This window comes from Actinoplanes solisilvae, from assembly GCF_003999975.1.
GTDB lineage: Bacteria > Actinomycetota > Actinomycetes > Mycobacteriales > Micromonosporaceae > Actinoplanes > Actinoplanes solisilvae.
This window is the reverse complement of sequence record NZ_RJAC01000030.1, coordinates 1-88,079: the sequence shown is the minus strand read 5'-3', so window position 1 is coordinate 88,079 and position 88,079 is coordinate 1. Positions and strand designations below refer to the sequence as shown.

At 70.6% G+C, this 88,079-nt stretch carries 76 protein-coding genes and 1 pseudogene; 42 read left to right on the top strand and 35 right to left on the bottom strand.

The annotated features are described in order from the left end of the window. Nucleotides 1-206 precede the first annotated feature (206 nt). Both EER30_RS41080 and EER30_RS41075 read left to right on the top strand, forming a co-directional pair. Entirely contained in the window at nucleotides 207-428 is a 222-nt protein-coding gene (locus tag EER30_RS41080) for a hypothetical protein (RefSeq protein ID WP_127507296.1), read from the top strand. Between the two features lie 159 nt (nucleotides 429-587). Next, nucleotides 588-1,232 (top strand): DUF2461 domain-containing protein, encoded by a 645-nt coding sequence (locus EER30_RS41075; protein ID WP_127507294.1) that lies wholly within the window; start codon nucleotides 588-590, stop codon nucleotides 1,230-1,232. On the opposite strand, the gene EER30_RS41070 is transcribed toward EER30_RS41075, so the two are convergent. After that, nucleotides 1,201-3,921 (bottom strand): helix-turn-helix transcriptional regulator, encoded by a 2,721-nt coding sequence (locus EER30_RS41070; RefSeq protein WP_127507292.1) that lies wholly within the window; start codon nucleotides 3,919-3,921, stop codon nucleotides 1,201-1,203. The genes EER30_RS41075 and EER30_RS41070 overlap by 32 nt on opposite strands. Nucleotides 3,922-4,109: 188 nt before the next feature. Here EER30_RS41070 and EER30_RS41065 point away from each other — a divergent pair, with 188 nt between their 5' ends. Continuing rightward, on the top strand, nucleotides 4,110-4,796 hold the full coding sequence (locus EER30_RS41065; RefSeq protein WP_127507290.1) for a hypothetical protein: 687 nt from the start codon (nucleotides 4,110-4,112) through the stop codon (nucleotides 4,794-4,796). Then, nucleotides 4,793-5,560 carry a HoxN/HupN/NixA family nickel/cobalt transporter gene (locus EER30_RS41060; RefSeq protein ID WP_127507288.1) on the top strand — a complete coding sequence of 256 codons (768 nt, stop codon included), beginning with the start codon at nucleotides 4,793-4,795 and terminating at the stop codon, nucleotides 5,558-5,560. Before EER30_RS41065 ends, EER30_RS41060 begins: the two co-directional genes overlap by 4 nt. A 14-nt stretch (nucleotides 5,561-5,574) precedes the next feature. Here the strand turns inward: EER30_RS41060 and EER30_RS41055 are convergent, their stop codons facing one another. The 5 genes from EER30_RS41055 to EER30_RS41035 form a co-directional block, all read right to left on the bottom strand. Next, on the bottom strand, nucleotides 5,575-6,174 hold the full coding sequence (locus tag EER30_RS41055) for a sigma-70 family RNA polymerase sigma factor (RefSeq protein WP_127507286.1): 600 nt from the start codon (nucleotides 6,172-6,174) through the stop codon (nucleotides 5,575-5,577). A 130-nt stretch (nucleotides 6,175-6,304) separates the two neighbouring features. Then, on the bottom strand, nucleotides 6,305-8,605 hold the full coding sequence (locus tag EER30_RS41050; RefSeq protein WP_127507284.1) for a trypsin-like serine peptidase: 2,301 nt from the start codon (nucleotides 8,603-8,605) through the stop codon (nucleotides 6,305-6,307). After that, a complete protein-coding gene (locus EER30_RS41045) occupies nucleotides 8,602-9,756 on the bottom strand; it encodes a VWA domain-containing protein (protein ID WP_164842672.1) in 1,155 nt (384 codons plus the stop codon). The genes EER30_RS41050 and EER30_RS41045 overlap by 4 nt, the downstream gene beginning before the upstream one ends. Further along, nucleotides 9,753-10,649, bottom strand: coding sequence for an AAA family ATPase (locus EER30_RS41040; RefSeq protein ID WP_240670631.1), 897 nt, complete (start codon nucleotides 10,647-10,649; stop codon nucleotides 9,753-9,755). The genes EER30_RS41045 and EER30_RS41040 overlap by 4 nt, the downstream gene beginning before the upstream one ends. Next, nucleotides 10,646-11,692, bottom strand: a complete 1,047-nt coding sequence (locus EER30_RS41035; RefSeq protein ID WP_127507280.1) for a hypothetical protein — start codon at nucleotides 11,690-11,692, stop codon at nucleotides 10,646-10,648. The genes EER30_RS41040 and EER30_RS41035 overlap by 4 nt, the downstream gene beginning before the upstream one ends. A gap of 121 nt (nucleotides 11,693-11,813) precedes the next feature. Here EER30_RS41035 and EER30_RS41030 point away from each other — a divergent pair, with 121 nt between their 5' ends. The 7 genes from EER30_RS41030 (at nucleotide 11,814) to EER30_RS41000 (ending at nucleotide 19,676) form a co-directional block, all read left to right on the top strand. Beyond that, nucleotides 11,814-12,869 carry a zinc metalloprotease gene (locus tag EER30_RS41030; RefSeq protein ID WP_127507278.1) on the top strand — a complete coding sequence of 352 codons (1,056 nt, stop codon included), beginning with the start codon at nucleotides 11,814-11,816 and terminating at the stop codon, nucleotides 12,867-12,869. Next, a complete protein-coding gene (locus EER30_RS41025) occupies nucleotides 12,866-13,969 on the top strand; it encodes a trypsin-like serine peptidase (protein WP_127507276.1) in 1,104 nt (367 codons plus the stop codon). Before EER30_RS41030 ends, EER30_RS41025 begins: the two co-directional genes overlap by 4 nt. A 98-nt stretch (nucleotides 13,970-14,067) precedes the next feature. Beyond that, nucleotides 14,068-15,405 carry an FUSC family protein gene (locus EER30_RS41020; RefSeq protein ID WP_127507274.1) on the top strand — a complete coding sequence of 446 codons (1,338 nt, stop codon included), beginning with the start codon at nucleotides 14,068-14,070 and terminating at the stop codon, nucleotides 15,403-15,405. A gap of 39 nt (nucleotides 15,406-15,444) precedes the next feature. Next, the gene (locus EER30_RS41015) at nucleotides 15,445-17,406 is read left to right on the top strand and encodes a bifunctional copper resistance protein CopD/cytochrome c oxidase assembly protein (protein WP_127507272.1); all 1,962 of its coding nucleotides are present in this window, start codon (nucleotides 15,445-15,447) and stop codon (nucleotides 17,404-17,406) included. Nucleotides 17,407-17,473: 67 nt separating this feature from the next. Next, nucleotides 17,474-18,016 carry a copper chaperone PCu(A)C gene (locus tag EER30_RS41010; protein ID WP_127507270.1) on the top strand — a complete coding sequence of 181 codons (543 nt, stop codon included), beginning with the start codon at nucleotides 17,474-17,476 and terminating at the stop codon, nucleotides 18,014-18,016. 2 nt (nucleotides 18,017-18,018) lie between these two features. Next, entirely contained in the window at nucleotides 18,019-19,182 is a 1,164-nt protein-coding gene (locus EER30_RS41005; protein ID WP_127507268.1) for a Dyp-type peroxidase, read from the top strand. After that, a complete protein-coding gene (locus tag EER30_RS41000; protein WP_240670630.1) occupies nucleotides 19,179-19,676 on the top strand; it encodes a copper resistance CopC family protein in 498 nt (165 codons plus the stop codon). Before EER30_RS41005 ends, EER30_RS41000 begins: the two co-directional genes overlap by 4 nt. Before the next feature lie 255 nt (nucleotides 19,677-19,931). Here the strand turns inward: EER30_RS41000 and EER30_RS40995 are convergent, their stop codons facing one another. From EER30_RS40995 to EER30_RS40985, 3 genes are read right to left on the bottom strand one after another with little or no spacing between them, the layout of a single operon-like run. Beyond that, on the bottom strand, nucleotides 19,932-20,528 hold the full coding sequence (locus EER30_RS40995; RefSeq protein WP_127507266.1) for a DUF4291 domain-containing protein: 597 nt from the start codon (nucleotides 20,526-20,528) through the stop codon (nucleotides 19,932-19,934). A 43-nt stretch (nucleotides 20,529-20,571) separates the two neighbouring features. Then, nucleotides 20,572-21,138 (bottom strand): HD domain-containing protein, encoded by a 567-nt coding sequence (locus tag EER30_RS40990; protein WP_127507264.1) that lies wholly within the window; start codon nucleotides 21,136-21,138, stop codon nucleotides 20,572-20,574. A 9-nt stretch (nucleotides 21,139-21,147) separates the two neighbouring features. After that, the gene (locus tag EER30_RS40985) at nucleotides 21,148-21,597 is read right to left on the bottom strand and encodes a MarR family winged helix-turn-helix transcriptional regulator (RefSeq protein WP_240670629.1); all 450 of its coding nucleotides are present in this window, start codon (nucleotides 21,595-21,597) and stop codon (nucleotides 21,148-21,150) included. A gap of 40 nt (nucleotides 21,598-21,637) precedes the next feature. On the opposite strand from EER30_RS40985, the gene EER30_RS40980 reads away from it, so the two are divergent. Both EER30_RS40980 and EER30_RS40975 read left to right on the top strand, forming a co-directional pair. After that, on the top strand, nucleotides 21,638-22,303 hold the full coding sequence (locus EER30_RS40980; RefSeq protein WP_127507262.1) for a maleylpyruvate isomerase family mycothiol-dependent enzyme: 666 nt from the start codon (nucleotides 21,638-21,640) through the stop codon (nucleotides 22,301-22,303). A 335-nt stretch (nucleotides 22,304-22,638) separates the two neighbouring features. Further along, complete coding sequence (locus EER30_RS40975) at nucleotides 22,639-23,394, top strand: hypothetical protein (protein WP_127507260.1); 756 nt, start codon at nucleotides 22,639-22,641, stop codon at nucleotides 23,392-23,394. A gap of 30 nt (nucleotides 23,395-23,424) precedes the next feature. Here EER30_RS40975 and EER30_RS40970 read toward each other — a convergent pair whose 3' ends face one another. From EER30_RS40970 to EER30_RS40940, 7 genes are all read right to left on the bottom strand, one after another. Continuing rightward, nucleotides 23,425-24,210: an energy-coupling factor ABC transporter ATP-binding protein gene (locus EER30_RS40970; RefSeq protein ID WP_127507258.1), complete on the bottom strand. Its 786-nt coding sequence runs from the start codon at nucleotides 24,208-24,210 to the stop codon at nucleotides 23,425-23,427. A gap of 127 nt (nucleotides 24,211-24,337) precedes the next feature. After that, nucleotides 24,338-25,099 carry a cobalt ECF transporter T component CbiQ gene (gene cbiQ, locus EER30_RS40965; RefSeq protein ID WP_127507256.1) on the bottom strand — a complete coding sequence of 254 codons (762 nt, stop codon included), beginning with the start codon at nucleotides 25,097-25,099 and terminating at the stop codon, nucleotides 24,338-24,340. Between the two features lies 1 nt (nucleotide 25,100). Then, entirely contained in the window at nucleotides 25,101-25,454 is a 354-nt protein-coding gene (locus tag EER30_RS40960; protein WP_127507254.1) for a PDGLE domain-containing protein, read from the bottom strand. Beyond that, on the bottom strand, nucleotides 25,451-26,152 hold the full coding sequence (locus EER30_RS40955) for an energy-coupling factor ABC transporter permease (RefSeq protein WP_127507252.1): 702 nt from the start codon (nucleotides 26,150-26,152) through the stop codon (nucleotides 25,451-25,453). The genes EER30_RS40960 and EER30_RS40955 overlap by 4 nt, the downstream gene beginning before the upstream one ends. A gap of 399 nt (nucleotides 26,153-26,551) precedes the next feature. Further along, nucleotides 26,552-27,565 carry a 5'-3' exonuclease gene (locus EER30_RS40950; protein WP_127507250.1) on the bottom strand — a complete coding sequence of 338 codons (1,014 nt, stop codon included), beginning with the start codon at nucleotides 27,563-27,565 and terminating at the stop codon, nucleotides 26,552-26,554. Between the two features lie 10 nt (nucleotides 27,566-27,575). Then, nucleotides 27,576-28,559, bottom strand: coding sequence for a LacI family DNA-binding transcriptional regulator (locus EER30_RS40945; RefSeq protein ID WP_127507317.1), 984 nt, complete (start codon nucleotides 28,557-28,559; stop codon nucleotides 27,576-27,578). Nucleotides 28,560-28,659: 100 nt separating this feature from the next. Further along, nucleotides 28,660-29,505, bottom strand: coding sequence for an alpha/beta hydrolase family protein (locus tag EER30_RS40940; protein WP_127507248.1), 846 nt, complete (start codon nucleotides 29,503-29,505; stop codon nucleotides 28,660-28,662). 236 nt (nucleotides 29,506-29,741) lie between these two features. On the opposite strand from EER30_RS40940, the gene EER30_RS40935 reads away from it, so the two are divergent. Continuing rightward, on the top strand, nucleotides 29,742-32,393 hold the full coding sequence (locus EER30_RS40935; protein ID WP_164842671.1) for a helix-turn-helix transcriptional regulator: 2,652 nt from the start codon (nucleotides 29,742-29,744) through the stop codon (nucleotides 32,391-32,393). Here EER30_RS40935 and EER30_RS40930 read toward each other — a convergent pair. Next, complete coding sequence (locus EER30_RS40930) at nucleotides 32,390-34,741, bottom strand: glycoside hydrolase family 3 N-terminal domain-containing protein (RefSeq protein ID WP_349290915.1); 2,352 nt, start codon at nucleotides 34,739-34,741, stop codon at nucleotides 32,390-32,392. The genes EER30_RS40935 and EER30_RS40930 overlap by 4 nt on opposite strands. A 305-nt stretch (nucleotides 34,742-35,046) precedes the next feature. Between EER30_RS40930 and EER30_RS40925 the strand changes: the two genes are divergently transcribed. From EER30_RS40925 to EER30_RS40915, 3 genes are all read left to right on the top strand, one after another. Further along, nucleotides 35,047-36,390: an extracellular solute-binding protein gene (locus EER30_RS40925; RefSeq protein ID WP_127507244.1), complete on the top strand. Its 1,344-nt coding sequence runs from the start codon at nucleotides 35,047-35,049 to the stop codon at nucleotides 36,388-36,390. Nucleotides 36,391-36,467: 77 nt separating this feature from the next. Beyond that, the gene (locus tag EER30_RS40920) at nucleotides 36,468-37,310 is read left to right on the top strand and encodes a carbohydrate ABC transporter permease (protein WP_127507242.1); all 843 of its coding nucleotides are present in this window, start codon (nucleotides 36,468-36,470) and stop codon (nucleotides 37,308-37,310) included. Between the two features lies 1 nt (nucleotide 37,311). Next, nucleotides 37,312-38,202, top strand: coding sequence for a carbohydrate ABC transporter permease (locus tag EER30_RS40915; RefSeq protein ID WP_240670628.1), 891 nt, complete (start codon nucleotides 37,312-37,314; stop codon nucleotides 38,200-38,202). 76 nt (nucleotides 38,203-38,278) lie between these two features. On the opposite strand, the gene EER30_RS40910 is transcribed toward EER30_RS40915, so the two are convergent. Beyond that, nucleotides 38,279-39,292 carry a LacI family DNA-binding transcriptional regulator gene (locus EER30_RS40910; RefSeq protein WP_127507240.1) on the bottom strand — a complete coding sequence of 338 codons (1,014 nt, stop codon included), beginning with the start codon at nucleotides 39,290-39,292 and terminating at the stop codon, nucleotides 38,279-38,281. 132 nt (nucleotides 39,293-39,424) lie between these two features. Here EER30_RS40910 and EER30_RS49140 point away from each other — a divergent pair, with 132 nt between their 5' ends. Beyond that, nucleotides 39,425-41,371 (top strand): serine/threonine-protein kinase, encoded by a 1,947-nt coding sequence (locus EER30_RS49140; RefSeq protein WP_240670627.1) that lies wholly within the window; start codon nucleotides 39,425-39,427, stop codon nucleotides 41,369-41,371. 511 nt (nucleotides 41,372-41,882) lie between these two features. Beyond that, nucleotides 41,883-42,407 (top strand): hypothetical protein, encoded by a 525-nt coding sequence (locus EER30_RS40900; protein ID WP_127507238.1) that lies wholly within the window; start codon nucleotides 41,883-41,885, stop codon nucleotides 42,405-42,407. Here EER30_RS40900 and EER30_RS40895 read toward each other — a convergent pair. Both EER30_RS40895 and EER30_RS40890 read right to left on the bottom strand, forming a co-directional pair. Next, nucleotides 42,396-42,962, bottom strand: a complete 567-nt coding sequence (locus EER30_RS40895; RefSeq protein WP_240670626.1) for a Uma2 family endonuclease — start codon at nucleotides 42,960-42,962, stop codon at nucleotides 42,396-42,398. The two genes, EER30_RS40900 and EER30_RS40895, sit on opposite strands and share 12 nt — an antisense overlap. A gap of 340 nt (nucleotides 42,963-43,302) precedes the next feature. Then, nucleotides 43,303-44,739: an aminotransferase class I/II-fold pyridoxal phosphate-dependent enzyme gene (locus tag EER30_RS40890; RefSeq protein ID WP_127507236.1), complete on the bottom strand. Its 1,437-nt coding sequence runs from the start codon at nucleotides 44,737-44,739 to the stop codon at nucleotides 43,303-43,305. Nucleotides 44,740-44,799: 60 nt separating this feature from the next. On the opposite strand from EER30_RS40890, the gene EER30_RS40885 reads away from it, so the two are divergent. From EER30_RS40885 to EER30_RS40835, 11 genes are all read left to right on the top strand, one after another. Next, entirely contained in the window at nucleotides 44,800-46,278 is a 1,479-nt protein-coding gene (locus EER30_RS40885; protein ID WP_127507234.1) for a CoA-acylating methylmalonate-semialdehyde dehydrogenase, read from the top strand. A 195-nt stretch (nucleotides 46,279-46,473) separates the two neighbouring features. Next, entirely contained in the window at nucleotides 46,474-47,910 is a 1,437-nt protein-coding gene (locus EER30_RS40880; RefSeq protein WP_240670625.1) for a gamma-aminobutyraldehyde dehydrogenase, read from the top strand. Nucleotides 47,911-47,948: 38 nt separating this feature from the next. Continuing rightward, entirely contained in the window at nucleotides 47,949-49,106 is a 1,158-nt protein-coding gene (locus EER30_RS40875) for an ABC transporter ATP-binding protein (protein WP_127507232.1), read from the top strand. A gap of 1 nt (nucleotide 49,107) precedes the next feature. Then, the gene (locus tag EER30_RS40870; protein WP_349290914.1) at nucleotides 49,108-50,361 is read left to right on the top strand and encodes a polyamine ABC transporter substrate-binding protein; all 1,254 of its coding nucleotides are present in this window, start codon (nucleotides 49,108-49,110) and stop codon (nucleotides 50,359-50,361) included. A gap of 1 nt (nucleotide 50,362) precedes the next feature. After that, nucleotides 50,363-51,226: an ABC transporter permease gene (locus EER30_RS40865; protein ID WP_127507230.1), complete on the top strand. Its 864-nt coding sequence runs from the start codon at nucleotides 50,363-50,365 to the stop codon at nucleotides 51,224-51,226. Next, nucleotides 51,223-52,086 (top strand): ABC transporter permease, encoded by an 864-nt coding sequence (locus EER30_RS40860; protein WP_127507228.1) that lies wholly within the window; start codon nucleotides 51,223-51,225, stop codon nucleotides 52,084-52,086. The genes EER30_RS40865 and EER30_RS40860 overlap by 4 nt, the downstream gene beginning before the upstream one ends. 3 nt (nucleotides 52,087-52,089) lie before the next feature. Further along, complete coding sequence (locus tag EER30_RS40855) at nucleotides 52,090-53,457, top strand: NAD(P)/FAD-dependent oxidoreductase (protein ID WP_127507226.1); 1,368 nt, start codon at nucleotides 52,090-52,092, stop codon at nucleotides 53,455-53,457. Between the two features lie 91 nt (nucleotides 53,458-53,548). Continuing rightward, nucleotides 53,549-53,776, top strand: a complete 228-nt coding sequence (locus EER30_RS40850; protein ID WP_127507308.1) for a type II toxin-antitoxin system Phd/YefM family antitoxin — start codon at nucleotides 53,549-53,551, stop codon at nucleotides 53,774-53,776. After that, entirely contained in the window at nucleotides 53,773-54,147 is a 375-nt protein-coding gene (locus EER30_RS40845) for a type II toxin-antitoxin system VapC family toxin (protein ID WP_127507225.1), read from the top strand. The genes EER30_RS40850 and EER30_RS40845 overlap by 4 nt, the downstream gene beginning before the upstream one ends. Nucleotides 54,148-54,535: 388 nt before the next feature. Next, the gene (gene gabT, locus EER30_RS40840) at nucleotides 54,536-55,828 is read left to right on the top strand and encodes a 4-aminobutyrate--2-oxoglutarate transaminase (protein ID WP_127507223.1); all 1,293 of its coding nucleotides are present in this window, start codon (nucleotides 54,536-54,538) and stop codon (nucleotides 55,826-55,828) included. Between the two features lie 79 nt (nucleotides 55,829-55,907). Then, nucleotides 55,908-57,227 carry an aspartate aminotransferase family protein gene (locus tag EER30_RS40835; protein ID WP_240670632.1) on the top strand — a complete coding sequence of 440 codons (1,320 nt, stop codon included), beginning with the start codon at nucleotides 55,908-55,910 and terminating at the stop codon, nucleotides 57,225-57,227. On the opposite strand, the gene EER30_RS40830 is transcribed toward EER30_RS40835, so the two are convergent. Further along, nucleotides 57,202-57,822: a TetR/AcrR family transcriptional regulator gene (locus EER30_RS40830; RefSeq protein ID WP_127507219.1), complete on the bottom strand. Its 621-nt coding sequence runs from the start codon at nucleotides 57,820-57,822 to the stop codon at nucleotides 57,202-57,204. The genes EER30_RS40835 and EER30_RS40830 overlap by 26 nt on opposite strands. A 50-nt stretch (nucleotides 57,823-57,872) precedes the next feature. Here EER30_RS40830 and EER30_RS40825 point away from each other — a divergent pair, with 50 nt between their 5' ends. Then, on the top strand, nucleotides 57,873-58,835 hold the full coding sequence (locus EER30_RS40825; RefSeq protein WP_127507217.1) for a zinc-dependent alcohol dehydrogenase family protein: 963 nt from the start codon (nucleotides 57,873-57,875) through the stop codon (nucleotides 58,833-58,835). On the opposite strand, the gene EER30_RS40820 is transcribed toward EER30_RS40825, so the two are convergent. After that, nucleotides 58,832-63,205 carry an FG-GAP-like repeat-containing protein gene (locus tag EER30_RS40820; protein WP_127507215.1) on the bottom strand — a complete coding sequence of 1,458 codons (4,374 nt, stop codon included), beginning with the start codon at nucleotides 63,203-63,205 and terminating at the stop codon, nucleotides 58,832-58,834. The genes EER30_RS40825 and EER30_RS40820 overlap by 4 nt on opposite strands. A 214-nt stretch (nucleotides 63,206-63,419) precedes the next feature. Here EER30_RS40820 and EER30_RS40815 point away from each other — a divergent pair, with 214 nt between their 5' ends. Continuing rightward, nucleotides 63,420-64,514 (top strand): NAD(P)-binding domain-containing protein, encoded by a 1,095-nt coding sequence (locus EER30_RS40815; RefSeq protein ID WP_127507213.1) that lies wholly within the window; start codon nucleotides 63,420-63,422, stop codon nucleotides 64,512-64,514. Here EER30_RS40815 and EER30_RS40810 read toward each other — a convergent pair. From EER30_RS40810 to EER30_RS40785, 6 genes are all read right to left on the bottom strand, one after another. After that, the gene (locus tag EER30_RS40810; protein ID WP_127507211.1) at nucleotides 64,480-65,145 is read right to left on the bottom strand and encodes a hypothetical protein; all 666 of its coding nucleotides are present in this window, start codon (nucleotides 65,143-65,145) and stop codon (nucleotides 64,480-64,482) included. The two genes, EER30_RS40815 and EER30_RS40810, sit on opposite strands and share 35 nt — an antisense overlap. A gap of 756 nt (nucleotides 65,146-65,901) precedes the next feature. Then, nucleotides 65,902-66,897, bottom strand: coding sequence for a HEAT repeat domain-containing protein (locus EER30_RS40805; RefSeq protein ID WP_127507209.1), 996 nt, complete (start codon nucleotides 66,895-66,897; stop codon nucleotides 65,902-65,904). A 7-nt stretch (nucleotides 66,898-66,904) separates the two neighbouring features. Further along, entirely contained in the window at nucleotides 66,905-67,714 is an 810-nt protein-coding gene (locus EER30_RS40800; protein WP_127507208.1) for a hypothetical protein, read from the bottom strand. Beyond that, nucleotides 67,711-69,429 carry a bifunctional lysylphosphatidylglycerol flippase/synthetase MprF gene (locus tag EER30_RS40795; RefSeq protein WP_127507206.1) on the bottom strand — a complete coding sequence of 573 codons (1,719 nt, stop codon included), beginning with the start codon at nucleotides 69,427-69,429 and terminating at the stop codon, nucleotides 67,711-67,713. Before EER30_RS40795 ends, EER30_RS40800 begins: the two co-directional genes overlap by 4 nt. A 59-nt stretch (nucleotides 69,430-69,488) precedes the next feature. Further along, a complete protein-coding gene (locus EER30_RS40790) occupies nucleotides 69,489-70,676 on the bottom strand; it encodes a low temperature requirement protein A (protein ID WP_164842670.1) in 1,188 nt (395 codons plus the stop codon). A 97-nt stretch (nucleotides 70,677-70,773) separates the two neighbouring features. Next, nucleotides 70,774-71,175, bottom strand: a complete 402-nt coding sequence (locus tag EER30_RS40785; protein ID WP_127507202.1) for a hypothetical protein — start codon at nucleotides 71,173-71,175, stop codon at nucleotides 70,774-70,776. A gap of 167 nt (nucleotides 71,176-71,342) precedes the next feature. Here EER30_RS40785 and EER30_RS50120 point away from each other — a divergent pair. From EER30_RS50120 to EER30_RS40760, 4 genes and pseudogenes are all read left to right on the top strand, one after another. Continuing rightward, a pseudogene (locus EER30_RS50120) lies at nucleotides 71,343-72,133 on the top strand (DUF72 domain-containing protein). Between the two features lie 692 nt (nucleotides 72,134-72,825). Continuing rightward, the gene (locus EER30_RS40775) at nucleotides 72,826-73,692 is read left to right on the top strand and encodes an AraC family transcriptional regulator (protein WP_127507200.1); all 867 of its coding nucleotides are present in this window, start codon (nucleotides 72,826-72,828) and stop codon (nucleotides 73,690-73,692) included. 171 nt (nucleotides 73,693-73,863) lie between these two features. Next, nucleotides 73,864-75,735, top strand: a complete 1,872-nt coding sequence (locus tag EER30_RS50115; protein WP_432417593.1) for a DUF222 domain-containing protein — start codon at nucleotides 73,864-73,866, stop codon at nucleotides 75,733-75,735. 279 nt (nucleotides 75,736-76,014) lie between these two features. Further along, nucleotides 76,015-76,446 (top strand): VOC family protein, encoded by a 432-nt coding sequence (locus EER30_RS40760; protein ID WP_127507196.1) that lies wholly within the window; start codon nucleotides 76,015-76,017, stop codon nucleotides 76,444-76,446. Nucleotides 76,447-76,526: 80 nt separating this feature from the next. Here EER30_RS40760 and EER30_RS40755 read toward each other — a convergent pair whose 3' ends face one another. After that, nucleotides 76,527-76,952 carry a PLD nuclease N-terminal domain-containing protein gene (locus EER30_RS40755; RefSeq protein ID WP_127507194.1) on the bottom strand — a complete coding sequence of 142 codons (426 nt, stop codon included), beginning with the start codon at nucleotides 76,950-76,952 and terminating at the stop codon, nucleotides 76,527-76,529. Nucleotides 76,953-77,214: 262 nt separating this feature from the next. Continuing rightward, the gene (locus EER30_RS40750; RefSeq protein WP_127507193.1) at nucleotides 77,215-77,859 is read right to left on the bottom strand and encodes an alpha/beta fold hydrolase; all 645 of its coding nucleotides are present in this window, start codon (nucleotides 77,857-77,859) and stop codon (nucleotides 77,215-77,217) included. 138 nt (nucleotides 77,860-77,997) lie between these two features. Between EER30_RS40750 and EER30_RS40745 the strand changes: the two genes are divergently transcribed. Continuing rightward, nucleotides 77,998-78,633, top strand: coding sequence for a DNA-3-methyladenine glycosylase family protein (locus EER30_RS40745; protein ID WP_240670623.1), 636 nt, complete (start codon nucleotides 77,998-78,000; stop codon nucleotides 78,631-78,633). Nucleotides 78,634-78,679: 46 nt separating this feature from the next. Further along, complete coding sequence (locus EER30_RS40740) at nucleotides 78,680-79,954, top strand: metal-dependent hydrolase family protein (RefSeq protein WP_205650640.1); 1,275 nt, start codon at nucleotides 78,680-78,682, stop codon at nucleotides 79,952-79,954. Here EER30_RS40740 and EER30_RS40735 read toward each other — a convergent pair. After that, the gene (locus tag EER30_RS40735; RefSeq protein WP_127507189.1) at nucleotides 79,920-80,153 is read right to left on the bottom strand and encodes a hypothetical protein; all 234 of its coding nucleotides are present in this window, start codon (nucleotides 80,151-80,153) and stop codon (nucleotides 79,920-79,922) included. The two genes, EER30_RS40740 and EER30_RS40735, sit on opposite strands and share 35 nt — an antisense overlap. A gap of 70 nt (nucleotides 80,154-80,223) precedes the next feature. Then, nucleotides 80,224-81,303, bottom strand: coding sequence for a pyridoxal phosphate-dependent aminotransferase (locus EER30_RS40730; protein ID WP_240670622.1), 1,080 nt, complete (start codon nucleotides 81,301-81,303; stop codon nucleotides 80,224-80,226). A gap of 204 nt (nucleotides 81,304-81,507) precedes the next feature. On the opposite strand from EER30_RS40730, the gene EER30_RS40725 reads away from it, so the two are divergent. Together EER30_RS40725 and EER30_RS40720 are read left to right on the top strand one after the other, a co-directional pair. Further along, nucleotides 81,508-83,091, top strand: a complete 1,584-nt coding sequence (locus EER30_RS40725) for an alkaline phosphatase D family protein (RefSeq protein WP_127507187.1) — start codon at nucleotides 81,508-81,510, stop codon at nucleotides 83,089-83,091. Further along, nucleotides 83,069-83,620, top strand: a complete 552-nt coding sequence (locus EER30_RS40720) for a hypothetical protein (RefSeq protein ID WP_127507185.1) — start codon at nucleotides 83,069-83,071, stop codon at nucleotides 83,618-83,620. The genes EER30_RS40725 and EER30_RS40720 overlap by 23 nt, the downstream gene beginning before the upstream one ends. Here the strand turns inward: EER30_RS40720 and EER30_RS40715 are convergent. From EER30_RS40715 to EER30_RS40705, 3 genes are all read right to left on the bottom strand, one after another. Continuing rightward, entirely contained in the window at nucleotides 83,617-84,048 is a 432-nt protein-coding gene (locus EER30_RS40715) for a hypothetical protein (RefSeq protein WP_127507183.1), read from the bottom strand. The genes EER30_RS40720 and EER30_RS40715 overlap by 4 nt on opposite strands. After that, nucleotides 84,017-85,222: an MFS transporter gene (locus tag EER30_RS40710; RefSeq protein ID WP_240670621.1), complete on the bottom strand. Its 1,206-nt coding sequence runs from the start codon at nucleotides 85,220-85,222 to the stop codon at nucleotides 84,017-84,019. The genes EER30_RS40715 and EER30_RS40710 overlap by 32 nt, the downstream gene beginning before the upstream one ends. A gap of 218 nt (nucleotides 85,223-85,440) precedes the next feature. Then, nucleotides 85,441-85,950 carry a CGNR zinc finger domain-containing protein gene (locus EER30_RS40705; protein ID WP_205650639.1) on the bottom strand — a complete coding sequence of 170 codons (510 nt, stop codon included), beginning with the start codon at nucleotides 85,948-85,950 and terminating at the stop codon, nucleotides 85,441-85,443. A 37-nt stretch (nucleotides 85,951-85,987) separates the two neighbouring features. Between EER30_RS40705 and EER30_RS40700 the strand changes: the two genes are divergently transcribed. Both EER30_RS40700 and EER30_RS40695 read left to right on the top strand, forming a co-directional pair. After that, nucleotides 85,988-86,695, top strand: a complete 708-nt coding sequence (locus EER30_RS40700; RefSeq protein ID WP_127507181.1) for a hypothetical protein — start codon at nucleotides 85,988-85,990, stop codon at nucleotides 86,693-86,695. A 652-nt stretch (nucleotides 86,696-87,347) separates the two neighbouring features. Further along, nucleotides 87,348-87,983, top strand: coding sequence for a hypothetical protein (locus EER30_RS40695; protein ID WP_127507179.1), 636 nt, complete (start codon nucleotides 87,348-87,350; stop codon nucleotides 87,981-87,983). Nucleotides 87,984-88,079 lie beyond the last annotated feature (96 nt).

Below are 88,079 nucleotides of genomic sequence, written 5' to 3'. Positions count from 1 at the left end.
AACGCCGACGTGCCGTCGCGTACGAGACTCCCGTGGCCGCCGCCCATTCCCTCAAGTTCACCAAGTCCATCAAAACCAACTAGTGAGCACTCATGACCACCAACACGCCAACAGTCGTCTTCCCTTCATGAAGTGCTGATCGGGTTATCCACAGGCTGCCGGCGTCCCGCTTGCACAGGCGGGGCGCCGGCCGCACCCTGGCCACTATGGACGAGATGCCGCGGTACGCGATCCGGCGCGGAGCGGTGCGGCTCACGCGAGGCCAGTGGGTCGTGCTGGGCGGCCTGCTGGCCGTCGGGGCCGTCGCCGGCATCGTTCTCGTGGTGGCTGTCTCCGTGGCGGCAGCCGGGATCGCGTGGGGGCTCACCGCAGTTGTCGTCGCGCTCGTGGCGGCCGTGAACGGGCGGTGGCCGTCCTCCTCCGGCTGACCCACCGCGCTCCTGTGCCGACCTCTCTCCGGGGTTGCGCGGCCGGGGTTGCGCGGCCGGGGTTGCGGGGTTGGGGTTGCGCGGCCGGGGTCGCGCGGCTGGGGTTGCGCGGCCGGGGATTCGCTGGCGTGGTCGAGCCCGGTGGTCAAGACTCGGAGGGTGACTTTCCATGGCTGGCCCAGCGAGGCGCTCGAGTTCTACGACGGGCTGACCGCCGACAACTCCAAAACCTATTGGACCGCGCACCAGCAGTTCTACGAAGAGCGGGTGCGCCGCCCGATGGAGGAGTTGCTGGCCGCGCTCGAGCCCGAGTTCGGCGCCGGCAAGATCTTCCGGCCCTATCGGGATGTGCGGTTCAGCAAGGACAAGTCGCCTTACAAGACGCATCTCGGGGCGCGGCTGGAGGCCGGCGGTTATCTGCAGCTCTCCGGCGCCGGTCTGGCCGCCGGGTCCGGGTTGTGGCGGATGGAGTCCGACCAGATCGAGCGCTACCGCCGGGCGGTGGCCGACGACCGCACGGGGACGGAGCTGGTCGGGATCATCGACGGGATCGAGGGCGAGCGGATCGGCGTACACGGGCATGGGTCTTTGAAGACTGTGCCGCGGGGCTACGCCAAGGATCATCCGCGGCTGGACCTGCTGCGGCACAAGGGGCTGACCGCGTGGCAGGAGTGGGAGCCCGCGCCCTGGCTCGGCACGGCGGCCGCCCAGAAGCGGGTCGTGGAGTTCCTGCGCAAGAGCCGGCCGCTGCGGGAGTGGTTCGACCAGCACGTCAGGTCGAGCGAAGCTGGCGCCGCGACGTGATGCCGAGCTTGGAGAAGACCTTGCGTAGGTGCCATTCGACGGTGTGCGGGCTGAGGAAGAGCTGCGCGCCGATCTCCGCGTTGGTCAGCCCGCCGCCGGCCAGCCGGGCGATATGCGCCTCCCGCACGGTCAGGCTGTCACTCGCGCGGGTGACACGGTCGGCGACCGTCGCGCCGGTGGCCGTGAGCGCGTGGCGGGCCCGTTCGGCGAAGGCGTCGGCGCCGGCCGCGGTGAACATGTCGTACGCCGTACGAAGGTGGCGGCGTGCCTCGCCCGGCACAGAGCCGAGCAGCCATTCGCCGTAGAGCAGGTGTGCGCGGGCCAGTTCCATCCGCAGCCGGGTCCGGCCGAGGTGCTCGATCGCCCGGCGGTAAGGTTCGTCGCCGCCCGCCAGCAGGGCGCCGCAGCGGTTGAGCAGGCCGAGCGCCCAATCCGTCCCGCTCGCCCGGGCCATCACGGCGAGACGGTCGTACGCGTCGGTTGTGAGCTCGGGCCGGCCGCTGCGGACGGCCGCCTCGATGAGCTCCGACAACGCCCAGTAGATGACGCTCGACTCGATCGGATGCGACGCGGCCGCCCGGGCCGGCGCGATGGCCTCCTCGTGCCGGCCCAGCCCGTTCAGCAACAGGGCCTGCGACCAGTGGGTGATCATGACGCCGGCGTCCTCGCCGCGAGCGACCACGTCGGCCAGGCTCGATTCGATCAGCGGCCCGGCGATGCTCTCGTCACCGCCCCAAACCGCCAGACCGAGCATTCCGTACGGGGCCAGCGCGACCCCGGTCGCCTCCTCGATCGCCTGGATCTCGGCGACGACCGAGGCGGCCGCGTCACGTTCCCCGGCGAACAGGTGCACGTACACCAGCGAATTCAGGCTGAGCGGCAGCACGCTGAGGTCGCCGATCTCGCGGGCCACCCGCACCTGCCGCTCGGTCAGGACCGTCCAGTTCTCGTCGTCGAGCCGGTCGGAGGCGCTGACCGCCGCCAGCCAGAGCCACGCGTGGTCGTCCGACGTGTCCTCCTCGCGGAAGGCCCGGACGGCGTCGAGCACCGACGGCACGGCGGCCAGGTAGCCGTCGGTCTGCGACACCGCCAGACTTTCCAGCAGCCGATCACCGGGCCGGGATTGCCGTGGCCGGGGCGCCGTACGGATCGCCCGGGCCACGTCGGCCACCCCGGCGCCCTCGGCGAACCCGCCGGCCAGCACGGCCGCGCCCATCGCGTCGCGGTAGGTGTCCCAGGCGAGGGCGGTGTCCAGCGGTTCGAGGCGCCGGGCGGCGTCGAGCAGCAGGCGCGGCGCGGTCATGTCGTGGCCGGAGGCGAAGGCGATCTGGGCCCGCAGCAGGTTCGTCCGCGCCCGGTGCAGGTCGCCGGCCGGGCCGTCGTCCGCGATCAGCAGCAGCTTCAACGCGACCTCGAACGCGCCGCAGCGCAGCTCGGCCCCGGCGGCGGCCAGCGCCCGGACCGCCCGGGTGGCCGGGTCGGGGGTGAGCTCGGTGGCGCGCCGCAGGAATTCGGCCGCGGCGGCCAGCCCACCCCGGCGCTGGGCCCGCTCGGCCGAGGCGACCAGTTCGGCGGCGACCGACTCGTCGACGTCGTCGGCGGCGTTGGCCCGGTGCCACACCCGCCGGTCGGGGTCGACGGCCTGGTCGGTCGCCTCGGCCAGCGCCCGGTGGACGTCGTGCAGGTCCGCGGTTCCCGCCGTCCGATAGATCGCCGTGCGCACCAGCGGGTGCCGGAACCGCACCCGGGAGCCGATCTCGATCAGTCCGGCCGCCTCGGCCGGCGCCGTCGCGTTGACCGGGAGGTTCAGCAGGTTCGTCGCGCGCCGCAGCAGGGTCGCGTCGCCGAGAGGTTCGGCCGCCGCCGTCAGCAGCGCCTTCTGCGTCGGCGGCGGGAGCGACCGCATCCGCTGGGCGAAACTCCGTTCGATCTTGCCGGCCAGCGGCTGGGCGTCCGGCCGTCCGAACCCGCCGGCCAGCTCGGCCGGGGTCAGCCCGCGGGGCAGTTCGAGCAGGGCCAGGGGGTTGCCGCGCGTCTCGGCGACGATCCGGTCCCGCACCTGCACGTCGAGCCGTCCCGGCACGGCCAGCGCGAGCAGGGCGCGGGCGTCCTCGTCGGGCAGGCCGGTGACCCGCAGGTCGGGCAGGCCCCGCCAGGCCGGTTCGTCGGCCGGGTCGCGGGCGGCGAACACCACCCCGATCCGCTCGGCCAGCAGGCGCCGGGCGACGAAGGTCAGCGTCTGGATGGACGTCAGGTCCAGCCACTGGGCGTCGTCGATCACGCACAGAAGCGGCTTATCCTCGGACACCGCGGCCAGCAGGCTCAGCACGGCCACGCCGACCAGGAACCGGTCCGGCGGCGTTCCGGCGCGCTCACCGAAAGCGACGGCGAGCGCCTGCTCCTGAGGGCCGGGCAGGCTGATGCGGGAGTCGAGCATCGGCGCGCACAACTGGTGCAGCCCAGCGAAGGGCAACTCCATCTCGGACTCGACGCCGGCGATCCGCGCCACCCGGAAATCGCCGGCCCGACCCACGAGGTACCGCAGCAAAGCCGACTTTCCGACCCCGGCCTCGCCGCGGATCAGCAGGGCCCGGCCCCGGCCGGCGCCCACGTCGGTGATCAGCCGGTCGAGGACGGCGCTCTCCGCCCGCCGGTCACGGAAATCGCTCGCCGCAGCACCCCGAGTCATGGTCCCCCCAAGGTCAGAGGCTAGATCCCATAGTCGCGCCGGGGAAGGCCCCTGATGTTCACGCGGCCGCCTCTTCAAGATCACTCGGTACGACCTCGGCGTGCACCCGGACCGGGCCAGACTGGGCACCGTTTGGCGTCACCAGCACCGTCCGCTCGACCAGCACAGCATCACAGGAGCAAAGTTCCGTGCCCTCTCACACCAGCCGCGCGCTGGCGACCCTCGCGGTCGTCGGGATCGCCACCGGCTCGGCCGCCCTCGCGCCGAGCCCGGCGGCGGCGCATCCCTTCGGCGACCCGCAGACGGTGGCCATCACCCCCGACGGGCAGCGGCCCGACCACGTGCAGGTCACCTGGCGGGTCGGTGGTCCGGACGACCTCACCCTGCTCGGCGTCTCCCTCGGGCTGCTGCCCGGCGAGCGGGCCAAGGCCGACGGTACGGTCGACTACCGCTACACCGACCCGGGCGTCGTGGGCTCGTCGGCGAAGTTCACCGGCTACCTGCTCGACCGCATCACCGTCACGGGCGCCGACGCGCGGCCCTGCACCGGCGACGTCGAGCCGATCCACGCGCTGGCCCTCAAGGGCGCGACGGTCGACTACGTCTGCCCCGGTCCGGTCGCAACGGCCACCATCGGCGTACGGATGCTGACCGACCTCAATCCCGCCTACCGCGCGCTCGCCACCGGCCCGTCCGGGCAGCGCGCCGTCTACGACAGCGCCACGGAATCGCACGCCTGGACACTGGTCGGCGCCCCGTCGACCACCGCCCCCGGGCGCAGCGCCCTCTGGCAGCTCGCCGCGGTCATCGGAGCCGTCCTCCTGGCCGTCGCCGCGTGCCTCGTCCTCCTGCGCCGCCGGCGGGTGACGGCATGAACTTCGCCGACCGCATGCAGGACATCATCAACCTGCCCGGCGTGCCGCCGCTGGCGTTCGTCTTCGCGTTCCTCGCCGGCGCCGGTCATGCCCTGGCCCCCGGGCACGGCAAGACGCTGGCCGCCGCCTACCTGGCCGGTTCACGCGGCCGTATCCGTGACGCCGCCTGGCTCGGAGGCTCGGTCGCCGCCATGCACACCATCTCGGTGCTGGTGATCGGCGTCGCGTGGACGTTCCTGTCCCTTTCCGATTTCGTACGCATGGAGCAGCTCACCACCTGGCTCCAGATCGCCGCCGGCGTGATCGTGGTCGCGACCGGGGCCTGGATGCTACGCCGCCACCTGACCGGCCATTCGCACTCCCATTCCCACGACCATTCTCATGGGCATTCGCACGACCACGGCCATTCGCACACGCATACCCATGACGACACCAAGCGGCCCGGTCTGCTGCTGCTCGGCATCTCGGGCGGTCTGACCCCGTCGCCCGCGGCGTTCCTGGTGCTGGCCACCGGCCTGTTCCTGGGCCGCGCCGGCTTCGCGCTGCTGCTCGTGCTGACCTTCGGCATCGGCATGGCCGTAGTCCTGTTCGGCGTGGGCACCCTGGCCGTGGCCGGCAGCTCCCTGGTCAGCCGCAGCGTCCGCTCCCGCGCGGTGCTCCAGATGGCCAGCCGCGTGACCCCGCTCCTGGCCGCCGGCGGCATCACCATCTTCGGGGCAGGCCTGGTCACCGTCGCCGCGGTCCATCTGGCCTCGGTGAGCTGACGCGCGGCCGTACCTCAGCCCGCTCGGCGGCGGTCGCTTCTGTCCCGCAGTGCAACGACCAGGTCTTCGCGGGCGCGGGCGACCCGCGACCGGATCGTGCCGACCGGGCAGCCGCAGATCTCGGCTGCCTCCGCGTAGGACAGACCCGCCACCTGGGTCAGCACGAAAGCCTCGCGCCGCTCCTCGGCCAGCCCGCGGACCAGCTCGATGAGGGCGTGCTGTTCCTCGAAACGCGGCCGGCCGTGCGGGTCGGCCCGCTCGGCACTCGACTCCCAGTCGGGCACGGTGGCCGATCGGGGCCGCCGAACCGCCCGGCGGACGTGGTCGGCCGCCGCTCGGCGCGCGATCGAGAACAGCCAGGTGCGCACCGTGGAGCGACCGGCGAACTCGGGCAGCGCGCGAACGGCCCGCAGGTAGGTCTCCTGAGCCAGATCCTCCACCTCGGTCGCCGGTGCCAACGTGCCGAGGAAGCGCACGACGTCGTGCTGGGTGGCCCGGATCAGCTCAGTCAGCGCGTCCCGATCACCCCGGCCGGCGGCCAGCGCGAGCGGCGCCAGCGCGTCGGGAACCGGTCGCCCGGGCGATGTTGCGGCAAGCCGGCCCGAATGGTTCATCGCAAGTCCGCCACATTCACGCGCCTGAATTTAGCGGCACCGCTTCAGCAAGGGAAGATGGGACGGTCCGTCCGCCCGGGTCAGGGCTGCCGCAGGCTCGCCGGGCTGGGAAAGTGGCCATGCCGGCGGTTCAATCCTCCCGGTGAACAGACGCTCTCCGGAAGTAGTAGTCGGTGATGTTGTCGTAGGTGATCTCAGACCGGCTGGTCTCCCGGTTGTGCATGTATTCATAGACGTCGTGGAGCAGTCGTTGCAGATCTGCGACCGTGGTCTCCCGGGCATTGACCACACGCTCGATCGTGCCGGCCTCCAGCGGCGGCACGGCGCCCGGCCCAGCGCGGCCGAGGCGATCTTCGACGAACAGCAGGGCATCGCCGGGGGTCAGCGGCAGCAACTCAAGCAGGAGTGTCGGCACCCGAGACCTGTACAGGGCGTCCTCGAGCTCCACGCCGGAGTAGAAGGTCTCGCCGAACATCACAACGTTCGGTCCCGCCAGGCGGGCCAACTGGCCGAGCTCGATGGTCAGGTCGTCGGATGGGGGAAGCCGAATGATCGCGGTGACGTCGCCCAGGTGCATGCGGCTGAGCGAGGCGTGTCGCCGGGCGGCGTCGGCGTTGTCGTCCAATTCGATGATGCCTTCGGCATCAAGCTCGTAAGCGATCCAATCAAGAATGAGGTCGATCCTCTCCGAAATCGATCTCGACGGCGAGAGCGGCCTTCTTCCCAAGTCCAGCGTGACGAAACGCCGGCCTTCACCGGCGAGCACCTGCTGCAGGTATTGGATGCAGCGGTGGATCAGGGTGGACTTGCCGGTCCCGCCCCTGCCGTGGACCACGACGAAGAATCCCTTCGCGACGTCCTTCGCCGTCCGCACAGTGGACTGGAACTCGTGAAACGCGCGCCCGGATCCGCCGACGTCGACGTACAGGTCTGGGTCGGCGACGCCATGCATGGCGAAGGGGTTGGTCCAGGTTCCTGGATCGGCGAGCTCCTGGCCGAATGCGGGTATGGGATCGACCTGCTGAGTCAGGTCGGCGACCATAGTGGCGTTCAGGATGAGGGCTTCGCTTGCGGAGATGCCATCCCAGGCGTTCGCCGCCTCGGAGTTCAGATGGATGCCCAGGACCTGGCCCGTCGCGATGTCCACCACCGGCGATCCGCGATTGCTCGGCACGGCGAGACAGTCATGAATCAGGCGGTCTCCGCGGACGCCGATGATCTCGCCCGGCTGCACCCGATAACCCATGGGCGCGCCCTCCAGTACAAGATCAGCGTCGTCGTGTTCCGGGGACGGACCGAGCACGAAGACTCTCCGCCCGACCAGGTCGGGCGGCTCCGCCGGGACGATCGGCAACGGCTTCGGTAAGAAGCCGACATCCGGCGCGAAACTTGCAACCCTCAGGCCAGGGATGTTCGACACATTGATGTCCACCCTGACCGACATTCGGCCTGATCCGAAGTCCGCCGTTCGCAAGGCATGCACGCCCAGGGAGAGCACTGCCCGGGGCGCTACGGCGAAGCCAAGCGCGCCTCCCGGCTCGACCCTGCACAGAGCCTGGGCCGCGGCCGACACCGTCGCCGGCGCACGGCTCAGGTCCTCCCAGCCCGCGGGCGGATCGTTGACCAGGTCGTCAATCAACAGCGCCGGTCGCAGGCGAATCCAGAAGGCTCGCACCGCGTCCCGTAGCGGCATGACGCCGGGCGCGCCGTCCAGCCGTGAGATCGAACGGAACACCTCCCTGATGCGACCCTCGCGCCACGCGGCGTTGAGGATCGTGGTCCACGACAGTTCCGACGTCGGCATCGGACCCGTGCCGGCGAGAAGAGCATCGTTGGGATCCGGCAACAGTGCCGTGAGGCTGATCGCCAGCTCGGCGAGGACCGGGAGAATCGGCTGCTCGGCTCGGGCCACCGCTGCGGCCCGGTCGGCCAGTTCGCGGCGCAATGCCACGAACCATCGGTCGTCGGCGGCCTCACCGCGACGCGCCGCCTCGGCCTCGGACAGCCAGCTCTCGGCCGCCACCGGGTCGAGGAAGTTCATCGCCGTCAGCTGCTGGGCCTCGGCCAGCCCGGGCCGGCTGTCCCACGGCGTGCCGCGAAGGCCGTATTCCCACAGCATGCCGGCCACGTCGCGCAGCCGTTGGATCCCGTGCTCGGCCACCAGATGTTCGAGGAGCTTGTCGCGCAGTTCGGGCGCCATCACGTAGGTCGCCTCGTCGATCTCGTCGCACAACGGTGAGAAGATCAGCGACGCCTCGGCCGTGTAGGGCAGTTGTTCGGGCGGGTCGAGGAAGTAGTTGACCCGCAGCAGGTGGATCAGTTCGGGGTTGAGCACCACGGGCAGGGCCGCGTGGGCGGCGAAGCTGACGAATACGTCGCCGTAGCGGCTTCGTACCGCCTCCAGCGGCTCGTCGGCCAGGTCCCGGCTCATCGCAGTGGCCGCTCGACCGTGGCCGGATGTCCTCGCAGGACGTCGACCGCCCGGTGCATCCCTCGTTCGGTCATCGGGAACATCGGCACGTGCCGGGCGATCGCCGCCGCCGTGGTGCTGGCCCAGCTGTCCGGCGGCATCGGGTTGAGCCAGGCCACCCGGGCCCGCCGGCGCCGCAGCCCCTTGAGGAAGGCGGCCGTGTCGAGCAGGCGCAGCAGGTCGTAGCGTCCTCGGGCGGCCCCGCCGTCGCTGATCACGACCACGGCGGGGCGGGCGCCCTGCGCGGCGATCGTTCGCTGCCCGCTCACCGGGGTCGTCAGGCTGGGGTCGCTCATCACCGCGTCGGGCGCGAGCGGCGGTATGTCGCCCAGAATCGGGTCGAGTGCGGGGAACAGTGACCCGCCGAGCGGGTCGAGCAGGGCGGGGTCGGTGCCGGCGACCGGGCTGTCGTGGAAGTAGAGCGTCGTCACCCTCCCGAGCCGTCCGGCCTGGCCGATCGTCCGGCAGACCTCCGAGACGTACGCGGAGAAGGGGGCCATCGATCCGAGCCGGTCGATGAGAAGCAACACCTCGGCCCGGTTGACACGCGCGGGCCGCAGCACCGGCGCCGTCACCACCGCGCTGCGGATCCGCTCCCGCACTGTCGCGTCCACGTCCAGTTCCGTACGAGGCCCTTCCCGCACCGGCCAGCGCAGCCGGCGCCAGGCCTGGGCCACCGCTCGTTGGTTGACCGGATGGTGCGAGAGGAAGATGTGACGGCGCCCGACGCCGGGCCGACGGTCGGAGCGCAGGGCGGGAAGCCGTCCGACCGATGTGGCTTGGGGCGGAGGTGCCGGGTCACCTCCGGCCGGGATGGCGGGAGGTTCCGGGGACGGGTAGTCGGTGGTCTCGCCGGTGGCGGCAGGCGTGGGGGACGGCTCGTCGGTCCGCCACCAGTCAACGTCGACGTGCTGGTCGAAGAGCGTCCGCACGACGGTCTGTTCGTCGCGGGAGCCGGCCCACAGCGCCACCACCACGGCGCGCAGGTCTTCCGAGGAGGACCAGCCGAAGCCCTCCCGGAGCGCGGTACGGACGGCCTCGTACTCGGCCGGGCCGATCGCGAATCCGCGGCGCCGCAGCTGCTGGTAGAGGGTCTGGACGAAGACGGTCACGGTTGGGCCCGCGCGCGTTGCTGATCGGAGCGGTCCTTGAGCAGCGCCTCGACGTCGGGATAGGCGGCCAGCTCGGCTGGGGAGACGCCGCGGGACTCCTCGTACCGGACCCAGTCGATCAGCTCGGCCAGGCCGGGCCGCTTGGCCAGGTCGAACTTGCGGAGTTCGTTGATCGCGTCGACCGCCGCCGCCGACATCTCGTCGTCGATGCCGTGCAGGCGCAGGATCTTCTCGGCCTCGGACGGGTCGGGGAACTCGAGGTAGTGGAAGACGCAGCGACGCAGGAACGCCGGCGGTAAGGGCTTCTCCTCGTTGTGGGTGATCACCACGAACGGGCGAGGTGTGTCGGCCCGGTGGGTGAGGCCGGGGACCTCGGGGACGGTGAACTCCATCCGGTCGAGTTCCCAGAGCAGATCGTTGGGGAAGTCGAGGTCGGCCTTGTCGATCTCGTCGATCAGCACGGCCGAGCGGCGTCCGTGCCCGGCGCGGATGATCGCCCGGCCCAGCGGGCCGTAGGTCAGGTAATTGGCCGCGTCCCGGGCCTTCGGATCGTGCAGCTGCGAGTCGTAGAGGCGCCGCACCGCGTCGTATCGATAGAGCAGGTCCTGGGCGCTGCTGGTCGACTTCACATAGGCGACCTCGAGCGGCATCTCGAGCGCGTAGGCCACCGCGTGGGCCAGCCGGGTCTTGCCGCAACCGGGCTCGCCCTGCAGTAGCAGCGGGCGGCCCAGGGCGATCGCCAGGTCGACGACGCGTACGAGGTCGGGGCTGGGCAGGTAGGGGTCGGGCCGCACGGTCACCGGCGGCGGGTTCTCCGCGGCGACGTCTTCGCCCACGTCCTCGATCTCGCGCGATTCGGGCAGGTCGGCGAGGGCCGCGGCGTAGGTCTTCACGATAGATCGCCCGTCCGTTCCAGATAGTCAAGCGCCCGTTTCAGTTCGGCCTCGGTGCGGTGTTCCTGGATCACGCCGTAGTGGAAGTCGAGTCGTTCGTAGACCTTCACGATCGGCAGGCCGGACTGCCGGTCCTCGATGAGGTCGGCCAGGATGACGTCGGCCCATCGGATCATCGAGTCGCGCGGCAGCGCCATCGCGTTGCCGATTCCCTCGACCCAGGCCTGGACGTCGGCCACGGTGAACTTGGGGTCGGGCAACATCACCACGTCAGCCGGCGGCGCGGTGCCGGGCGGCACGCCGAGGACGGCGACGAAGTGGTGCGGGTAGGTGCCGGGGAAGATCGCGGCGATGCCCTCGCGGATCTTGGTGACGTCGTCCGGCTCGGTGGCGTGGATGGCCAGAATGACGTGGTGCCGGTCGAGCTCGGGCGCGATCCGCTTCAGGCGTTCTACGACGAGGTCGGCCGAGGTGTGCAGCGGGTGCACGATGAGCGCGGGCCGGCAGGGTGCGACCTCCTCGCGACGCCAGCCCGGGTATTCCGTACCCCGCTGTTTGAGACTCTCGCAGAAGTAGTTGAGCAGTTTCGGGGTCGGCGTGGCGAGAACGAAGACCGAGGCTCGGCACGGCATGGGCAGGCTACCGGCGCAGACGAAGACCGGACGTTTGAGATCGAACAGGTGAACCTGGGCCACCTCGGACGGGTGAACTGGTGGAGGCCGGCGGACGCGGTCGTACGCCGTCAGGCCGGACCGGATGCGCCGGAGCTCGGCCGCGCGCTCGGAGGCCCCGGCGGTGGGCAGGACCCGCTCGATCAGTTCGAGGAGATCCCAGCGCGGGCCGTCGTACGAGACCTGGAGGGAGCCGACGATCAGCTCGATGTCGGCCCGGGTGCTGGAACGCTCGCGCAGCATCAAGGGGGTGGGCGCGAAGTCGCGGATCATGCCGTCCCGGCCCGCGCCGGTCTGCATGATCGGTAGCTCGCACAGCGACGCGACGAGGTCACCGGTGAGCCCGCGGAGAACAGCGACCGAGTCCGTCACAGCGCCGACCATAACCGGCCGGTTCGCGCCTCGCGACCACCCGGACGGCCAAAAGGAGACGACCGATTTGTCGCCGATCTGACGAGCCTGAGGGGACGGTTCCGGCCGTAGGCTCTCGCCCATGTCGAACGACTTGCTCGGACCCGGCGACGTGCTGCTCGAGTCGTTGCCCGACGAGGTCGTGGCCACGATGGAGGTTCGCGACCGCTGGCTGGCGGGGCTGAAGAGTGCCGACGGCGGCCTGGAGTTCCTCGTCGTCGACCTGCAGGCGTGGGTGCCTGGTCAACGGATCCGGGTGGCCTTCCGCGGCGGCGACCCGGGCCTGTGGGCCGACATCGAACAGGCCACGGCCCCGATCAGCGCGGTGGCCAACCTCCACCTCGACTTCCGCGCCGGAGGCGAGTTCCGTACGTGGTCCGAGCAGGACACCGAGCATGCCGCGGAGATCCGGGTCGCGTTCGACCGGAAGGGCTACTTCTCCCTGGTCGGGACCGACAGCGTCAATCCGCGCATCGGGCTGCCTCAGGAACCGGTCGGTGGCCGGCCCGGCCAGCTCAGCCTCAACCTCGGCGGGTTCACCGTGAATCGCCCGGCGACGTGGGCGGGCACCGTGCGACACGAGTTCCTGCACGCGCTGGCCTTCGGGCACGAACATCAGAACATGCGGGGTCCGTGCGAGGCGGCGTTCCGCTGGGAGGACGACCCCGGCTACCAGCCCACCCAGGACAACCGCGGCGGGTACGTCGTGGACGCCAGCGGCATGCGGCCGGGCGTCTACACCTACCTCTCCGGCTTCCCCAACGGCTGGTCGAGGGCGAAAGTGGACCACAACCTGCGCACCCCGGCGAACACCGCGGCCCTGGTGGCCGGGCCCTTCGATCCCGCGTCGGTGATGCTCTACCGATTCCCGGCGCTGTTCTATCGCAGCAACCCGAGCCCGTGCGCCCCGGTCGGGCCCGGACAGGAGCTGTCGGACGGTGACCGTCAGGGGCTGACGCTGCTCTACCCACGCGACGACGTGGCCACCGACGCGGCTCGGGGTCGTCGCGAGAACTTGGCGCGAGCGCTGGAGTCCACGCCCGGTGACGACGGACTCGAGTCGTTCCCCGGGCCGGTCGCGGAGTTCAGCCGCGAAGCCGCCGCTCGCCTGCGCGCCTGCCTCGGTAGCGCCGAGTGACGCTCGAACAGGACCTGATCGATGCCCTCCTGAAAGTGCCCGGCATCGAGGACTGCGCGGTCCGCACGATGCTGCTGGACCGTATCGGGAAGAACATCTCGACGGCCCTGCATCGCAACCCCAACCCGCGGGTCGATCTGGGCACGGCGATCCGCGAGCTGAAGGGGCTGGGACGGCTCGACAACGGCGAACGTCCGGTCGTCATCATCGCCCAGAACGCCCGGCGGCTGTGCGGGGGAACCGAGCTCGGCCGTGAGTTCGATGTCCTCGTCCAGCGGTTCGAGGCGGAGTACGGCGGTGAGCCGCCGCCCGCCGACGACCTGCCGGACCATCTCGAGGTGCTCCCGTTCGGCGGCGACGGCGAGTGGGTCGCCACCACGTTCCTGGAGCACGCCCATCGCACCGGCGGCGCGGTCGCCCGGCTGCGGGTACCGTATTTTGAGCAGGGCGTCTTCCGCCGGCCGGTTCGCGGGGTCGGCACCGGCTGGCTTATCGGCCCGGGCCTGCTGCTGACGAACCATCATGTGGTCGCGGCCAGGACCCGCGGCGAGCCGGAAGTGTCGAGCCGCGACTTCGAGCGCCAGGCGCTGAAGATCGAAGCCTGGTTCGACTATCACGTCGAGGGCGGCGAGAAAGTGCCGGTCCCCGTCACCGCGCTGGTCGCCGCGAACGAGACCCTCGACTACGCGGTGCTGCGATTGACCGACGACAAGCGGGCGCCTCTGCCTCGCGCGCTTGGGCGGCCGGTGTTTCACGAGGGCATGCGTCTGAACATCGTGCAATGCCCCGGCGGCGGCCCGCTCCGGTACGCGATCCGCAACAACTTCTTCGTCGCGGCGGGCAGCCGGCCCGAACGGGTGCGCTACGTGACCGACACCCTGCAGGGCTCGTCCGGCGCCCCGATCCTGGACGACGACTGGCAGGTGGTCGCCATGCACCGGGGCTATCACAAGATCGACCCGGCGAAGCTGGCGGGCGACGCTCCGCGTTCCGCGGTCGTGAAGTTCCTCAACGAGGGCGTCGTCATCGCCGACATCCTGGCCGACCTGCCCTCCGCACTCCGCGAGGAGATCGAACAGTCCTACGTCAGTGGCGAATGAAACGCGCGTCACATTTTCTGCATTTCGTACATTTGTCTCTTGGGCGGGGATAACTTCTTGCGGACGGATCAACCGCTCGTGAGAAGGAAGCCGCAGCGTTGCCCCAGTCGTTCGTCGAGTCCGCGAACCCGATCACCGTTGTCGCCCTGGTCCTCGCCGTTTGTGCGCTGCTGGCGGCCCTGCTGCGCCGCCAGGTCAAGCCGGCCGCCGAGGCCGCCGGCCGGGCTGTGCTCGCCCGCCTGCGACCACGTCTGCCCGCCGGCCTGCGCCGCCTGGCCCGCCGGTCGTACGACCGGGTCGAACCGGCCACCGTCCGCGCCGTCCTCGTGGCGGCGGTCGCGGCCGGGATCGCCTGGTTCGCCGCCGAGACCCTGCACCTGGCCGGCGCGGTCACCGCGTCGATCTCAGCGATCCTGTCCGTGCACCTCAGTTCGCACGCCTCGATGCGGGAGGGGGCGCAGCGCCTGGTCGGCACACTCGCCGGAGTGGCGGTCGCGGTCGGCGTGTGGGGCGTGTTCGGCCCGAGCCCGGTGTCGATCGCCGTTATCGCAGGCTGCGGGCTGGTCGTCGGCCGGCTGCTGCGCCTGGGCGACGGATCGGTCACCGTGCCGGCCACCTCGCTGGGCGTGCTCGTCACCGGCGGGGCTGTCACCGGGGCCTTCGCGTGGGACCGGGTCGGCGCGACCGGGCTGGGCATCGTGATCGGCGCGATCCTGTCGCCGCTGGTCGGCGGGATGACGCCGCTGGAACGGGCCCGGTGCAAACTGGCGCAGCTGTCGACCGAGATCGCGCGGCTGCTCGGCGAGCTCGGGACCGGGGCGGCCCGGGGGTACGGCCGGGATCAGGCGGCGCGGTGGCTGGCGCGGTCCCGCGAGCTCGGCGAGATCCTCGGCGAGGCCGTCGACGCCGTGGAGGATCTCGACCGGCAGGCCCGCTGGTCGCTGACCACACCGTCGGAGACCGTGGCCCCGGTGCACCACACGTTCCGTGTCCTCGAACACGGCGTGCACCAGGTGAACTCGGTGGCCCGATCGATGTTCGACGCATCCGTCACCCCGCGCGGATCCGTCGTCCCCGATCAGATCGGGCCTCTGCTGACGGCCGCGTCCGAGGCGTTCGCCGCGCACGCCGGGCTCGAGACCGACCCGCGCGCCGACCCCACGCAGGACGCCGACAACCTCGAAGAAATGCTCGACGGCCTGCGCGAGGCACGACGCCGGACGCTCCACAAGGTGCGCACCCAGATCGACGACACGGGGGTGCTCGTCCTGGCCGGATCGATCATCACCGACATCGACCGGATGGCCGGGTCGCTGGAGCGGTCGGCCCCGGCGCTGACGGTCGGCGCGCACGAGAGCGGCCCGGGCATCCCCGCGGTCTCGGAGGTCGTACCCGCCGTCCGCAGTTTCTGGGAGAAGGCGACCGTACGGAAGTAATCGCGGGAACCGGACGGCCGCCTCGAACGACCATCCCCGGTGCGATACGGGATATGGGCGGCGGCGACGGCGCTGGTGACATTGGTGGTGGCTCTGCTGTTCGGCGGGGGTGTGGACAGCGAGCTGTTGCCCGGCATCCCCAGCCCCGGACCGTTCACCGAGTGGGCCCTGCCGCTGGCCGGCTTCCTCACGAACGCGCTCGGCGTGCTCGCCGTCGGCGCCACTGTGACCGCCGCGTTCCTGCTGCCCGGCGACGGTGTAAGCGTGGCCGCGCACGGCTGGCTGCTGCTGCGCCGTACGACGTGGCTCGCTCTCGCCTGGGCCGCCTCTTCGGTCGCCGTGCTGGTCCTCACCGTCTCCGACGTGCTCGGAACCCCCGTGACCGGGCTCAGTTCACCCGCGATCAGGAGCTTCGCGTTCTCCATCTCGCAGGGCCAGGCCCTGGTCTGGCAGGCGGCCCTCGCGTTGCTGCTGGCCGCGCTCACCCGGGCCGACGTGTCGCGCGGCCTGGCCGCCGTCACCGCGATCGTCGCCGCCGTCGCCCTGCTGCCTCCGGCGTTCACCGGTCATGCGGCGTCGGCCGGCAATCACCAGATCGCCGTGACCAGCCTTGCCCTGCACGTCCTCGCGGCCGCGCTGTGGGTCGGCGGGCTCGCGGGCCTGCTCGTCGTGCGTCGCACCCGGCGTTTCGCCGACACCGCCGCCCGCTACAGCCGTCTCGCGTTCGCGTGTTTCGTCGCGACCGCGGTCAGTGGTGCGGCCAATGCGGGCGTACGCCTGACGAGCGTGTCGGATCTGTGGGCCTCACGCTATGGCGTACTCGTGCTGGTGAAGGTCTTGGCTCTGCTCGCGGCCGGCCTGCTCGGCGCGCTGCACAGAAGCCGCACGCTGCCCGCCCTCGCCGCCGGACAAACCCGCGCGTTCCTGCGTCTGGCCGCCGGGGAACTCGCCGTGCTCGGCGCCGCGGTCGGCCTGGCCGTGGCGCTGTCCCGCAGTCCGACCCCCGTGCCGTCCGTGCCGGAAGACCCCGACCCCCTCGTCGACCTGCTCGGTTTCGCCATGCCCGCCCCGCCGTCGGGCTTGCGGATGCTCGGCGACCCGCTGCCCGACCTGTTCTTCCTGACGCTCGTCGTGACAGGCGTGGGGGCGTACGTCGTGGGGGTCCTGCGCCTCAGGAAGGCCGGGCATGCGTGGCCGTTGAGCCGGACGGTGTCGTGGATCGGCGGGATGCTCCTGCTGGCCGCGGTGACCAGCCTCGGCATCGCCAAATACGCGTATGTACTTTTCAGCGTCCACATGGTGCAGCACATGGTCCTGTCGATGCTCGTGCCGATCCTGCTCGTCGGCGGCGCTCCGGTCACGCTGGCTCTGCGTTCGCTCAAGAGGCCGTCAGATCCACAAGCTCGGGGCGTACGGGAATGGTTGTTGCTCGCCCTGCACAGCCGGTTCCTGCGGCTGCTGAGCAATCCGATCGTCGCGCTCGCCGTCTACGTGGTCAGCCTGTACGGGCTCTACTTCGGTGGCTTGCTGGGCACGCTCATGCGCTACCACCTCGGGCACCTCGCGATGCTCACCCACTTCGTGCTGGCCGGATACCTGCTGTTCTGGGTGCTGATCGGCGCCGACCCCGGCCGCCGCCGCGTGCACCCGGCGCTGCTCACGATCGTGCACTTCCTCGCGATGGCCGCGCACGCGTTCTTCGGTTTCGTCCTGCTGCAGTCGACGACCGTCATCGCGCCGGACTGGTACAGCGCCGTGCACCCGCCCTGGGCGGTCTCGCTGCTGGACGACCAGCACCTCGGCGCCGGCCTGGCGTGGGCGTTCGGGGAGCTGCCCGCCGCCGTGATCCTGTTGCTGCTGGTGCGGCAGTGGATGCGCAGCGACCAGCGCGAGCAGGCCCGCCTCGACCGGGCCGCCGACCGCGCCGACGCCTCCGGCGAGGAGGACGACCTGGCCCGCTACAACGCTTTCCTGGCCGCCGCGGCCCGCGAACGCGACTGAATCTTCTTGGGAACTCCGGCCGTTGGCCGAACGACTACCCACGGACTCTCCACCGAGAAAGAGGATCATGCAGACTCTCGCCCGGCGTTCGTTCGCCCTCGCCGCCCTGGCCACGCTGTCCGTCACCACGCTGTCCGCCTGCGGCGGCACCTCGGCCGAGACGGCCGCTCCCGCACCGACGGCCACTTCGGCCCCGGCCGGCGCGCTGAGCATCAAGGACCCCTGGGTCAAGGCGGCCGACAAGGGCATGACCGCCGCCTTCGGCACCCTGGTCAACAACACCGACAAGGACGTCACCGTCGTGAGGGTGGCCTCGCCGGCCTCGCCGATGGAGTTGCACGAGATGGCCATGGACGACGGCAAGATGGTGATGCGGCCCAAGGAGGGCGGCTTCGTCGTCAAGGCCAAAGCCAACCACGAGCTCGGGCCCGGCGGCGACCACCTGATGCTGATGAACCCGTCCGCGCCGATCAAGCCGGGCGACGAGGTGCAGTTCACGCTCACCCTGTCCGACGGCAGCACGATCCCGTTCAGCGCGGTGGCCAAGCCGTTCGCGGGCGCGGGCGAGAGCTACGCGCCGAGCGGGGTGCCGTCGATGGCGGGCATGTGACGATGCGCCGCCGATCCCTCCTGCGCGGCGGCGCGCTGGCCGGTGCCGGCGTCGTCGCGGGGGCCGCGGCCGGGGCCTCCGTCGCCCGCGGTGATGACACCCCGGTCGCGGCCCCTTCTTTCACCACCGGCACGGGCGTGATCCCCTTTCACGGCGTACGGCAGGCCGGGGTGACCACCGAGCCACCGGCCCATGCGGCGTTCGTGGCCTTCACGCTGCCCGGCGGCACCGACCGGCGGGCGCTCGGCCGCATGATGCGGTTGCTCTCCGACGACGCCCACCGGCTGACGCGTGGAGAACCGGCGCTGGGCGACACCGACGCCCCGCTCGCCGTGCTGCCGGCCCGGCTGACGATCACGTTCGGCTTCGGTCCGGGCCTCTATCGCGCGGCCGGAGAGACGGCACCCGTACGGGACCTGCCTGCTTTCAAGATCGACCGCCTCGAAAAACGCTGGTCGGGCGGTGACCTGCTGCTGCAGATCTGCGCCGACGACCCGCTGACCGTGACGCACGCCCAGCGCATGCTCATCAAGGACACCCGGCCGTTCGCGGCGGTGCGGTGGGTGCAGACCGGCTTCCGGCGCAGCCCCGGCATGCACGAGCCCGGCTTCACCCAGCGCAACGTGATGGGCCAGCTCGACGGGACGGCCAACCCGACCGGCGACGTCATGGACAACGCGGTGTGGGCAGCCGACGGCAGCAGCCAGCTCGTGGTGCGGCGCATCCGGGCCGAGATGGAGAAGTGGGACCTGCTCAGCGTCACCGACAAGGAGAACTCGGTCGGGCGGCGGATGGACACCGGGGCGCCGTTCACCGGCGTGAAAGAGCACGACGAGCCCGACTTCGCGGCGCTCGACAGCACCGGGCTGCCGGTCATGCCCGACTACGCCCACGTCACCCGGGCCCACGTCACCGACCCGGCGCTGAAGATCCTGCGACGGCCCTACAACTACGACGGCGTGCCGAACGCGGCCGGTCATCCGGACAGCGGGCTCGTCTTCGCGTCCTATCAGGCCGACATCGAACGGCAGTACGTGCCCATCCAGCGCCGCCTGGCCGACAAGGACCTGCTCAACGAGTGGATCACCCCGATCGGGTCGGCGGTGTTCGCGGTGCCGCCGGGCTGCGCCGCCGACGGGTGGATCGGGGAGCGGGTGCTGGGGTGATCCGGCGGATGCTGGTGGCGCTCGCGACGGTGGCCGCGGTGCTGCTGCCGGGAGCGCCGGCGTGGGCGCACAACCAGCTCGAAGGGTCGTCGCCCGCGTCGGGGGCGGTCCTGCGGGTCGCGCCTTCGACGGTGACGTTGCGGTTCACGCAGGAGCTCAACCCGTCGTTCACGACGATCGCCGTCTCGGACGCGGCCCGCCACCGGGTTCCGGCCTCGGAGCCGGTCGTCGACGGAAACAGCGGCAGCGTCACTGTGGACGGACCGATGGGGAACGGGGTCTACACGGTCGCGTTCCGTACGGTCTCGGTCGACGGGCACACCGTGCAGGGGTCATACAGCTTCGCGGTCGGTGCCGCCCCCACCGTTGCCGCGGCTGCCCGGCCCACTCCGAACAGCGACGGGATTCCGAGCACAGTGTTGATCGGGCTGGCCGCGGCCGGTGTGGTGCTCGTCGGTAGCGCGGTGTTCCTCTTCTCGCGACGGCGTACCTGAGTCGGCCGATCCCGCCTTCGGCACCGCGGCCGACGGTCCGCCAAGCCGGCAGATCCCATTGGCGACGCTGCGGCTGGCGGGCGAGCCAAGTCAGCAAACTCCGCCATTCCGCCGGGGAGGGCGGGTGGCCGGCGTCCTCGAGCCGGGCGTGCCGTGCAGGAAGACGACCGGCGCGCCGGCGGGCTCGCCGTACTCGGCCCAGCCGAGCACCCGTCCGTCCGCCAACCCGAATTCCGTCTCGCCTCCGTGGTTGATCTACGTCCGTCCTGGAGGATAGGCGGGCGTCGCTCCAATCGTCTCCGCCACGGAGGCCGGCAGCGGATAGGGCTTCTCCACCGGCGCCGCTGTCAGGTCGCCGGCGGCCACGCGTCGGGCCAGCGGAGTCACGTCCACGATTCCGGTGATCCACTCGTTGGCGTAGCGTTCCGCGGCCTCGCCGGACAGGCCCATCTGCAACGACCGGTGGGGCAGGGGCTGCAGGCGCGGTGACCGTTCCGGGTCCCACTGGACGCGGACCGGGCTCCGCTTGACGGCGGCCGCCCACGTCCTGCGGTCGGGGTGCAGGTCGCGGTCGTAGTGGCTGAGGCAGGCCCGGCTCAGCGCCCACTCGAAACCGTCCCGCCGGATTTGCACGGCCAGCACGTGCTCCTGACCGGGCTTGGTCGCCCAGCCGCTGCGATACATCATCCACAGGAACGAGGGCTTGATCCACGTCATCCGGGACAGCTTGAACGGCGGGACGAAACGGCCGGCGGCGAGCGCGGGCAGGGCGATCTCGGGGGAGTACGCCTGGTAGACGGTGACGGTGCTGTCGTCGTACGCGGCCCGGATCTGCCGGAGGGGAACGGTCACGCGCTAACAATGATCTCGCACGGTCGTGTTACGAAAGCGAATTTCAACGCAGCTCGTGACCATAGCGTTCGGCCAGGGCTTCCAGGCGCGGCTCACCGTACCGCTCGACCAGCGCGGCGAATCGAGCTTTCTTGTCCTCGCCGAACCGACCCACGATCTCGGCGTACGACGACGCGGTCACGAAGCGCGGCGGCGTCGTCTTGCTGTGGAACTTGTCGGCGTACATCACCAGCGTCTCCTCGGGACTCTCGGCGAGGTAGTCCGCGACCGGCAGCGGAAGACCCTGCCCGCGTACGTCATCCCGCGTGATCCCTACCCCCGTGTGATGCGAGCAGAAGCGGGCGAGCGCCGCCGGCATCCCCAGTCCGCCGAGCAGTTCCTCGCCGAGAAGACCGTGCCTGATGTACGCCTCCCCGCGCGCGAGCCGATGGACGCCGATGTCGTGCAGCAGCGCCCCAGCCCGTACGAGTGGCTGGTTTTCGTCAGTGAGCAGCTGCTCGGCGATCTCGCACACGATGCGGCAGTGTGTCCACACGAGCTCGAACGCCGCGGTGTCGGGTGCGAAACGGTCATGCAACGCGCGGATCTCGGCGTCGGTCGGAAGGTCCACCGCAGCAGGCTACTCAGCCCACGGGTCGGTGTGGGCGCGCAACTCCGTGAGGATGTCGCGCAGCGTGTCCGTCCGGTCGTCACCGAGCAGCGCCGTCCACTCGGCCTCAACCTCGGCGACGGCGGCCGCGGCGAGGGGTACGGCTCGGGCCCCGCGCTCGGCGATGCGGATCAGCCGGGCCCGCGCGTCGGTCGGGTCGGGCACCCGCTCGACGTAGCCGGCCCGCTCGAGCTGGTCGACCAGGAACCCGGCCGACTGCTTGGTGATCTGGGCCTGCTCGGCGAGCTCGGTGAGGCGGTTGCCGCCCGGCCCGATGCGCTGGAAGACCCGCGCCTGAGCCGGCGTGAAGTCGTCGAACCCGGCCGCCGCTAGGGCCGCGAACACCCGTGTCTCCATCGCCCGGTACGGGATGAAAAGCAGCAATCCGAGATTGAGCCCGTTGTCACTCGGCACGGTCACCCTCTTGTCTTTAGTCAGAGCCTCTGACTAACTTTACGTCATGGGTTACCTCACCGAGGATGAGAGCTGGCAGGTCATCGCCGCCCAGCGCCGGGCCCTGGCCGACCTGCTGGAAACTTTGACGCCGACGCAGTGGAGCACCGCTTCGCTCTGCTCCGGCTGGCGAGTACGAGACGTGGCCGCCCATGTGGCGCTGGCATCCCAGCCGCTCGGCTGGAGCCTGCTGCGCGACGCGGCGCGGGCCCGCGGCAGCTTCCACCGCCTCAACCGCGACGTGGCTCTCCGGGCCTTCCCGGCCGCCGACGAGCTGATCGCCGTCCTGCGCCGCGACGCCGACTCCCGGCGGCTCCCGTTCGTCACGAACTATCGCAACCTGGTGCCCGACATCCTGGTTCACGGCCAGGACATCGCCCTGCCGCTCGGTCTCGACCACCCCGTGCCCGTTCTGGCTGCCCGCGCCGGTGCGGCCCACGTCTGGTCGATGGGCTGGCCGTTCCACGCCCGCCGGCGCTTGGCCGGCCTGCAGCTGTCCGCCACCGACGCCGACTGGCGGGCCGGCAGGGGTTCCACCGTCGCCGGACCGATCGCCGCCCTGCTCCTGCTCCTGACCGGCCGGGTGGCAGCCGCCGCGCCTCACCTCCACGGCCCCGGCGCGGCCTTCCTGGCCTCCACGGACCACCCGGGCGCCACAGGCAAACTTCGCTGACCGGCCCCGAGCCCCCACCCGGCCCACCGGCTCCGTTGGCCGGCTCCGGGTCCCGGCCGGCCTGCCGGCTCCGTTGGCCGGCTCCGGGTCCCGGCCGCGCTACCAGCTCCGTTGGCCGGCTTCGAATCCTGGCCGCGCTACCAGCTCCGTTGGCCGGCTTCGAACCCCCTCGGGCCACCAAGGCCGTGCCCGGCTCGGAGGGGCCGGCATTGAGCCTGCTCAGGTTTCGGTCGGAGGCGGCGGCGGGGGAGGGCGCCGAGGATCAAGCGCTTACGTGAATGCTCCAAAGCGTGCCAATTCTGAGCGCGCGACAACATGTCTCTTGACTAGTTGTCATGCCGCGCGAGAAGCTGGCTCCCGCGCCGATGGCAGGCGCGGAAGGAGAAATCATGGCCGACAACGTGCACTCTGCGGTGGGGTCGGCGCGCCCCCGTGACTTAGGCGGCCTGTTCAAGTGGCTGCTGGAGGCTCACCCCCGGGACGCGCTGCGCCTGTTGTGCGGCGCCCGGCTCGACGGTGCGGGGGTGATCCACGACGAGCCGCCCGAGCCGCTGGAGCAACACGATCGCCAGTGCAGCGGGGCGTTCCTCGTGCTGCGCGGCGACGGAGTGCCGACCGACGTCTACCACATCGTGGTTCAGGTGGAGCGCACCGAGGGCTTCCAGGAGTGGATGGTTACCTGCTGGTCGAGCCTGGCGCTCAAGTACAGCCGTTCGGGTCATCGGATCCATCAGGTTGTGCTCTGGCCGCTGGGTAACGGATATCCGGGCCGTTTCAGGCGTGATCGGTCCCGGCTTGAATACCGTTCGGTCAGTGTTCCCGACGACCCGGATCCCGGAATGTTGCTGGCCAGCCCTCTGGCGCCGCTGGCGTTGTGGTCGCAGAAGCCACCGCCTGACCTCGTAGAACGGGTCGTCGATCAGATCGCGGCCACGACCGTGCTCGAGGAACAGTTGGTCCAGGTCGAGCTGTGCATGCTCGCGGGAGGGGATCTGGCGGCGGAGGTTCTCGACGCTCTGGGCAGGAAGGGCCTGAACGACGTTGTCGAGCAAGCGAGGTCGGACCGCGAGATTGAGCAGGGCCGGTTGTAGGCCTCCGGGGCGACCGCCGGCCCGCCGGGATCAGCGGGTCGGCCGGGCGGCTACCGGGTCGAAGCCGAAGGGGAGTTCGAGGCGGTGAGCCCGCAGCAGGGGCTCGTCGGTGAGGATCTCGGGGGTGGGGGCGTCGGCGACGATGCGGCCCGCGTCGAGGATCACCGACCGCGGGCACAACTGCAGGGCGTACGGGAGGTCGTGGGTCACCATCAGCACGGTCACCGGCAGGGGCTCGAGGATCTCGGCCAGCTCGCGGCGGCTCGCCGGGTCCAGGTTGGACGAGGGCTCGTCCAGGACGAGGATCTCGGGGCGCATCGCCAGGACGGTGGCTACCGCGACCCGGCGGCGCTGACCGAAGGACAGGTGGTGCGGGACCTGGTCGCGGTGGGCGCTCATGCCGACCGCTGCGAGAGCCTCGTCGACGCGGGTTTGCAGCTCGTCGCCGCGTACGCCCAGATTTTGCGGGCCGAAGGCCACATCCTCGGCGACCGTGGGCATGAAGAGCTGATCGTCGGGGTCCTGGAAGACGATGCCTACGCGGCGGCGGATCTCGGCCAGGGCGGCTCGGTCGGCCGGGTTGACGCGGGCGCCGGCGACGTCGATGGTGCCGGGGCCGCCGTGCAGGATGCCGTTGAGGTGCAGCACCAGGGTGGTCTTGCCGGCGCCGTTCGGGCCGAGCAGGGCCACCCGCTCGCCGGGGGCCAGGGTCAGGTCGATGCCGTGCAGCACCGAGGTGCCGTCGGGGTAGGCGAAATGCAGGCCCGCGACGCGCAGGGCCGGGGTGGTGCCGGCGGCCGGGTCGGCGTCGCTCATGGTCACTCCACTCGTTGGTGCTCCGGGCCCGATCATGTCAGCCGTGCCTGCGCCGGATGCGTTCCGTACGCCCGGAAGTGCCGCGCCTCATCCGAGAGCCGGGCCGCATCCGGAACCTTGAGCCGCCTCATCCCAGCGCCGCGGCCAGGGCGATCCCGGCGGTTGCGGCGGGCAGGACGGCGGCGGCCACCCACTGCGTGACCGGCGCGCGGTCGTTCTCGGCGCGGGGGAGCGTGCCGGTGTAGCCCCGGGACACCATCGCGAGGTAGACGCGTTCCCCGCGCTCGTAGGCGCGCAGGAACAGGGCGCCGACGCTGACCGCGAACGCCTTGACCTGCCACAGGAAGCGGGGATCGTAGCCGCGGGACAGCCGGGCGATCCGCATGCGGCGGGCGTCGTCGGCCAGCACGTCCAGGTAGCGCAGCATGAACGTGGCGATCTGGGTGAAGACCGCGGGGCAGTGCAGCCGGTCGAGGCCGAGGATCAGGTCGCGCATCGTCGTGCTCGCGGCCAGCAGCAGCGACGCGAGGACGCCGAGCGTGCCCTTGGCGAAGATGTTCCACGCGCCGTGCAGTCCGTCGACCGACAGGGACAGGCCCAGCCAATCGATGCGCTCGCCGCGACCCGCGAACGGCAGCGCGATTGCCAGCAGCACGAACGGGAGCTCGATGGTGGCCCGTTTCGCCAGCCAGAGGGCGGGGACGCGGGCCAGCACCGCGACCACGGCCAGCAACACTGCATAACCCGCAAAGGCCCAGAATTCCGTACGGGGAGTGACGACCACGATGATCGTGAAGAGCAGGACGGCCGCGATCTTGACCTCGGGTGCGAGGCGGTGCACCGGGCTCGCCCTCTCCAGGTGCAGGGGATGAGCGTGCCCGGCGCCCACGTCAGGCTCCCGCGTCGGAGGTCTTGCGGCGGCGGGCGACCCAGAACAGGCCCGCGCCGATGCCGAACGTGATCAGCACGCCCGCCGTACCGGCCAGGGCCGTGGACAGGAAGCTGTTGCCGACGCCCTTGATGCCGTAGTCGGCCAGCGGGCTGTCGCCGAGCTGGTGCTCGCCTTCCTGCTGGGCCATGCACGTGCCGCCGGTGATCTCGTCGTCGGCGTTGAACGTGCACCCCTCGCGGGCCGCGTAGTCGAGGCCGTCGGGGCTGCCCGACGCGAAGTTGCTGACGACGCCGGCCAGCAGCAGGGCCACGAGCAGGCCGCCGGCCAGGAACCATCCGAGTCGCTTGGTCATGCGTTCACTCCAACCTCGGAGATCGTGGCGGGCTTGCGGAAGCGCCGCAGGGCGTACACGAGGTCGGGCCGGACCTTGGCCACGGTGACGACCGTGGTCGCGGCGATCAGGCCCTCGCCGATGCCGATCAGGATGTGGACGCCGGCCATCGTGCCGGAGATGACCGGCAGGGAGAGGTCGGTGGTGCCGCCGAGCGCGTACTCGAGCACGAAGCCCTGCGAGGCGACGACGACGCTGACGATCGAGGCGATCAGGGCGGTGGTGCCGAGGCCGGTCGGGGTCTTGGGCAGGAAGCGCAGCAGGGCGACGACCAGCAGATATCCGGCGGCGGTGCCGAGTAGCGCCATGTTCGTGATGTTCAGGCCGAGCGCGGTGAGGCCGCCGTCGGCGAAGAGCAGGCACTGCACGATCAGCACCGTCGAGACGCAGAGCGCGCCCACCCACGGGCCGACCAGGATCACCGCGAGCGTGCCGCCGAGCAGGTGACCGGAGACGCCCGGCAGCACCTGGAAGTTGAGCATCTGCACGGCGAAGATGAACGCCGCGACCAGGCCGGCCATCGGGGCCAGGCGCTCGTCGAGGTCGTTTCGAGCCTTCCGTACGCAGATGGCCAGCGCGACGACCGCGAGGACCGCGAACACGGCCGACACCGGCCCGTCCACGATCCCGTTGGCGATGTGCATCGCCGTCGTCTCCATGACGCCTCCCCAAGTGGATCTTGATCGCAAGCTTAGGAATATCCCCCGCTGTTGCAAAGTCTTGGCAAATGAACGTGAGATGGCAACTAGGAGTTCGCTGCATCACTGGCAACGGATGGGTGAGAAGTGCTAATGCCCTGGTCGCGGAGGGGTGCCGATGTCGGATTCGCACTGATCGAGGCGGAGTGGGCGCTCCGGTACGGGTTTTCGGGGGGACGCGCGATCGGGGACAGCGCGGTCGCGAGCGACGGGTCCGGGCGGCGCGGGGGCCGGGACTGGGCGGCGCGGGGCCGGGACTGGGCGGCGCGGGGCCGGGACTGGGCGGCGCGGGGCCGGGACTGAGCGCCGCGCGGCCGGGACTGAGCGCCGCAGGGGCGCGCTGTGGAGTGCGTGGCCGGGCTAGAAGAGGGCCAGTTGGCCTGGGGTGGGCTCGCGGCGGGCGGCCAGGCTGCCCCGGAAGACCCAGGGGTGAAACTCGGGGGTGGGGTCGGCGTCGGGGGCGGCCGGGGGCGCGCCGCCGGTCAGGGCCCACAGCGACGGGCCCAGGTTGATGCCGCGGGCGCGCAGGGCGCGGCGCATCGCGAAGCGGTCGAGCGGGATGCGGGCCGTGGCCAGGTCGGGGATGGGCAGGTCGTGGCGCATGCTCATCAGGCGGCGGTTGCGGTCGACGATCTCGCGGGCGGCGGGGGCCGTGAAGTGGGTCGCGGCGTGGTCGCCGACGGTTTCGCGGATCAGGGCGGCGCCCGCCTCCCACGCGGCCTCGACCGTGCCGAACGCGGCGAGCAGCTTGGCCGCGGTGGCCGCGCCGAAACGGCGTACGCCATGGAGGTTGTCGGAAGGGTCTCCTCGCAGGGCGGCGAAGTCGCGGTATTGCCAGGCGTGGACGCCGTAGAGCTCGGGCAGGCCGGCGGCGTCGATCAGCACGGCCTCGCCGAAGCCGCCGTTGCGCACGCGCAGCACCGACGTGGCCTCGTCGATCAGGGCGAACGCGTCGCGGTCGCTGGTCATCAGCACCGAGCGCCAGCCCGCGCCCCGGGCCGAGGCCGCAGCGCTGGCCAGCACGTCGTCGGCCTCGTAGGCGCGGGGGACGACCACGCACACCCCGGCGTCGCGCAGCAGGGCCGGCGCGGCCAGCAGCTGGGCGGTCAGGTCTTCGGCCTTGTCGGGGCGGTGGGCCTTGTAGGGCGGGTAGTCGCTGCGGCGGGCCGACTCGTCGGGGCAGTCGAAGCCGACCACGACCGCGTCGGGCCGCAGATGGGCCGCGGCCCGGGCCAGATAGCCGACCAGGCCGCGCAACGCCCAGATGGGGTTGCCGTCGTCGTCGGCCCAGCCGTCGCCCGCACCGGCGTGGTAGGCGCGGTGCAGCAGACTGTTGCCGTCGAGGACGAGCAGGAGCGGGTCGGGGCGCGGCACCTGAAAGAGACTACGCCGGGGGTGCGACGCTCTCGCGGACGACGAGGTCGGGGGCGATCGTGCGGCGGTCGGAGCCGGGCACGCCCGACTCGATCTGGGCCAGCAGCAGCTCGAGGGCCGCGGCGGCGACGGCGTCGAAGTCGGGGCGCACTGTGGTCAGCGGCGGGTTGTAGAACCCGGCCTCGGGCACGTCGTCGAAGCCCACGATGCTCACGTCGGCCGGCACCCGGCGGCCCTGCTCGTTGAGCGCCCGCAGCAACCCGAGCGCGATGTGGTCGTTGGCCGCGAAGACCGCGGTCACCTCGGGCAGGCGGGCCAGCAACTGTCCGTTGCGGTAGCCCGACGCGGCGCTCCAGTCGCCGGTGAGCAGCGGCGGAACCTCGCGGCCGGCTTCGCGCAGCGCCGCCTCCCAGCCCTGGGCGCGGCCCGCGGCGTCGAACCAGTCGGCCGGCCCGGCGATGTGCCACACCGACGCGTGGCCCTGGGACAGCAGGTGTTCGGTGGCGGCGCGGGCCCCCGCGACCTGGTCGATCGTGACCAGGGTGGACAGGCTGGCCGGGTCGCCGTCGATGGTCACCAGCGGCACGTCGCCCGGCAGCTTGGCCAGGGCGGGGCTCGCGCTCGCGACGGGGGCGATGACGACCAGGCCGGCGACGCGCTGGTCGAGGTGGCGTTCGACCGCGTCGGCGATCGAGCGCTCGTCGAGGCTGCGGACGCTGCCGACGTTGACCGCGAAGCCGGTGGCCTGGGCCGCCTCCTCGAACGCGGTGAGCATCGACGCGGGCCCGTACAGCGAGGAGTTCTGGGCGACGACACCGATCACCTTGGACGTGCCGGTGACCAGGGCACGCGCGGCACGGTCGGGCCGGTAGCCGAGCTCGGCGATGGCGGCCCGCACCTTGAGCCGGGTCGGTTCGCTGACGTTGGGGTGCTCGTTGAGCACGCGCGACACGGTCTGGTGGGACACCCCCGCCAGACGGGCGACGTCCATCATTCCGGGCGGCCGGCCACGCTTCACAGTCATCCGCGGCAGAATAGCGCCGCACACCGGCCGGCGGGGGTCCGCCCGCCGGCCGGCTGTCAACGCGCCCCGATCAGCTCAGGGGGCAGGTGTTGCGATAGTCCGAGACCCCACTGCTGGACGGGCCCGGGCAGATGAACTGGTCGTAGCGGGTGTCGTTGTCGACGAACCGCTTCAGCCAGGCCACCCCGAGGCGCCCGGTCAGCGTGTCGACCGACTGCGGGAAGAAGTGGCTGGCGTTGTTCAGCTCCAGGTAGCCCTTCTCGCTGGCCGACGGGATCGAGTTGTAGAACGGGATCGAGTGCGACGCGACCGGGGCGATCGAGTCTCTCTCCCCACCGATGATCAGGGTCGGCACCCGCAGCGTCGACCAGCTCTTGGTGGCGTTCCAGGGCGCCAGCGGTACGGCGGCCTGCAGTGACGGGCGAGTGCGGGAGGCTTCGAGGCTGCCGCCCCCGCCCATCGAGTGACCCGCCACCGCCAGCCGGCTCGCGTCGACGCGCGAACGCACCCCGCTCGACCGGGTCAGGTAGTCCAGCGCCGCCAGCAACTGGTCGCCGCGCTGGCCGGGCTGGTCGTAGAGGGTGTTGGTCTCGATGCCGATCACGACGAAGCCGTGCGACGCGATGCGCGGACCCAGCCACGAGATGCTCGACCAGCGGGCGGTGAAGCCGGGCGAGATCGCGACCGCGCCGAACGTACCGTCGCTGGTGGTCGTCGGGTAGTAGATCGTGCCGCCGCCGAAGCCGCTGACCAGCGACGACACGTTCTCGGTGGCGACCGAGTAGGGGCCGCGGCCGGCGTCGAGCGAGGAGACCGTCGGGGCGGGGCCACGCTCGTACGGGTTGTCGGCTGCCTGGGCCGGCGCCGCGCCGAGCCCGACCGCGAGCGCGGCCGCCGCGGCCATCGCGAGGAACATCCGGCGAGGCCGGCGGGATTGAAGTACCTGCTGCACCTGACACGCTCCCGGGGGATAGGGAATTGATGGCGGTCAGTGTTTGCGCGGCTGCCGACGGTGCGCATCGGTGAAACCACCGGCCTTCTCGCAACGGCCCGTTAACACGGGTGAAATTTCGTCAATCGAAAAGTCCTCGTCGATGCCTTCCCCGCTCCGATCTGGGTGGACAGACTCACCGCATGCTTAATGCACCGGCAGTGCATGAAGTTTCGCCGGTCGGCCGCGACGCCGAGCTGGCCGTGATCCATGCCCTGCTCGCGGCCGCGAGGCAGGGCCACGGCGGCGCGCTGGTGATCGCCGGTGGCTACGGCGAGGGGCGATCGAGCCTGTTGCGCGCCGTCGCGGCGGCCGGGATGCGGCCCGTCGTCGTTCCAGGCCACGAGGACGAGGCGGGGCTGGCCCTCGGCGGCCTGCAACGACTGCTCGAACCGCTCGCCGCCCACGTCGACAGGTTGCCCGCCGCCCAGCGCGCCCCGCTGATCGACGTCCTCGCCGGACGCGAGTCGCCGGCCGGGCCGTTGATGCTGGGCGTCAGCACGCTGGCACTGCTACGTCTGGCCGCCGCTGACGGGCCGATGCTGATCGTCGTGGACGACGCGGACCGGCTCGACCCGCCGTCCTGGCTGCTGTTCCGGCTGCTCGCCCGCCGCCTCGCGGGCCTGCCCGTCGTCCTGCTGGCCGCCGTCGCCACGAGCGCGCGTGGTCACGCCGCCGCGTCCGGCCTTCCCCTGCTGCGCCTGACGGCACTGGACGAGGACGCCGGCCATCGCCTGCTCGCCGCCCGCGCCCCCGACCTGACCCCCGACGTCGCGGCCGCCCTCGTCGAGCTGGCCGCCGGCCACCCGGCCGCCCTGGTCGACCTCGTCACCACCCTCACCCCCGAACAGCGGCGCGGCCTCGCCCCGGCACCCACCGCCCTGCCGGCGGACAGCACCCTGCGGCTGCGGGGCCGCGCCGCCCTCGAATCCCTCCCACCCCGAACCCGCCACCTGCTCCTGCTGGCCGCCACCGATCCGCAGGCCCACCCGGGCGACCTGCTCGACGCCTCCGGCGACCGGGCGACGCTGGGCGACCTCGAACCCGCCGAGCGGGCCGGGCTCATCGCCGTGTCGGCGGCCGGGGTGCGGTTCACCCCGGCCGTGTTGCGGTCGGTCGTCCATGACGAGGCGCCGATCGGGCAGCGGCACCGGGCGCACGAACTGCTGGCCGGAGTGCTTGGCGACCGCGGCCATCGGCTGCGGTCGCTCCTGCATCGGGCGGCCCTCGTCCCCGGCCACGACGACGAGCTGGCCCGCGAGCTGCTGGAGGCCAGCGAGTCCGCGCCCGCCCGCGAGGCGTTCGAGGGACGACGCCGGGCCGCCGGGCTGAGCAGCGATCCGGTGGCGTCGGCGGGGGCTCTGCTGGCCGCAGCGCGGTCGGCGATGGCGGCCGGACGACCCCGCGACGCCCGGCCACTGTTGCAGCGGGCGTCCCGGCTGCGGGGCAGTGCCGTGGTGCGGTCGCGGGCCCGAGGACTGATCGCCGAGATGCGGGTGCGGCGCGCGCCCGCCGAGTCGCGTGACGTGCTGCTCGACGTGGCCGCCGAGCTTCTGCCGACCGACCCGGCCGGGACCCTCGACGCGCTGCTCGTCGCGGGGGAGGCGTGCGGGCGCACCGGCGAACCGGGCCGCTATCCCGCCCTCGCCCGCCAGGCCGCGGCCCGCTGGCCTCTCGGAGGCACCGGGCACGCGATGGCGCTGCACCAGGTCGTCGGGGTGGCCGACCTGATGAGCGGGGCCGACGACGCGGCCTTCGGTCACCTGCGCGAGGTGTTGCGGCTCGCCGAGCACGTCACCGATCCCGTCGCGCTCGTGCGTGCGGCGAACACGGGAATCCTGCTGGGGCAGGGCGAACGGGCGGCGCGCCTGGGGCACCGGGCCGCGGCCTCCGCCCGTACGCGGGGGAACGCCTTCATGGTTCCTGAGGCGCTGGAATCGGCCGCGTTCGCGGAGATGGCGGCCGGTCGATATGACGAGGCGACCGAGGCGGCCCTGGACGGGCTGGCCGTCGCCCGGGGCGCCGGACGGCCCGAACTGGCCGATGCCCACCTGGCCCTGCTCGCCCTGCTGGCCGCGTTGGCCGGCGACCGCGAGACCGGACGCGAGCGGATCGACACACTCGGGCACGTCGCCGGGGAGATTCGGGCACTCAGCGACTGGGCCGAAGCGCTGCTCGACCTCGTCGACGGCCGGCCTGAAGCCGCCGCCGGACGACTGCTGCGGATCGCCGGGGGCGACGGATCGATGACCTTGCGAGTGGCGATCGCCCCGCATCTCGTCGAGGCCACCGGCGCGGGCGGCGAGGCCTTCGACCGGTGGGCGGGCCGCACGGGACAGCCGGGATGGCTGGCGTTACGCAGCCGGTGCCGGGCGCTGACCGAGACCGAGGCGGCCGACGAGCACTTCCGCGAGGCTCTGGGCTGGCACGCCCGCGCCGCTGAACCCGGTTTCGCGCGGGCCCACACCGAGCTTCTGTACGGCCGGCACCTGCGCCGCCGTCGTCGGCCGGCCGAGGCCCGCGAACATCTGCGCCGCAGCGCCGCGACGTTCCACCGGCTCGACGCGCGGCCGTGGGCCGAGCAGGCCGCCCGTGAGCTGCGGGCGGCGGGGGAGCGGATCGGCCCGGTCGACCGCGCGCCGCTGACCGCCCAGCAGGAGAGGATCGCCGGGCTGGTCGCCGAGGGGGCGACCAACCGTGAGGTGGCCCAGCAACTGCACCTGAGCCCCCGCACGATCGATCACCACCTGCGCAACGTCTTCGCGCGTCTCGGCGTACGGTCCCGGACCGAACTGGCCCGGTTGCTCGCCTAGATCTTCTGCACCTCGACCGGCGTGACCAGAACCCGGTCACGGTCGCCGACCACGCGCAGCGGGCCGGTCAGGGTGACCCGGCCGGTGCACGGCAGGTCGTCGGCCGAGGTGCCGACCAGCACGTCGAGGTCGCCCGGCTCGACGACGCGGGAGAAGTCGCGGCCGGTGAACGCGGTGCGGTCGGCGTGCACCGTGAACGTCACGTCCTTGGCCTCGCCCGCCTCGAGCGGCACCCGGGCGAACCCGGTGAGCTGCTTGACCGGCCGCGTCACCTGCGCGACCAGGTCCTTCAGGTAGAGCTGTACGACCTCGTCGCCGGCCCGCCCGCCCGTGTTGGAGACCCGTACGGTCACGGTGAACTCGCCGTCGGTCGGCACGTCGGTGGCGCTGATCCGCAGATCGTCCACTTCGAACGTCGTGTACGACCGGCCGTGGCCGAACGCGAACAGCGGAGCCGGGTCGAGGTTGCTGACGCCGGTGTTCTCGGCGCCCAGCGAAGGCTGCAGGTAGGTGCCGGGCTGCCCGCCCGCGTGCCGCGGGATCTGCACCGGCAGCTTGGCGCCCGGGTTCACGCGGCCCGAGAGGATCCCCGCGATCGCGGCGCCACCCTCCTCGCCCGGCATGAACGCCTGCACCAGCCCGGCCGTCCTGTCCGCAACGGACCCCAGGGCGTACGGCCGTCCGGAGACCACGACCACGACGACCGGCTTACCCGTGGCGAGCAGCTCGTCGATCAGGGCGCCCTGCACGCCGGGCAGGCTCAGGTCCTCGGCGTCGCAGCCTTCGCCCGAGGTGCCGTGCCCGAACAGGCCGGCCAGGTCGCCGACCAGCGCGACGGTCAGGTCGGCGTCGCGGGCGGCGTCGACGGCGGCGGCGAAACCGGAGCGGTCGTCGCCGATGACCGCGCAGCCCCTTTCGTACACGATCTCGGTGTCGGGCAGCTCGGCGCGCAACGCGTCGACGGCCGTGGACACCTCGATGCCCAGACCGGCGTCGGGGTAACGCGGCAGCACGTGGTTCGGGAAGGCGTAACAGCCCATGAACGTACGAGGGTCGGCCGCGGCCGGGCCGACGACCGCGATCTTCGTGAGGCCCGGGGCGAGCGGCAGCGCCGAGCCGGCGTCGAGCAGGACGATCGAGCGTTCGGCCAGCTCGCGGGCCAGTTCGCGGTTCTCCCTGGAATCCAGGTCGGTGCCGTCGGCCGCCGCGACCGACTTCTCCGGCGTCCAGTCCGCGTCGAGCAGGCCCAGCTCGACCTTGTGGGTCAGCAGGCGGCGCACGGCCCGGTCGATCAGCTCCTCGGGCACGCGGCCGATCAGGTCGGTGCTGAAGCCCAGCGTGTCGGGCAGCTCGACGTCGATGCCGGCGGTCAGCGACTGGATGCCCGCGTCGACCATGTCGGTGGCGACGTGGTGGGTGCTGGCCAGGAACGGCACGGCCCAGTAGTCGGAGACGACCGTGCCGGTGAAGCCCCACCGGTCGCGCAGCAGCTCGGTGAACAGCCACGGGTCGGCTACGGCGGGCAGGCCGTCGATGTCCGAGTAGGAGTTCATCACCGAGCCCGCGCCGGCCTCGCGGATCGCGGTCTCGAAGGTCGGCAGGATGATGTCGAGCAGCTCGCGCCGGCCCATCGGCACCGGGCCGTGGTTGCGGGCCCCGCGCGAGGCCGAGTAGCCCGCGAAGTGCTTGAGCGTGGCGATGACCCCGGCGCTCTGCAGGCCGCGCACATAGCCCGCCCCGAGCAGACCCACCAGGTACGGGTCTTCGCCGATGGTCTCCTCGACGCGGCCCCAGCGGTAGTCGCGTACGACGTCGAGCACCGGCGACAGGCCCTGGTGCACGCCGACCGCGGCCATGTCGCGGCCGATCGCGGCGGCCATCCGCTCGACCAGCTCGGGATCGAAGGTGGCGCCCCAGGCGATGGCGGCCGGATAGACCGTGGCGCCGAAGGTGGTGAAGCCGGTCAGGCATTCCTCGTGCACGATCGCGGGAATGCTGAGACGCGAGTTGGCCAGGACGATGTGCTGCTGGCGGACGACCTCGGCGGCGCCCTCGGCGGGAGTGAGCGGATAGCTGCCGAAGACCCGGGTCAGGTGGCCCAGACCGTGCCGACTCGCCTCTTCGAGCGGTATGGTGCCGGATGCGGCGAAAACGTCCTGCATGGGAGCGACGTTGAGGGTTTCTTCAGAGTCGGCGGTCTCCTCGTCCTGCATGTCGTTTCCGACCCAGCGGCTGCCCAACTGGCCTATCTTCTCTTCGAGGGTCATCTCGGCGAGAAGAGCGTCGACGCGCTCACCGACGGGTAGCGCCGGGTCCTGCCATGGCCTGTGTGCCGGTCGTGTGGTCACGGCGCAACTCCTCAGTGTTTCCTTGATACTTCCGAAACTTTCAGTGTTTGCACAGCGCTTTGTTTCGGCGCTCGGTGATCTTAAACGGGGGCCTGCGAGCTGGTCGCGATCACGTCCACTCTTGCGGTGGGAGCGCGACCATCGCAAGACCCTTGACATGATCACCCCGAAACCCTACGTTAACGAAACCTTGTGTTAATTTGCGGTTGTCGAGCGAAAGTTGCAGCCTCTGTGACGCGGACGACCACCCACCACGGCGATCCTCTCGCCGCCGTTCGAGGCGGCATTCGAGTTCGGAGATCAGCGTGACCAATAACCCGATTTCCCGGCGTAACTTCCTCGGACTGGCCGCGGGCGCGGCCGGTGCCGCGGCGCTGGCCGCCTGTGGCAGCGACGGCCCGAAGGCGCCCGGCACCGGCAGCACCGGTGGCGGTGGCGGCGGCAGCGCCAGCTACTGGTCGCTCAGCGGCCCGCCCGGCGAGCCCGTTCGCAAGGCCGCGATCGAGCGCTTCAACAAGGCCAACGCGAGCACCAAGATCGAGGAGCTGTACTTCCAGAACGACGCCTACAAGCAGAAGATCAAGACCTCGCTGGGCGCGAACCAGGGCCCGACGATGATCTGGGGCTGGGGCGGTGGCGGCCTCAAGGAGTACGTCAACTCGAACCTGGTGGAAGACCTGACCGACTGGTTCGGTCAGAACGCCGCGGTGAAGGACAAGATCCTTGCCTCGTCGTTCGGTGCCGCCACGGTCAACGGCAAGATCTACGCGATGCCGATCGAGACCGTCCAGCCGATCGTGCTCTTCTACAACAAGAAGGTCTTCGAGCGGGTCGGCGTCCAGCCCCCGAAGTCGTGGGGCGAGATCATGGCCCTCGTGCCGAAGTTCAACGCCGCCAAGGTCGCTCCGTTCTCGCTGGCCGGCCAGTCGCGCTGGACGAACATGATGTGGCTCGAGTTCCTGCTCGACCGCACCGCCGGCTCCGAGGTCTTCGACCGCGTCTTCGCCGGCGAGAAGGACGCCTGGTCCGACCCGGCCGTCCTCGACATGCTCACCAAGATCCAGGACCTGGTGAAGGCCAACGGCTTCCAGAAGGGCTTCTCGTCGACCACGGCCGACTCGAACGCCGACCAGGCCCTGCTCTACACCGGCAAGGCCGCCATGATGCTGCACGGCTCCTGGTCGTACGGCATCCAGACCGCCAACGGTGGCAACTTCGTCAAGGAGGACGGCCTGGGCTGGATGAACTTCCCGGCCGTCGAGGGCGGCAAGGGCGACCCGTCGAACACGGTCGGCAACCCCGGTCAGTACCTCTCGATCTCGTCGAAGGCCACGCCCGAGGCGAAGGAGATCGCGAAGAAGTTCTTCTCGACCACCCTGGTCGACGACGACGAGAAGTCCGGCTGGGTCAAGTCCGGCGGCGTGCCGGTGCTGAAGAACAGCGACAGCCTCTTCACCGGTGGTGACGCCCAGTTCCTCAAGGACATGGCCGGCATCGCCAACGGCGCCAAGGTCTTCGCCCAGTCGTGGGACCAGGCCCTGAGCCCGACCGCGGCCGAGACGCTGCTCGACAACATCGCGAAGCTGTTCCAGCTGCAGGTCAGCCCGCAGCAGTGGGTCAGCGCCATGAACGGAGTCATCGGGAAGTGACGACCATCGCTCCGCCCGTCGTAAGGACGAAGGAGTCTCCACGGTCCAGCGGCGGGCGGGGCGGTTCCGTCGTCTGGATGGCCCTGCCGGCATTCGTCTGGTTCATCTTCTTCGGCATCATCCCGCTGATCGGCGTTCTCGCGCTCAGCTTCACCACCTGGAACGGCTTCGGCGAGATCGTGCCGTCCGGGCTGGACAGCTGGCGCGCCACGCTGAAGGACCCCGGTCTCCCGAACGCCCTCTGGGTCACGTTCCTGATCATGGCGCTGTCCTGGGCCGTGCAGACCCCGTTGTCGATCCTCCTCGGCGTCTTCCTCGCGACCAGCAAGCGCTACCGCGAGTTCCTCGCCGTGCTGTTCTTCATCCCCCTGCTGCTGAGCTCGGCCGCCATCGCGATCACCTACAAGTCGCTGCTCGACCCGAGCTTCGGTCTCGGCAGCGGCCTGGGCGTCGAGGCGCTCAACCAGGACTGGCTCGGCAACGCGACGCTGGCCATGGCCACCCTGATCTTCATCGTGTCGTGGCAGTTCATCCCGTTCCACACGCTGATCTATCAAGGCGCGGTACGGCAGATCCCCACGAGCATGTACGAGGCGTCCCAGATCGACGGGGCCGGCCGGGTGCGGCAGTTCTTCTCCATCACCCTGCCGCAGATCAAATACACGGTCATCACCTCGTCGACGCTGATGGTGGTCGGCTCGCTGACGTTCTTCGACCTCATCTATGTCCTGACCGCAGGCGGTCCCGGCGACGCCACCCGAGCGCTGGCGCTGCTCATGTACCGGCAGGGCTTCCAGGCCAACCTGATGGGGCCGGCCAGCGCGATCGCTGTCATCCTGGTCCTGGTCGGGCTCGCGCTCTCCCTGCTGCTGCGGCGGCTGGGCGGCCGGGCCGACGAGAGCCAGAGCGAAGGAGCCTGAGTTGGCGACCATCACCAAGCACGCACCGTCGCCGACCGTCACCGGCACCCCCGGTAGTCGTCTCCGTCGGCGCGCCCGGTCCTACAACTGGTTCGGCGGTGGCCTGAGCTGGGTCTGGCTCTTCATCGTGATGCTGCCGATCTATTGGATCGTCATCACCAGCTTCAAGACCCAGGACACCTACTTCGTCACCAACCCGCTGCTCCCGCCGTCCGACTTCACGTTGACCAACTACAAGACGGTCATCGAGAACGACGTCATCCGCTACTTCTTCAACAGCGTGATCGTCACGGTCGGCGCGATCGTCCCGGCCGTCGCGATCAGCTTCATGGCGGCGTACGCGATCGTTCGTGGCGCCGGGAACCGGCTGCTGAAGGTCATGAACTCGGTGTTCCTGATGGGCCTGGCCATCCCGCTCCAAGCGGTGATCATCCCGGTCTACCTGATCATCATCAAGCTTCAGATGTACGACACCCTGGCCGCGATCATCCTGCCGTCGATCGCGTTCGCCATCCCGCTGTCCGTGCTCGTGCTGGCCAACTTCATCCGTGACGTCCCGAAGGAACTCTTCGAGTCGATGCGCATGGACGGCGCCACCGAGTGGGGCACGCTGTGGCGGCTCGCGTTCCCGCTCACGCGGCCGGCGCTGGTCACGGTGACGATCTACAACGCGCTGGGCATCTGGAACGGGTTCCTGCTGCCGCTGGTGCTGACCCAGAGCCCCGACCAGCGGACGATCCCGCTGGCGCTGGCCAACTTCTCGGGCCAGTTCGGCATCAACATCCCGGCGATCGCCGCGTCGGTCACGCTGACGACGCTGCCGATCGTCCTTCTGTACGCCATCGGCCGCCGCCAGCTCCTCAGCGGTCTGACGGCCGGTTTCGGCAAGTAGGACGCACTGCACGACGGCCCCTGTCCTCGCGGACAGGGGCCGTTGTCGTCATCGCGGCTTTCTTATCGCGGGTTTCTTATCGCAGCGCGGCGGTGCTCTCGCGCACGACGAGCTCGGTTGCCAGCTCGACGCGGGGCGTCTCGATCGGCTCACCCCGAGACAGGCGCAGCACCGTACGGGCGGCCAGGCCACCCATGTCAGCCAGAGGCTGCCGTACGGTGGTCAGCGGCGGCGACGACCAGCGGGCCTCGGGCAGGTCGTCGAAGCCGATCACGCTCAGCTCGTCAGGCACCCGCAACCCGCGCAGGCGCGCCGCCTCGTAGACGCCCAGCGCCATCTGGTCGCTCGACGCGAAGATCGCGGTCGGCGGCTCGTCCCGGTCGAGCAGCCGCTCGGCCGCCGCGAAACCCGACTCGTGCCGGAAGTCGCCCGGCTCGATCAGCCGCCGGTCGACGCGCAGCCCGGCCGACTCGAGCGCCGCCCGGTATCCGTCGAGCCGTGCCCGGCTGCACAGCAGGTTGCGCGGCCCCTCGACCAGGCCGATGCGCCGGTGCCCCAGCGAGATCAGATGTTCGGTCGCGCTGCGCCCGCCCGACCAGTTCGTCGCGCCGATCGTCGGCACGTCGGCCGCGGCCCCGCCCGCCGGATCGATTATCACCATCGGCACGTTCAGCCGGTGCAGCTCGGTGCTCACCGGGCCGGCCCCGTCCCAGGTCACCAGGATGACGCCGTCGGACTGCCGGGACCGCAGATTCTGCAGCCACTGGCGGGTCGACGCCGTACGCCGGTGGATGGCCGACACGACGGTGCCGACGCCGGCGGCGTGCGTGACCTCCTCGACACCGCGGATCAGCTCGACCGCCCACGGACTGTCGAGATCGGGGAAAACCAGGTCGAGCAGGCCCGCGCGCAGCGGCTGCCGAGAGTTACGAGGGCGGTAGTCGTGCTCACGCAACAAATGTTCGATGCGGTCGCGCGTCTCGGGCGACACGTCCGTGCGCCCGTTGAGCACCCGCGACACCGTGGGAACGGACACCCCGGCCGCCTCGGCAATGGTCGCGATGGTGACTCGTCTTCCGGTCGCGGCCATCGTCTCTCCTCGCTCACACTTCAGTCTCCGCGAAACTTTCGTAACGGAGTTCCGGAAGTATTGCACATTCCGCGGCCGACAAGGGCACGTGCACACGTCTGAGGTCCGTGGAGTTCGGGTAAGGCCATCGACATGCCTCTCATCGCCGGCCGATACCGCCTGGGTGACCCGCTGGGCGAAGGCGGCATGGGCCGGGTCTGGCACGCCCGCGACGAGGTGCTCCAGCGCGAAGTCGCGGTCAAGGAAGTGCTGCTCCCCGACGAACTGCTCGCGGGGGAGCGAGACTCGGCCCACCGCCGTACGCTCCGGGAAGCCCGCGCCGCCGCCCGCCTCGGCCATCCCAACGTGGTGCAGGTCTTCGACGTGCTCGACGAGGACGGCCGCGCCTGGATCGTCATGGCCTACGTGCCGTCCCACTCGCTCGACGACGAGCTGAAAGCCTCCGGGCCGCTCGACCCGCGCCGCGTCGCCCGCATCGGACTGGACCTGCTGGCCGCCCTGCGCGCCGCGCACAGCGCCGGGGTCGACCACCGCGACGTGAAACCGGCGAACGTGCTGCTGGCCGACGACGGGCGGGTGCTTCTGACCGACTTCGGCATCGCCACGATCGAGGGCGAAAGCCAGATCACGAGCTCGAACATGCTGCTCGGGTCGCCCGAGTTCATGTCGCCGGAGCGCGCCAAATACGGGACGGCCGGGCTCGCGTCGGATCTGTGGTCGCTGGGAGCGACCCTGTATGCGGCGGTGGAGGGGCGCTCGCCGTTCCGTCGCGGCAACGCCCTCGCGACCCTGACGGCGCTGGCGGCCGACGAACCGGATCCGCCACGGCAGGCCGGGCCGCTCGAGCCGGTGCTGGTCGGGCTGCTCCGCAAGGACCCGGCCGAACGCCTCGACGCGAACGAGGCTGAGCACCTGCTGCGGGCGGCGGCCTCCGGCGCCTATGGCCACGCGCTGGTTCCGGCCCACGTCGAGGCCCCTGCGACCGACGACCTTCAACTGCCTTTTCCCGTACGGGGTGAGGCCGCACCCGCACCCGCTCCCGAGGCCGCCCCCGCCTCTGCTCTGCCGGATGCCGCCGTTGCGGGCGCACCCGCCCGTGAGGCATCCCCGCGTGAGTCCTTGCCTGAGGCGGAGCCCGCCCGTAGTGCCGCGCCTGCTGGTCCCGTCGCGCCTGCTGGTCCCGGTGCGCCTGCTGGTCCCGGTGTGCCTGCGCAGCGTCCGCCGTCAGATCCGGTGCAGCCGGATCGTCTGCTCCTGGATCAGCCCGATGAACCGCCCCCCGACACCGAGATCTCCAGTCCTCGTGGAGCGGGCTCCGCGGTTTCGTGGGGGACCGCCGCGCCGCCGTCTCCGCCCGACGCTGGTCCGCGCCCGCCCGCATCGCCGGGCCGCTGGATCCTGGTCGCGGCAGCCGTAGCGGTCCTCGCGGTGGCCGCCGTCGTCTGGGCCGTGACCCGCCCCGGCTCCGACAGCGGCGGCGGCGACCTGGTCGAGGCCGGTCAACAGCCCGCCTCCGCACCCGCCGCCACGCCCTCAGCCCCCGCCGGAACCTCCCGCCCACCGTCGTCCGCGGCCACCGCCTCACCCGCCAAGCCGCCGCCCTCATCCCCGGTGTCGACCGGTTCGGCCCGCCCGCCCCTGCCCGCGGGCTGGCGCGACTACCGCGACCCGACCGGCTTCGCCGTCTACGTCCCCCAGGGTTGGACGCGCTCCAAGGAAGGCTCCATCGTCTATTTCCGCGACAGCCGCTCCGCCCGCATCCTGGGCATCGACCAGACCGACACCCCGCACCCCGACCCGGTGGCGGACTGGCAGGAGAAAGCCGAATACCGCGTCTCCGTAGGCGACTTCCCGTCCTACCGCGAGGTCCGTATCGACAAGGTCAACTATTTCCGCAAGGCCGCCGACTGGGAGTTCACCTTCACCCGCAACGGCACCCGCCAGCACGTCAACAACCGCGGCGTAGTCACCTCGTCCAAACAGGCCTACGGCTTCTACTGGCAGACCCGCGACGCCGACTGGCAGCGCTACCGCCCCGACCTCCAACTGGTCTTCGATAGCTTCCGCCCCGCGGACTGAGGCAGAACGGCTCCGGCCCCGAGCTGTTCCTATCCGCCCACCCACCCGGGGAGCGGTGGTGTGGTCGGACCCTACTCCGGGCGGGCGGCAGCGGTTGGAGTTGTCCACAGCGAGCCGGCAGCGCTCAGAGTTGTCCACAGGGTCCTCAACCGGCCTCGTCGGCGTGGGAAACTTCGGCATCCCGCTGAACGGAGCGGAGCCCAACGGAGTGGCCGACCCGAGTGGCTGACCCGAGTGGCCGACCCGAGTGTCCGACCTGAGCGGGCGAACGGAGTGGCTGACCCGAGTGTCCGACCTGAGCGGGCGAACGGAGTGGCTGACCCGAGTGTCCGACCTGAGCGGGCGAACGGAGTGGCTGACCCGAGTGTCCGACCCGAGTGGCCGACCTGAGCGGGCGACCTGAGCGGGCGAGCTGAGCTACCGAGCGGGGCGGCCGGGCGGGGCGAATCTATGCGTGTGGAGGTGGTCCGGTGCGTTTGCCGCGTTTTCTGGTGGCCGGTGTTTGCTGGTCGTGTCGGTCGTGTTGCTGGCCAACCTGTTCGCGCACGAGCCGCCCGGTGCCGTCGCGTTCGCGGTCTTCGCGGCTACATGGCTGCCGGTGTCGGTCATCAACGCTGGAATGGGTGTCTTCTCGGCCGGATACCGGGCGAGTGAGGAAGCGACGGTTTTCCTGCCGGTCTTCGGTGGGCCGGCCGCCGTGGCGGGGGCTGCCTGGGCCATCTGGCCCGATGGACTGTCGCTTGGCGGTCCGCGCTTCGGGTGGTTCCTCGTAGCGGGCCTCGCGCTCTGGGGCGGGATCGCTCTGCTCGCGGACCTTCTCATCCCTCGCGCTGCACGGGAGGTCGCGCTGCGCACCGCCGCGGTCGTCTTCGTGCCGCTGTGGTTTGCGCTGCTGGTGGTCAACCTGCTGATCGGAGTACTGGTCGACGACTACTCCGTCGGTGAGGAGGTGCTGGTGTTCGTTCTCAACGTCGTGGTTCCGAGCGGCGTGGCGTTGGCTGGGCTTCGCCTACGGCGGGTTCCGTCAGCGGGCTAGAAGATCGTTGGTGCGTAGCGCGATGGGGAACGGCTCGTCGGAGTGGAGGGTCTCGCCGCGCTTCGCCGCCGAGGCTTCGACGTATTCATCGCCGTCGAGCCGGAAGAGCCACAGGCTCACCCCCGCGTAGGTCGAGAGGTCGGGCTCGACGAGCAGATACCACGCGATCTTCGCGGCGGCGTAGGCGTGCCGCTTGGTGACGCGGTCCATCTTCCGGCTGCTCGGGGAGAGGATTTCGGCGATGAGGACGGTGTCGGAGGCTTCCACGTAGGCGTCGAGTTCGGTGCGCGCGTCGATCACGGTCAGGTCGGGCACGTAGATGGTGCCTGGTTCGAGCCGGACGTTGATGCCCTCGAAGGTCAGCAGCCCGGCGGCGCGGGCCGCGGGCCGGAGAGCGGCGTGTAGTTGGTAGGAGATGCCCTGATGGTGCATTCCCGGTCCCGGGCTCACCCAAAGCCCCCCGTCGACTAGCTCGATCCGATTGGTCGTCCTGTCGAGCGCGAGGAACTCCTCTTCGGTCCAGGGGCCGAAGTGTGCCAGGTCTGCCTCGGTCATAAGGCAAAGTGTCGCACGCGCTCATCTGCGAGAAATGGTCACACGACCACTAGACGTGTGTCAACTTAACAGACGTCATTGGCGCACGGCCAACGGAGACGGCGGACGGCCGTTGGCCACGTGCCAACGGCGGGAGGAGTCGTTGGCGCACGGCCAACGGCGTTGCTGCGCCCGGACGGCGACGGGTTCGCAGTGCAGTGGACCTCGTGCGGGTGGGTGGTGCGGGCTGACGAGGTGGGTGTTGGGGCGGTCGGCGCGCTGGCGCGGCGTGTCGTGGGGGTCAGCGGGCTGGGGCGGCGTGGCGTGGGGGTCAGCGGGCTGGGGCGGCGTGTCGTGGGGGTCAGCGGGCTGGGGGTGGGGTTGCGGCTCGCGCGGCGCTGGCCAGGTGGGTTGCGATCGTGTCGTGGTCCGTGGTGATCAGGCCAACCGTTACGCGCAGGTGGGCGGGGCCGGGGTTCACCAGGAAGGCGGTTCCGGCGGCGGCCGCTATGCCGTTGCTGGCCAGGGAGATCAGGGCGGCCTGCTCGTCGGCTACCGGGAGCCACAGGTTCAGGCCGTCGCCGGGTGGGAGCGGCACGTCGTGGGTGGCCAGCGCCGTCACGATTTTGTGGCGCCTGTCGGCGTATTCGGAACGGGCTCGGGCCACGGCGGCGGTCGAGGCCGGGTCGGTCAGCAGGGTCAGGAGCAGGTGCTGGAGCAGGCGGCTCGTCCAGCCCTGGCCGAGCAGGCGGCGTTCGAGGACCGGGTCCAGGACGGCGGCGGGGGCTGAGACGGCGGCCAGTCGCAGGTCGGGGCCGTGCGATTTCGAGAAGCTGTGTACGCGGAGCGTCTGGCGGGGCAGCCAGGAACCCAGCGAGAGCGGCGGCGCCGAGGACACGTCGCCGGCCGAGTCGTCCTCGACGGCGTATACCTGAGGGGTCTCGGCCAGGACGGCGGCCAGCTCGGCGGCCCGCGCCGGGGACCACGACGCGCCGGTCGGGTTGAGGGCTCGGGGCTGCAGGAACACCGCGGCGGGGCGTTGGGTGAGGGCGGCCGCCAGCGTGGAGGGCAGCATGCCGAAGGCGTCCGTGTCGGCGCCGATCACCTGCACGCCCAAGGCTTCCAGCAGGTCGAGCAGCGGCGGGAAGCACGGGTTCTCGACTACGGCCCGGTCGCCGAGGCGCAGCAGGGACGAGGCCACGTGGTCGATGGCGTCCATCGCGCCGTCGAAGATCGCCAGGCGTTCGGCGGGGTAGGGCCAGCGGTCGCGGAGCAGCGCCGCGAGGCCGGGCAGCACGGGTTCGTCGAGGTAGCTGCCCGGCCCGAGAAGACTGCCGGGCCCGAGAGCGAAAGCCGCGGAACGGCCGGACGCAGCGGAACAGCCGGGCGCAGCGGTAGGGCCGGGCGCAGCGGAACGGCCGGGCGCAGCGGGGGAGGCGGCTAGCGGGGGCAGGGCGGGCAGCAGGGCCGGATCGGGTACGCCGGTGGACAGGTCGAGCGGGAAGCCGGTGCGACCGCGCAGCGCCGCCCGGTAGCGGCCGGGCCCGTCCAGGCGGGAGACGGCGACGACCGTGCCGCGTCGTCCGGCGGTCTGGATGGTGCCGGCGCGGCGCAGGAGCTGCCAGGCCGCGTTGACTGTGGTGGGGGACATGCCGAGTTCGGCGGCCACCTGCCGTACGGGGGGAAGCTTGCTGCCCGCGGGGAGAGCGCCCTCGCCGACCGCGCGCCCGACCGCCTCGGCCAGGCCGCGCGCCGTGAGGTCGGCGAGGTGGGATCGGAGGGCGGCGAAGGCGGACACGGTTTGTGACAGTACGTTTCGTGCATTGTTCGGTCCACGGTTGGTACGTAACCTCACTCCATGATTCGTATCGCGCACTGGATCGGCGGCGCCGAGCGCGCCGGAGTCTCGGGCCGCGTCGGCCCCGTCTTCAATCCGGCCACCGGCGAGCAGACCGCCGAGGTCGATCTCGCGAGCGCCGACGAGGTCGACCAAGCCGTCCGAGGGGCCAAGGAAGCCGCGAAGGCGTGGCGGTCCGCCTCGCTGTCGCGCCGGGCCGCCGTGCTGTTCAAGTTCCGTGAGCTGCTCGCCGCGCGCTCGGGCGAACTGGCCGCGGTCATCACCAGCGAGCACGGCAAGGTGCTCTCCGACGCGGCCGGTGAGGTCGCCCGCGGCCTCGAGAACGCCGAGTTCGCCACCGGCGTGCCGCACCTGATGAAGGGCTCGTACTCGGAGCAGGCGGCCACCGGCGTCGACGTCTATTCGATCCGCCAGCCGCTCGGCGTCGTCGCGGGCATCACGCCGTTCAACTTCCCGGCCATGGTGCCGCTGTGGATGTGCACCACGGCCATCGCCGCCGGCAACGCGTTCGTGCTCAAACCGAGCGAGAAGGACCCGTCGGCCGCGCTGTTCCTGGCCCGGCTGTGGCGCGAGGCCGGCCTGCCCGAGGGCGTGTTCACGGTCGTGAACGGCGACGCCGCGACGGTCGACGCGATCCTGACCCACCCGGACATCGCCGCGGTCAGCTTCGTCGGTTCGACGCCGGTGGCCAAGCACATCTACGAGACCGGCACCGCCAACGGCAAGCGGGTGCAGGCCCTCGGCGGCGCGAAGAACCACATGGTCGTGCTGCCGGACGCCGAGCTCGACGCGGCCGCCGACGCCGCGGTGAGTGCCGCGTACGGCTCGGCCGGTGAGCGGTGCATGGCCGTGTCGGTCGTCGTGGCCGTGGGCGACGTGGCCGACCCGCTGGTCGAGGCGATCGCCGCGCGGCTGCCGAAGCTGAAGGTCGGCCCGGGCACCGATCCCGAGTCGCAGATGGGTCCGCTGATCAGTGCCCAGCACCGCGATCGCGTGGCCGGCTACATCGAGAAGACGGGGGCGACCGTGGTGGCCGACGGGCGCGAGGCCGACGTGCCCGGCGACGGCTACTTCCTCGGCGTCACGCTGCTCGACAACGTCACGCCCGAGATGGACGTCTACACCGACGAGATCTTCGGGCCCGTGCTCGGCGTCGTGCGCGTGGCCACGTACGCGGAAGCGCTTGAACTGATCAATGAGAACGAATACGGGAACGGGACCGCGATCTTCACGCGGGACGGCGGTGCGGCCCGGCGGTTCCAGTTCGACGTGAACGTGGGCATGGTGGGCGTGAACGTGCCGATTCCGGTGCCGGTCGCCTACTACTCGTTCGGCGGCTGGAAGGCCTCGCTGTTCGGCGACACCCACATGTACGGGCCGGACGGCATCCACTTCTTCACCCGCGCGAAGGTCGTCACGTCACGGTGGCCGGACCCGGGTACGTCGACCGTCGACCTCGGCTTCCCGACGACCCGATGACCTTCGGGTATTACCCGGGAGAACGCGGGATTGCGTAGTTACGGCGGTCGCTGAGCGCCGATTCCGTTTCAGCTTTGGAAAATTGTTTCGGATTCCCTTGTCTTCAGGACTTCTGATGTGTCAAGGTCTCGCCAGCTTGTTTGTGGGAGCAGTCACACCGACCAGCACGCCTTCTTCGCCCGGAGGTTCTATTTCGTGAGCGCCTCGTTGCCCGTTCTGCGCAACTTCGTCGGTGGCGAGTACACCGGCCCGGTCGACGGGGCCACCTCTCAGGTGGTCGACCCCAGCACCGGTGAGGCATACGCCCTGGCCCCGGTCTCGTCGCAGCACGACGTCGACGCGGCGATGGCCGCGGCCGGAGCGGGTTTCGAGGTCTGGCGCGACACCACTCCGGCCGAGCGGCAGCGGGCCCTGCTGAAGATCGCCGACGCGGTCGAGGCGCGGGCCGGCGAGATCATCGCGGCCGAGTGCCGCAACACGGGCAAGCCGGTCGAGGCGACCCGGGCCGAGGAGATGGGACCGCTCCTCGACGAGCTGCGCTTCTTCGCGGGCGCGGCGCGGGTCCTCGAGGGCAAGTCGGCGGGGGAGTACCTGCGCGACCACACGTCGTACGTCCGCCGGGAACCGATCGGCGTGTGCGCGCAGATCACCCCGTGGAACTACCCGATGGTCATGGCGGTGTGGAAGTTCGCGCCGGCGATCGCGGCCGGCAACGCCGTCGTCCTCAAGCCGTCCGACACCACCCCGGTGACGACCCTGCTGCTGGCCGAGATCGCCGCCGAGTTCCTGCCGCCCGGCGTGCTCAACGTCGTCTGCGGCGACCGCGACACCGGCCGGGCCGTGGTTGCCCACCCGGCGCCGCAGCTCGTCTCGATCACCGGTTCGACCCGGGCCGGCATGGAGGTGGCGGTCTCGGCGGCCGCCGACCTCAAGCGGGCCCACCTCGAGCTGGGCGGCAAGGCGCCGGTGATCGTCTTCGACGACGCCGACGTGGCCGCCACCGCCGCGGCGATCGCCGGGGCCGGCTACTTCAACGCCGGGCAGGACTGCACCGCGGCCACCCGGGTGCTCGTGCACGGGCGCGTCGCCGCCGACTTCACCGAGGCCCTCGCCGAGGCCGCCCGCGCCACCCGGGTCGGCCCGCCGTCGGACACCGAGGCCTTCTTCGGCCCGGTCAACAACGCCACCCAGCTCGCGCGGGTGCAGGGTTTCCTCGACCGGGCGCCCGGCCACGCGAGCATCGTCGCGGGCGGCAAGCGCGTCGGGGAGCGCGGCTACTTCCTCGAGCCGACGGTCGTGGCCGGGTTGCGGCAGCGTGACGAGATGGTCCAGGACGAGATCTTCGGCCCGGTCATCACCGTGCAGAGCTTCGACGATGAGGACCAGGCGGTCCGCTGGGCCAACGACGTGCGGTTCGGCCTGAGCGCGAGCGTCTGGACCCAGAACCACGGGCGCGCGATGCGCGTCTCCCGGCGGCTCGACTTCGGCGCCGTCTGGATCAACACGCACCTGCCGTTCGTCTCGGAGATGCCGCACGGCGGCTTCGGCCACTCCGGTCACGGCAAGGACCTTTCCCTGTACGGGTTCGAGGAGTACACCCGGATCAAACACGTCATGAGTTATCTGGGCTGACCCCGCCCGCCCCGCCCGCCCCACCGAAGAGGAACCCCATGACCACCCCCCAGCACAGCGTCGTACAGGCCCGGCCGGCCACGCACGCGGCCGGTGCGCCGGCCATCGAGTTCGTCGGCGTGCACAAGAACTACCTGTCGCACGGCGAGACGGTGCCCGCCGTCAAACGGACCGACCTGGCGATCGTGCAGGGGGAGTTCTTCTCGCTGCTGGGCCCGTCGGGGTGCGGCAAGACCACCACCATGCGCATGATCGCGGGCTTCGAGGAGCCGACCGCGGGTCAGATCTTCCTCGACGGCAAGGACGTCACCGGCGTCGCGGCGAACAAGCGCGACGTCAACATGGTCTTCCAGTCGTACGCTCTCTTCCCGCACCTGAACACGTACCAGAACGTCGCCTTCGGTCTTGAGCGCCGCAAGGTCGCCAAGTCCGAGATCGAGCGCCGGGTGGGCGAGATCCTCGAGATCGTCTCGCTGACCGGCATGGAGAAGCGCTCGCCCCGCGAGATGTCGGGCGGCCAGCAGCAGCGGGTCGCGCTGGCCCGGGCCCTGGTCAACCGCCCGCGGGCGCTGCTGCTCGACGAGCCGCTGGGTGCCCTCGACCTCAAGCTGCGCCAGCAGATGCAGATCGAGCTCAAGCGCATCCAGCGCGAGGTCGGCATCACCTTCGTCTACGTCACCCACGACCAGGGCGAGGCGCTGACGATGTCCGACCGGATCGCGGTCATGTGCGCCGGCGTCATCGAGCAGCTCGGCTCACCGCGCGAGATCTACGAGCGGCCCGCCAGCCGCTTCGTGGCCGGCTTCATCGGCACGTCCAACATTGTGGACGGTCACGTCGAGCGCACCGAGGGCGGATTGGCGCTGCTCAGCTACACCACCCAGGACCGGGTCGTGGTGCCGGTGCCGCAGTCGGTGCGCACCGGCGACAAGCTCGAGGTGTCGATCCGTCCCGAGAAGGTCGATCTGCACCGCACCCTGCCGCCCGTGCAGGCGACCGGTGGCAGCGTGCTCTCCGGCACCGTGACCGAGGTCGTTTATCACGGAACGTCAACGAATTACACCGTAGCGACAGCGGCGGGCGCGGATTTTACGGTCTTCGATCAAAATGCCTCCAACGCCGACGATCTTGCAGGTCGCGGCGATCGGGTCTATCTGACCTGGGCCCCCCAGCATTCTTATCTGATCGGAGTCTGAAGTGGCTGCCTCCCATAACGTTGACCCCTCCCTGCTTCGCGGCCTGACCCAGCGCCGCTTCGGCCGCCGCGACGCGCTGCGGCTCTCCGGCCTGGCCGGCATGGGCGCGGCCCTGGCCGCCTGCGGCGTGCAGGGCAGAGGCACCCAGGCTCCGGCCAGCGCCGAGCCCGACGCGGTCGCCAAGTTCTGGGCCGGCAAGGCCAAGAACGGCAAGGTCGACTTCGCGAACTGGCCGCTCTACATGGACCCCAAGCGGCCCGAGCTGGCCAAGTTCACCAAAGAGACCGGCATCAAGGTCAACTACCAGGAAGTCATCCAGGAGATGGGTCCCTGGTTCGCCAAGGTGCAGCCGCAGCTCACGGCCGGCCAGTCCATCGGGTTCGACCTGATGGTCATCACCAACAGCTTCCAGTTCTCGCAGTTCCGCGACTCGGGCTTCCTGGCCCCGCTCGACCACGCGAAGCTGCCGAACTATGCCAAGAACGCCGGGGCGGCGTACAAGAAGGAAGAATTCGACCCGGGCAACGCCTACAGCATCCCGTGGGCGTCCGGCATGACCGGCATCGCCTATGACCGCAAGAAGACCGGCCGCGACATCACCTCGCTGGCCGACCTGTGGGACCCGGAGTTCAAGGGCAAGGTCGGCATGTTCTCCGACGTGCAGGAGCTCGGCAATTTCGGCCTGCTCGCTCTCGGCATCAACCCGAAGGGGTCCACCGAGGACGACTGGAAGAAAGCGGCCGACCATCTCAAGAAGCAGAAGAGCGCGGGCATCGTGCGCAACTACTACGACCAGAGCTACATCGACCGCCTCGGCAGCGGCGATGTCTGGCTGACCCAGGCCTGGTCGGGCGACGTCTTTCAGAAGAACATCTCCGACAACAAGGACTTCAAGTTCGTCATCCCCAAAGAGGGCGGCACGATCTGGACCGACAACATGACGATCCCGATCACCGCGCAGAACCCGGTCGACGCGATCACGTTGATGGACTTCTTCTACGAGGTCGGCAACGCCTCCGCCCTGGCCAACTACATCAACTACGTCTGCCCGGTGCCCGCCGCGCAGCCCCAGATGCGCACGGACGCGGGCAAGCTGACCGGCGAGGACCAGGACGCGATGCTCGCCGTGGCCAACAGCAAGCTCGTCTTCCCGACCGCGGCGGAATACAGCAAGCTGCACTACTACGTCTCGTTCGAGGCCACGTCCGAGCAGCAGAAGTTCCAGAAGACATTCGAACCTATCGTGCTGGGATGACATGAGCCGCCTCAAACGAAAGATCGCGCCCTACCTGCTCGTCCTGCCGGGCGGGCTGTGGTTGCTGATCTTCTTTGCGGTGCCGATGATCGCGATGCTGTCGCTCTCCCTCCAGGAGGGCGACATCGTCGCCGGCTACCGCTTCACCGGGCACTGGCAGAACTACACGGACTCGCTCTCCGCGTACCAGACCCAGTTGATCCGTTCGCTGATCTACGGCGCCGTCGCGACGATCCTGCTCATCGCGATCGCCTTCCCGATGGCGTACTGGATCGCCTTCTACGGCGGCCGCCGCAAGGGCACCTACCTGTTCCTGACCCTGCTGCCGTTCTTCGTCTCGTTCGTGCTGCGCACCCTGTCGTGGCAGCAGATCCTGGCCGACGAGGGGCCGGTGCTGAGCCCGATCCGCGACCTCGGGCTGGTCGGACCGGCGTTCCACATCCTGGGTACGCCGGTCGCGGTGATCGGCGGCCTGGTCTACAACTTCCTGCCGTTCATGGTGCTGCCGATCTACGTCGCCCTGGAGCGCATCGACCCGCGCGTCGTCGAGGCCGCCCGCGACCTGTACGCCAACCCGATCATCACCTTCCGCAAGGTGGTCTTCCCGCTGGCACTGCCCGGCGTGTTCGCCGGCGTGCTGATGACCTTCGTGCCGGCCAGCTCCGACTTCGTCAACTCCGAGGTGCTGGGCAGCTCCGAGACGACGATGATCGGCCAGGTCATCGCCGCGCAGTTCCTCGACAACTCCGACTATCCGACGGCCTCGGCGCTCTCGTTCGTGCTGATGGTGGTGCTGCTGATCGGCGTCTTCACGTACGCCCGCATCCTCGGCACCGAGGACGTCATGAAGGTGGCCGCGCGATGACGGCGCAGACTCTCCAGCGGCCTCCGGCGCCCGACGCCGACGCCGCCGCCCGCATCCGGCCCCGGCGACGCTTCACCGGGCGCGGCCTGCTGCACGCCTACACCTGGCTGATCATCGCCTGGCTGGCCCTGCCGATCCTGGTCATGATCGCGTTCGGGTTCAACGACACCCCGGGCCGCTACAACACGAGCTGGGTCGGCTTCACCTTCAAGTGGTACGCCCCCGACCAGCTCTTCCTCTATCCCGACCTGACCGACGCGCTCATCCTGTCGCTGGTGATCGCGATCGTGGCCAGCCTCGTGTCGGGCGCGCTCGGCACCGGCATCGGCTACGCGCTCGGCCGCTACCGCTTCCGGGGCGCCGGCTCGTTCAACCTGCTCATGTTCGCGGCGATCTCCTCACCCGAGCTGATCATGGGCGCCTCGCTGCTGAGCCTGTTCGTCTCCCTCGGCACCGGCGTGGGCCCGGTGACCATCGCGATCGCGCACATCATGTTCTCGATCTCGTTCGTCGCCGTCGTCGTGCGCTCCCGGGTGATGGTGCTCGACCGCTCGATCGAGGAGGCCGCCGCCGACCTGGGCGCGAGCCCGTGGACCACGTTCTGGAAGGTCACCTTCCCGATCATCCTGCCCGCGGTCATGTCCGGCGTGCTGCTGGCGTTCGCGTTGTCCATCGACGACTTCATCGTCACGTTCTTCACCGCCGGCACGTACGAGACGTTCCCGATCTGGATCTGGGGCGCCACCCGCGTCGGCATCCCACCGCAGGTCAACGTCATGGGCACGCTCATCTTCGCGGTCGGCGTGCTGGGCGCGATCATCGCCAACGTCCGTTCCCGCTCGGGCCAGCGGACCCGATAGCTCGTGCTCTCACTGCAAGATGCCTCTCCCGAACCCTATTGGCTGACCCAGGCGGGGGCTCCGGCTCCCGCCGACCCGCTCGACGGCGCTCTTTCCGCGGATCTGGCCGTGGTCGGCGCCGGCTTCGGCGGCCTGTGGACCGCCCTGCTGGCCAAGGAACGCGACCCCGGCCTGGACGTCGTCGTGATCGAGGCGAGCACGGCGGGCTGGGCCGCGTCCGGCCGCAACGGCGGATTCTGCGCGGCGACGCTGACCCACGGCTTCGAGAACGGCGCGAGCCGGTTCCCGCACGAGATCGAGCAACTCGAGAAGCTGGGCCGCGCGAACCTCGACGAGATCGAGGAAACCGTTTCCCGGTACGGCATCGACTGCGGCTTCTCGCGGGCGGGCGAACTGCGGGTGGCGACGGCTCCGTGGCAGTTGCGCGAACTGCAAGCGGGCGACGAGGCCGGCGTCGTTCTCCTCGACCGCGATCAGATCCGGGCCGAGGTCGACTCCCCGACGTACCTGGGCGGCCTGTGGGACCGCGACGGCTGCGCGATGGTCGACCCGGCCCGCCTGGTGTGGGGCCTTCGAGCCGCGTGTCAGACCCTGGGCGTACGTTTCCACGACCGTTCGCCGGTCACCCGGATCACCCGCGCCGGGGCCGCCCTGCGACTGCACACGGCCGGCGGCCACGTCGACGCCGCCCGGGTCGCCCTGGCCACGGGCGCGCACGGCCGCCTGCTCCGCCGCCTCGGCCACTTCGTCGTGCCGGTCTACGACTACGTGCTGATGACCGAGCCGCTGTCGGACGAGCAGCTTGCCTCGATCGGCTGGCGCAACCGGCAGGGCGTCGGCGACCTCGGCAACCAGTTCCACTACTACCGCCTGACCGCCGACAACCGCATCCTGTGGGGCGGCTACGACGCCGTCTACTACAACGGCGGCCGCATCAAGCCCTCGTACGATCAGCGTCCCGCGACGTTCGAGACGCTGGCCGCCCACTTCTTCCAGACCTTCCCCCAACTGTCCGGTCTGCGCTTCACCCACAAGTGGGGCGGCGTGATCGACACGTGCAGCCGTTTCAGCGGCTTCTTCGGCACCGCGTACGACGGCAGACTGTCGTACGCCGCCGGCTACACGGGCCTGGGCGTCGGCGCCACCCGCTTCGGCGCGAACGTCATGCTCGACCTGCTCTCCGGCGAACAAACGGAACGTACCGCCCTGAGGATGGTCCGCGCCAAGCCGACCCCGTTCCCGCCCGAGCCCCTGCGCTCCGCCGTGATCCAACTGACCCGCTGGTCGATCGCCCAGGCCGACCGCCGAGACGGCCGCCGCAACCTGTGGCTGCGTACCCTCGACGCGGCCGGTCTCGGTTTCGACTCCTGACGCCTTCTCACTTGCTGCTCTCCTTCGGGCAGACTGACCTGTTAGCTAACCGTGGGGGTGACGCAGCGTGACTGAAACTGTGCACTTCAACATGCACGAAGCAAAGACCCACCTGTCTCGGATCATCGAGCGGGTCGAGCGAGGCGAAGAAGTGGTCATCGATCGGGCGGGCGTCCCGGTGGCGCGGGTGATTCCGTTCGTCCGGCACGTCAACCGGTCAGCGATCGGATCGCTGGCCGGCCAGCTCGACCTCTCGAGCGACTGGGATTCACCCGAGACCAACGCCGAGATCGCCGCCGATTTCGGACTTCACGAATGACGCTTCTGCTCGATACTCACGTCGCCCTGTGGGCCATCGCCGGAGACCCGACGCTCGGTGAGGAGTTCCTTGACCGGCTGCGGCACGACGCCGACATCTTCCTGTCGCCGGTGACCATCTGGGAGATCACCATCAAGCAGTCCGCCGGCAACCTGGCCGGGCCTGTTGATCTGGCCGAGCGGATCCGCGACATGGGATTCAGCGAACTGCCGATCACCCATGAGCACGCGGCCGCCGCAGGTCGGCTCCCGCCTCATCACCGTGACCCTTTCGGCCGGATGCTCATCGCGCAGGCCATTGTCGAAGGCTTCACCCTGGCCTCCCGCGACGCGGCGATGAGTCTCTACGACGTGGATCTGCTCAAGATCTGAAGGCCGGCGACGTTGCGGTGGCGGGGTGGTCGTTGAGGCTTTCCGCGCGGGCCGGCGTCGTGGTGCCGCGTGGTGCCGCCCGTCGCGCTGACACCTGGTCAAGCCGGACGCGCTTCCCGGCTTCATGAGAAACGGGCCCCTCCCGTCCGTGATCAATCTGAGGTTCGGGCTTCAGGCCCCCTTGATGATGGATCCAGGCCCCTGACCGCCTGACGCAGGACTTACGCATGGTCAGTGCCTCGGTGCCGTCGGCCGGGCTCCCCGGCGGTGCGGCCGGGGGCCGCGGCCGGATGTGCGGCGCGACGTAACACGGAAATAGTTGTCGCGCCTCTTGCATGCGACGGAATCAGTGAAATGATCGGGGCCTGAAGCCCGAAGGAGTTGAAGCATGCCCTCGTCGGCCGAGTTGCACGAGCGCCGGTCCGCGGTTGTCGCCCGCGGGGTCAGCAGCATGATCCCGTCCTACGTGAGCAGCGCCTCCGGCGGCACGATGACCGATGTGGACGGACGCGAGTGGGTCGATTTCGCGGCCGGCATCGCGGTCACCAACGTCGGGAATGCCGCCCCCCGGGTGGTCGAGGCGGTGCGCGCCCAGGTCGAGCGGTTCACTCACACCTGCTTCATGATCGCCCCGTACGAGCAGTATGTCGCTGTCTGCGAGGAGCTGGCCGCCCTCACCCCCGGTGACTTCGAGAAGCGTTCGGCCCTGTTCAACTCCGGCGCCGAGGCCGTCGAGAACGCCGTCAAGATCGCTCGCCACGCCACCGGCCGTCCCGCGATCGTCGTCTTCGATCATGCCTACCACGGCCGCACCAACCTGACTTTGGCCCTCACCGCCAAGGTCATGCCCTACAAGCAGGGTTTCGGCCCGTTCGCCGGCGAGATCTACCGCGTCTCGATGTCCTATCCGCTGCGCGACGGCCGGTCCGGCCCGCAGGCGGCGGCGTACGCCATCGGTCAGATCGAGAAGATGGTCGGCGGGGCCAACGTCGCCGCCGTGCTGATCGAGCCCGTGCAGGGTGAGGGAGGTTTCGTCGTGCCGGCCGAGGGCTTCCTGCCCGCGATCGCCGCGTGGACGAAGGCGGCCGGCGCCGTGTTCATCGCCGACGAGATCCAGACCGGCTTCTGCCGTACGGGCTCCTGGTTCGCCAGTGAGCACGAGGGCCTCGAACCTGACCTGATCACCACGGCCAAAGGCATTGCCGGTGGCCTGCCTCTGGCCGCGGTCACCGGCCGCGCCGAGATCATGGACTCCGTGCACCCCGGCGGGCTCGGCGGCACGTACGGGGGCAACCCCATCGCCTGCGCCGCCGCGCTCGCCTCCATCGAGACCATGCGCGAGCTCGACCTGGCCGCCGCCGCCCGCCGCATCGAGGCCGTCGCCCGTCCTCGGCTCGAGGCGCTCGCGGCCAAGCACCCGTCGATCGCCGAGGTGCGCGGCCGGGGCGCGATGCTCGCCGTCGAGGTCGTGATACCCGGCGAGGACGATGCGGCCGGCCCGGTCCCCGACCCTGTCACGACCGCCGCCGTCGCCAAGACGGCGCACGAGCTGGGCCTGCTGCTTCTCACCTGCGGCACGTACGGGAATGTGATTCGCCTGCTGCCGCCCCTGATCATCTCGGACGAGGAGCTCGACCGCGGCCTCACGCTGCTCGAGCAGGCCTTCTCCACCACCGCTTAACTTCAGGAGCCCCCCTTTGAGTGACCTTCAGTCTCCCGACTACGAGAAACTGGCCGGCAGCGCCCGCGACCACCTCTGGATGCACTTCACGCGCCTGTCGTCGTACCAGAAGAACGACGTGCCGATGATCGTGCGCGGCGACGGCTGCTACATCTGGGACTCGACCGGTCGCCGCTACCTCGACGGCTTGTCCGCCCTGTTCGTGGTGCAGACCGGGCACGGCCGGCAGGAGCTGGCCGAGGCCGCCGCCAAGCAGGCCGGCGAGCTGGCGTACTTCCCGATCTGGTCGTACGCCCACCCGAAGGCCGTCGAGCTGGCCGAGCGTCTCGCCTCGATGACCCCCGGCGACCTGAACCGGGTGTTCTTCACCACCGGCGGTTCCGAGGCCGTCGAGTCGGCCTGGAAGCTCGCCCGGTCGTACTTCAAGCGGGTCGGCAAGCCCACCAAGACCAAGGTGCTGTCCCGCTCGATCGCCTACCACGGCACGTCGATGGGCGCCCTGTCGATCACCGGCATCCCGGCCCTCAAGCAAGACTTCGAGCCGCTGGTGCCTTCGACGTTCCGGGTGCCGAACACCAACTACTACCGCCGCCCCGACGAGAACATGTCGCCCGAGCAGTTCGGTGTGTGGGCGGCCGACCGCATCGCCGAGGCCATCGAGTTCGAGGGTCCCGACACGGTCGCCGCCGTCTTCCTCGAGCCGGTGCAGAACGCGGGCGGCTGCTTCCCGCCCCCGCCCGGCTACTTCCAGCGGGTGCGCGAGATCTGCGACCGCTACGACGTCCTCATGGTCTCCGACGACGTCATCTCCGGTTTTGGCCGGATCGGCGAATACTTCGGCGGCCACCGGTACGGCTACACGCCCGACATCATCACCGTCGCCAAGGGTTTGACCAGCGGTTACGTCCCGCTCGGCGCGATGATCGCCTCGGACCGTCTGGCCGAGCCGTTCCTGCAGGGCACCAACTGGTTCGCGCACGGCATCACGTACGGCGGTCACCCGGTCGGTTCCGCGGTGGCGCTGGCGAACCTCGACATCATGGAGCGCGAAAACCTCAACGGTCACGTGCGGGCCAACAGCGACCTGTTCCGGTCCTACCTCGACCGTCTCAGCGACCTGCCGATCGTCGGCGACGTGCGCGGCGACGGCTACTTCTTCGGCATCGAGCTGGTCAAGGACAAGGCCACCAAGGAGACGTTCAACGAGGAGGAGTCCGAGCGGCTGCTGCGCGGCTTCCTGTCGCACGCGCTGTTCGACGCGGGCCTCTACTGCCGGGCCGACGACCGTGGCGACCCGGTGATCCAGCTCGCGCCGCCGCTGATCGCGGGCGAGGAGCAGTTCGCCGAGATCGAGCAGATCCTGCGGGGCGTGCTCACCGAGGCGTCCAACCAGCTCTGACCAGTTCCGGGAACCGGGCCGGTGGCGGCAGGGGGGACCCGGCCGGCCCGGCCCGGAACGCTTCCAGGGCCAGCGCGCCGAAGCGCCGGGCGGCTTCCGCCGGCAAGCCGCGCCCGGCGCGCAGCATCAGAAGAAGATCTTCGAGTACGACGTCCTCGCGCAGCTCGCCCGCCTCTTTCGCCCGGCGGAACAGGCCGGCCAGCGACCGCAGCATGCCCGCCCGGTGGGCCGCGAAGTCGACCGCGTCCGGGTGGGCGGTGGTGAACGCGTCGACGAAGCCCTGGTTGCCCGCGTTGAGCTCGGTGACCTCGCTGACGATCGACCGCAGCCCCCGCCACGGATCGGGGTCGGCGCACCCGTCCCGCACGATCGAGCTGCACGCGCGCAGCTCGTCGGCGAACGCCTCGTCGATCAGCGCCTGCTTCGTCGGGAACCGCCGGTAGAGCGTCGCCGGCCCGACCCGCGCCCGCCGTGCGATCTCCCGCATCGGTACGCCGAGTCCCTGTTCCGAGAAGAGCGAGCGCGCCGCCTCGAGAACGCGGTCACGGTTGTCGCGGGCGTCCGAGCGCAGCTTCTGAGGCAATTCGCCGTTCATGACGTATCACTTTAGCCAAGTGGACGGGGGCGTCCGTTAACGTCGCCACCATGAAGGCAGTAGAGATCAAGAAGTACGGCGACCCGGACGGCCTGAGCGTCGTCGACCTGCCCGACGTCGCGCCGAACACGGGCCAGCTGCTCATCGCGACCGAGGCCATCGGCGTCGGCGGCGTCGACGTGGTGATCCGGCGCGGCAAGATCGGAACCTTCCCCGAGGGCCTCATCCCCGGCAGCGAGGTCGCCGGCCGGGTGATCGCCGTCGGCGACGGCGTCGACCCGTCGTGGACCGGCCGCAGGGTCTGGGCGTTCACCGGCCTCGGCGGCGCCTACGCCGAGCGCGCCGTAGCCGCCCTCGACGATGTGACCCCGCTGCCCGACGGCCTCTCCGCGGTCGACGCGGTGACGATCGGCAGCGCGGGCCCGGTCGCCCACTTCGGCCTCGCCCACGCGCGGTTCTCCAGCGGCGAATCGGTGCTGATCAGGGGCGCGGCCGGCAGCCTGGGCATCCTGGCGCTCCAGCTCGCCGCGCGGGGCGGTGCGAGCACGATCGCTGTCACGACGTCGTCGCCCCAGCGTGGCCGGCGGTTGCGCGAGCTCGGCGCCACCGAGGTCCTCGACCGGTCCGGCGCGGGGGAGGAGCGGGAGTTCGACGTCATCTACGACGTCGTCGGCGGACCCGGCCTGACGTCGTTCTTCGACCGCCTGGCCCCGAACGGGCGTCTGGTCTCGGTCGGCGCGGTCGACGGCTACCCGCCTGCCGACCTGGGCGCGGCCCTCGTGCGGTTGTTCCGGCGCTCACTGACGTACGCCACGTTCTCTCTCGACACCGTGCCGGTGCCGGAGCGTAATCGGGTCCGGGCCGGGCTTCTCGACGCTGCCGCGCGCGGAGAGCTGCGCGCGGTGGTGCACGACGTGCTGCCGCTCGACGAAGCGGCCGAAGCCCACCGCCGGATGGATTCCGGCGAGGTCTTCGGCCGCATCGTGCTGACCGTCGACGACGGCCGTGGTTAGGAGGCCAGGTTCACGAAGTTGGTCCAGCCGCCGCCGGAGGGATACGCCAGCACCGCGCCACCGACCGTGCCGTCGCCGTTGTTGCGGAACAGATTCAGGTTGCCGGCGGCGTCGATGGCGGCCAGATCGAGATGGCCGTCGTTGGTGAAGTCGCCCGCCGTCATGCGGGTGTGGTTGCCGAAGGCGCCGTTGTAGGGGTACATCGCGACGCTCGGCGTGATCAGACCCGCGCCGTTACCCCGGTAAAGGGTGAGTGAGCCCTCCCTGCCGATGGCGGCGATGTCCATCGCGCCGTCGCTGTTGAAGTCGCCGCCGATGATCCGCCGGAAGGTGTTCCAGCCGGCCGGGGACGGGTAGTACATGATGACGCCCCCGGCGACCAGGCCGTCGCCGTCACCGGCGTACAGGCGGATGTTGCCGTCCGCCCCGGTGCCGACGATGTCGTCCTTGCCGTCGCCGTTGAAATCACCGGCGGTGATCAGCGGAATCCCGGCCCAGCCGGTCGGGCCGCCCCACATCAGCTTGCCCGGGCGGACGGTTCCGTCGCCGCTGCCCTCGTACATGCGCAGCCCGCCGGCCGAGTCGATCGCCGCCACGTCGGCGAAACCGTCGCTGTCGAAGTCGCCCATCGTGAACCTGCTGATGCCGGGCCACCCGCCCTGCGCCCCGAGGTTGTTGCCCCACTGCACCTGGCCCGAGCCGTTGCCCCGGTAGTAGCTGAGGTTGTAGCTGCCACCGATGCCGAGGACGTCGGCCAGACCGTCGGTGTTCAGGTCGGTCCGCTGGCGTACGAACGGCAGGGCCTTGCCGGATCCCGGGCCGGGGAAGATGCTCGCGAACTGGCCGCCGGTCAGCACGCCCTGGAAGATCTGCAGGTCGTCGAGGCCGCCGACCCACTGGTCACGGTAGCTGCCGGCGGTCTGCTCGTCGGTGTGCCAGACACGGCCTACGGTGAGCGGCCCGTCGGCGTTCCACAGCCGGCCCGACTTGGTGGCCGCCATGCTGCCGTTGACGTAGAGGCTGAGCTGGTTGACCGCCGCGGTGTTGTAGACGAACACCAGGTGGAACCAGTCGGTGGTGTCGTCGCCGGAGAGCAGCTGCGGCGCGATCAGATGGCTGTACGACTCGCCGACCTGATTGTCGATGCTCGGCGTCATCACCTCGAACCGTGGTCCGGTGATGCCCTTGACGGTCGACTGCCGCACGCCTAGGTAGAACGACGACAGCTTGCTGCCCTGCTGCCCCAGCGCGGTCATGGTGTCGGTGAGTTCGGCGGGCTGGAGCCAGACCGAGACCGCGAAGGACTGGTCGGTGCGTAGCGCCGAGACGTTCCGCAGATCCTTGGGCGAGCCCGCGGGTGCGACGTTGGCCTGCGTCAGGCCGTACTCCTCGGTCGCCGATTCGTCGTCCATGTGCTTCTTGTCCAGCAGCAGGCCCTGGCCTTCGCCGTTGCCGGCGTCGACCTCGGTGCCGGGCGTCAGCGTGAGCTGCCGGCCGAAGCCGGAGCCGGAGTCGGGAGCGTCACACTCGTCGGAGCCGGCGACGTGGCAGCTCAATGCGGTGTCGAAGTTCCAGATGCCGACCGTAGTGGCCGCGAGGATGCCGGGCTCGTCGACGCCGCCGGAGAACTCGTCGTCGGCCGCGGTGCCGGCGAAGTCGTCCTCGACCAGTTGCCGGTCGAAGATCTGCACGTCGGCGACGCTGCCGATCAGGGCCTCGGTGAACTGTGTGCTGGTGCTCCGGCGGTTGCCGATGCGCAGCACGCCGTTGGAAGCCCAGGCCGCGGGCGGGGCGACCGACGCCTTGCGCACGCCGTCGATCCAGACGGACATGAGCTTGTCGACCGGGTTGTAGGTGCCGGCGACGTGCGTCCAGCGACCGGCCACCGCGCTGTTGGGTGCGCAGGTCTTGGCGAGGGTGCTGGCCGTCGAGTCGGCCGAGCGCAGCCCGAAGCACCAGTTCTTGTCGTTGCCGCCGTTGCCGTCGATGTCCTCGGTGCGCATCGACAGCTCGAAGTTGGCGGTGTTGGCACCGTCCTGCGAGATCACCGTCTGGACGCCGTCGACGCTGTCGAGCTTGACGAAGGCGGCGACCGAATAGGCCTTGGTGGTGTCGAGCACCTTCGGGGTGGTCAGCACGGTCGTTCCGGTGAAGTTGATGTTCTTGCCCTGGACGATGCGGCCCTTGTCGGCCCAGGCCAGGTTGGTCGGTGTCAGCACGTTGTCACCGCCGACCGCGGGCGCGTCGTCGAGCAGCGCGCCCTCCTCGTTCAGGTACGGCGGCCGGACCTCCAGGCCCCAGTGCGCCACCGCCGGAGACGGCCGCGGCACGCTGATGTCCTTCGAGCCGTAACCCTTGTTGTTGGTCGAGTCGATCGCCCGGGCGTGCAGCGTGGTCATGCCGTACTTATCGGCGACCATCGTCACGACGGCCTGCTTGCCTACCACGGCGCCGCTGCTGTTCAGGACGTTGACCGGGGTGGCCGAGTAGGCCGTCGCCTCGTTCCAGCCGTACTGGAACGACGTCACGTCGGTCGCCGTCGAGCTGATCCGGAAGGTGCCCGGCCGGCCCGGTCCGGTCGGCGGGGTCACCTCCTCGACCAGCACCGGCGGAACGGTGGTGTCGACCACGAAGTAGCAGATGGCCGACAGGGGACTGTTGATGCTGTAGGGCGCCGGGTCGGTGCTGAAGACGCGGAACGCATAGCGCGTGTTGCTCCCGAGCGCGGAGACGCGCACGCTCGTGGCGCGCGTGTTCGCCGTGGTCGACGACTTGGCCGGAGCGGTCCGGGCGCTCAGCGCGCCACCCTCGGGCGCGTTGAAGAGCTGCCAGGTCGCCGTCAGCGTCTGGGCGGTGCCGTCCGCGTCGCCGACGATCGCCGAGAAGTACGGCGTCGTGGTGCCGATGCGGATCGTACCGCCGGTGCACGCCACGCCGTTGACCTGAAGCTGGGTGGGGGTGGTGGGCTTGGCGTCGCGGTTGACGATCAGCTTGGCATCGGCCGGGAAGTACTTCTTCCAGCGCGTGCCGTTGGATTCGTCGCTGCCGTCGGCGTCGCGGGCGGTGAAGCCGAAGATGACGTTCGCGGTGCCCTTGGCGGCCAGGGTGTTGACGACCGAGATGACGGCGTTGGTGTGGAAGTTGACCGTCATGTCGGGCTGCGGGGAGTCGTCGCAACCGGTGCCCTCGTTGGCGTTGGACGACACCGTGGCGAGGTGCTTGACCAGCGAGGGGCTCCACTTCGAGCGGGGTGTCGAGATGGAGCCGGCCTGCCACATGCTGTTCGGGGTGCTGCTGCAGGAGAAGGTGTGGTCGACCTTCATCTGAACGTAGGCGTCCTCGATGTGGTGGCCCTTGAGCGCGGTGATCGGGAAGTCGAAGAACGACCGGTAGGTGCGTCCGTCGGGGTCGGCGCCGACCCGGGCCCGGGACACGTCGGTGTTGTTCGTGTTGTTGTCGGTGGAGTAGGCCCACCGGGACTTGCCGGTGCTCCAGGCCGGATCGATGAAGACCGGGAACTTCGCGCTCGCGCCGAGCAGCGCCGGGTCGGGGCGCAGGACCAGGTCGCCGCCGGTCACGTCGGCGCGGACTGCGGCGGTCCGGGCGAGGTCGCCCTGGCTCGCGGCCGAGGACTTCTCGACCGCGTTGGCGCCGGCTGTCTTCGCCCTTCCGGCCGCCGGGGTGGTGGTGGAGTCCCACATCTGCGGGGCCGGGGCGGAGGCGATCAGTTTGCCGCCGGCGAGGGCCTGCAGCGATCCGTCGGCCAGCCGCTTGGTCTTCGCGTCGCCGCCCAGGTCGAAGCGCACCTCGCGGACGGCCGGGTTGGCCGCGGCCTTGGCGTTCTTCACAACCAGCACGTGGGTGAAGCCGGTCCGGGTGGCGTGCAGCACCAGGTCGACGCCGGGCAGCACCTCGGCGTAGGTGGCGGCGTCGGACGCGACAGTCGGGGCCGGCAGCTTGCCGTGGGGCCAGGTCAGGGTCAGCTTCTTGCCGTCCTGCACCAGGGTGACGGCCGGGCCGTTGCCGCCGGGCGAGAATCGCACGTCGGCCAGGGTCGCCTTGGGCCGGATCAGCTTGTCCTTGCCCTTGGCCAGTTTCACGTCGATGTCGGCCCAGGAACCATTGCTCTTCTTGACCCGCTGCGGCACAGCGGCAGCCTCGTAGCGCAGTTTGCCGGACGGCTCGGCGAAGACCTGCACGAATTCGGTGCGCTCGGACAGGGCCTCGACCCGCTTGTTCGCCTTCTTCGCCGCCTTGGCCGCGGCGTCGATGTCCGGCGCCGTGGCCGGCGCCGGAGCGGGCGCGGCGGCTGCTGGCGCGGCGGACACCGCCACTGCCGACGTCGAGGTGGTGAGCAAGGCGGCCGACACCGCCAGCAGTCTCCTAAATGGACTATAAGACATAGACATATTTACCCCCATGATCGAAACAGTGATCGCGTGGAGGGTAGGGCGTGTTCGGGGCGGCAACAATGGGCTACAGCGGAATCGCTCTGAGCGATGCTGATCACTGTGGGAATATCCGCAGGTCGGGGCGATGTTTTGGCCGTTGCCGGTACGGAACGGGACAGGGGAGCGCGACATCATGACCGAAGGTTCGGCGACGGTGGTGGTGATCGGGGGCGGGCAGTCGGGGCTGTCGGCGGCCTACCATCTGCGGCGCCGGGGGTTCGTGAGCGCGCTCGCCCCGCATCGGGAAGATCAGCGGACGTACGTCGTTCTGGACGCTGAGCCGGCGCCCGGCGGGGCCTGGCGGCACCGGTGGGAGTCGCTGCGGATGGCGACCGTGAACGGGATCTTCGACCTGCCGGGGCTGCCCAAGCCGCCACTCGACCCGCGGGAACCCAGCCGTACGGCCGTGCCCCGCTACTTCGCCGAGTTCGAGCGCGCCTTCGAGCCGCCGATCCTGCGGCCCGTGCGGGTGACGTCGGTGCACAGCGAGGGCGCCGAGCTGGTGGTCGAGTCGTCGGCGGGGCGCTGGACCAGTCGGGCGATCATCAACGCCACCGGGACGTGGACCAACCCCGTGCGCCCACACTATCCGGGGCAGGAGAGCTTCGCCGGCATCCAGTTGCACACGTACGACTACGTGTCCGCCGAGCAGCTCGCGGGCAAGCGTGTAGCGGTCGTCGGCGGTGGCATCTCGGCCCTGCAACTGCTCGAGGAGATCTCGCGCAGCGCGAAGACGTTCTGGTACACGCGCCGCGAACCGGTCTTCCGCGAGGACGGCTTCGAGCCGGAGGGCGCGGGACGCGAGATCATCGCGAAGGTCGTCGAGGACGTCGAGGCCGGCCGGCCCACGGGCAGCGTCGTGTCGTACACCGATCTGGCCTGGACCCCCTACGCCGTGGCCGCGCGCGACCGCGGCGCCCTGGTCCGCCGCCCGATGTTCACGGCCATCGAGCCCTATGGCGTACGGGAATCCGACGGCTCGTTCACCTCGGTGGACGCGATCCTGTGGGCGACGGGTTTCAAGGCCGCCCTGTCCCACCTGGACCCGCTGCACCTGCGCAACGCGGCCGGCGGTATCCGGCTGATCGGCACCCAGGTCGCCGGCGACCCGCGCGTGCACCTGATCGGCTTCGGCCCGTCCCAGTCCACGGTCGGCTCCAATCGGGCCGGCCGCGACGCCGTCAACGCGCTGGTCAAGCACCTCGACCTGGTCGCAGCGGCCCGTTAGGGGTCAGGCCATCCTGAGCGCCGGGCCGTTCCCGGCGGGCCAGGCCCGGGGCGCCGGGGTCACCTCGGCCACCTTCACCGGCGGCACGGTGGTGTCGATGACGAAGTAGCAATACGCCGAGGTCGGGCTGTTGATGCTGTACGGGGCCGGATCGATGGCGTAGACGCGGAACGCGTATCGCTGCCCACTGGCCAGGGCCGAGACCCGCGGGCTCGTGGCGCGGGTGTTCGCCGTGGTCGACGTCGCCACGGGCGGGGTCCGCGATCCCGAAGACGACGTTCGAGGCGCCCTTGGCCGCGAGGCCGTTGACGACCGAGGTCACGGCGTCGGTGAAGAAGTTGACGGTCATGTCGGGCTGAGGTGCGTCGGAGCAGCCGGCGCCCTCGTTGGCGTTCGACGAGACCGTGGCCAGGTACTTGACCAGCGACGTGCTGTACGAGGCGCGTGGGGTGGCGATCGAACCGGCCTGGTAGAGGCTGTTCGGGGTCTTGTCGCAGGACCAGGTGTGGTCCACCTTCATCTGAACGTAGGCGTCCTCGATGTGATAGCCCTTGAGCGCCGAGATCGGGAAGTCGAAGAACGACCGGTAGACACGCCCGTCGGGGTCGGACCCGACTCGGGCTCGTGACACGTCGGTGTTGTTGGAGTTGTTGTGGGTGGCGTAGGCCCAGCGGGTCTTGCCGGTGCTCCAGGCCGGGTCGATGTGGACCGGGTATTTCGCGGTGGGGCTGAGCAGGGCCGCGTCGGGCCGCAGGACCAGGTCGCCCGAACTGGTCGTCTCGGCGCGGACGGTGGCGCTCTTGCGGGTTGGCTGCGGCCTGGGCGTTCTTGACGACCAGCACGTGGGTGAAGCCGGTGCGGGTGGCGTGCAGGACCAGGTCGACGCCGGGCAGGACCTCGGCGTAGGTGGCGGCGTCCGCGGCCACGGCCGGCGTCGGGAGTTTGCCGTGCGGCCAGGTGAGGGTGAGCTTCTTGCCGTCCTGCACCAGAGTGGCGGCCGGTCCCGCGCCGCCGGCCGAGAACCGTACGTCGGCCAAGGTCGCCTTGGGGCGAAGGAGCTTGTCCTTGCCCCTCGCCAGCGTGACGTCGATGTCGGCCCAGGCGCCGTCGGCCTGTTTGACCCGCTGGGGCACGGCGGCGGCCTCGTAGCGGATCCGTCCGTTCGGCTGGACGAATACCTGTACGAACTCGGTGCGTTCGGACAGGGCTTCGACCGCTTTGCCGGCCTTCGTGGCCGCCTTGGCCGCGGTGTCGAGGCTCGGCGCGGTCGTCGGCGCGTGTGCCGGAGCCGCCGACACCGGCGTGCCGGTAATGGCCACGGCGAACATCACAGTGCACAGCGCCGCGGCCGCAGCCGCGGGGCGGAAGACTTTTGCCGGGACTCCGCTTAGATGATCTTGGTGGCGGGGTTGACGTAGGCCGCCAGGCGGTCGCGGCCGTGCGGGAGGCCGTAGTCCGAGATCAGCAACCCGACGTTGCCGAACTCGTGGCCGTCCAGGAGCCAGGCCTTGCGGTGGTGCAGCACGGCCTCTACGACCCGCTGCTGCCGGTCGGTGAGGTTGCGGAACGGCGTGCCGGTGGCGACCGGGCCGTCGGGGAAGGCGGCGTTCAAGGCCACGCCGACGGTGGTCAGGGCCGGGTCGCCGGTGACGTGGGCGAGCCGGATCAGGGCCGGTTCGAACAGATCGGCGCCGACCAGCGAAAGCGACAGGAGGGCGTAGCCGCCTAGGTCGCCCGCCAGGTAGGGGATCGTGGGGTCGGACCCGGCGGTGAGCCACTCGAGCAGCCCGTCACCGGCGCCGGGGCCGAGCAGCCGGGCCGAGGCTATCGCGCCGGCCCAGCGCATCAGCGGCCGCTCGTCGGTCAGCGCGCGGGCCGCGATCGGCACTCCGCCGGGCAGGCCGAGCAGGCCGATCGCGACGACCGCGGTCGGGTCGTCCTGCGCGGCCAGGACTTCCAGCGATGCCGTGTCGCCGGGATACCAGCCGAGCAGATAGGCGGCGGACGGCTCGTCGGCGACCAGGTCGCGCAACACCGGCAGCCCGGCGCGGACCGCCTCGTACGCCCGGGTCTCGTCCTCGCCGAGCAGGTCGAGGCGCACGCCGCCGGGCAGCCAGGCCTCGTCGGGGCCGACGGCGATGACGCCGAGCAGGTGCAGCGGCAGCCATCGGTCGGGGGTGGACGGGTCGGCGACGAGGTCGAGCAGGAGCGGGACCGCGGCGGCGCTGGCCGAGTAGCGGTTGCCCTGGTGGACGATGCTGGCCCACAGCTCACCGAACGCGTCGTGACGTTCCTGCTCGTCGGGCGAGCTCAACGCGGCGAGGTTGCCGGGCACGTCCTCGGCCGGACCGTAGGCGTGGCGCAGCGCGGACCAGTCGACCATCGCGCCATCATGCCGTGGCCTCCGCGTCCGTGCCAGGCGCCCCCGCGAGCACGATCGTGCTCGCGACGACCACGGCCAGCGCGATGATCGCCGCCGGGGCCCAGCCGGACCGGATCTCGTCGCCCAACAGCGGGATCGCGACGGCGGCCGGCACGACGACCTCGACCGACCACGTCAGCGCCGTCACCGACGCGACCGAGCCGTGCTGCAGGGCCGCCGCGTAGGCGATCGTGCCGGCGACGCCGCTGGCCACGACGACCCAGAGCAGCGGTTCGGTGAGGGTCGCGACCAGGGGCGTACGCACGGAAACGCCCCTGGCGGCGAGAGCGGTCATCGAATAGGCCAGCCCGGCGAGAACCCCCAGCACGATCGGCCCGGCCCGCTCGGCCAGCAGCACGGCCGTGCCGGTCAGGGCGACGACCACGAACCCGGCGACCGTCAGCAGCGTCTCGGTGCCGACCGAGATGGCGGGCGCGGGCTGCTCCTGACCGCAGAACGCCAGCACGGCCAAGGCGCCGATCAGCACGACGATGGCGGCGAGGTCGCGGCGACGGGGCCGGATGTGCAGGACCCCGGCGGCCAGCAGCACGGTCAGCGCGAGAGAGCCGGCCAGCACCGACTGTACGACGTAGACCGGCAGGCCGCGCAACGCGAGCAGGGACAGCACCCAGGCGGCACCGTCGGCGGTCAGCCCGGCGAGATAGGCAGGCTTCAATGCCAGCGAACCCAGGCTGCCGGCTCGGCGGGCCGCCGCGGCCTGCAGGACGGACCCGATCGCATAGAAGGCGGCCGCCGCCACCGCGAAGGCGAGGTTCACGAGGTCGGGGCGGGGCGGCGCAGGACCCGGCCGATGCCGGGCAGCTCGGTGACCCCTTCCGCGTCGGCGATGGCCAGGCTCTGCGCGGCGGCCGAGTCGAGGGCGTCGAGGATGACGTAGCGGGCGCGCCACTCGGGGTCGTACTTGGCGTTGAACTTCCACAGCGACTCGATCTGCGCCTTGCTGGACAGGGCGTGCAGGGCGCGGCGGCTGAGCTCGGCGAGCCGGCCGGAGCGTTCCCCGGCGACGATCTCGCGCATCACGGCGAAGTTCAGGCCCAGCCCGCGCATGCCCTCGGCGGCCAGATGCGCGGCGGTCGAGACGATGAGGAAGTCGGTGAGACCGTTGGGCACGTCGGCGGCGGTGCTGCGGCGCATCACGTCGAGCGAGAAGCCGTCGATGTCGGCGGCCGGCACCCACTGGATGAACCCGGCGGGCCGCCCGTCGGCGAACCGGGCCACCGACAGCAGCAGCCCCGTGTCCTCCCGGTCGAACAGCCGCGACAGCGTCATCGAATAGCCGCGCTCGACCGCCCCCTGCCGGCTCTCGCCCGAGATGGCCAGCAGGTCGCGGGTCTCCTCGGACGTCATCGCCGACGGGTCGTGGAACGTCACCTCGATGCCGGCCTTGCCGACCCGGTTGACCGCCCCGCGCAGCGTCTTCATCTTCGCGCCCTTGAGCGAGAAACCCGGGCAGTCGAGGATCGCCTCGTCGCCGAGGTAGACCGGGTGCAGCCGGGCCGCCTCGTAGAGCGGCAGCCACGCCTCACGCGCGCCGACCACCGCCACCGCCCAGCCGTGCTCCTCGACGAACTCCAGGAACGCCGAGAGCAGCGCGCCCCGGTGCGCCGGTGGACCGATCGGATCGGGCGAGACCAGGCAGATTCCCCCGCGTACGCTGTACGCCACCACGCCGTCGCCGGCGAAGAAGTAGTCCTTGTCGTCGCGCAGCGCGAAATAGTCCAGCGTGTCCCCGCCGTACTCGGAAACGATCTTTCTCGCCCGCTCGCGGGCCGCCTCGTGAGCCGGGCCGGTCAGCCGCGGCGCCGTGCGGGGGCTGAACATCGCCCACAGCACCAGCACGATCAGGCACAGCCCGAGGGTCAGCAGCGCCGGGGTGACCAGCGGGGCCAGCGCTCCGCCGTGCCCGCCTCGGACGCGGTCGAGCGGGAGGTCCCGTACGCCGAAAAGCCGTTGGACGACGGCCATCAGCGTCTCGCGGGGGTGCCGCCACGTGCCGACCAGGATGATGAAACCGGCGCTGACCACGATTGCCGCGAGCGCGCCGCCGCCCAGCAGGAGCAGCACCCGCCGATTGCTCGCCCTCGTCGCGCGTACGGGGAAGGCGTCGCGTTTGAGCACCAGCCAGACGGCGAGCACCAGGTTGAGCGCGGCCTCGAACAGGTCGGCCCCTTTGAGCAGGTGCAACGCGACCGAGAGCAGCAGCAGGCCGATGGTGACCGTCCAGGCCGTTCGCACGCCGAGGCGCAGCCCCCGCGCCAGCAGCAGCAACGCCACCGAGACGGGGATGAGCACGGTCTGCGCGCCGAGCGGCACGGCCAGCGGGAGCACGTCGAGCACCGGGTCGAGCCGGCCCCGCAACGGGGGCGCGAGCGCCGAGAGGATGCCGACCACGGCGAGGATCACCACCGCGCCGGACGCGACTCGGCGGGTGCGGTCCCGGCGCATCCGGCCGGCAAGACTGGGCGCCGTCACATGTCGGAGCTTAGGGCGCGCGAGCGGATCCCGAGAGCAAGAGTGTCCATCCGTACACCTCACGCCTCGGCCGCACGCATGGCGCCGTGCCGCTGCGCGCGCATGCCGGCCACGACGGTGCCCACGAGAATGATCGTCACGAGGATCACGGCGACGACCGGCTCGAGGAACTCGGCGAAACCGAGCCCGCCGACCAGGGGGATGACGGCGGTCGGCCACGGCCAGGCGGCGCGCCACCGTCCCGAGGTGCCCCACATGACGACGGCCAGGCCCAGCAGATAGAGAGCCGCACCGCCGTGCAGCGCCCACCGGCCCGAGTCGTCCAGCCCACCGGCCGGGTGCACCACGAACTGCTCGATGCCGACCGCGGCGATGGCCAGACCGACGATCAACGGCAGATGACCGTAGATGTACGCATCGGCGACGCCGCTCTCCTGGTCGTCCCCCTCGCGTACGAGTTCTTTCTTGCCGGCCGCCCCGCCCAGGTCGAAGTAGATCCACCACAGGGCCGCGACGGCGGCGAAGGCGACCGCGCCGGCCACCACGGAGGCGGCGATCCAGTGCTGCTCGTGCACGCCGACCGCGATCGAGCGCACCGACTCACCCAGCACGAGGATCACGAACAGGGCGAACCGTTCGGGCAGGTGGTCGAGGTGCAGCGGGGTGTTGTCGCCGAGCCGGGTCGCCAGGATCGGGGCGACCGCCTCGACCAGGATGCCGGCGCCCCACAGCAGATAGCGGGGCAGACCGTGCACGGGCAGCGAGGCGGCGAAGAACACCGTCGCGGCGCCTGCCCCGCCCATGTAGATCGCGATCGTGTGCCGGGCGTCGGGCACGTGCCGCCACGCCCGCGCGTACAGGAGCAGCAGCAGGACGCGGGTCACCAGATAGCAGGCGGCGAACTGGGTGCCCTCGCTGCCGGCCGCGCCCTGGGCCGAGGCGGCCATGCCGACGACCGCACCGGCGGCGGCCAGCTTGGCCAGCCGGTAGATGACGTCGTTGGTGTCGAACCGGTTCGCGTAGAGGGTGGTCGTCACCCACGACCACCAGGTGATCAGGATGAGCCCGGCGAACGTGGCGGCGCCGCCGACGTTCAGGTGGGCGGCGAAGGAGCGGGCGAGCTGGTCGACCACCAGCACGTAGGCGAGGTCGAAGAACAGCTCCAGCCGGGACGCCCCGCGCTCCTGTTCGGTGCGCAGGCGCGGTGGTCGGATCAGCGGCGCGGGCCGGTCGTCGGTCGTCGTCACGGGCCGGGAGTTCCCGCAACGAACCGTTTCTATGCGAACGGGCCGCCCTCTGGTGGAGAGCGGCCCGTCGATCAGCTAGCTGATTCAGTTAGCTGATTCAGTGGTTGTTGCGGTGCCAGAACTTCCAGCCGCCGCGGTAGTCGCCACCGTGGTAGCTGCCGTACCAGCCGTCGTACCAGTTGTCGTTGTCCCAGCGGCTGTTGAAGTCATCGACCGTGAGCTTGACCGCGCCACGGAACGGGCCACGGTGCACCCGGTCGCAGTCGTAGTCGTCCCAGCGGTCGCGGATTTCACCGATGCGACCGACCCGCTCGCACGCGCGGAACGAGCGGAAGTAGCCGACCGTCTCGTCGTCGTCGAAGTCGTAGTAGCTGCCGGTCGCGCTCTGGGAGGTGACCTGCGGCGTGGCGGGCGCGGCCTGAGCCGGGCCCACCCCGATCGCGACGGCGGTGCCGAGGCTGAGGCCGGCCACCGCGAGAAGACGAGCAACGCGATTCATTTCTTTCCCCTTTCAGCATGACGTCTTGCAGAATGAGAAAAACATCCTGTTCGTCCCGATGCGGGGTTTTCGGATTCGGCTCACCCGTTAGTGGATCAAAGCCGTACGGGATGATGGGTTTGAACACCGGGCGAGGGGGGAACATGCGGCTGCACGTGGGCTGTGCGATGTGGACGCACAAGGCCTGGCTGGGCAGCGTCGTCGGCCCCGGGCAGGACAAGCTCGAGGCGTACGCGGCCTGGTGCAACGCGGTCGAGGGGAACACGACGTTCTACGCCACGCCGGCTCGCTCGACCGTGGAAGGGTGGGCGCGGCAGACCCCGGAGGACTTCCGGTTCGTTCTCAAACTGCCCCGCGTCGTGACCCATGACCACCGCTTGACCGGCGGCTCCGCCGAGTTGCACACGTTCCTCGACGCGATCGCGCCCCTCGGGCCCCGGGTGCACGCGCTGTGGATCCAGCTCCCCGCCTCGTTCGGCCCGTCCGCTCTTCCCGACTTGTCCGCTTTTCTAGGGAAATTGCCGTCCGAGTACCGCTATGCGGTTGAGGTGCGCCACCCTGACTTCGCTGCCGACCTCGACCGGGTTCTGCTGGCCGCGGGCGCCGAGCGCGTTCCCTTCGACACGAGCGTCATGTTCGCGAGCCCGCCCACCAGCGACGCCGAGCGAGACGCGTGGTCCAAGAAACCCGCCTTCCCGTACGCCCCGTCGCGCTCACCGACCACCCGATCGTCCGCTACCTGGGCCGCGACGACCCCGTACGCACCGTGGCCGGCTGGCAGCGCTGGCTGCCCGTGGTCGCCGGCTGGCTGCGCGAGGGCCGCTCCCCGACGGTCTTCATCCACACGCCGGACAACTCGGACGCGCCCGCGCTGGCCCGCCGCTTCCACGCGGAGGTGGCCGCCCTCGTCCCCGGACTCGAGCCGCTGCCGTCACCCGCACCGCTCACACTCTTCTGAGGTTCTCCTCGTTGACGAGGAGCCGTTCGGCGGTGACCCGCTCCGCACCGCGCGCCCACCGGCGGATCGACGCGACATCCTCCGCGAGCAGCCCGTACCGGCTCTGGACGTCTCGTAGCCGCACCCGCTCCGCGTGTTCGGGTGGCAGGTCGCACGGTGTCGATCCGGGCCCGGGTGCCTTCGCCGTACGCGGCGCCGTCGCCGGTCAGGAGCCCGGCGGCGGTCAGCACGGGGAGGACGTCGCGGATCGTACGCACCGGTGGGACGCTCAGCCCGGCGGCGAGGTCGTCCAGCCGGCGCTGCTCCCTGGCCCGGCGGTCGGTCGGGTGCGGCTGGGGCGGCCAGAACGGGTCGTCGAAGGTGGTGTTCGGGTAGGCCAGATGCGGGTTCTCGGCCTCCTCCTGCGGCGTCGAGCAGTTCGAGGCGGATCACGTGCTCGGCGAGCCCGTCCGTGCGCGCGGCGATCCACCCCGGCCCCGTGCCCGCGAAGGTGCCCGCCGGACGCTCCCCGTCGTCCTGGTCGTCCCAGGTCACGTCCGGGTCCTGCACGACGATCAAGCCGTACTCGGGAAAGTGCCCACCGGTCTCGTACGCCCTCATGACTGCCACCCGGACAGCATGATCGGATCGGTCCAGCACGATCGGGCGGGGGCCGGGCCGGTTCGGCCAAGGTTGACGTCGAAGGAGGCCACATGATCGCGGCGCTCAACCGCCTGGTCGACCTCGTCGAGGAGAGTCTCGGCGACGATCCCGATGTCTCGGTTCTGGCCAAGGCGTACGGGACGACCGAGTACCACCTGCGGCGGATGTTCTCGTCCCTGGCCGGGATGCCGCTGTCGTCCTACGTGCGGCGGCGTCGCATGACGGTCGCCGCCGCCGAGGTGGTACGCGGATCGGAGCTGCTCGACATCGCGGTGCGGCACGGATACGGGTCGGTCGAGGCGTTCGGTCGCGCGTTCCGGCTCGTGCACGGCGTCGCGCCCGCCGACGTGCGCCGCGACGGAGGCCCTCTTCGTGCCCAGCCCCAGCTCAGGTTCCGCCTGACCGTCGAAGGAAGTACCCCTATGGACACCCGTCTCGTTCCCCGGCCGGCGTTCCGGCTCGCCGGCCACGCCTTCCGCGTCCCGCTCGTCCACCACGGCGTCAACCCGCACATCCAGCAGCACATCGCGGCCATCCCGATGGCCGAACACGAACGTCTCAAGGCCCTCGGCGATGGTGACCCGGCCGGCCTCCTGGCAGTCACCGACGGCCCGGACCCCGACGCGGCCGAGGGCACCGACCTGACCTATCTGCATGGCGTCGCCCTGACCGAGGAAACTCCGGTTCCCGACGACCTCGACATCATCGACGTTCCCGCGGGCATGTGGGCGGTGTTCCGCAGCGGCGGCCCCCACCCGCAGTCGTTGCAATCGACGTGGGCCGCCACCGCCACCGACTGGTTTCCCTCGAACCCGTGGCGTCTGCGCCCGGGCCCGTCCCTCGTAGCCGTGCTGACCCACGCGGACGACTTCACGACCGCGACCGCCGACCTGTGGCTGCCGGTCGAGCCCACCTGACCGGACCAGCGCCGCCTCGGGCCTGCTGTCGTGATCGCTTTCAGATGGTGCTTGTAGATCTCCGCGGGTTCCTGAGATTCGAACAGGTGTTCGATAATGGTCCGCATGTTGGCAGACGTGCAGCAGGTGGGTCAGGACGCGGCGAAGCTCGCCGACGACCCCCTGTGGCCGTTGCCCGACAGCGAGATCACCTCCCTGCTCCGGGCAGCGAACAGGCTGGAACAGACCGCCGTCCTCCTGCAGGCCCGTCTGATTCGCGAGGCCTGCGGCCGGGGCCTGCCCATCGCGTCGGGCCACAGGAGCGCCGCGGTGTGGCTGAGCGGCCTGCTGCGCCTAGACCCAGACCCGGCGCGCAAACTCACCAAACTGGCCGCCGCCCTGGCCGATCGTCACGACGTCGAGCGGGCCGTGCTCGCCGGAGAGGTGAACATCGGCCAGGCGGCAGTCATCGCCGCGACCGTCGCCAACATTCCCGCAACCCTGGCCGCATTCGACGATCCGGGCCCGAACGACGCCGGCGGCCCACCCGCCGGCTTCGACGGCCCACCCGCCGGCTTCGACGGCCCACCCGCCGGCTTCGACGGCCCACCCGCCGGCGCCGACGGCCCACCCGCCGACGCCGACGGCCCACCCGCCGACGCCGACGGCCCGTCCGCCGGCACCAGGCATGAGCCGCTCAGCTTGGCCGGCACCAGGCGGATCGCCGAGCAGGCCGAGGCCAAGATGATCGAACTGGCCGCCCAGTTCCCCGCTCACCTGCTGAACAGAGCCGGTGAGCGGATCCTCGCCCACGTGGCCCCCGAGCTGGCCGACCGAGCCGACGAGCTGGCGCTGGAGCGTCAGCAGGCCCGCGCCCACAGAAAGCGGTCCTTCACCCTGGCACTGCCAGTCGACGGCCTGGCGCGTGTGTCGGGCTTGCTCGACGCTGAAGCCGCCGCCATCGTCCAAGCCGCACTGCACCCCCTGTGCCGCCCGATAGCCGGCGACAACCGCCCCATGTCCCAACGGCGCGCCGACGCCCTGGTCGAGATCTGCAACCTCGCCTTGCGCACCGGCGAACTCCCCACCGACGGCGGCGAGCCCCCGCAGCTGACAGTGACCGTCCCCTACGACATCCTCGCCCGCGCCGTGAACTTCGCGTCCGACGGTTTCGACAACCCCTCAGCCCTGCCGGCCAGGCCCACCGGCGCCCGCCATCCCTCAGCCGGCAATCGCGGTAGTACGGCGGCTTCTGGTGCTGGCGCGTCTTCGGGCGGCTGCTGCGGTAGTGCGGCGGCTTCCGGCGCTGACGAGCCGTTAGCCGACACCCGTGGCAGTGCTGCGACCTCCACCGCAGATATACCCACGACTGACGCGCGTTTCACGGTCGCCCCCGACCCTGATCAGCCCGTGACCGACGACGTTGGCGCTGCTGCTGCTGCTACCGCTGCCGGTTTTGGTCGGCCTGCGACCGACGCTGGCCCTGCGGCCGTTTATGCGGGTCGGGCTGCTGCACGAGCCGGCGCTGCCGGAGCGGGTCGGCCTGCGTCCGACGCCGGATCTGCCGTCACCGCCGTTCGCCATTACTTCACCGGCGCCCTCAGCTCCGGTATCACCGACACCGGCATTCGGCTGTCCGCCAGCACCGTGCGCCGATTGGCTTGCGAGGCCCGGATTCTCCCGGCCGTCCTCGGAGGTCACAGCCAAGTCCTCGACCTCGGTCGCAGCCGACGACTCGCCCGCGGAGCTCTGCGGCGCGCGCTTCACATCAGAGACCGCGGCTGTGCCTTCCCTGACTGCGATCGGCCTCCACGATGGACAGACGTGCATCATCTAGTTTCGTGGATCAACGGTGGCCTCACATGCCTGGACAATACGGTCCTGCTGTGCCGCGCTCATCATCGCCTGATCCACCACCCGACCGCCGGCTGGCAAGTCCGTCTCGGCGCTGACGGACATCCCGTATTCATCCCGCCGTCATCGATCGATCCCCTTCGACGCCCGCTCCGCAACCTCTACCACCGACACGCTCAGCCGCTGCTCGGCAGCGCCGAGCGTCCGTAGCCGCTGCTCGGCAGCGACCACCAGCGTCCGTAGCCGCTGGTCGGCAGCGACCAGCACCCGCAGCCCTGGTCGGCAGCGACCAGCGCTCGTAGCGGGACGTTCTCGTAGGCATCGTCCAGGGCGAGCGGCTCGTTGTCGTCGGGCGGCGGGCTGGACGTGGCCTCCTGGGGCGGGTCCGCCGGCGCGATCGTCAGTTCCTGACGCGTGCGTCGGCGAGGGCGAGCCGTGGAGCGGCGCCGGTGACTGCGGCGGGGGGAATCTTCGCTTTATGGTGGGCGGATGGCATCGGTCAAGCAGTTTCAGGTCACGTTCGACTGCGCGGAACCGCAGCGGGTGGGGCGGTTCTGGTGCGAGGTGCTGGGGTATGTGCCGCCGGCGCCCCAGGGTTTCGACTCGTGGGACGACTATGAGCGCTCGCGGCCGGCGGAGAAGCAGGAATCGGATTTCGCGGCGGTTGATCCCACCGGGGCCGGACCTCGGTTGTACTTCCAGCGCGTTCCCGAAGGCAAGGTCGTGAAGAACCGGCTGCACCTCGACGTGCGGGTCGGCACCGGGCTCGTGGGTGACGAGCGGGTCGCGGCGCTCGAGGCGGAATGCGCGCGACTGATCACACTTGGCGCGACCCGCGTACGGCTGCTGCTCGCCGACGACGAGAACGAGTCCTGCCTCGTCATGCATGACATCGAAGGCAACGAGTTCTGCCTCGACTGAACGCCTCCGGCGAGGGGTGTCCCTGAGTCGTGATCGCCCCGGCCGGCTGACCTTCGCCGTCGGTCCGGGGCGACGAGTTGTCAGTCGGGAGTGTCGGTCCGGTCGGGGTTGGACTCGCGGCGGCGGAGGTCGTCCTCGCGGCGACGCAGGTCGGCTTCCCATCGCTGCATGAGGTGCTGGTCCTCGGAGCGGGAGGCGGCCAGCCCGCGGAGGAACTCGGGATCGTCGTCCGGGGCGAGCGGGCCTGTGCGGGTGGGTCGCTCGTTCTCGGGGAAGCCGGAACCGGGGCGCCACGTGGTGCCGTTGCTGAGGCGAACGGGCCGCGGAGGGCGGCCGGCGACGAACCAGGCGATCGCGCCGATCGGGGAGAACAGCAGGATCAGCAGGACCCATACGCCCCGGGGCAGGGCTCGGACAGCGAAGTCCTCGGTCGAAAGGCAGTCGATCAGGGCTATGACGATCAGCGCGAGGTCGACAAGCGCGAGAAGCGAGTAGAAGCGGATCACGCGGAGATGATGCCAAAGCCTCATCGATGCCGCCGCCCCGATCGGGGATCGTTCTGGTCCCGTCGAGGTGAGGGGTCAGCGGGTAGGGGAGGCAAGCCCGCGTTGAGGCACGCTCGCGCCACGCGGCGGTGGTCCCGGTTGCGGTTGTGGGCGCGGGCTGAGCGGTCGGGAAGTCAGTAGGGCCGGGGACGGGTCGTCATTCTTGACCCGAACAGGTCACTCGACTCGACGCGACTGCGGGGTGGCGGATGAGAGGAAGGGCTTACGTCGTCAGGTAGGCGATCAGGCGGGTGGCCAGCTCGGTGGGGTGGCTGAGGGCGGCTGAGTGGCCGCCGCCGATTTCGTCGGGGACAGTTCTCAGGCGGTCGGCGGCCACACGGCGTTGGAACGCGGGGGAGAAGAACTGGTCGTCGCGGGCCAGGAGGACCCTTGTCGGCACGTCGGGCCAGGCGGTCAGCGGCCAGGGCTCGTTCCACTCGGCGCTGACCTGGTCGCGCGTGTGGGCGGCGGCCTCGGCGACGATCGCGGGCGGGACGCCGTTGTAGAACTGCTGTTCCTCGGTCAGGCCCTTGGTGGCCTGGTAGCCGGTGTTGGACCACCAGTCGCCAGGGCTCTCGGCGGGTTTCGGGATCATCGGGGTGAGCAGGACGAGCAGGCGGACCGGCAGGTCGGCGGCGATCAACGGGGCTGTGAAGGCGCCGTACGAATGGCCGACGACCACGAGGTCGCGGCGGTCGCCGATGGCGGTGACCACGGTTGCGCGGAACTCGGTGAAGCCGGCCGTGCTGTCTTCGATCGGCAGCTCGGGCACGACCACGTCGTGACCGCGGGCGGCCAGCTCGGGGGTCAGCAGGTGCCAGTCCCAGGCGCTGCCCCCGCCGCCGTGGATCAGAACGAAAGTCGCCATACCCAACACTCACACAGGGGTACGACAGAATCGCGTGCCGTGCGTCGACGGGAGCCGAGCGGGGCACATCGTCGGGAGCCGAGCGGGGCAAAGAAGCGGGGCGACAGGGTAGGGCGGCGGGCGGGGGAGGACATGGGGATGAGCGAGGCGGACCTGGGCCGTGGGATCGCTGAGCTGACAAGGCGGGAGGCCCGTTTCGCGGCTGTTGTGCGGCGGCACGGACGGCCGCCGACGTGGGCGCGGCCGCCGGGGTTCGCGTCGCTGGTGCACATCATGTTGGAGCAGCAGGTTTCGCTGGCGTCGGCGCGGGCCACGTTCGAGCGCCTCAAGGTGCTCGCCGAACCGCTGACCGCGAAGAATTTTCTCGCGCTGGACGACGTACAGCTGCGGGCCGCGGGGTTCAGTGGGCAGAAAGCGCGGTATGTCCGTGCGCTGGCCGGCGCGGTGGAGAGTGGCGAGCTCGTGCTGGCGGCGCTGCCTGAGCTCGACGACGACGGCGTGGACGCTGCCCTTCGTACGGTGGTGGGGGTTGGGCCCTGGACGGCGGCGATCTATCGGCTCTCGGCGATGGGTCGGCCCGATGCTTGGCCCGCCGGGGACCTGGCTGTCGCCGCGGGCATCGCCGAACTGTGGCAATTGCCTCGCTTGCCTACGCCGGCCGAGACGGTTCTGCGGGCTGAGGCGTGGCGGCCCTGGCGTGCGGTCGCTGCTCGGCTGCTCTGGCAGCAGTATCTGGCCACTCGGGCAAAGGGCGCCCGCCCCGCGAAGCTGTGAGACGATCGCTGGGGCTACGTCATCTTCTTCGTGCTGGGGGGCCGAAGTGGCTGCTGACCAGGTGCTCCGCTTCACCAACGTGAACGTGTTCGACAGTGTCGCGGGCGAGGTCGGCGGCCCGTACGACGTGACCGTCCGCGGTGCGCTGATCGAGTCGGTTGTCCCGGCGGAACCCGGAGGACCGCAGGGCATCGACGGCAGCGGGAAGACGCTGATGCCGGGCCTGATCGACGCGCACTGGCACGCGGCGTTCACGACGATTCCGGCGGCGGTCGCGGCGATGGGCGAGGCCGGTTACGTGTTCGCGCAGGCGGTCGTCAGCGCGCGGGACACGGTGCTGCGAGGCTTCACCACCGTGCGTGACCTGGGTGGGCCGTCGGCGGGCATCAAGCAGGCCATCGATCAGGGGTCGATCCTGGGGCCGCGCATCTATCCCTCGGGTGCGTTCCTGTCGCAGACCGGTGGGCACGGTGACTTCCGCATGCCCAACGAGATTCCGCGCGGGGTCGCCGGGCATCTCAGCTACAGCGAGCTCATCGGGGCCGCCGTGATCGCCGATGGTGAGGCCGAGGTGTTGCGCGGCGCCCGCGAGGTGCTGCGGCGCGGCGCGTCCCAGCTCAAGATGATGGCGGGCGGTGGGGTCGCCTCCGACTACGACCCGCTCGATGTCACGCAGTACACCGAGCGGGAGCTGCGTGCCGGTGTCGAGACGGCCGAGAACTGGGGCACCTACGTCACCGTCCACGCTTACACTCCGCGGGCGGTACGGACCGCGATCGCCGCCGGGGTCCGCTGCATCGAGCACGGGCAGTTGCTCGACGAGGCCACGGTCGCGTTGATGGCCGAGACCGGCACGTGGTGGTGCCTGCAGCCGTTCCTCGACGACGAGGACTCCCCGCCGCTGGCGCCGGCCAACCGCGGGAAGTTCCTCGAGATGACCGCCGGCACCGACAACGCGTACCGGCTCGCGATCAAGCACGGCGTACGGGTCGCGTTCGGCACCGACATCCTGTTCGACCCGAAGCTGGCCACCCGGCAGGGTGCTCTGCTGGCGAAGCTGGCCCGCTGGTACAGCCCCGCCGAGATCCTGCGGCAGGCGACCGCCGTCAACGCCGAGCTGCTGGCTCTGTCCGGCCCGCGTAATCCGTACCCGGGCCGGCTCGGTGTCGTCGAGGCGGGCGCGCTGGCCGACCTGATCCTGGTCGACGGCGACCCGGTTGCCGATCTTGGGCTGATCGCCGACCCGGCGGCCGGCTTCACGGCGATCGTCAAGAACGGAGAGCTGGTCAAACCCCCAGGGAGACCCGCGAGCGAGCCGTGACCGAGTCGAAGATGTCGCCCGAGCGCACCGCCGCGGTCGACAGCAGCGATGCCGTGATCCCGTGCGGTTGCTCGGTGCCGCCCTGCGGGTAGACGCCCGCGGACATGCCGGGATCCGTACGGATGCGGTAGTCACGCTCGACCAGGGCCCGCCCGAACTCGTCGCGGGCGTACCTGCCGCTCGACTCCGAACAGTTCATGCCTGAAGACAACAGCGGCCACCAACTCTTCTGGGCCCACCGACCCGAGGATGATGTTGCGCTAGCTTCCTCAGGCGGCCGCGGCCAAGGCGTCGGCGAGGTGGTTGAGGGCGGCGGTGAATTCGGCGGGTGGAAGGTGGCCGAAGCCGAGGCGGAAGACGCGGTCGTCTTCGCCGAACCAAGAGCCAGGGGCTACCCGGGTGTCGCGTTCGGCGAGACGCGCGTAGAAAGTGGGGACCGCTTCGGCGGGCAGGCGCAGGCAGCACAGGGCTCCGCCGTCGGGTGGGACGATCTCGATCGGCTGGGTGCGGGTCCAGGTCAGGAGCTCGTCCAGGGCCGCCCGGAGGCGCCGGGCTCGAGGGATGAGGATTTCGGCTCGGCGGCGCAGCACCTGGGCGGCCAGGAACTCGTCGACGGTGGAGCAGGCGATTGTGGTGCGGAACTTGGCCTCGCGCAGGCGGTCGTAGAGGGCGGCGTCGGTTGTCGTGAGCCAGCCGAGGCGTAGGCCGGGAGCGCCGTGGGCCTTCGAGACGGATGAGCAGGTGACCAGGCGCGGTGACAGCGGCGCGGCCGAGCTCGGGGCCGAAGCATCGCCGTAGGTCGACTCACGGTACGTCTCGTCGAGCAGGACTACCGCGTCCGGGGCGCGTGAATCCACCGCCGCGAGCAGCGCGAGCAGTTCCTCGTCGGTGAAGCGGACGCCGGACGGGTTCTGGGGCGAGGCCAGCGACACCAGGCGGGTGCGCGGGCCGAGCGCCGCCGCCACAGCCTCCAGCGGCAGCCGATATCCCTCGTCGAACGACAACGGCACCACGTCGACCTGCGCGCCCAGCCCGGCCGGGACCGCGCGGGCCGGCGGGAAGCACGGCGTCGCCAGCACAACCCGGTCGCCGGGGGTGCAGGTCACGTGGGCCAGCAGGAACATCGCCTCGACCGCGCCGACCGTGAGCAGCACCTGTGAAGCGTCCACGCCGCTGGCGGCCGCGACCAACCCCCGCAGCTCGGCGTCGCCGCGGGACGTGCCGTACCCGAGCGGAACTGCCGCAAGGGTCGCAGGGGAGGCCAGGTCGCCGAGGTTCAACGGCGGCGACGTGCTCTCGGCGAGGTCGAAGCGGACCGGCACGTCGATCAGGTCGCTCATGGAGGTCATGCCCTCCATCGTCGCCGACGGCGCCGGAGTCAAGCGAACATTTCGGGCGATACGCGGAAGCAGCTCAGCGCGGCTGCGAACCAACGGGCAAACCGGGGGCAGTCGGAGGTTCATCGGTTTCTTTCGATAGCTTGCAAGATCGGCCATCCGGCGGACGGGCGAACTGCGCCGGGCATTCACGTGACGACCGGAACGTACGCGTTCATGACCGCCATCAAGCGCCGCGTCTTCGTCCTAGGTGGACTGGCCACGGCCGGAGCCCTCGCCCTCCCGACCAACGCCCGAGCCGCGACCCCGTACCCGTTCAAGCTCGCTGTCGCCTCCGGCGAGCCGGACTCGAGCAGCGTTGTGCTCTGGACCCGCCTCGCTCCGACCCCGCTCAACGCCGACGGGCAGGGCGGCATGCCCAACGCCGATGTCGCCGTCGAGTGGCAGGTCTCGACCACCGACACCTTCGCCACGCTGACCGCGAGCGGGACCGTCACGGCCCGCAACGCCGACGCGCACTCGGTGCACGTCGTGGCCGGAGGGCTCGCGGCCGACGCCGACTACTTCTACCGTTTTCGCGCGCAGGGCCACATCTCCGCCGTGGGCCGCACCCGCACCGCGCCGGTGACCGGCACCTTCGGTCGTACGCTGAAGATGGCCTTTGCCTCTTGCGCGCACTACGAGTCCGGATACTTCACCGCCTACCGCCGGATCGCCGATGACCGCCCCGACCTGATCCTGCACCTGGGCGACTACCTTTACGAGGACGCGACCACCACCGGCTCGGTCCGCGAGCACGTCGGCGCCGAGATCGTGTCGCTGGCCGACTACCGCCGACGCTATGCGCAGTACAAGAGCGACCCCGATCTGCAGGCCGCGCACGCGGTCGCGCCGTGGCTCGTCGTACCGGACGATCACGAGGTCGAGAACAACTACGCGAACATGGTCCGGGCCGACAGCAGTCCGGCGCTGACGACTGCACAGTGGACGGCACGGCGTACGGCCGCCTATCGCGCCTATTACGAGAACATGCCGCTGCGTCCGGCCGCGGCCCCGACCGGCAACAGCATCCCGCTCTACCGGCGTGTCCGCTGGGGTCAGCTGGCCACGTTCCACATGCTTGACACCCGCCAGTTCCGCGACGACCAGGCCTGCGGAGACGGCTGGAAAGTCTGCGCCGCCGCCGACACCGCCAGCCGTACGCTCACCGGCGCCGCCCAGGAGGCCTGGCTTCTCGACGGCCTGGCCCAGCACTACGGCACCTGGGACATCCTCGGCCAGCAGGTGTTCTTCGCCCGGCAGTACGACGCCTCGGGCGCGGCGAGCATGGACGCGTGGGACGGCTATCGCGCCTCGCGCTCGCGCATCCAGCAGGGGTGGCGCGATCGGAGCGTACGCAACCCGCTCGTGCTCACCGGCGACGTGCACGCGGCATGGGCCAACGACCTCAAGGCCGACTACGCCAACCCCAACTCCGCGACCATCGGCACGGAACTGGTCTGCACGTCGATCGCGTCGGGCGGCAACGGTTCGGCGACCACCACGATCCCGAACGCCGCCACGAACCCGCACCTCAAGTTCTACTCCAACCGCCGCGGCTACGTCCTCACCACGATCACCCCGGCCGAGGTGACCGCCGACTTCCGCTCGATCCCCGTCGTCACCGAGCACGGCGCGGCCGTGTCCACCCTGCGCTCGTTCGTCATCCAGGACGGCGTCCCCGGCCTCGAACTGCTTGACGGCCTCGCCGGTGGGCGGAGCGCACCACCGTCCCGACGTGGCCGTCTCCGCCTCGGGTGACGCCACGATCGTCTGGGAGTCGGGCGACGACATCGGCCTCACCCGGCTGGCCAAGGTGAGCGGCGCGGTGCTGCTGACCCCGCGACTCGCGAACGTGACGACGGCCGGCCAGCAGCGCCGCCCGGCGATCGCGGCCAACTTCAACGGCGACCTGGTCGTGGCGTGGGAGTCCAGCGGGGTGTGGGCGCGGTCCTTCACGACGACCGCGACCGGACGGCACGCCGAGGTGCAGGTCTCGACGACGACGGGCGCGGCCGCCCCGACGGTCGGGCTCGACGATCAGGCGTACGCGGTGGTGGGCTGGACGGTGAGTGGCGTCGACGGCTGGCTGCGCGGGCTCAACCCGGACGGCACGTTCACCGGCCGGCTCGGCGCGCAGACCCTGACCAACACGACGACCGGGCGGCAGGACCAGTTCGCGGTGGCCGTCTCACCGTGGGGCGAGGTGCCGGTCGCCTACACCGACGACAACGACGGCAACCTCTTCGACCAGATCCTGCTCGGCCTCGGCGCCACGAACAGCGCTTAGTCGAGCAACCAGGAGTGCAGACTGCCTCCGTACGGGGTCAGCGCGGTCACGACGACGAGCAACCAGATCGCCGTGACCGCGATGGCCGCTCGGCGCGCTCGCCGGTCGCCCTCCTGCCGGGCGCCGGCGATCGCGGCCAGGCCCAGGATCAACGCGACGAACGCGACCAGGTAGACGAGCATCGCCGCCACCCGGCCCCACCCGAAGATCCACACGAGAGGGTTCCACAACGCGTCCGGCCCGATCGGAGGTATCGACTCCTTCGGGTCGCCGAGCCGCTCGAGACCCGGGTGCAGCAACGCGCCCGGGTCGCCGGCGCGGACGGCCGCCACGGTCAGCAGGCCGATGCTGCCGACGAAACAGACGGCCAGAAGGAACACCTGCACCGTGAGGGCCCTACGGCCGCCGGTCCGCTGGGGTCGCGTCATCGGCGCAACCTACACCGAAACCGGCCAGCATGATGATCGGCGACAGCAGCATGCCGGCCCCCAACGTCAGCAGGGCCGCGCGCAGCCCCCACTGCTCGGCGGCCACCCCGCCGAGCAGAGACCCGAACGGCGCCAGCCCCATCCCGGAGAACGTGATCGTCGCGGCGACCCGCCCCTGCATCCCGTACGGGGTGGCGGCCTGGCGGATCGCCATCACCATGACGTTGACAAGCTGCCCGAACAGTCCGAACGCGAAGTTGACGGCCATCAGCGCGGGCAGGCCGTGCAGAGCGGGAACGAGCAACAGCACGCCGTCGCCCAGGAACGCGGCCCCGACGAGAACCGCTCGGCCGCTCTTCACCCGCGCGGCGAGAAAGGAACCGGCGATCGCGCCCGGGCCCGTCGCCGCCAGGGCCAGGCCGACCTCGGCGCCGCTGAGGTGCAGGCCGCGCGGCAGGAACAGCAGGTAGACGGTCATCGTGGCGGCCAGGAAGAACTGGAAGGCCGCCGAGGCCAGGCAGATCGTACGCAGCACGCGGTGGCGGGCGACGAAGCTCAGCCCTTCGCGCAGGCGGGGACGATCGCCGCGGTGTTTCGGCTCGCGGTGGCGCACGCGGGTCAGGGCGGCACCCGAGATCGCGAAGAACGCGGCCAGGAAAGCGAGCGGGACCGCCGTCGTCGCGATCAGGCCGCCGAGCGCCGGGCCGGCGAGCTGGGCGGCGGAGCGGCTGCCCTCGACGGCGCTGTTGCCCTTCTGGAGCTGGTCGCGCGCGAGGATACGTACGAGAAAGCTCTGATAGGCGACGTCGAAGAACACCGACATCAGCCCGACCGCGAACGTCACGGCCAGCAACGCGGGCAGACTTTCACCGCCGATCAGCACAACGGCGGCGAGGGCGAGTGCACGCCCGGCATCGGCAACGACCATGACGGTACGACCGCGCCACCGGTCGACCAGCACCCCGGCGAACAACGCCAGCAGCAGAGGGGCCTGCCCGACGGCGCGCAGAAACCCGAGTTGCTCGGCCCCGACCCCCAGCGTCAGTACGGCGACCAGTGGCAGAACGGTGAGGCTGGTGTGCTCGCCGAGCTGGGAAGCCGTCTGCGCGGCCCAGAAACGGCGAAAATCAGCATCGCGCCACAGGCTCGGCGCGGAGGAGGAGGCGAACGGCACGCGGACCCCTGGGATCGCAGCGGACAGGGCACACCCGCCGCCCGGTGATGGCGTCGGGTGTGAAGGCTCGCTGTGCCGCACGATTCGGGGCAGCACGCGATGACGGATTCGGAAACGTCAGCGCGTGCGGGAGTGACCGGGCATCCTCAGCTCCTCGGGCGAGTGTTGTTGTCGGCGCCATCGTGGCAGCAGTGTCTCCGGGTGTCGACCGGGTTCAATCAGCCGCCGGCTCTGCGGCGGGCCCGATGGGCGGCGACGGTCGTCCGGCTGGCGCAGGCGTTGGAGCAGAACCGCCGGGTGCGATTACGGGAATCGTCGACGAAGAAGCGTCCGCACGTCGTGGCCTGGCACCGGCCGATCTTCACCGCGGGGTCGCCGCAGATGACGTACGCCAGCGCGGCGGCGCAACTGCGGCCGAGCCAGGCGACGGCATCCTCGCCGTTGTGGGCGAAGTGAATGTGCGGCGAGCCCCTGCCACCGTGGTCGTTGACCTGGATCACCGGTGGATGACGTGCCAGCAGGGTGTTGATGGGGTCGATCGGGCCCCCGCGCGCGGCGGCTCGCACCGCGTCGCCCAGCGCGGGCAGCAGCAACGCGAGTCGCTCGGTGTCGGGTTCGGCGATGCCGTGCTGGCGGAACATCTCGGTCCGCAGGTCACTCGGCGGATCGCCGTTGACGATCTCCACCGCCAACCGGGTCAGATTGCCGATGTAGTCGACGTAATGCACTTGACCACCTACACCTCCGTGGCGCACTGTAGGCGCCATGGCTTTTGATGCTACCTACATCCCGCGTCGTGCATCCGTCGCCACGCGCGTCCTGTGGCGGGCCGGCCAATGGGACGAGGCAGTCGCCACGCTGGCGCCGGACGCCCTCGCCGAACGGGCTGAAATCCTGGTGGATCGTTACTGGTGGCGACTGGACGATGCCGGGGCAGCCGCGGCGGCGATCACGGCGCTGGCTCCCAGCGAGCCGGTGCTGGCCGGGCACTTCGACGCGCAGCTGGCCTACGCGCGGCTGCTGTTCGGTCTGGATCCACTCCCCGACGACGCACAGCGGGCCCGTGACGGCTTCACCGCCGCGGCCGCCGACCCTCGACTGACCGGATGGGCCACGTTCTGGCTCGGCGTGCTCGCCGACAACATCGGCGGGGACCCGGACACGGCGACAGCCGCCTACGGGCAGGCGCTCGCGGAAGCTTGCCGGCGGGGCGACGCATTGCTGGAGTCGTACGCCGTGCGGCACATCGGCGACCATCTGTTGCGGCACGACCGAGAACAGGGAATCATCCAGCTGCGCCGGTCGTACCATCTCCGCGCGTCCCTCGGCGCCCGCCCGCAGACGGCTGCCGCCGCCCGCACGCTCGCCGGGGAACTGGACCCCGGACCGGAGGCAGATCAACTGCGCGAGGCCGCCGATCTCACCGCCCGCGAACTCCGGCTCACCTGGCTGATGCCCGACCACGACGACTGACACGTCAAACCGTGACGCGTCTCGTCTGGGTCACCTGCTTCGGGGAGAAGACCTTGAAGCTGGTGAAGCACCTGGAGCCTTCCGGGTTGTTCATCGAGAAGATGCTCTTCGTAGCCCGCCACTGACTGTGGTGGAACCGGCGGCCTCGAACGACTCGGTCTCCGCGTTGTAGGTCAAACTCGGAGTCGTCAGAAGCGCTTTGATGCCCGAGGCGAGAGACACACTCGCTCCCTCCACTGCCCTTGTAGACCGCTCTCCATGAGCCCGAGGTGCGCGCGACGACGGTCGACTGGAGATCGCCCCGACTGTTGGACCTGTTCGTGCGGATCAGGGTCGGCGCCTTGCCGGTCGGCGCGAACCGAATCTCCACCGGACCAGCGTTTCCGGTGGCGGCGTACCAGGCACGGCCGGTCACCGTGACAGCGGAGTTCTGAAGAGCCGGTTCCGGCGCGGCGTCAATCGTCATTGCGACGGGTGTCTTCACCACCGAGGCCCCGGCTGGTGCTGCCACCGGCCGGAGCCGGCGCTGTTCTCGCCCGAGCCGCGATGTCGGCCAGACCATTGCGCACCCTCCGCAATCCGGCCATCATGTTTCCTAGTCGATTCAGGAGTCGATCAGCCGGTGCACGCGACGCTTTCGAGGAGTCGTTGAGTGCGAGACAGCAGGTTTCGCTCTATTTCAAAATATCGGCGTCCGTCCGTCAGTGCACTCGCGTTTCACGTTTTGGCAGTCCTCTCGCTGGCGGCAGGGTCGTTCGCCGCCGCTCTTTGGGTCTTGATGCGTCTCGTGGGTGGCTCCGCGCCCCTGACCGTGCGCGACCGAACCGACATTCTCAAAATAGCGTTGACGATCGTCGCCGGCATCGGCGGAGTGGTTGCCCTCGTCGTGGCATATCGCCGCCAACGGCTCCACGAGGAAGAGAATCTTCGATCTCGCGAAGCGGCGCGCCGCGATCAGATCAAACTATTCATCGAACGCTTCAGTTCGGCGACCGCGCAACTCGGGAACGAGCACGCGACGGTGAGGATCGCCGGCGTCTACGCGCTGGCCAGCCTGGCCGACGACTGGCAGGAAGAACGACGCACTTGCATCGCGGTGCTGTGCGCCTACTTCCGCATGCCCTATCAGCACCTGTCCAGAAAGGACGGGTGGCGGCCGGGTGAACGTGAGGTTCGTCAAGCCATACTCTCGCTGATCTGTAATCGACTACGGCCGCACGACGGACCTACTTGGGAAGGGCAGGACTTCGACCTCTCGGGTTCCGCACGGCCGTTTCATGATCGATAGTGGCGGTGAGTGACGATGCCCGCGTCGGCGTGTCGGATATGGACGAAGCCCCGTTGAGACCAGGTCTTCTCACAGATCTGGTGCAAACGGAGCTTC

What these genes read in the sequence shown, in the direction of transcription:
- EER30_RS41080 (WP_127507296.1), top strand. Translation starts at nt 207, where the DNA reads ATGGACGAGATGCCGCGGTACGCGATCCGGCGCGGAGCGGTGCGGCTC.
- EER30_RS41070 (WP_127507292.1), bottom strand. Translation starts at nt 3,921, where the DNA reads ATGACTCGGGGTGCTGCGGCGAGCGATTTCCGTGACCGGCGGGCGGAG.
- EER30_RS41060 (WP_127507288.1), top strand. Translation starts at nt 4,793, where the DNA reads ATGAACTTCGCCGACCGCATGCAGGACATCATCAACCTGCCCGGCGTG.
- EER30_RS41055 (WP_127507286.1), bottom strand. Translation starts at nt 6,174, where the DNA reads ATGAACCATTCGGGCCGGCTTGCCGCAACATCGCCCGGGCGACCGGTT.
- EER30_RS41050 (WP_127507284.1), bottom strand. Translation starts at nt 8,605, where the DNA reads ATGAGCCGGGACCTGGCCGACGAGCCGCTGGAGGCGGTACGAAGCCGC.
- EER30_RS41030 (WP_127507278.1), top strand. Translation starts at nt 11,814, where the DNA reads ATGTCGAACGACTTGCTCGGACCCGGCGACGTGCTGCTCGAGTCGTTG.
- EER30_RS41010 (WP_127507270.1), top strand. Translation starts at nt 17,474, where the DNA reads ATGCAGACTCTCGCCCGGCGTTCGTTCGCCCTCGCCGCCCTGGCCACG.
- EER30_RS41005 (WP_127507268.1), top strand. Translation starts at nt 18,019, where the DNA reads ATGCGCCGCCGATCCCTCCTGCGCGGCGGCGCGCTGGCCGGTGCCGGC.
- EER30_RS40980 (WP_127507262.1), top strand. Translation starts at nt 21,638, where the DNA reads ATGGGTTACCTCACCGAGGATGAGAGCTGGCAGGTCATCGCCGCCCAG.
- EER30_RS40975 (WP_127507260.1), top strand. Translation starts at nt 22,639, where the DNA reads ATGCCGCGCGAGAAGCTGGCTCCCGCGCCGATGGCAGGCGCGGAAGGA.
- EER30_RS40970 (WP_127507258.1), bottom strand. Translation starts at nt 24,210, where the DNA reads ATGAGCGACGCCGACCCGGCCGCCGGCACCACCCCGGCCCTGCGCGTC.
- EER30_RS40960 (WP_127507254.1), bottom strand. Translation starts at nt 25,454, where the DNA reads ATGACCAAGCGACTCGGATGGTTCCTGGCCGGCGGCCTGCTCGTGGCC.
- EER30_RS40955 (WP_127507252.1), bottom strand. Translation starts at nt 26,152, where the DNA reads ATGGAGACGACGGCGATGCACATCGCCAACGGGATCGTGGACGGGCCG.
- EER30_RS40945 (WP_127507317.1), bottom strand. Translation starts at nt 28,559, where the DNA reads ATGATGGACGTCGCCCGTCTGGCGGGGGTGTCCCACCAGACCGTGTCG.
- EER30_RS40940 (WP_127507248.1), bottom strand. Translation starts at nt 29,505, where the DNA reads ATGTTCCTCGCGATGGCCGCGGCGGCCGCGCTCGCGGTCGGGCTCGGC.
- EER30_RS40920 (WP_127507242.1), top strand. Translation starts at nt 36,468, where the DNA reads ATGGCCCTGCCGGCATTCGTCTGGTTCATCTTCTTCGGCATCATCCCG.
- EER30_RS40910 (WP_127507240.1), bottom strand. Translation starts at nt 39,292, where the DNA reads ATGGCCGCGACCGGAAGACGAGTCACCATCGCGACCATTGCCGAGGCG.
- EER30_RS49140 (WP_240670627.1), top strand. Translation starts at nt 39,425, where the DNA reads ATGCCTCTCATCGCCGGCCGATACCGCCTGGGTGACCCGCTGGGCGAA.
- EER30_RS40895 (WP_240670626.1), bottom strand. Translation starts at nt 42,962, where the DNA reads ATGACCGAGGCAGACCTGGCACACTTCGGCCCCTGGACCGAAGAGGAG.
- EER30_RS40885 (WP_127507234.1), top strand. Translation starts at nt 44,800, where the DNA reads ATGATTCGTATCGCGCACTGGATCGGCGGCGCCGAGCGCGCCGGAGTC.
- EER30_RS40875 (WP_127507232.1), top strand. Translation starts at nt 47,949, where the DNA reads ATGACCACCCCCCAGCACAGCGTCGTACAGGCCCGGCCGGCCACGCAC.
- EER30_RS40865 (WP_127507230.1), top strand. Translation starts at nt 50,363, where the DNA reads ATGAGCCGCCTCAAACGAAAGATCGCGCCCTACCTGCTCGTCCTGCCG.
- EER30_RS40860 (WP_127507228.1), top strand. Translation starts at nt 51,223, where the DNA reads ATGACGGCGCAGACTCTCCAGCGGCCTCCGGCGCCCGACGCCGACGCC.
- EER30_RS40850 (WP_127507308.1), top strand. Translation starts at nt 53,549, where the DNA reads ATGCACGAAGCAAAGACCCACCTGTCTCGGATCATCGAGCGGGTCGAG.
- EER30_RS40845 (WP_127507225.1), top strand. Translation starts at nt 53,773, where the DNA reads ATGACGCTTCTGCTCGATACTCACGTCGCCCTGTGGGCCATCGCCGGA.
- gabT (WP_127507223.1), top strand. Translation starts at nt 54,536, where the DNA reads ATGCCCTCGTCGGCCGAGTTGCACGAGCGCCGGTCCGCGGTTGTCGCC.
- EER30_RS40835 (WP_240670632.1), top strand. Translation starts at nt 55,908, where the DNA reads ATGCACTTCACGCGCCTGTCGTCGTACCAGAAGAACGACGTGCCGATG.
- EER30_RS40830 (WP_127507219.1), bottom strand. Translation starts at nt 57,822, where the DNA reads ATGAACGGCGAATTGCCTCAGAAGCTGCGCTCGGACGCCCGCGACAAC.
- EER30_RS40825 (WP_127507217.1), top strand. Translation starts at nt 57,873, where the DNA reads ATGAAGGCAGTAGAGATCAAGAAGTACGGCGACCCGGACGGCCTGAGC.
- EER30_RS40815 (WP_127507213.1), top strand. Translation starts at nt 63,420, where the DNA reads ATGACCGAAGGTTCGGCGACGGTGGTGGTGATCGGGGGCGGGCAGTCG.
- EER30_RS40805 (WP_127507209.1), bottom strand. Translation starts at nt 66,897, where the DNA reads ATGGTCGACTGGTCCGCGCTGCGCCACGCCTACGGTCCGGCCGAGGAC.
- EER30_RS40785 (WP_127507202.1), bottom strand. Translation starts at nt 71,175, where the DNA reads ATGAATCGCGTTGCTCGTCTTCTCGCGGTGGCCGGCCTCAGCCTCGGC.
- EER30_RS40775 (WP_127507200.1), top strand. Translation starts at nt 72,826, where the DNA reads ATGATCGCGGCGCTCAACCGCCTGGTCGACCTCGTCGAGGAGAGTCTC.
- EER30_RS40760 (WP_127507196.1), top strand. Translation starts at nt 76,015, where the DNA reads ATGGCATCGGTCAAGCAGTTTCAGGTCACGTTCGACTGCGCGGAACCG.
- EER30_RS40750 (WP_127507193.1), bottom strand. Translation starts at nt 77,859, where the DNA reads ATGGCGACTTTCGTTCTGATCCACGGCGGCGGGGGCAGCGCCTGGGAC.
- EER30_RS40745 (WP_240670623.1), top strand. Translation starts at nt 77,998, where the DNA reads ATGAGCGAGGCGGACCTGGGCCGTGGGATCGCTGAGCTGACAAGGCGG.
- EER30_RS40735 (WP_127507189.1), bottom strand. Translation starts at nt 80,153, where the DNA reads ATGAACTGTTCGGAGTCGAGCGGCAGGTACGCCCGCGACGAGTTCGGG.
- EER30_RS40730 (WP_240670622.1), bottom strand. Translation starts at nt 81,303, where the DNA reads ATGACCTCCATGAGCGACCTGATCGACGTGCCGGTCCGCTTCGACCTC.
- EER30_RS40725 (WP_127507187.1), top strand. Translation starts at nt 81,508, where the DNA reads ATGACCGCCATCAAGCGCCGCGTCTTCGTCCTAGGTGGACTGGCCACG.
- EER30_RS40715 (WP_127507183.1), bottom strand. Translation starts at nt 84,048, where the DNA reads ATGACGCGACCCCAGCGGACCGGCGGCCGTAGGGCCCTCACGGTGCAG.
- EER30_RS40700 (WP_127507181.1), top strand. Translation starts at nt 85,988, where the DNA reads ATGGCTTTTGATGCTACCTACATCCCGCGTCGTGCATCCGTCGCCACG.